This is a genomic window from Stenotrophomonas sp. CS3K5 (genome assembly GCF_059515225.1).
This window is the reverse complement of sequence record NZ_JCAKRX010000003.1, coordinates 340,463-446,540: the sequence shown is the minus strand read 5'-3', so window position 1 is coordinate 446,540 and position 106,078 is coordinate 340,463. Positions and strand designations below refer to the sequence as shown.

General features: G+C 67.0%; 113 protein-coding genes, 9 tRNA genes and 1 riboswitch (1 of these 123 only partly in view). Of the genes, 89 read left to right on the top strand and 33 right to left on the bottom strand.

Translation table 11 applies throughout. The annotated features are described in order from the left end of the window. Nucleotides 1–422 precede the first annotated feature (422 nt). From AC5YGJ_RS07225 to AC5YGJ_RS07215, 3 genes are read left to right on the top strand one after another with little or no spacing between them, the layout of a single operon-like run. Nucleotides 423–1,379 carry an HlyD family secretion protein gene (locus AC5YGJ_RS07225; protein ID WP_496186157.1) on the top strand — a complete coding sequence of 319 codons (957 nt, stop codon included), beginning with the start codon at nucleotides 423–425 and terminating at the stop codon, nucleotides 1,377–1,379. Between the two features lie 20 nt (nucleotides 1,380–1,399). Beyond that, nucleotides 1,400–2,323 (top strand): ABC transporter ATP-binding protein, encoded by a 924-nt coding sequence (locus tag AC5YGJ_RS07220; RefSeq protein WP_496186156.1) that lies wholly within the window; start codon nucleotides 1,400–1,402, stop codon nucleotides 2,321–2,323. Beyond that, nucleotides 2,320–3,432, top strand: coding sequence for an ABC transporter permease (locus tag AC5YGJ_RS07215; RefSeq protein ID WP_496186155.1), 1,113 nt, complete (start codon nucleotides 2,320–2,322; stop codon nucleotides 3,430–3,432). Before AC5YGJ_RS07220 ends, AC5YGJ_RS07215 begins: the two co-directional genes overlap by 4 nt. 73 nt (nucleotides 3,433–3,505) lie before the next feature. Here AC5YGJ_RS07215 and miaB read toward each other — a convergent pair whose 3' ends face one another. Together miaB and AC5YGJ_RS07205 are read right to left on the bottom strand one after the other, a co-directional pair. Further along, nucleotides 3,506–4,924, bottom strand: a complete 1,419-nt coding sequence (gene miaB, locus AC5YGJ_RS07210) for a tRNA (N6-isopentenyl adenosine(37)-C2)-methylthiotransferase MiaB (protein ID WP_180865496.1) — start codon at nucleotides 4,922–4,924, stop codon at nucleotides 3,506–3,508. A gap of 148 nt (nucleotides 4,925–5,072) precedes the next feature. Then, a complete protein-coding gene (locus AC5YGJ_RS07205; RefSeq protein ID WP_107233026.1) occupies nucleotides 5,073–5,693 on the bottom strand; it encodes a glutathione S-transferase family protein in 621 nt (206 codons plus the stop codon). A gap of 80 nt (nucleotides 5,694–5,773) precedes the next feature. On the opposite strand from AC5YGJ_RS07205, the gene AC5YGJ_RS07200 reads away from it, so the two are divergent. The 7 genes from AC5YGJ_RS07200 to AC5YGJ_RS07170 all read left to right on the top strand — a co-directional run bounded on the left by AC5YGJ_RS07200 (nucleotide 5,774) and on the right by AC5YGJ_RS07170 (nucleotide 11,831). Then, nucleotides 5,774–6,742: a helix-turn-helix transcriptional regulator gene (locus AC5YGJ_RS07200; protein WP_309333677.1), complete on the top strand. Its 969-nt coding sequence runs from the start codon at nucleotides 5,774–5,776 to the stop codon at nucleotides 6,740–6,742. A 46-nt stretch (nucleotides 6,743–6,788) separates the two neighbouring features. Beyond that, nucleotides 6,789–7,706: a lytic transglycosylase domain-containing protein gene (locus AC5YGJ_RS07195; RefSeq protein ID WP_496186154.1), complete on the top strand. Its 918-nt coding sequence runs from the start codon at nucleotides 6,789–6,791 to the stop codon at nucleotides 7,704–7,706. 195 nt (nucleotides 7,707–7,901) lie between these two features. After that, the gene (petA, locus tag AC5YGJ_RS07190; protein ID WP_004151998.1) at nucleotides 7,902–8,522 is read left to right on the top strand and encodes a ubiquinol-cytochrome c reductase iron-sulfur subunit; all 621 of its coding nucleotides are present in this window, start codon (nucleotides 7,902–7,904) and stop codon (nucleotides 8,520–8,522) included. Continuing rightward, nucleotides 8,522–9,781 (top strand): cytochrome b, encoded by a 1,260-nt coding sequence (locus AC5YGJ_RS07185; RefSeq protein WP_006429450.1) that lies wholly within the window; start codon nucleotides 8,522–8,524, stop codon nucleotides 9,779–9,781. Before petA ends, AC5YGJ_RS07185 begins: the two co-directional genes overlap by 1 nt. Beyond that, nucleotides 9,774–10,523: a cytochrome c1 gene (locus tag AC5YGJ_RS07180; RefSeq protein ID WP_249844504.1), complete on the top strand. Its 750-nt coding sequence runs from the start codon at nucleotides 9,774–9,776 to the stop codon at nucleotides 10,521–10,523. The genes AC5YGJ_RS07185 and AC5YGJ_RS07180 overlap by 8 nt, the downstream gene beginning before the upstream one ends. 134 nt (nucleotides 10,524–10,657) lie before the next feature. Further along, complete coding sequence (locus tag AC5YGJ_RS07175; RefSeq protein ID WP_496186153.1) at nucleotides 10,658–11,293, top strand: glutathione S-transferase N-terminal domain-containing protein; 636 nt, start codon at nucleotides 10,658–10,660, stop codon at nucleotides 11,291–11,293. A gap of 85 nt (nucleotides 11,294–11,378) precedes the next feature. After that, nucleotides 11,379–11,831 carry a ClpXP protease specificity-enhancing factor gene (locus AC5YGJ_RS07170; RefSeq protein ID WP_249844503.1) on the top strand — a complete coding sequence of 151 codons (453 nt, stop codon included), beginning with the start codon at nucleotides 11,379–11,381 and terminating at the stop codon, nucleotides 11,829–11,831. Between the two features lie 38 nt (nucleotides 11,832–11,869). On the opposite strand, the gene AC5YGJ_RS07165 is transcribed toward AC5YGJ_RS07170, so the two are convergent. The 4 genes from AC5YGJ_RS07165 to AC5YGJ_RS07150 all read right to left on the bottom strand — a co-directional run bounded on the left by AC5YGJ_RS07165 (nucleotide 11,870) and on the right by AC5YGJ_RS07150 (nucleotide 14,501). Continuing rightward, nucleotides 11,870–12,220 (bottom strand): DUF3301 domain-containing protein, encoded by a 351-nt coding sequence (locus AC5YGJ_RS07165; RefSeq protein ID WP_005415950.1) that lies wholly within the window; start codon nucleotides 12,218–12,220, stop codon nucleotides 11,870–11,872. 67 nt (nucleotides 12,221–12,287) lie between these two features. Then, on the bottom strand, nucleotides 12,288–13,268 hold the full coding sequence (locus AC5YGJ_RS07160; RefSeq protein ID WP_496186152.1) for a DUF2272 domain-containing protein: 981 nt from the start codon (nucleotides 13,266–13,268) through the stop codon (nucleotides 12,288–12,290). 115 nt (nucleotides 13,269–13,383) lie between these two features. Then, entirely contained in the window at nucleotides 13,384–14,235 is an 852-nt protein-coding gene (gene nadC, locus AC5YGJ_RS07155) for a carboxylating nicotinate-nucleotide diphosphorylase (RefSeq protein WP_496186151.1), read from the bottom strand. Continuing rightward, nucleotides 14,232–14,501, bottom strand: a complete 270-nt coding sequence (locus tag AC5YGJ_RS07150) for a Trm112 family protein (RefSeq protein ID WP_057495820.1) — start codon at nucleotides 14,499–14,501, stop codon at nucleotides 14,232–14,234. Before AC5YGJ_RS07150 ends, nadC begins: the two co-directional genes overlap by 4 nt. A gap of 58 nt (nucleotides 14,502–14,559) precedes the next feature. On the opposite strand from AC5YGJ_RS07150, the gene purE reads away from it, so the two are divergent. The 3 genes from purE to AC5YGJ_RS07135 all read left to right on the top strand — a co-directional run bounded on the left by purE (nucleotide 14,560) and on the right by AC5YGJ_RS07135 (nucleotide 16,662). Then, the gene (gene purE / locus AC5YGJ_RS07145; protein ID WP_279920603.1) at nucleotides 14,560–15,063 is read left to right on the top strand and encodes a 5-(carboxyamino)imidazole ribonucleotide mutase; all 504 of its coding nucleotides are present in this window, start codon (nucleotides 14,560–14,562) and stop codon (nucleotides 15,061–15,063) included. After that, nucleotides 15,060–16,208 (top strand): 5-(carboxyamino)imidazole ribonucleotide synthase, encoded by a 1,149-nt coding sequence (locus AC5YGJ_RS07140; RefSeq protein WP_249844499.1) that lies wholly within the window; start codon nucleotides 15,060–15,062, stop codon nucleotides 16,206–16,208. The genes purE and AC5YGJ_RS07140 overlap by 4 nt, the downstream gene beginning before the upstream one ends. A gap of 112 nt (nucleotides 16,209–16,320) precedes the next feature. After that, nucleotides 16,321–16,662 carry a carboxymuconolactone decarboxylase family protein gene (locus AC5YGJ_RS07135; RefSeq protein ID WP_496186150.1) on the top strand — a complete coding sequence of 114 codons (342 nt, stop codon included), beginning with the start codon at nucleotides 16,321–16,323 and terminating at the stop codon, nucleotides 16,660–16,662. A gap of 232 nt (nucleotides 16,663–16,894) precedes the next feature. Here the strand turns inward: AC5YGJ_RS07135 and AC5YGJ_RS07130 are convergent, their stop codons facing one another. Continuing rightward, nucleotides 16,895–17,473: a superoxide dismutase gene (locus AC5YGJ_RS07130; RefSeq protein ID WP_496186149.1), complete on the bottom strand. Its 579-nt coding sequence runs from the start codon at nucleotides 17,471–17,473 to the stop codon at nucleotides 16,895–16,897. Nucleotides 17,474–17,593: 120 nt separating this feature from the next. Here AC5YGJ_RS07130 and grxD point away from each other — a divergent pair, with 120 nt between their 5' ends. The 11 genes from grxD (at nucleotide 17,594) to AC5YGJ_RS07075 (ending at nucleotide 31,770) form a co-directional block, all read left to right on the top strand. Next, on the top strand, nucleotides 17,594–17,914 hold the full coding sequence (grxD, locus tag AC5YGJ_RS07125) for a Grx4 family monothiol glutaredoxin (RefSeq protein WP_057495823.1): 321 nt from the start codon (nucleotides 17,594–17,596) through the stop codon (nucleotides 17,912–17,914). Continuing rightward, nucleotides 17,911–18,687 (top strand): SDR family NAD(P)-dependent oxidoreductase, encoded by a 777-nt coding sequence (locus tag AC5YGJ_RS07120; RefSeq protein WP_496186148.1) that lies wholly within the window; start codon nucleotides 17,911–17,913, stop codon nucleotides 18,685–18,687. Before grxD ends, AC5YGJ_RS07120 begins: the two co-directional genes overlap by 4 nt. A gap of 250 nt (nucleotides 18,688–18,937) precedes the next feature. After that, the gene (locus tag AC5YGJ_RS07115; RefSeq protein ID WP_309333730.1) at nucleotides 18,938–22,132 is read left to right on the top strand and encodes a TonB-dependent receptor; all 3,195 of its coding nucleotides are present in this window, start codon (nucleotides 18,938–18,940) and stop codon (nucleotides 22,130–22,132) included. Nucleotides 22,133–22,384: 252 nt separating this feature from the next. Next, a complete protein-coding gene (ppnN, locus tag AC5YGJ_RS07110; RefSeq protein WP_496186147.1) occupies nucleotides 22,385–23,773 on the top strand; it encodes a nucleotide 5'-monophosphate nucleosidase PpnN in 1,389 nt (462 codons plus the stop codon). 172 nt (nucleotides 23,774–23,945) lie between these two features. Beyond that, nucleotides 23,946–24,464, top strand: a complete 519-nt coding sequence (locus AC5YGJ_RS07105; RefSeq protein WP_496186146.1) for a GspH/FimT family pseudopilin — start codon at nucleotides 23,946–23,948, stop codon at nucleotides 24,462–24,464. Beyond that, nucleotides 24,461–24,928: a type IV pilus modification protein PilV gene (gene pilV / locus AC5YGJ_RS07100; RefSeq protein WP_249844493.1), complete on the top strand. Its 468-nt coding sequence runs from the start codon at nucleotides 24,461–24,463 to the stop codon at nucleotides 24,926–24,928. The genes AC5YGJ_RS07105 and pilV overlap by 4 nt, the downstream gene beginning before the upstream one ends. Further along, the gene (locus AC5YGJ_RS07095) at nucleotides 24,928–26,115 is read left to right on the top strand and encodes a PilW family protein (protein WP_496186145.1); all 1,188 of its coding nucleotides are present in this window, start codon (nucleotides 24,928–24,930) and stop codon (nucleotides 26,113–26,115) included. Before pilV ends, AC5YGJ_RS07095 begins: the two co-directional genes overlap by 1 nt. A 7-nt stretch (nucleotides 26,116–26,122) precedes the next feature. Then, on the top strand, nucleotides 26,123–26,611 hold the full coding sequence (locus tag AC5YGJ_RS07090; RefSeq protein WP_496186144.1) for a pilus assembly PilX family protein: 489 nt from the start codon (nucleotides 26,123–26,125) through the stop codon (nucleotides 26,609–26,611). Continuing rightward, a complete protein-coding gene (locus AC5YGJ_RS07085; protein WP_496186143.1) occupies nucleotides 26,608–31,188 on the top strand; it encodes a pilus assembly protein in 4,581 nt (1,526 codons plus the stop codon). The genes AC5YGJ_RS07090 and AC5YGJ_RS07085 overlap by 4 nt, the downstream gene beginning before the upstream one ends. 23 nt (nucleotides 31,189–31,211) lie before the next feature. Further along, nucleotides 31,212–31,625: a type IV pilin protein gene (locus AC5YGJ_RS07080; RefSeq protein ID WP_107233047.1), complete on the top strand. Its 414-nt coding sequence runs from the start codon at nucleotides 31,212–31,214 to the stop codon at nucleotides 31,623–31,625. 68 nt (nucleotides 31,626–31,693) lie between these two features. Then, nucleotides 31,694–31,770 (top strand) — tRNA-Asn (locus tag AC5YGJ_RS07075). A 51-nt stretch (nucleotides 31,771–31,821) separates the two neighbouring features. Here AC5YGJ_RS07075 and AC5YGJ_RS07070 read toward each other — a convergent pair. Continuing rightward, entirely contained in the window at nucleotides 31,822–32,352 is a 531-nt protein-coding gene (locus tag AC5YGJ_RS07070) for a GspH/FimT family pseudopilin (protein WP_496186142.1), read from the bottom strand. Between the two features lie 128 nt (nucleotides 32,353–32,480). On the opposite strand from AC5YGJ_RS07070, the gene uvrB reads away from it, so the two are divergent. From uvrB to AC5YGJ_RS07055, 3 genes are all read left to right on the top strand, one after another. Beyond that, entirely contained in the window at nucleotides 32,481–34,505 is a 2,025-nt protein-coding gene (uvrB, locus tag AC5YGJ_RS07065) for an excinuclease ABC subunit UvrB (RefSeq protein ID WP_249844487.1), read from the top strand. Nucleotides 34,506–34,611: 106 nt separating this feature from the next. Then, nucleotides 34,612–34,686, top strand: a tRNA-Val gene (locus tag AC5YGJ_RS07060). 98 nt (nucleotides 34,687–34,784) lie between these two features. Continuing rightward, nucleotides 34,785–34,859, top strand: a tRNA-Val gene (locus AC5YGJ_RS07055). A gap of 151 nt (nucleotides 34,860–35,010) precedes the next feature. On the opposite strand, the gene AC5YGJ_RS07050 is transcribed toward AC5YGJ_RS07055, so the two are convergent. Beyond that, complete coding sequence (locus tag AC5YGJ_RS07050) at nucleotides 35,011–35,319, bottom strand: hypothetical protein (protein WP_496186141.1); 309 nt, start codon at nucleotides 35,317–35,319, stop codon at nucleotides 35,011–35,013. Nucleotides 35,320–35,499: 180 nt separating this feature from the next. On the opposite strand from AC5YGJ_RS07050, the gene AC5YGJ_RS07045 reads away from it, so the two are divergent. Beyond that, nucleotides 35,500–35,640, top strand: coding sequence for a hypothetical protein (locus AC5YGJ_RS07045; protein WP_181358754.1), 141 nt, complete (start codon nucleotides 35,500–35,502; stop codon nucleotides 35,638–35,640). Nucleotides 35,641–35,688: 48 nt separating this feature from the next. On the opposite strand, the gene AC5YGJ_RS07040 is transcribed toward AC5YGJ_RS07045, so the two are convergent. Further along, nucleotides 35,689–35,973: a hypothetical protein gene (locus tag AC5YGJ_RS07040; protein ID WP_249844485.1), complete on the bottom strand. Its 285-nt coding sequence runs from the start codon at nucleotides 35,971–35,973 to the stop codon at nucleotides 35,689–35,691. Nucleotides 35,974–36,134: 161 nt separating this feature from the next. Between AC5YGJ_RS07040 and AC5YGJ_RS07035 the strand changes: the two genes are divergently transcribed. From AC5YGJ_RS07035 to AC5YGJ_RS06945, 19 genes are all read left to right on the top strand, one after another. Next, nucleotides 36,135–36,806, top strand: coding sequence for a response regulator transcription factor (locus AC5YGJ_RS07035; RefSeq protein WP_249844484.1), 672 nt, complete (start codon nucleotides 36,135–36,137; stop codon nucleotides 36,804–36,806). 1 nt (nucleotide 36,807) lies between these two features. After that, complete coding sequence (locus AC5YGJ_RS07030) at nucleotides 36,808–38,151, top strand: sensor histidine kinase (RefSeq protein WP_249844483.1); 1,344 nt, start codon at nucleotides 36,808–36,810, stop codon at nucleotides 38,149–38,151. A 59-nt stretch (nucleotides 38,152–38,210) separates the two neighbouring features. Further along, the gene (locus AC5YGJ_RS07025) at nucleotides 38,211–40,607 is read left to right on the top strand and encodes a DNA internalization-related competence protein ComEC/Rec2 (RefSeq protein ID WP_496186140.1); all 2,397 of its coding nucleotides are present in this window, start codon (nucleotides 38,211–38,213) and stop codon (nucleotides 40,605–40,607) included. Between the two features lie 3 nt (nucleotides 40,608–40,610). Further along, complete coding sequence (locus AC5YGJ_RS07020) at nucleotides 40,611–41,273, top strand: MotA/TolQ/ExbB proton channel family protein (protein ID WP_496186139.1); 663 nt, start codon at nucleotides 40,611–40,613, stop codon at nucleotides 41,271–41,273. Nucleotides 41,274–41,276: 3 nt separating this feature from the next. After that, a complete protein-coding gene (locus tag AC5YGJ_RS07015; protein ID WP_014036620.1) occupies nucleotides 41,277–41,699 on the top strand; it encodes an ExbD/TolR family protein in 423 nt (140 codons plus the stop codon). Next, nucleotides 41,696–43,444, top strand: a complete 1,749-nt coding sequence (gene msbA / locus AC5YGJ_RS07010) for a lipid A export permease/ATP-binding protein MsbA (RefSeq protein ID WP_249844480.1) — start codon at nucleotides 41,696–41,698, stop codon at nucleotides 43,442–43,444. Before AC5YGJ_RS07015 ends, msbA begins: the two co-directional genes overlap by 4 nt. Next, nucleotides 43,444–44,463 carry a tetraacyldisaccharide 4'-kinase gene (lpxK, locus tag AC5YGJ_RS07005; protein ID WP_496186138.1) on the top strand — a complete coding sequence of 340 codons (1,020 nt, stop codon included), beginning with the start codon at nucleotides 43,444–43,446 and terminating at the stop codon, nucleotides 44,461–44,463. The genes msbA and lpxK overlap by 1 nt, the downstream gene beginning before the upstream one ends. 75 nt (nucleotides 44,464–44,538) lie before the next feature. Continuing rightward, on the top strand, nucleotides 44,539–45,312 hold the full coding sequence (gene kdsB / locus AC5YGJ_RS07000; RefSeq protein ID WP_496186137.1) for a 3-deoxy-manno-octulosonate cytidylyltransferase: 774 nt from the start codon (nucleotides 44,539–44,541) through the stop codon (nucleotides 45,310–45,312). Next, complete coding sequence (locus AC5YGJ_RS06995; protein WP_496186136.1) at nucleotides 45,309–45,797, top strand: low molecular weight protein-tyrosine-phosphatase; 489 nt, start codon at nucleotides 45,309–45,311, stop codon at nucleotides 45,795–45,797. The genes kdsB and AC5YGJ_RS06995 overlap by 4 nt, the downstream gene beginning before the upstream one ends. Next, nucleotides 45,794–47,206 carry a hypothetical protein gene (locus tag AC5YGJ_RS06990; protein ID WP_496186135.1) on the top strand — a complete coding sequence of 471 codons (1,413 nt, stop codon included), beginning with the start codon at nucleotides 45,794–45,796 and terminating at the stop codon, nucleotides 47,204–47,206. Before AC5YGJ_RS06995 ends, AC5YGJ_RS06990 begins: the two co-directional genes overlap by 4 nt. Next, a complete protein-coding gene (uvrC, locus tag AC5YGJ_RS06985) occupies nucleotides 47,203–49,047 on the top strand; it encodes an excinuclease ABC subunit UvrC (RefSeq protein ID WP_496186134.1) in 1,845 nt (614 codons plus the stop codon). Before AC5YGJ_RS06990 ends, uvrC begins: the two co-directional genes overlap by 4 nt. An 18-nt stretch (nucleotides 49,048–49,065) precedes the next feature. Continuing rightward, nucleotides 49,066–49,692 carry a CDP-diacylglycerol--glycerol-3-phosphate 3-phosphatidyltransferase gene (gene pgsA / locus AC5YGJ_RS06980; RefSeq protein WP_021203601.1) on the top strand — a complete coding sequence of 209 codons (627 nt, stop codon included), beginning with the start codon at nucleotides 49,066–49,068 and terminating at the stop codon, nucleotides 49,690–49,692. Nucleotides 49,693–49,848: 156 nt separating this feature from the next. Then, a tRNA-Gly gene (locus tag AC5YGJ_RS06975) sits at nucleotides 49,849–49,924 on the top strand. A gap of 262 nt (nucleotides 49,925–50,186) precedes the next feature. Continuing rightward, nucleotides 50,187–50,262, top strand: a tRNA-Gly gene (locus AC5YGJ_RS06970). Nucleotides 50,263–50,372: 110 nt separating this feature from the next. Continuing rightward, nucleotides 50,373–50,561, top strand: coding sequence for a hypothetical protein (locus AC5YGJ_RS06965; RefSeq protein WP_496186133.1), 189 nt, complete (start codon nucleotides 50,373–50,375; stop codon nucleotides 50,559–50,561). 242 nt (nucleotides 50,562–50,803) lie between these two features. Further along, nucleotides 50,804–52,129: a TolC family protein gene (locus AC5YGJ_RS06960; RefSeq protein WP_496186132.1), complete on the top strand. Its 1,326-nt coding sequence runs from the start codon at nucleotides 50,804–50,806 to the stop codon at nucleotides 52,127–52,129. Then, nucleotides 52,126–53,265 carry an ABC transporter permease gene (locus tag AC5YGJ_RS06955; protein WP_249844474.1) on the top strand — a complete coding sequence of 380 codons (1,140 nt, stop codon included), beginning with the start codon at nucleotides 52,126–52,128 and terminating at the stop codon, nucleotides 53,263–53,265. Before AC5YGJ_RS06960 ends, AC5YGJ_RS06955 begins: the two co-directional genes overlap by 4 nt. A gap of 10 nt (nucleotides 53,266–53,275) precedes the next feature. Further along, nucleotides 53,276–54,004: an ABC transporter ATP-binding protein gene (locus tag AC5YGJ_RS06950; RefSeq protein WP_107233067.1), complete on the top strand. Its 729-nt coding sequence runs from the start codon at nucleotides 53,276–53,278 to the stop codon at nucleotides 54,002–54,004. Next, a complete protein-coding gene (locus AC5YGJ_RS06945) occupies nucleotides 54,001–54,948 on the top strand; it encodes an efflux RND transporter periplasmic adaptor subunit (RefSeq protein ID WP_496186131.1) in 948 nt (315 codons plus the stop codon). The genes AC5YGJ_RS06950 and AC5YGJ_RS06945 overlap by 4 nt, the downstream gene beginning before the upstream one ends. Here AC5YGJ_RS06945 and AC5YGJ_RS06940 read toward each other — a convergent pair. The 3 genes from AC5YGJ_RS06940 to AC5YGJ_RS06930 form a co-directional block, all read right to left on the bottom strand. Continuing rightward, nucleotides 54,925–55,365: a hypothetical protein gene (locus AC5YGJ_RS06940; RefSeq protein WP_496186130.1), complete on the bottom strand. Its 441-nt coding sequence runs from the start codon at nucleotides 55,363–55,365 to the stop codon at nucleotides 54,925–54,927. The genes AC5YGJ_RS06945 and AC5YGJ_RS06940 overlap by 24 nt on opposite strands. Before the next feature lie 107 nt (nucleotides 55,366–55,472). Further along, entirely contained in the window at nucleotides 55,473–55,916 is a 444-nt protein-coding gene (locus tag AC5YGJ_RS06935; protein WP_496186129.1) for a hypothetical protein, read from the bottom strand. Beyond that, nucleotides 55,909–56,358, bottom strand: a complete 450-nt coding sequence (locus AC5YGJ_RS06930) for a hypothetical protein (RefSeq protein ID WP_496186128.1) — start codon at nucleotides 56,356–56,358, stop codon at nucleotides 55,909–55,911. Before AC5YGJ_RS06930 ends, AC5YGJ_RS06935 begins: the two co-directional genes overlap by 8 nt. A gap of 81 nt (nucleotides 56,359–56,439) precedes the next feature. Here AC5YGJ_RS06930 and AC5YGJ_RS06925 point away from each other — a divergent pair. From AC5YGJ_RS06925 to AC5YGJ_RS06915, 3 genes are all read left to right on the top strand, one after another. Continuing rightward, a tRNA-Gly gene (locus AC5YGJ_RS06925) sits at nucleotides 56,440–56,515 on the top strand. Nucleotides 56,516–56,657: 142 nt separating this feature from the next. Continuing rightward, nucleotides 56,658–56,733 (top strand) — tRNA-Gly (locus tag AC5YGJ_RS06920). Between the two features lie 66 nt (nucleotides 56,734–56,799). Continuing rightward, a tRNA-Cys gene (locus tag AC5YGJ_RS06915) sits at nucleotides 56,800–56,873 on the top strand. A gap of 82 nt (nucleotides 56,874–56,955) precedes the next feature. Here the strand turns inward: AC5YGJ_RS06915 and AC5YGJ_RS06910 are convergent. Beyond that, nucleotides 56,956–57,411: a hypothetical protein gene (locus tag AC5YGJ_RS06910; RefSeq protein WP_496186127.1), complete on the bottom strand. Its 456-nt coding sequence runs from the start codon at nucleotides 57,409–57,411 to the stop codon at nucleotides 56,956–56,958. A gap of 199 nt (nucleotides 57,412–57,610) precedes the next feature. On the opposite strand from AC5YGJ_RS06910, the gene AC5YGJ_RS06905 reads away from it, so the two are divergent. Continuing rightward, nucleotides 57,611–57,880, top strand: a complete 270-nt coding sequence (locus AC5YGJ_RS06905) for a hypothetical protein (RefSeq protein ID WP_057495854.1) — start codon at nucleotides 57,611–57,613, stop codon at nucleotides 57,878–57,880. 16 nt (nucleotides 57,881–57,896) lie between these two features. Here AC5YGJ_RS06905 and AC5YGJ_RS06900 read toward each other — a convergent pair whose 3' ends face one another. From AC5YGJ_RS06900 to AC5YGJ_RS06885, 4 genes are all read right to left on the bottom strand, one after another. After that, a complete protein-coding gene (locus tag AC5YGJ_RS06900; protein ID WP_496186126.1) occupies nucleotides 57,897–58,169 on the bottom strand; it encodes a hypothetical protein in 273 nt (90 codons plus the stop codon). A 118-nt stretch (nucleotides 58,170–58,287) separates the two neighbouring features. Further along, complete coding sequence (locus AC5YGJ_RS06895) at nucleotides 58,288–58,488, bottom strand: hypothetical protein (RefSeq protein WP_249844467.1); 201 nt, start codon at nucleotides 58,486–58,488, stop codon at nucleotides 58,288–58,290. Between the two features lie 91 nt (nucleotides 58,489–58,579). Then, on the bottom strand, nucleotides 58,580–59,656 hold the full coding sequence (locus tag AC5YGJ_RS06890) for an alpha/beta hydrolase family protein (RefSeq protein WP_496186125.1): 1,077 nt from the start codon (nucleotides 59,654–59,656) through the stop codon (nucleotides 58,580–58,582). Between the two features lie 118 nt (nucleotides 59,657–59,774). Beyond that, complete coding sequence (locus AC5YGJ_RS06885) at nucleotides 59,775–60,275, bottom strand: DUF6265 family protein (RefSeq protein ID WP_496186124.1); 501 nt, start codon at nucleotides 60,273–60,275, stop codon at nucleotides 59,775–59,777. A gap of 133 nt (nucleotides 60,276–60,408) precedes the next feature. On the opposite strand from AC5YGJ_RS06885, the gene AC5YGJ_RS06880 reads away from it, so the two are divergent. Then, nucleotides 60,409–61,242 carry an AraC family transcriptional regulator gene (locus AC5YGJ_RS06880; protein ID WP_249844464.1) on the top strand — a complete coding sequence of 278 codons (834 nt, stop codon included), beginning with the start codon at nucleotides 60,409–60,411 and terminating at the stop codon, nucleotides 61,240–61,242. Between the two features lie 3 nt (nucleotides 61,243–61,245). Here AC5YGJ_RS06880 and crcB read toward each other — a convergent pair whose 3' ends face one another. Further along, nucleotides 61,246–61,638: a fluoride efflux transporter CrcB gene (gene crcB / locus AC5YGJ_RS06875; RefSeq protein ID WP_107233120.1), complete on the bottom strand. Its 393-nt coding sequence runs from the start codon at nucleotides 61,636–61,638 to the stop codon at nucleotides 61,246–61,248. An 82-nt stretch (nucleotides 61,639–61,720) separates the two neighbouring features. Then, nucleotides 61,721–61,784, bottom strand: a riboswitch (Fluoride riboswitch). A gap of 36 nt (nucleotides 61,785–61,820) precedes the next feature. Beyond that, entirely contained in the window at nucleotides 61,821–62,222 is a 402-nt protein-coding gene (locus tag AC5YGJ_RS06870; protein ID WP_496186166.1) for a transcriptional regulator, read from the bottom strand. Nucleotides 62,223–62,333: 111 nt separating this feature from the next. On the opposite strand from AC5YGJ_RS06870, the gene AC5YGJ_RS06865 reads away from it, so the two are divergent. Both AC5YGJ_RS06865 and AC5YGJ_RS06860 read left to right on the top strand, forming a co-directional pair. Beyond that, nucleotides 62,334–62,543 carry a helix-turn-helix domain-containing protein gene (locus AC5YGJ_RS06865; protein WP_496186123.1) on the top strand — a complete coding sequence of 70 codons (210 nt, stop codon included), beginning with the start codon at nucleotides 62,334–62,336 and terminating at the stop codon, nucleotides 62,541–62,543. A gap of 353 nt (nucleotides 62,544–62,896) precedes the next feature. Further along, the gene (locus AC5YGJ_RS06860; RefSeq protein WP_249844461.1) at nucleotides 62,897–63,133 is read left to right on the top strand and encodes a hypothetical protein; all 237 of its coding nucleotides are present in this window, start codon (nucleotides 62,897–62,899) and stop codon (nucleotides 63,131–63,133) included. 9 nt (nucleotides 63,134–63,142) lie between these two features. Here AC5YGJ_RS06860 and AC5YGJ_RS06855 read toward each other — a convergent pair whose 3' ends face one another. Further along, a complete protein-coding gene (locus tag AC5YGJ_RS06855; protein WP_496186122.1) occupies nucleotides 63,143–64,192 on the bottom strand; it encodes a 4Fe-4S dicluster domain-containing protein in 1,050 nt (349 codons plus the stop codon). Then, nucleotides 64,189–64,476: a hypothetical protein gene (locus AC5YGJ_RS06850; protein WP_249844459.1), complete on the bottom strand. Its 288-nt coding sequence runs from the start codon at nucleotides 64,474–64,476 to the stop codon at nucleotides 64,189–64,191. Before AC5YGJ_RS06850 ends, AC5YGJ_RS06855 begins: the two co-directional genes overlap by 4 nt. Nucleotides 64,477–64,654: 178 nt before the next feature. Between AC5YGJ_RS06850 and AC5YGJ_RS06845 the strand changes: the two genes are divergently transcribed. Both AC5YGJ_RS06845 and hemN read left to right on the top strand, forming a co-directional pair. Next, nucleotides 64,655–65,095 (top strand): group III truncated hemoglobin, encoded by a 441-nt coding sequence (locus AC5YGJ_RS06845; RefSeq protein WP_496186121.1) that lies wholly within the window; start codon nucleotides 64,655–64,657, stop codon nucleotides 65,093–65,095. A 44-nt stretch (nucleotides 65,096–65,139) separates the two neighbouring features. After that, nucleotides 65,140–66,549 (top strand): oxygen-independent coproporphyrinogen III oxidase, encoded by a 1,410-nt coding sequence (hemN, locus tag AC5YGJ_RS06840; RefSeq protein WP_496186120.1) that lies wholly within the window; start codon nucleotides 65,140–65,142, stop codon nucleotides 66,547–66,549. A gap of 60 nt (nucleotides 66,550–66,609) precedes the next feature. Here the strand turns inward: hemN and AC5YGJ_RS06835 are convergent. Beyond that, nucleotides 66,610–66,696: transfer RNA gene (locus AC5YGJ_RS06835), tRNA-Leu, on the bottom strand. A 131-nt stretch (nucleotides 66,697–66,827) separates the two neighbouring features. Between AC5YGJ_RS06835 and AC5YGJ_RS06830 the strand changes: the two genes are divergently transcribed. The 4 genes from AC5YGJ_RS06830 (at nucleotide 66,828) to AC5YGJ_RS06815 (ending at nucleotide 70,910) form a co-directional block, all read left to right on the top strand. Then, nucleotides 66,828–67,262: a BLUF domain-containing protein gene (locus tag AC5YGJ_RS06830; protein WP_107233088.1), complete on the top strand. Its 435-nt coding sequence runs from the start codon at nucleotides 66,828–66,830 to the stop codon at nucleotides 67,260–67,262. Between the two features lie 143 nt (nucleotides 67,263–67,405). Then, nucleotides 67,406–68,692, top strand: coding sequence for a nucleotide sugar dehydrogenase (locus AC5YGJ_RS06825; RefSeq protein WP_496186119.1), 1,287 nt, complete (start codon nucleotides 67,406–67,408; stop codon nucleotides 68,690–68,692). Nucleotides 68,693–68,747: 55 nt separating this feature from the next. After that, nucleotides 68,748–70,370 carry an FMN-binding glutamate synthase family protein gene (locus AC5YGJ_RS06820; protein ID WP_249844393.1) on the top strand — a complete coding sequence of 541 codons (1,623 nt, stop codon included), beginning with the start codon at nucleotides 68,748–68,750 and terminating at the stop codon, nucleotides 70,368–70,370. A gap of 78 nt (nucleotides 70,371–70,448) precedes the next feature. Then, a complete protein-coding gene (locus AC5YGJ_RS06815; RefSeq protein WP_249844392.1) occupies nucleotides 70,449–70,910 on the top strand; it encodes a GNAT family N-acetyltransferase in 462 nt (153 codons plus the stop codon). Nucleotides 70,911–71,040: 130 nt separating this feature from the next. Here AC5YGJ_RS06815 and AC5YGJ_RS06810 read toward each other — a convergent pair whose 3' ends face one another. Both AC5YGJ_RS06810 and AC5YGJ_RS06805 read right to left on the bottom strand, forming a co-directional pair. After that, nucleotides 71,041–72,288 carry a TIGR03862 family flavoprotein gene (locus AC5YGJ_RS06810; RefSeq protein ID WP_496186118.1) on the bottom strand — a complete coding sequence of 416 codons (1,248 nt, stop codon included), beginning with the start codon at nucleotides 72,286–72,288 and terminating at the stop codon, nucleotides 71,041–71,043. Continuing rightward, entirely contained in the window at nucleotides 72,275–72,709 is a 435-nt protein-coding gene (locus AC5YGJ_RS06805; RefSeq protein ID WP_249844390.1) for an FKBP-type peptidyl-prolyl cis-trans isomerase, read from the bottom strand. Before AC5YGJ_RS06805 ends, AC5YGJ_RS06810 begins: the two co-directional genes overlap by 14 nt. Nucleotides 72,710–72,779: 70 nt before the next feature. Here AC5YGJ_RS06805 and AC5YGJ_RS06800 point away from each other — a divergent pair, with 70 nt between their 5' ends. From AC5YGJ_RS06800 to AC5YGJ_RS06785, 4 genes are all read left to right on the top strand, one after another. Then, entirely contained in the window at nucleotides 72,780–73,145 is a 366-nt protein-coding gene (locus AC5YGJ_RS06800; protein ID WP_249844389.1) for a DUF6164 family protein, read from the top strand. A 94-nt stretch (nucleotides 73,146–73,239) separates the two neighbouring features. Further along, entirely contained in the window at nucleotides 73,240–74,007 is a 768-nt protein-coding gene (locus AC5YGJ_RS06795; RefSeq protein WP_496186117.1) for a sulfurtransferase, read from the top strand. Between the two features lie 192 nt (nucleotides 74,008–74,199). After that, on the top strand, nucleotides 74,200–75,195 hold the full coding sequence (locus AC5YGJ_RS06790; RefSeq protein WP_496186116.1) for an LLM class flavin-dependent oxidoreductase: 996 nt from the start codon (nucleotides 74,200–74,202) through the stop codon (nucleotides 75,193–75,195). 68 nt (nucleotides 75,196–75,263) lie between these two features. After that, entirely contained in the window at nucleotides 75,264–75,764 is a 501-nt protein-coding gene (locus AC5YGJ_RS06785) for a pyridoxamine 5'-phosphate oxidase family protein (protein WP_249844387.1), read from the top strand. Nucleotides 75,765–75,853: 89 nt separating this feature from the next. On the opposite strand, the gene AC5YGJ_RS06780 is transcribed toward AC5YGJ_RS06785, so the two are convergent. Both AC5YGJ_RS06780 and AC5YGJ_RS06775 read right to left on the bottom strand, forming a co-directional pair. Continuing rightward, nucleotides 75,854–76,513 carry an exopolysaccharide biosynthesis protein gene (locus AC5YGJ_RS06780; protein WP_496186115.1) on the bottom strand — a complete coding sequence of 220 codons (660 nt, stop codon included), beginning with the start codon at nucleotides 76,511–76,513 and terminating at the stop codon, nucleotides 75,854–75,856. Then, nucleotides 76,497–77,801 (bottom strand): hemolysin family protein, encoded by a 1,305-nt coding sequence (locus AC5YGJ_RS06775; RefSeq protein ID WP_107233098.1) that lies wholly within the window; start codon nucleotides 77,799–77,801, stop codon nucleotides 76,497–76,499. Before AC5YGJ_RS06775 ends, AC5YGJ_RS06780 begins: the two co-directional genes overlap by 17 nt. 292 nt (nucleotides 77,802–78,093) lie before the next feature. Here AC5YGJ_RS06775 and AC5YGJ_RS06770 point away from each other — a divergent pair, with 292 nt between their 5' ends. Next, complete coding sequence (locus AC5YGJ_RS06770) at nucleotides 78,094–78,720, top strand: DUF47 domain-containing protein (protein WP_079221423.1); 627 nt, start codon at nucleotides 78,094–78,096, stop codon at nucleotides 78,718–78,720. A 13-nt stretch (nucleotides 78,721–78,733) separates the two neighbouring features. Further along, nucleotides 78,734–79,855: an inorganic phosphate transporter gene (locus AC5YGJ_RS06765; RefSeq protein ID WP_057495877.1), complete on the top strand. Its 1,122-nt coding sequence runs from the start codon at nucleotides 78,734–78,736 to the stop codon at nucleotides 79,853–79,855. A 393-nt stretch (nucleotides 79,856–80,248) separates the two neighbouring features. Here the strand turns inward: AC5YGJ_RS06765 and AC5YGJ_RS06760 are convergent, their stop codons facing one another. From AC5YGJ_RS06760 to parE, 3 genes are all read right to left on the bottom strand, one after another. Further along, entirely contained in the window at nucleotides 80,249–81,739 is a 1,491-nt protein-coding gene (locus AC5YGJ_RS06760; protein WP_249844384.1) for a S10 family peptidase, read from the bottom strand. 110 nt (nucleotides 81,740–81,849) lie between these two features. Then, complete coding sequence (locus AC5YGJ_RS06755) at nucleotides 81,850–82,428, bottom strand: GNAT family N-acetyltransferase (protein ID WP_496186165.1); 579 nt, start codon at nucleotides 82,426–82,428, stop codon at nucleotides 81,850–81,852. A 123-nt stretch (nucleotides 82,429–82,551) separates the two neighbouring features. Continuing rightward, complete coding sequence (gene parE, locus AC5YGJ_RS06750; protein ID WP_249844383.1) at nucleotides 82,552–84,441, bottom strand: DNA topoisomerase IV subunit B; 1,890 nt, start codon at nucleotides 84,439–84,441, stop codon at nucleotides 82,552–82,554. Nucleotides 84,442–84,613: 172 nt separating this feature from the next. On the opposite strand from parE, the gene AC5YGJ_RS06745 reads away from it, so the two are divergent. From AC5YGJ_RS06745 to truD, 9 genes are all read left to right on the top strand, one after another. Then, nucleotides 84,614–84,847, top strand: a complete 234-nt coding sequence (locus tag AC5YGJ_RS06745; protein WP_107233100.1) for a hypothetical protein — start codon at nucleotides 84,614–84,616, stop codon at nucleotides 84,845–84,847. 400 nt (nucleotides 84,848–85,247) lie between these two features. Then, nucleotides 85,248–86,912: a CTP synthase gene (gene pyrG, locus AC5YGJ_RS06740; RefSeq protein ID WP_057495881.1), complete on the top strand. Its 1,665-nt coding sequence runs from the start codon at nucleotides 85,248–85,250 to the stop codon at nucleotides 86,910–86,912. An 18-nt stretch (nucleotides 86,913–86,930) separates the two neighbouring features. Then, the gene (locus tag AC5YGJ_RS06735; protein ID WP_496186114.1) at nucleotides 86,931–87,278 is read left to right on the top strand and encodes a hypothetical protein; all 348 of its coding nucleotides are present in this window, start codon (nucleotides 86,931–86,933) and stop codon (nucleotides 87,276–87,278) included. Then, nucleotides 87,278–87,607, top strand: a complete 330-nt coding sequence (locus AC5YGJ_RS06730; RefSeq protein WP_496186113.1) for a hypothetical protein — start codon at nucleotides 87,278–87,280, stop codon at nucleotides 87,605–87,607. Before AC5YGJ_RS06735 ends, AC5YGJ_RS06730 begins: the two co-directional genes overlap by 1 nt. 96 nt (nucleotides 87,608–87,703) lie before the next feature. After that, on the top strand, nucleotides 87,704–88,996 hold the full coding sequence (eno, locus tag AC5YGJ_RS06725; protein WP_496186112.1) for a phosphopyruvate hydratase: 1,293 nt from the start codon (nucleotides 87,704–87,706) through the stop codon (nucleotides 88,994–88,996). Nucleotides 88,997–89,000: 4 nt separating this feature from the next. Further along, on the top strand, nucleotides 89,001–89,354 hold the full coding sequence (gene ftsB / locus AC5YGJ_RS06720) for a cell division protein FtsB (RefSeq protein ID WP_496186111.1): 354 nt from the start codon (nucleotides 89,001–89,003) through the stop codon (nucleotides 89,352–89,354). Continuing rightward, nucleotides 89,351–90,049 carry a 2-C-methyl-D-erythritol 4-phosphate cytidylyltransferase gene (ispD, locus tag AC5YGJ_RS06715; protein ID WP_309338518.1) on the top strand — a complete coding sequence of 233 codons (699 nt, stop codon included), beginning with the start codon at nucleotides 89,351–89,353 and terminating at the stop codon, nucleotides 90,047–90,049. Before ftsB ends, ispD begins: the two co-directional genes overlap by 4 nt. Before the next feature lie 34 nt (nucleotides 90,050–90,083). Beyond that, complete coding sequence (ispF, locus tag AC5YGJ_RS06710; RefSeq protein ID WP_496186110.1) at nucleotides 90,084–90,581, top strand: 2-C-methyl-D-erythritol 2,4-cyclodiphosphate synthase; 498 nt, start codon at nucleotides 90,084–90,086, stop codon at nucleotides 90,579–90,581. Next, nucleotides 90,578–91,609: a tRNA pseudouridine(13) synthase TruD gene (gene truD / locus AC5YGJ_RS06705; RefSeq protein WP_249844378.1), complete on the top strand. Its 1,032-nt coding sequence runs from the start codon at nucleotides 90,578–90,580 to the stop codon at nucleotides 91,607–91,609. Before ispF ends, truD begins: the two co-directional genes overlap by 4 nt. A 70-nt stretch (nucleotides 91,610–91,679) precedes the next feature. Here truD and AC5YGJ_RS06700 read toward each other — a convergent pair whose 3' ends face one another. Next, the gene (locus AC5YGJ_RS06700; protein ID WP_249844377.1) at nucleotides 91,680–92,219 is read right to left on the bottom strand and encodes a Smr/MutS family protein; all 540 of its coding nucleotides are present in this window, start codon (nucleotides 92,217–92,219) and stop codon (nucleotides 91,680–91,682) included. A 208-nt stretch (nucleotides 92,220–92,427) separates the two neighbouring features. On the opposite strand from AC5YGJ_RS06700, the gene surE reads away from it, so the two are divergent. The 5 genes from surE (at nucleotide 92,428) to AC5YGJ_RS06675 (ending at nucleotide 95,962) form a co-directional block, all read left to right on the top strand. Further along, on the top strand, nucleotides 92,428–93,207 hold the full coding sequence (gene surE / locus AC5YGJ_RS06695) for a 5'/3'-nucleotidase SurE (protein ID WP_496186109.1): 780 nt from the start codon (nucleotides 92,428–92,430) through the stop codon (nucleotides 93,205–93,207). Then, entirely contained in the window at nucleotides 93,204–93,881 is a 678-nt protein-coding gene (locus AC5YGJ_RS06690; protein WP_496186108.1) for a protein-L-isoaspartate(D-aspartate) O-methyltransferase, read from the top strand. Before surE ends, AC5YGJ_RS06690 begins: the two co-directional genes overlap by 4 nt. A gap of 18 nt (nucleotides 93,882–93,899) precedes the next feature. Continuing rightward, nucleotides 93,900–94,514 (top strand): YqaA family protein, encoded by a 615-nt coding sequence (locus AC5YGJ_RS06685; RefSeq protein WP_006431543.1) that lies wholly within the window; start codon nucleotides 93,900–93,902, stop codon nucleotides 94,512–94,514. Next, the gene (locus AC5YGJ_RS06680) at nucleotides 94,511–95,293 is read left to right on the top strand and encodes a peptidoglycan DD-metalloendopeptidase family protein (protein ID WP_107233110.1); all 783 of its coding nucleotides are present in this window, start codon (nucleotides 94,511–94,513) and stop codon (nucleotides 95,291–95,293) included. The genes AC5YGJ_RS06685 and AC5YGJ_RS06680 overlap by 4 nt, the downstream gene beginning before the upstream one ends. A 180-nt stretch (nucleotides 95,294–95,473) precedes the next feature. Then, on the top strand, nucleotides 95,474–95,962 hold the full coding sequence (locus AC5YGJ_RS06675; protein ID WP_496186107.1) for a YqhG/Tai3 family protein: 489 nt from the start codon (nucleotides 95,474–95,476) through the stop codon (nucleotides 95,960–95,962). Nucleotides 95,963–95,989: 27 nt separating this feature from the next. On the opposite strand, the gene AC5YGJ_RS06670 is transcribed toward AC5YGJ_RS06675, so the two are convergent. Next, complete coding sequence (locus tag AC5YGJ_RS06670) at nucleotides 95,990–96,364, bottom strand: Mth938-like domain-containing protein (RefSeq protein WP_249844373.1); 375 nt, start codon at nucleotides 96,362–96,364, stop codon at nucleotides 95,990–95,992. A gap of 13 nt (nucleotides 96,365–96,377) precedes the next feature. Next, nucleotides 96,378–96,683 (bottom strand): ribosome assembly RNA-binding protein YhbY, encoded by a 306-nt coding sequence (gene yhbY, locus AC5YGJ_RS06665; protein WP_107233113.1) that lies wholly within the window; start codon nucleotides 96,681–96,683, stop codon nucleotides 96,378–96,380. 65 nt (nucleotides 96,684–96,748) lie between these two features. On the opposite strand from yhbY, the gene rlmE reads away from it, so the two are divergent. The 9 genes from rlmE to ubiB form a co-directional block, all read left to right on the top strand. After that, complete coding sequence (rlmE, locus tag AC5YGJ_RS06660; RefSeq protein WP_005409014.1) at nucleotides 96,749–97,381, top strand: 23S rRNA (uridine(2552)-2'-O)-methyltransferase RlmE; 633 nt, start codon at nucleotides 96,749–96,751, stop codon at nucleotides 97,379–97,381. Between the two features lie 69 nt (nucleotides 97,382–97,450). Then, complete coding sequence (ftsH, locus tag AC5YGJ_RS06655) at nucleotides 97,451–99,385, top strand: ATP-dependent zinc metalloprotease FtsH (protein WP_162292081.1); 1,935 nt, start codon at nucleotides 97,451–97,453, stop codon at nucleotides 99,383–99,385. A gap of 102 nt (nucleotides 99,386–99,487) precedes the next feature. Continuing rightward, complete coding sequence (locus tag AC5YGJ_RS06650; RefSeq protein WP_014036752.1) at nucleotides 99,488–99,673, top strand: hypothetical protein; 186 nt, start codon at nucleotides 99,488–99,490, stop codon at nucleotides 99,671–99,673. A 561-nt stretch (nucleotides 99,674–100,234) separates the two neighbouring features. Then, a complete protein-coding gene (gene folP, locus AC5YGJ_RS06645; RefSeq protein WP_249844372.1) occupies nucleotides 100,235–101,131 on the top strand; it encodes a dihydropteroate synthase in 897 nt (298 codons plus the stop codon). Beyond that, on the top strand, nucleotides 101,131–102,084 hold the full coding sequence (gene miaA / locus AC5YGJ_RS06640) for a tRNA (adenosine(37)-N6)-dimethylallyltransferase MiaA (protein WP_496186106.1): 954 nt from the start codon (nucleotides 101,131–101,133) through the stop codon (nucleotides 102,082–102,084). The genes folP and miaA overlap by 1 nt, the downstream gene beginning before the upstream one ends. 97 nt (nucleotides 102,085–102,181) lie before the next feature. Next, nucleotides 102,182–102,457 carry an RNA chaperone Hfq gene (hfq, locus tag AC5YGJ_RS06635; RefSeq protein WP_057498314.1) on the top strand — a complete coding sequence of 92 codons (276 nt, stop codon included), beginning with the start codon at nucleotides 102,182–102,184 and terminating at the stop codon, nucleotides 102,455–102,457. Between the two features lie 14 nt (nucleotides 102,458–102,471). Further along, nucleotides 102,472–103,782: a ribosome rescue GTPase HflX gene (gene hflX, locus AC5YGJ_RS06630; protein WP_049445660.1), complete on the top strand. Its 1,311-nt coding sequence runs from the start codon at nucleotides 102,472–102,474 to the stop codon at nucleotides 103,780–103,782. A gap of 103 nt (nucleotides 103,783–103,885) precedes the next feature. Beyond that, nucleotides 103,886–104,380, top strand: a complete 495-nt coding sequence (locus tag AC5YGJ_RS06625) for a CinA family protein (RefSeq protein ID WP_107232824.1) — start codon at nucleotides 103,886–103,888, stop codon at nucleotides 104,378–104,380. Nucleotides 104,381–104,414: 34 nt separating this feature from the next. Further along, nucleotides 104,415–106,078, top strand: partial view of a 2-polyprenylphenol 6-hydroxylase gene (gene ubiB, locus AC5YGJ_RS06620; RefSeq protein ID WP_249844882.1) — the 5' portion only. It continues 19 nt past the right edge of the window; 1,664 of the gene's 1,683 nt are visible here — the first part of the coding sequence; the start codon lies at nucleotides 104,415–104,417; its stop codon lies beyond the right edge, outside the window.

Sequence of the window (106,078 nt, the reverse complement as noted above, 5' to 3'; positions counted from 1 at the left end):
CAAGCGCAGTCGTGAAGCTGAGCTGCAGTACGCCAGAACACAGGTCGGCACTCGCTGCGGCACGCCGGACGGAAAGATGAGCGTGGAGGGCATGGGCCCGGTGAAGAAGCTGATGGAAACCAAGTACGGGTTTGGGACGACCAAGCTGGGGTTGCCAGGTGAAGAGAAGGATTGACCGCCCCTGTCGCCATGCGGTCCATCCTGCCGCCGGCGCACGTTCCATTGCCAGGCGAGCAATCCGGCCATCCTCCTGCCGCTTTTCCACACCCGCTGTGGAATGATGCCGAATCAACCTGTGGATAGGTGGACCAGACCCTGACGGCACAAGGCCTGCCAGGGTGTGGTGAAAAAACCGTCAGGGCGGATCGGGATCATCGCGGGTGCACGGGGCAGATGGCACCGTAGCGCGGTCGCTGGAGGGGATGGACATGGGCAACGGCATGCGTGGGTTCGGACTGGTGGGCCTGGCCCTGATGGCAGGCTGTGGCCAGGCGCCACCGACTGCACTGGGAACGCTGGAATGGGACCGGGTCACCGTGCCGGCCCCGGCGGCCGAAGTGATTGCAGCGGTGGAGGTGCGCGAAGGCCAGCAGGTCAAGGCCGGCACCGTGCTGATGCAGCTGGACCCGGCCCGCGGTGATGCCCAGTTCGCCGTCGCACAGGCCGATACCGCGCGTGCGCAGGCGCAGCTGGAAGAACTGAAGATCGGCCCGCGCCAGGAGCAGATCGCGCAGGCCCAGGCACAGCTGGCCGCACTGCGCGCGCAGGCCGCCGAGGCCAGTGCCTACTACCGGCGGGTGCAGCCGCTGGCACGCCAGCGCCTGATCGCCGCCGCCGAGCTGGACCGTGCGCGGGCGGCCGCCGGCAATGCCGAGGCCAGCGTGCGCGCCGCCGAGCAGGCTTGGCTGGAGCTGGTGCATGGCAGCCGCGCGCAGGACATCGCGCAGGGCCAGGCGGCGGCGGACGCTGCGCAGGCGCAGCAGGTGGTGCAGGGCGTCAACCTGCAGAAGCTGCAACTGCGCGCCCCCCGCGATGGCGTGGTCGACGCCTTGCCCTATCGGCAGGGCGACCAGGCCCCGGTGGGCGCACCGCTGGCGGTGATGCTGGTCGGCGAGCGTCCCTATGCGCGCGTCTACCTGCCGCAGCCGCTACGCTTGCAGGTCAAGGTCGGGCAGGCCGCGCAGGTGCATCTGGAAGGGCAGGCCGCTGCGTTGAAGGGGCATGTGCGCTCGATCCGCAGCGAGCCTTCATTCACGCCGTACTACGCGTTGACCGGTGACGACGTCGCGCGGCTGAGCTACCTGGCCGAGATCGAAGTGGACGAGGCGACCGACATGCAGAAACTGCCGGCCGGGTTGCCGCTGCGGGTGAGCTTCTGAACACCGGCGACGACATTGCCGTGCATGCGCAGGGCCTGACCCGCCGCTTCGGCGATCTGCTGGCCGTGGACAATGTCGACCTGACCGTGCCTCGCGGCCAGGTCTACGGCTTCCTCGGCCCGAACGGCTCGGGCAAGTCGACCACCATCCGCATGCTGTGCGGCCTGCTGGAGCCGAGCGCGGGGCAGATCGAGGTGCTGGGCCTGTCGGTGCCGGAACAGGCCGAAGCGCTACGCCGCCGCATCGGCTACATGACCCAGCGCTTTTCGCTGTACGAAGACCTGTCGGTGCGCGAGAACCTGGAGTTCCTCGCGGCCATCCAGGATCTGCCGCGCGCGCAGGCCCGGCAGCGCGTCGATGCACTGTTGCAGCAGTATCGGCTGCAGGATCGGCAGCCGCAGTTGGCCGGCACGCTCAGCGGCGGGCAGAAGCAGCGCCTGGCCCTGGCCGGTGCGGTGGTGCATGGGCCTGAACTGCTGTTCCTGGACGAGCCGACCAGTGCGGTCGACCCGGAATCGCGCCGCGATTTCTGGGAGGCGCTGTTCGAGCTGGCCGACGCCGGCACCACTGTGCTGGTCTCGACCCACTACATGGACGAAGCCGAGCGCTGCCACCGGCTGGCGATTCTGGATCGCGGCGCGCTGGTGGCCGATGGCACGCCGGCAGAACTGTGCGCGCGGCTGCAGGGGCGCACGCTGCGGGTCACCGCGTCGCAGCCGCGCCAGGCCAGCCGCGCGCTGGCCGAACTGCCCGGGGTGCTGAGCGTGGCGCAGATCGGCACGCAGCTGCGCGTACTGTGCAGTGAAGACGCGGCCGACATGGCCACGTTGCAGCGCGCATTGGCCGGTGCCGATGCGCAGGCGCGCATCGAGGCAGTGGCGCCGAATCTGGAAGACGTGTTCGTCGCCGCCACCCGCGGTCGTGGCCGGGAGCCGGCGGCATGAACCTGCGCCGGCTGTGGGCGATCATGCTCAAGGAGCTGCGGCAGCTGCGCCGCGACCGCATCACGCTGGCGATGATCGTCGGCATTCCGGTGATGCAGCTGCTGCTGTTCGGCTATGCGATCAATCTCAACCTGCGCCACCTTGATGCGGGTGTGGCCGACCAGGCCAACAGCGCGGCCTCGCGCGCGCTGGTGCAGGACATGGTCGTCACCGGTGTGATCACCCCGCGCAGCGAAGCGTACAGTCCGGACCAGCTGATGCAGGCGCTGCGCCGCGGCGAGATCAGTGTCGGCATCGTGGTACCGGCAGATTTCGAGCGTCGCCGTTTCGATGGGCGCGAAGCGGTACAGGTGCTGGTCGATGGCAGCGACACTGTGGTGCAGAGTGCGGCGATCCAGCTGGCGCAGGTGCCGCTCGACACGCGCCCGACCCGCAACACGCGGCCGCTGCGCGAAGGCAGCATCGCCAGCGGCCAGGTCAGCGTGACCAGTTTCTACAACCCGCAGCGGCGCTCGGCGGTGAACATCGTGCCGGGGCTGATCGGGGTGATCCTGACCATGACCCTGGTGATGTTCACGGCGGTGGCGGTGGTGCGCGAACGCGAGCGCGGCAACATGGAGCTGCTGATCGCCACGCCGGTATCGCGCAGCGAACTGATGGTGGGCAAGGTGCTGCCCTATGCGGCCATTGGCCTGCTGCAGACCACGCTGGTGCTGGTGCTGGGCACCTGGCTGTTCCAGGTGCCGATCCGCGGCAGCCTGCTGGATATCTACCTGGCCGCGGTGCTGCTAGTGCTGGCCAACCTCGCGCTGGGTCTGTTGATCTCCACGCGCGCGCGCTCGCAGTTCCAGGCGATGCAGATGACGTTGTTCCTGTTCCTGCCGTCGATCCTGCTGTCCGGCTTCATGTTCCCGTTCGCCGGCATGCCACGACCGGTGCAGTGGCTGGCCGAAGTGCTGCCGCTGACCCACTTCCTGCGCCTGGTGCGCGGCATCATGCTGCGCGGTGCTTCGCTGTGGGAGCTGTGGCACGACGCGCTGGCGCTGCTGGCCTTCATCGTGGTGATGATGACGCTGGCGATCCTGCGTTTCCGCAAGCGCCTGGATTGAAGCATGCCATCCGGTAGTGCCGGCCGCTGGCCGGCATCAATGCCGGTAGGTGCCGACCGTTGGTCGGCACGCCTTATTCGGCCACCACCCGCGCGCGCAGCGAATTGGTCAGTGCTTCGGTAATCACCACATCCACGAACTGGCCGATCAAGCGCGCCGGCGCCGGGAAGTTCACCGACCGCATGTTCTCGGTCTTGCCGGTCAGTTCGTTCGGGTTCTTGCGCGAGGGTCCTTCCACCAGCACCGTCTGCACGGTGCCGACCATCTTTTCGGAGATGCCGGCGGCGTGCGCATTGATGCGCTCCTGCAGGCGCGACAGGCGCGCGTGCTTCTCGGCATCGCTGATCGTATCTTCCAGATCCGCCGCCGGCGTGCCCGGGCGGCGCGAATAGATGAAGGAGAAGCTGTGATCAAAGCCGATGTCCTCGATCAGCTTCATGGTCTTCTCGAAGTCGGCGTCGGTCTCGCCGGGGAAGCCGACGATGAAGTCCGAGCTGATCGAGATGTCCGGGCGCACCGCGCGCAGCTTGCGGATCTTCGACTTGAATTCCAGCGCGGTGTAGCCGCGCTTCATCGCCGACAGCACGCGGTCGCTGCCGGCCTGCACCGGCAGGTGCAGGAAGTTGGCCAGCTGCGGTACGTCGCGGAATGCATCGATCAGCGAATCGCTGAACTCCAGCGGATGTGAGGTGGTGAAGCGGATGCGGCCGACGCCGTCGATCTCGGCGATGGTGCGGATCAGCAGGCCCAGGTCGGCGAACTCACCGTCGCCATACGGGCCGCGATAGGCATTGACGTTCTGGCCGAGCAGGTTGATCTCGCGCACGCCCTGCGCGGCCAGCTGGGCCACTTCCACCACCACGTCCTCGAACGGGCGGCTGACCTCGGTGCCGCGGGTGTAGGGCACCACGCAGAACGAGCAGTACTTGGAACAACCTTCCATGATCGACACGAACGCCGAAGCACCTTCGGCGCGCGGCTCCGGCAGGCGGTCGAACTTCTCGATCTCGGGGAAGCTGATGTCCACCTGCGGGCGCTTCTGCTCGCGACGGGCGCGGATCAGTTCCGGCAGGCGATGCAGGGTCTGCGGGCCGAACACCAGGTCCACGAACGGCGCGCGCTTGATGATCGCCTCGCCTTCCTGCGAGGCGACGCAGCCGCCGACGCCGATGATGACCTCGCGGCCCTTGTTCTTCAGGCCCTTCCACACGCCCAGCTGGCTGAACACCTTCTCCTGCGCCTTCTCGCGGATGGAGCAGGTGTTGACCAGGATGACGTCGGCGTCGTCCGGGGTATCGGTCAGTTCCAGGCCATCACTGGCAGCGAGCACGTCGGCCATCTTGGCCGAGTCGTACTCGTTCATCTGGCAACCGTGGGTCTTGATGTACAGCTTGCCTTTCACCTGGTCGGGCTTGCGCGGACCAGTGGGCAGGGCAACGAGCGGGGTACCGCCCGGCGTGGCGGGCGGAAAGACGTCTGGCGTCCCGGTCATGGCGCTTAATCCATTCGGGTGGCGGGAAAGGCAGCAATTCTACCCGCATCCCGAGCCACCCGCCGCGCTGTGCGCTCGCGGGGCACGGCCCCGCGCTACCCGCATCCCGGCGGCCCCGGTAGCGCCGGGCCGTGCCCGGCGGGCGTCCTTACGCCGCCGCCAGCTCCGCATCGATCTGCCGCGATCGGTCGAAGGCGGTCATCGCGCTCATCCGGGCGATGTAGTCGGCCGTTGCTGGCGCCGGCTGCACCAGGCCGAAGGCCGTGGTCCAGGCCAGCGCATTGCCCCACAGCACGTCGGCGGCACTCATCACCTCACCCAGCAGGTACGGCCCCTGCGCCAGCTGGGCCTCGATCACCTGCAGCACGGTCTCGGCGTCGTTGTAGGGCGACATCGACTGCGGCGGCGGGTCGCGGCGCATCGCGCGGTCGATCATCGCCGGCTCGAAACAGGCGCCGTAGAAGGCCATCCAGCGCAGGTAGGGGCCGCGCAGGGCATCACCGATCGGCGGCGCCAGCCCGGCTTCCGGGTACAGGTCGGCCAGGTACAGATAGATGGCCACCTGCTCGGTCACCAGAGCGCCGTTGTGGACGATGGCCGGCACCTTGCCCATCGGGTTGATGGCCAGGTAGGCCGGGGCCAGGTTGGCGCCGGCCTTCAGGTCCAGCACCTGCATGCGGTAGTCGGCACCGAGTGCTTCGAGCAGGGCCACCGCGCCGCTCGAGCGCGAACGGGCGGCGTGGTACAGGGTGATCTGGCGTGAGGTCATGGCAGTGCTCCTTGCAGTGGGTGGTGAACTGGAGCCCATCCTGAGGCACCATTGCGGACGACTTCTGTCCTCGATCCTTCATGCGCCATACCGCCCATCGCCTGCTGCGCCTGATCTCCCTGTTGCAGGCCCGCCGCCAGTGGTCGGGGGCCGAACTGGCCGAACGCATGGGCGTGGACCGGCGCAGCATCCGCCGCGACATCGAGCGCCTGCGCGAACTCGGCTACCCGGTGCAGGCCTCGGCCGGGGTCGGCGGCGGCTATCAGCTCGGGGCCGGTGCGCCGGTGCTGCCGATGCTGCTGGACGAGGAGGAGGCCACCACGCTGGCCATTGCCCTGCGTGCGGCCTCGGCCACCGTCGCCGGCATCGATGACACCGCGCGCGGCCTGCTGTCCAAGCTTGACCCGCTGGTGCCGACCCGCCGTCGACAGCAGGCGGGCGAGGTGCATGCGGCCACCGCCACCCTGTCCGATCTGCCCGCCACCGATGCACGCCTGCTCGGCCGGCTGGCCCAGCACTGCCGGCAGGCCTCGCGGCTGGCCTTCGAGTACCGCAGCGCGCAGGACGCGGTCACCCAGCGCGAGGTCGAGGCCCAGCACCTGGTCAACTATGGCCGGCGCTGGTATCTGCTGGCCTGGGACCTGGGGCGCCAGGACTGGCGCACCCTGCGCGTGGACCGGATGGGCGCGGTGCGCGAGTGCACCGAGCCGGGCCTGCATCGGCGCACCCCGGCACCGCCGGACGTGATGGTGCGGCAGGCGGTCAGCCAGGCGCCGTTCGCGTTGCAGGCCATCGTGCGCCTGGCCGGCAGCCGCGCCGAGCTGGAAGGTCGCATCCCGCCGTGGTGTGGCCTACTGGAAGCGGATGGCCCCGACCACTGCCTGCTGCGCATGGGCGCCGAGAGCCGCGGCATGATGCTGGCGCAGATTCTCAGCCTGGACCGGGTACCGGTGGCGCTGTGGACCACGCCGCCCAGCCTGCGTGAGGAGCTGGCGCAACGGCTGGCCGGGCTGGGGCAGGTACTGGCTGTGCCGCCGGTCACAGGCTGAGCCGCGTGGCTTGGCAAGTTCCGGCGAAGCTGGGACACTCGCGGCCATGAAGGGGATACTGGGGACAACGGCGATCATCATCGCTGCGCTGACCGCTGCGCCGGCCAGCGCCGGTACCCTGTTCAAGTGCCAGGGCGCCGATGGCGTCACCAGCTATGTCAGCAAGCGCGTGGCCGGGGCCCGTTGCAGCACGATCAGCTACAGCCGCGACACCCGCCCGGCGCCGCGTCCCATGCTGGCGGCGCCGAAGCCGGCGACGGCCACGGTGGCCAGCATCGAGCGCAATCCGGTCGCGGTCGCCGCCAGTGCCGCCGCGCCGGCCATGGCCACACCCACGCCGCTGCCCGCCGCCGCACCCGCGCCGGCAGCGTCTCGCGGCGGACGCATGGTCAGTGGTCAGGTCTATTCCTTCATGAAGGATGGCGTGCGTCACTACACCAGCGCACGCCCGACCCAGGTCGCCAACCTCGGCCCGGTGCGCACCATCCGCTACAGTTTCATGGAGCGCTGCTATGCCTGCGGGGTCAACCCGCGGGTCGACTTCGGCACGGTGCGTCTGAACACCACGGCCTTCCAGAGCGAGATCACCTCGGCCGCGCGCGAGTTCGGCGTGGACGAGGCGGTGGTGCGCGCGATCATCCATGCCGAGTCGGCCTACAACCCCACCGCGCTCAGCCGCGCCGGCGCGCAGGGCCTGATGCAGCTGATGCCGCCCACCGCCGCGCGGTTCGGCGTAAGCGATTCCTACGACGCCGGGCAGAACATCCGCGGCGGCGTGCAGTATCTTGCGTGGTTGTTGAAGCGCTTCAACGGCGATCTGACCCTGGCCGCAGCGGGTTACAACGCTGGAGAGGGCGCGGTCGACCGTCATGGTGGCGTGCCGCCGTACAGCGAGACCCAGTACTACGTGCGCCGGGTCGGCCAGCTGGCCGAGCGTTACCGAACCGCCCTGAGTCACCAGTAGGTGCCGACTGTCAGTCGGCACACCCTCGAACAGGTAGGTGCCGACTGCCAGTCGGCACGATTTTGAAAGAGTTGTTGCAGTGCGTTGTGTGGCGCGCGACGGTTCCGCTACACTCGTCCAGGATTCAATGCGGCTCTGGCCCCCACCGGAACCGCTGGCAGCCTTAAAGCTACCTAATCAATATCGGAGTGCCGGATGGCCAACGATGGGGTACACGATCCAGTCAACACCGGACGTCGGCGTTTTCTTTCTGCCACCACAGCTGTGGTGGGCGCCGTCGGCGTCGGATTCACCGCAGTTCCTTTCATCAAGTCCTGGAACCCCAGTGCCCGCGCCAAGCTTGCCGGCGCACCGGTGGTGGCCGACATCAGCGCCCTGCAGGAAGGCCAACGCCTGATCGTGGAATGGCGCGGCCAGCCGATCTGGATCGTCAAGCGGTCCAAGGCCATCCTCGATGCGCTGCACGGGCTGGACGGCCGCCTCAAGGACCCCGAGTCCGGCGAGAAGGACCAGCAGCCGGACTACGTGCTCAAGCAGAATCCCGAGCTGCGCTCCATCAAGCCGGACATCTCCGTGCTGGTCGGCCTGTGCACGCACCTGGGCTGCTCGCCGGAAATGGTCGCCGAGATCCGGCCCGAACCGTATGACCCGCAGTGGAAAGGCGGCTACTTCTGCCCCTGCCACAAGTCGCGCTTCGACATGTCCGGCCGCGTCTTCAAGGACGTGCCGGCACCCATCAACCTGAAGGTGCCTGCGCACCACTACCAGGACGACAACACCATCATCATCGGTGTCGATCCGCAGGGGGCTGCCTGATGGCCAATATCCTCAGCCGTACCGCCAGCGGCGTGGCCGACTGGGTCAACGCCCGTGCGCCGGGCCTGATGCCGGTGTACCGCAAGCACGTCAGCGAGTACTACGCGCCGAAGAACTTCAACATCTGGTACTACTTCGGTTCGCTGGCGCTGCTGGTGCTGGTCAACCAGATCGTCACCGGCATCTTCCTGACGATGCACTACAAGACCAACGCCGCCGAGGCGTTCGGCTCCATCGAATACATCATGCGTGATGTGGAGTGGGGCTGGCTGATCCGCTATATGCACTCCACCGGTGCCTCGCTGTTCTTCATCGTGGTCTACCTGCACATGTTCCGCGGCCTGCTGTACGGCAGCTACCAGAAGCCACGCGAGCTGGTGTGGATCCTGGGCATGCTGATCTACCTGGTGCTGATGGCCGAAGCCTTCATGGGCTACGTGCTGCCTTGGGGCCAGATGTCGTTCTGGGGCGCCAAGGTGATCATCTCGCTGTTTGGCGCGATACCGGTGATCGGCAACGGCCTGACCGAGTGGATCATGGGCGACTACCTGCCCAGTGACGCCACGCTCAACCGCTTCTTCGCGCTGCACGTCATCGCCCTGCCGCTGGTGCTGTTGCTGCTGGTGGTGCTGCACCTGGGCGCGCTGCACGAAGTGGGGTCGAACAACCCCGATGGCGTGGAGATCAAGAAGGGCCCGAAGGGCAACCGCTGGTCGCCGAATGCGCCGGCCGATGGCATTCCGTTCCACCCGTACTACACGCTCAAGGATGGCGTTGGCGCCGGCTTCCTGCTGATCATCGCCGCCTTCATCATCTTCTTCGCGCCCGGTTTCGGCGGCCTGTTCCTGGAGCATGACAACTTCACCGAGGCCAACCGCCTGGTGACCCCGGAGCACATCAAGCCGGTCTGGTACTACACCCCCTACTACGCGATGTTGCGCGTGGTGCCGAACAAGCTCGGCGGCGTGCTGGTGATGTTCTCGGCCATCGCGATCCTGTTCCTGGTGCCGTGGCTGGACAAGGCACGGGTGAAATCGGTGCGTTACCGCGGCTGGATCTCGAAGGTGATGCTGGGCGTGCTGGCGGTGTGCTTCGTGTGGCTGGGCGTGATCGGCTCCGGCCCGGGCACCGACGTGCACGAGACCTACATCGGGCGGGTGCTGACCTTCCTGTACTTCGCGTTCTTCATCACCATGCCGCTATGGACAAGGCTGGACAAGACCAAGCCGGTACCGGAGAGGGTGACCACGCATGACTGAGCGCTGGATGGTCCGGCTGGCCCTGGCGGCCACCCTGATGCTGGGCAGTTTCCTGGCCTCCGCCGCCGAAGGCGGCACCAAGCTGCTGCAGGCCGGCAACGACCTCGGTGACCGGGCGTCGCTGCAGCGCGGCGCGCAGCTGTACATGAACTACTGTTCCGGCTGCCATGCGCTGAAGTACCTGCGCTATTCACGGATGGCGGAGGATCTGGGCCTGACCGAGGAAGAGGTGATGAACAACCTCAACTTCACCGGCTCGGCGATCGGTGATCCGATCCCGGTGGCGATGCCCAAGGAAAACGCCGAGAAGTGGTTCGGCAAGATGCCGCCGGACCTCAGCCTGATCTCGCGTGTACGGGGCAGCGATTGGGTCTACACCTATCTCAAGTCGTTCTACCTTGACAGCAGCCGCCCGCTGGGCTGGAACAACGCTCTGTTCGCCAATGCGTCCATGCCCAACCCGCTGTGGGAGATGCAGGGCCTGCAGCACGCGGTGCATGGCAAGCCCGAGGCGCCGGGGATGGACCCGCCGGTGACCGGCCTGAAGATCGAAACGCCCGGTGCGGTCGATCCGGGCCAGTACGACCAGGCGGTGCGTGATATCACCAACTTCCTCGAATATGCCGGCGAGCCGGCCGCGCTCAAGCGCCAGCAGCTGGGCGTCTGGGTGATCCTGTTCCTGGCGCTGCTGACCTTCCTGCTGTATCTGCTGAAGAAGGAATACTGGAAGGACGTTCACTGATTCTGCCGCCGGCGATCACGCAAGCCTATTGGCTTTTGTGATGGCCGGTTGCACACTCGGGGAGGAGTCGACCGCTGGCACGGTGCTGGCGGCGCCGATGCGGCAGGCGGTCTCCTGTCGTAGGAGAGCCTTTGATGGCGGCGAGCGTACGCATGCGCAATACACTGACGCTGTTTTCCTCGAACGACGACGTACTGTGCCACCGCGTACGCCTGGTGCTGGCGGCCAAGGGGGTGTCTTTCGATTTCGTTCCGGTCGATCCGCAGAATCCGCCTGAAGACCTGATCGACCTCAATCCCTATCACTCGGTGCCGACCCTGGTCGAGCGGGAGCTGGTGCTGTACGCCGCGTCGGTGGTCAGCGAGTACCTGGACGAGCGCTACCCGCATCCGCCGCTGATGCCGGTCGATCCGCTTTCGCGTGCGCGCATCCGCCTGGCGATGCTGCGCATCGAGCACGACTGGGTGCCACAGGTGCAGGCCATCCAGCTGGGCAACAAGACCCAGGCCGAGGCCGGGCGCAAGCGCCTGAAGGAGCTGCTGACCGCGTCGTTGCCGCTGTTCAAGGCCAGCAAGTTCTTCCTCAATCCGGAAATGAGCCTGGCCGACTGCGCGATGGCGCCGATCATCTGGCGCCTGCAGTCGCTGGATGTGCCGCTGCCGAAGGACGGCAAGGCGATCGAAGACTACGGCAACCGCATCTTCCGCCACCCGGGGTTCGTCCGCAGCCTGACCGACCAGGAAAAGAAGCTGCGCGACCTGCCGCTCTGATCCGGCGGTGGTCTACCCGTCTGCACGCCGACCGGTGTGCAGGCGATCCGCCCCGCCGGGGGCGCCGGGCGCGTACACTTCACGCATGACCGAAGACTTCTTCCACATGACCAGCCACCGCCCGTACCTGCTGCGGGCGCTGGTGGAATGGATCAACGACAACCAGCTGACCCCGCACATCCTGGTCGACGCTGGCGTTCCCGGCGTACAGGTGCCGCCTTCGGCGGTGAAGGATGGCCGGGTTGTGCTCAATATCGCCGAACGTGCCGTCGTGCGGCTGATGATCGACAACGAGATGGTGAGCTTCTCGGCGCGCTTCTCCGGTACCAGCTACCCGGTGCAGGTGCCGATCAGCGCCGTGCTGGCTGTCTACGCCCGTGAGACCGGGCAGGGCATGGCACTGCCGGATGACATTCCGGGCAACGAGACTGCGCCGACCAGCGACGAGCTGCTGCATGACGACAGCACGCCGCCGGACGATACGCCGCCGTCCAGCCCGCCGCCGAAGGGGCGCCCGACCCTGCGCGTGGTCAAATAACGGTAGGTGCCGACCGTTGGTCGGCACACCTTCAGCGCTTACACATCCTCGGCATCCTCCACATCCGGCCGGATCTGGCTGATCCGCGCCGCGCCCGGCCCTGTGAATGAAATCAGCTGGTCGCCGCGCAGCACCATGCGGCCCACGTGGCGATCGATGCCGTCGTAGGAATACTCGAACTTGAAGGTGCGCTCGAAGCCGAGCCGGCCATCCTCGCCGCGCGACAGGCGCAGGCCGGTGGCGTGCACCGCCTGGTCCAGCCACTGCACATCGGCGGCGCGGCAGGCATTGCGGCCCAGTTCGACGGCGCGCTCAGCGGCCGAACGTGCCGCGTTCCAGAAGAAGTAGATGATTCCGCCGGCAATCAGCAACAGCAGCAGGGTAGGCATGGCGTCAGCCGTCAGGTGTCGATCCGGCAAAGATGGCGGCGAACGGGCGCTGGATCAAGCGCCGGCATCACCGCGTTGGTTGCGGCGGAACGACCACAGGTTGCGGCGTTGGAGCCGGCTGCACCGGTGTGGCGCCCGATGACGGCGTCAGCAGCGGCGCCGTTGCCGTCAGCTGCAGCAGCGCTGCCCAGTCCTGGCGGTTGAAACTGCACTCGTCCTCGCGGCCCGGCGTGCAGCTGGGATCGATGCCGGTACTGTTGCGCTCGCGTGCCGGCGGCAACTGGATCAGCCCGGTGCGGTCCAGCTGCAGCAGCCGCATCGCCACGGTGTTCATCACGTTGCCGCCGACCAGATACAGGGTCTGGTCGCCGCCGAGATTGGCGGCCACCACCACCTCGCAGTGAGATTTCCAGTGGCCCACCGAGCCGTTGCCCAGCGCCTGCACCAGGCCGCTGTAGCTCAGGGTGGTGCTGCGGTCGCGCAGGAAGCACAGCAGGTCACCCGGCGCCGGCCTGGCCGTGGCCGGGTCGACCAGCCGATACGGCACGCCCGAAGGGCCCGCCTGATAGGCGGCGCGGATGTAATCGATGTGGCGTGGCGAGGTGTTGAAACCCGGCACGCCCGCGCGGACCATCACCCAGGAAATGAACGCTGCCGACCACGGGTTGTCGACCAGGAACGCGCGGCAGTCGCTGTCGGTGTAGCGCGTGCCCAAGGGCGCCAGGCAACTGCTGGCGCCGGCGATGCTGCCCATTGCATTGAGCGTGCCGCTGTCACGCCAGTAGCCGGCAACGCGTCGCCAGGCGATCAGGCCGTTGTCGGCCAGATGATCGCTTTCGGCTTCGGTGACGCTGAGGCTGGCGGCGCGGCCATCGCGATCGATGAAGGGGCGGAACCACAGCCGGTGTTCGTTGCAGGCGGTGTTGCGGATGGCCACCGCCAACGGGCTCAGGCCGAAGCGGGGCGGCACGTCGCAGGCTTCTGCGGCGGCAGCGGACGACGGCGCGGCAGCCAGCAGCAGGCAGACAGGCAAGAGCATCCGGCGCATGCACGGCTCCTGTGGGGGATGACCGCAGCGTCGCAGCGCCGTCGTGAACGCCGGGTGTGAGAGCGGGGTCAGATCCCTTTTCCATGGGAAAAGGGATCTGACCCCAAGCCCGGCCTCAACCCGGCGGCGGGCCCAGCTTCAACGACAGATCGATGGCCTGCACATGCTTGGTCAGGCCACCAATGGAAATGCAGTCCACGCCATCCTCGGCAATCGAACGCAGCCCGCCCAGGCCCACGCTGCCGGACACCTCCAGCGGGATGCGGCCGGCGGTGATGCGTACTGCCTCGCGGCGCAGATCCGGGCTGAAGTCATCCAGCAGGATGCGCTCGCAGCCGGCTTCCAGCGCCTGCCGCAGCTGCGCCAGATCTTCCACTTCGACCACCAGCGGCAATGCCGGCCATTGGCGGCGCGCGGCAGCCACCGCCGCCGCCAGCGAACCGGCGGCGCGGATGTGGTTCTCCTTCAGCATCACCGTGTCGTACAGGCCGAAGCGGTGGTTCTCGCCGCCGCCGCAGCGCACCGCGTATTTCTGCGCCAGGCGCAGGCCGGGCAGGGTCTTGCGGGTGTCGAGGATACGCGTGCCGGTGCCGGCCACCGCGGACACGTAGCGGGCGGTGGTGGTGGCGGTGCCGGACAGGGTCTGCAGGAAGTTCAGCGAGGTGCGCTCGGCACTGACCAGGCTGCGGCTGCGCCCGTGCAGCAGGGCCAGCACGGTGCCGGCGGTGACCGTGTCGCCCTCGGCAACGCTCCACTCGATGCGCACCTCCGGATCGAGCGCGCGGTGGGTGGCGTCAAACCAGGGGCGACCGGCGATCACCGCGTCCTGCTTGCATAGCAGATAGGCGCTGTCGGCCTGGTCGGGCAGCAGGGCGGCGGTGACGTCGCCACTGCCCAGATCCTCGGCCAGCGCGCGCGCGACATCGGCGGCGACCACGGCCGCATCCGGCGCCGGATGCGTGCTCATGCGGCCGGGAAGTCGGCGATCTGCGCGGTCGGGATGGCTTCCTCGGCCAGCAGCACCGGGATGCCGTCGTCGACGCGGAACACCTGCTTGCGGTCGCGGGTGACCAGCGCCTCGCGCAGCGGCTGCGCCATCGGGTTGCCATCGGCCTTGTTCACCGCGCCGGCGGAAATGGCCTTGTTGAGGGCTTCCAGGCCCTTGCCATCCAGCAGGGACAGGGGCTGGCGGGTGTCCGGCGACACCAGCAGGTCGAGCAGCTTGCGATCCATGGTTCTTCGTCTTGCGTGGAAGACGGCTAGAATACGTCTTTAAGGCAGGTGACGGCCAATGACCCCCAACCCGATCGCGCCGCTTGTCGGCATCGTCATGGGTTCCCGTTCCGACTGGGAAACCATGCAGCACGCCGCCCAGAAGCTTGAAGCCCTGGGTGTTCCGTTCGAAGTGAAGGTGGTGTCCGCGCATCGGACGCCGGATGTGTTGTTCAGCTACGCCGAGCAGGCGGGCCCGCGCGGCCTGCGCGCGATCATCGCCGGTGCCGGCGGGGCCGCGCACCTGCCGGGCATGATCGCCGCCAAGACCGCCGTGCCGGTGCTGGGCGTGCCGGTGCAGTCCAAGGCCCTCAACGGCATGGACTCGCTGCTGTCGATCGTGCAGATGCCGGCCGGCATCCCGGTCGCGACCTTCGCCATCGGCAATGCCGGCGCGTCCAACGCCGCGCTGTTTGCTGCGGCGATGCTGGCCAGCGACCAGCCGGCGATCGGCCAGGCGCTCGATGGCTTCCGTGCGCGCCAGACCGAAGACGTGATGGCTCACGACGATCCGCGCCAATGAGTCTGACCGTCGGCATTCTGGGCGGCGGCCAGCTCGCCCGCATGATGGTACTGGCCGGTGCACCGCTGGGGCTGCGCTTTGAGCTGTACGACCCGGCCGCTGACGCCTGCAGCGGGCCGCTGGCCCCGCTCACCGTCGCCGCCTTCGACGACCGCCAGGCGCTGGCAGATTTCGCCGCCAAGGTGGATGTGGTCACCTTCGATTTCGAGAACGTGCCGGCCGACAGTGCGCAGTGGCTGGCCGAACAGGTGCCGGTCTACCCGCCGCCGTCGGCGCTGGCCGTGGCCCAGGACCGGTTGAGCGAGAAGACCCTGTTCCAGCAGTTGGGCATTCCACTGCCGGCCTTCGCCGATATCCGCAGCCGTGACGAACTGGCCGCCAAGGCCGCCGAGTTTGGCCTGCCGTGCATCCTCAAGACCCGCCGCCTGGGCTATGACGGCAAGGGCCAGTTCCGCCTGCGCAGCACGGCCGACATCGACGCCGCATGGGAGGCGCTCGGAGCCCAGGTCGAGCGCACCGGGCTGATCCTGGAAGGCTTTGTCGCCTTCCAGCGCGAAGTCAGCGTGGTCGCCGTGCGTGGCCGTGATGGCAGCTTCCTGGCCTGGCCGGTGACCGGCAACTGGCATGTCGACGGCGTGCTGTCGGCCAGCGTGGCGCCGGCGGTGCTGTCCGCCGCCGAGCACGACGCCGCGGTCGGCTATGCGCGTCGCGTCGCCGAGCATCTGCAGTATGTCGGCGTGTTCGCGCTGGAGCTGTTCTGCCGTGATGGCGAACTGCTGGCCAACGAGATGGCGCCGCGCGTGCACAACTCCGGCCATTGGACCATCGAAGGCAGCGAGACCTCGCAGTTCGAGAACCATCTGCGCGCCGTGCTGGGCCTGCCGCTGGGCAGCACCCGCATGCTCGGCCACGCCTGCATGCTGAACTGGCTGGGGGCGATGCCCGATCCGCTGCCGGTGCTGGGCCAGGCCAGCGGCCATTGGCATGACTACGGCAAGCAGCCGCGCGAAGGCCGCAAGGTCGGCCACGCCACGCTGCGCGACGACGATGCCGCTGCACTGGCAGACGCGCTGGAGCAGGTCGGGCTGGAGCTGGACCGGCAGGCGCAGGTGGCGCCGGCGGTGCACGCGCTGCGCCACCGCTGAGCCCGCTAGTGCCGGCCGCTGGCCGGCATTGCAACGCTGTGACGCGCCGGTGCAGGCATCGGCGCAACACTGCCGGTGATAGCGTGGAGCTCCTTTCACAGGAGTCACGACCATGCTTGACTGGAATGCCTACCGCAAGGAACTGAAGGGCCGCATCGGCGAGATCGGCAAACTCTCGCCGGATACGCTCAAGGGCTATGCCACCCTGTCCAACGCGGGTGCCCAGACCAATCACCTTGATGCCAAGACCCGTGAACTGATCGCGCTGGCGGTGGCGGTGACCACCCGCTGCGATGGCTGCATCACCGTGCACGTGGATGCGGCGTTGAAGCAGGGCGCCAGCCGCGAGGAAATCGCAGAAGCGTTGGGTGTGGCGGTATCGCTCAATGCCGGTGCGGCGCTGGTGTATTCGGCGCGGGTGATGGACGCGGTGGGGGCGCACGAGAACGCGTGAGGCACCGTTCTGTTTTCCGGTAGTGCCGGCCGCTGGCCGCTGGCCGCTGGCCGGCAGATCCGCCTTCTCTGTGCGCCTACGGGGTTGCCGGCCAGCGGCCGGCACTACCTGAGGGCGGGCTTCGGTGAACTCCCGGTTGACCCGTTGTCAGAACGCGTCCAGACCGTGCGCGTGGATTCCGCGTTGAAACAGGGCGCCAGCCGCTGCTTTCCGATAGAGCCGGGTTGTTGCCTCAGCGCAGCTGGCTCTCTGCGAATTCCCAGTTGGCCAGTTGCCAGAACGCGTCCAGATAACGCGCGCGGTCGTTCTGGTAGTCGGTGTAGTAGGCGTGTTCCCACAGATTGCAGCCCAGCAGTGGCGTGCTTTCGCCGGTCAGTGGGGTGCCTGCATTGCGGGTCGCCTGGATGCCCAGCTGCCCGCCCGGGTGCTGCACCAGCCAAACCCAGCCGGAGCCGAACAGGCTCAGTGCGGTGCGGTTGAACTCTTCGCGCAGTCGCTGCAGGTCGCCGAACTGGCGCTTGATCAGCTCGCCGAGGCGGCCCTGCGGCTCGCCGCCGCCCCGCGGGCGCAGGCATTGCCAGTAGAAGCCATGGTTCCAGGCCTGCGCCGCTGCGTCGAACAGCGCGCCCTGGCTGTGGCGGACGATGTCTTCCAGGGGGGCTTCTTCCCATTCCGTGCCGAGGATGGCGGCATTGACCGCATCGACATGGGCGCGGTGATGCCGGCCGTGGTTCAGCTCCACGGTCTGGGCGGACAGGTGCGGCTGCAGGGAGCCGGAGAGGTAGGGCAGGGCGGGCAATTCGACGGGCATGGACAGGTTCGTGGCCAGGGGGCGGCGGCAGCTGGTTCCATCGGCTTACAATGGCGGCTACCGTGGGCAGTCTAGCCGACCATCACGGTCGGTTTGTCCGGCGAAGCAAGGAGTGAGGTTGTGGCGGTAATGCAGCAAATCCAGGCCGAGGTCGATCGTTACCCGCTCGTGTTGTTCATGAAGGGCTCTCCGCAGTACCCGATGTGCGGCTTTTCCAGCCGCGCCGTGCAGGCGTTGATGGCCGCCGGTGCCGTGACCCTGCGCACCGTCAACGTGCTCGAAGAGCCGGAGATCCGTGCCAACCTGCCGCGCTTCTCCAATCTTCCAACCTTCCCGCAGCTGTTCATCAACGGCGAGCTGATCGGCGGCTGTGACATCGTCATGGAGCTGTTCGAATCCGGCGAGCTCAAGCGCATCGTCGAAGAGGCCACGCAGGGATGAGTGCCAAGCCATCGACGTCACCGACGGAGGGGGCGCTCGATGGCCGCCCGTTGCAGGACCGTGTGGTGCTGGTGGCCGGCGCCGGCGGCGGCCTGGGCAGCGCTGCGGCGGTCGCGGCCGCCGCAGCCGGCGCGACCGTGGTGCTGCTGGGGCGCAAGCCGCGCCGGCTGGATCGCGTCTATGCCCAGGTCCAGGCCGCTGGCCTCGAACCCCTGCTGTACCCGCTGGACCTGGAAGGGGCCGGACCCGATGACTATGCCGAGCTGGCCCAGGCCCTGCAGCGTGAGCTGGGGCGGCTGGACGGCGTGCTGGTCTGTGCCGCCCATTTCCCGGGGTTGACGCCGTTCGAACTGGCCGATCCTGCCAGCTTCGCCCGTGCCCTCCATGTCACCCTGACCGCCCCGGCCTGGCTGGCGCAGGCCTGCCTGCCGCTGCTGCGGCAGCGCGAGGATGCGGCCCTGGTGTTCGCGGTGGACGCGCCCGAACGGGTCGGGCAGGCCTACTGGGGCGGCTACGGCGTGGCCCAGCACGGCCTGCGCGGGTTGATCGGCAGCCTGCATGACGAACTCGGACGCAGCCCGGTGCGGGTCAGTGGCCTCTATCCCGGCCCCCTGCGCACGGCCCTGCGGGCCCGCGCCTACTCGGTCGACCAGGATCCGGCTGCGCAAGGCCCGGAGGCCGCCGCAGCGGCGGCTGTGACCCTGCTGTCCGGCGCCGGTGGCGCCTGGCGGGGGCAGATCCTCGATGCCAGTGGTGACCCGGCCGCCGTGTGAAGGTGGCCGTAAGGCGGAATGAAGATCCCGTCACGATTGCGTTGCGATCCGGTGCCGTTTGTCGCACAACCGTCACATTGAAGGCGTAGCGTGTTAATCTAGTGTTAACCGTTATGGCTGCCTTCAGCCAGGCGGTAGGGAACCCCAGATAACTCTCCGACCAGCCACCCGCAGGGCTGTTTGGATGCGCTTTTTTTCCGCCATCGCCAACTCGCATCGAGGCTACCGAAAAATGACCCACCCACTCCGGATGTCCAAGCTTACCCTTGGTCTCGTGGCTGCACTTGCTGCCGCTCCCGCCTTCGCCCAGAGCACCTCTGCCGGTGTCGGCGGCCAGGTCGTGACCCGCGGCGGCCAGCCCGTCGCTGGCGCTGAAGTCACCATCACCCATACCGAGTCGGGCACGGTTTCGCGTGCGACCACCGATGCGGCCGGTCGATACAACGCGCGCGGCCTGCGCGTGGGTGGTCCGTACAGCATCACCATCACCAAGCCGGGTGAAGGCACCAAGACCGAAGATGGCGTCTACCTGGGCGTGAACCAGACCGGCACCATCAACGCGACGCTGACCGGCGATCTGACCGGCGCGACCAACCTGGACACCGTGCAGGTCACCGCTGTCGGCGGCGGCTCGGAAGTGTTCAGCGCCACCAAGATGGGCTCGGGCACCAACATCAGCCAGCAGCAGATCGAAGTTGCGCCGTCCATCGGCGGCAACATCCAGGATCTGATGCGCCTGGATCCGCGCGTGACCTTCATCGATCGCGCCTCGGGCTCGATCTCGGCCGGCGGCCAGAACCCGCGCTTCAACTCGATCAACATCGACGGCGTGTCGGCCAGCGACACCTTCGGCCTGGAAGGCAACAACATGCCGACCCGCCGTCAGCCGGTCGCGATGGAAGCCATCGAAGCGCTGGACATCAACCTGTCCAACTACGACGTCAGCATCGCTGCTGCCGCCGGCGCCACCGTCAACGCGGTGACCAAGTCGGGTACCAATGAATTCCACGGTTCGGTGTACGGCACCTACCGTGATGGCGACTGGTTCGGCGACAACCCGGAAGGCCAGCCGTTCAAGGGCTTCACCAAGGAAAAGACCTACGGCATGACCCTGGGTGGTCCGCTGGTCAAGGACAAGCTGTTCTTCTTCGCCAACTACGAGAAGTTCGAGCAGGCCGCTCCGGGCGCCGACATCTCCGGCACCGCGCTGGGCAAGGCCAATGCCAACTTCAACGCCGCTGATGTGGCGCGCGCGCAGCAGATTGCCCGGGACGTCTACGGCTTCGAGGCCGGCGGCACCGAGAGCAACGGCGACACCACCATGGAAGAGTACGCGCTGAAGCTGGACTGGAACATCAGCGACAACCACCGTGCCAACATCCGCTACAGCAAGATCGACCAGAGCAAGCTGCGCATCAACGGCATGAACTCGACTTCGGCCGCGTCGCTGAGCTCGTACTGGTACCAGCAGGGCAAGACCAACGAGAGCTACGTCGCGCAGCTGTTCAGCGACTGGACCGACACCTTCTCGACCGAGCTGAAGGCCTCGTACCGCGAGTTCTCCTCGATCCGTGACGTGCCGACGAATGCCCCGAGCATCCGTATCTACTTCCCGCGTAATGCCACCACCCCGCAGGGTGACTCGCTGTACCTGGGTACGGAAGCCAACTCGCAGGACAACATCCTGAAGACCAAGGCGTGGAACTATTACGCCGCAGCGACCTGGACCCTGGGCGACCACGACCTGAAGTTCGGTGCCTCCTACGACACCAACGACATCTACAACTACTTCGGCGCCAACTCGTGGGGCACCTACACCTTCTACGGCCTGGACAACTTCCAGAAGGGTGTCTGGCAGACCTACCTGTACAACAAGGAAAACCAGCCGGGTTCGATCGCTGCTGACTACAAGTTCAGCAACCTGGCGCTGTTCGTGCAGGACACCTGGTATGTCAACAGCAACCTGACCCTGACCATGGGCGTGCGCGCTGACCGTCCGGACACCAGCCCGTCGCCGACCTTCAACCAGAAGGCGCTGAACGCCTTCGGTTATGACAACAGCAAGGTGTTTGGTGGCAGCTTCCTGATCCAGCCGCGCCTGGGCTTCAACTACACCTTCGACACCGAGCGTCCGACCCAGCTGCGCGGCGGCGTGGGCCTGTTCCAGGGTGACGCTCCGCAGGTGTGGCTGAGCAACAGCTACTCCACCACTGGCTTCAACTACACCACCTACAACCTCACCCGTTACAACGGGCAGCAGTTCAACGCGGACAAGGACAACCAGCCGGTTCCGTCCACCCCGGGCCTGGCGCGCCAGAACGTCAGCTTCGTCGGCAAGGACTTCAAGCTGCCGTCGATCTACAAGGCCAACATCGCGCTGGATCACGAACTGCCGTGGTACGGCATCGTGGCGTCGGCTGAACTGCTGGTCACCAAGGTCAAGGATGGTCTGTACTACCAGCACCTGAACCTGGGCCAGGGTCGCCAGGTCGGTGCCGACGGTCGCGTCAACTACTACAACCCGGCTGCCGACGGCCGCCTGTGGGCCACCGGTGACGTGCGCAACCGCGCCAACGGTGACTTCGACGCGGTTTACCTGATCAACAACACCGACAAGGGTCGCACCTCGCAGGCCACCTTCTCGCTGGCCAAGCCGTGGAGCAATGACAGCGACTGGTCCTGGAACATCGGCTACACCTATACCGATGCCAAGGAAGTGGGTTCGCTGACCAGCTCCACCGCCGGTTCCGGCTGGGGCTACCAGTACGCCTTCGACGCCAACGCCGATCAGCTGACCACCTCGCGTTACCAGATCCGTGACCGCCTGTCGGGCTCGCTGAACTGGAAGCACAAGTTCTTCGGCGACTACGAAACCAAGGTGGGCCTGGTGTATGAAGGCCGCAGCGGTCGTCCGTTCAGCTACATCTATGCCAACGATGCCAATGGCGATGGCCGTTCGGGCAATGACCTGTTCTACGTGCCGCAGCGCGGTGAAGTGCTGTTCGGCGCGCTGAACGCCAGTGGCCAGTTCGTTGCCGATGCTGACATGGAGAAGAAGTTCTTCGCCTGGCTGGCACAGAACCCGCAGCTGGAGAAGTACGCTGGCAGCGTGGCACCGGCCAACGGTTTCCGTACCGGCTGGATCAACACCTTCGACGTGCGCATCAGCCAGCAGCTGCCGGGCTTCATGAAGGGGCACAAGTCGGAGATCTGGGTCGACATCCAGAACGTCGGCAACATGCTGAACAAGAAGTGGGGCAACATCTACGACTACGGCTTCTACGCCAACAGCCGTGTTGCGACCCTGCAGGGTCTGTACCAGGGCAAGTACGTGTACAACTTCACCGGCGCGGACACCCCGAGCGTGGCCAACCAGGATGCCGACGGCTTCGATGCCGGTGTCTCGCAGTGGTCGCTGCAGCTGGGCTTCCGCTACCAGTTCTGATGCACTGATGTAGCCACGCTGTAGACGGAAACGGCCGGGGAAACCCGGCCGTTTTCCTTTGCGCCGAAAGTCCTTGCAGGTCGGTGGGCAACGGCGTAGCATCCAGAAATGTGCGCGGCGCCAACGCCGCAGAGCGGTCCCGGAACGGTGAGCGCGGTCGGCACACATCCAACGGTCGGGCTTCCCGGCCGTTTTGCTTTTTAAGGGGGCGGCAGTACAGTCGGAAACCTTGAAGGAAGCGAAAAATTGGACATGACCACGAACGAAAAGGCGGCCCGTGCGCTGCCGGTGCAGGATGCACGGATCTACCCGCGCGGCGGGCTGGACGTACTATCGCGCGCTGAAGTCGCACGGCTGCGCGATGCCTCCGCCGGCGGCATGCACGAACTGCTGCGCCGCTGTGCGCTGGCGGTGCTGACCAGCGGCAGTGCCTCGGACGATCCGCGCGCGGCGCGCGATCTCTATCCGGATTTCGACATCCAGGTGGCGCAGCAGGATCGCGGCGTACGCATCGATCTTTCCAACGCGCCGGCGATGGCCTTCGTCGATGGCGAGATCATCCGCGGCGTGGCCGAGCTGCTGTTCGCGGTGGTGCGTGACCTGGCCTACATGGCCATTGAGATGGGCCCGGCTTACGCGGCCGAGCTGGAATCGTCCGAGGGCATCACCAACGCGGTGTTCGGCCTGCTGCGCAACGCACGCATCCTCAACCCGGGTGACCCGAACCTGGTGGTGTGCTGGGGCGGCCACTCGATCTCGCGCGACGAATACCTGTACACCAAGCAGGTCGGCTACGAGCTGGGCCTGCGCGGTCTGGACATCTGCACCGGCTGCGGCCCGGGCGCCATGAAGGGCCCGATGAAGGGCGCCACCATCGCCCATGCCAAGCAGCGCAGGACGGTCACCCGCTATATCGGCCTGACCGAACCGGGCATCATCGCCGCCGAGTCGCCGAACCCGATCGTCAACCACCTGGTGATCATGCCGGACATCGAGAAGCGGCTGGAGGCCTTCGTCCGCATCGGCCACGGCATCATCGTGTTCGCCGGTGGCGTCGGTACGGCCGAGGAGATCCTGTACCTGCTGGGCATCCTGCTGCGCGAGGAGAACAAGGATCTGCCGTTCCCGCTGATCCTGACCGGCCCGACCGTGGCTGCGCCGTACTTCGAGCAGATCGACCGTTTCATCCGCCTGACCCTGGGCGATGCGGCTGCCGAACGCTACGAGATCATCATCGGCGATCCGGTCGCGGTGGCCAAGAAGATGGCCAGCGGCATCAAGCGCGTGCGCGAGCACCGCCTGGCGCAGAAGGATTCGTTCTTCTTCAACTGGTCCATCGAGATTCCGTGGGAGTACCAGCAGCCGTTCGTGCCCACCCATGAGGCGATGGCCGCGCTGGACCTGCACCACGGGCGTGCACCGCACGCGCTGGCGGCCGACCTGCGCCGGGCGTTCTCGGGCATCGTGGCCGGCAACGTGAAGGAAGACGGCATGCGCCGCATCGAGCAGTTCGGCCCGTTCCAGATCCATGGCGACCCGGACATGATGCAGGCGCTGGATGCGCTGCTGCGCGCCTTCGTCGAGCAGCGCCGGATGAAGATCTCCGGCGAGTACCAGCCCTGCTACCAGGTGCTGGCCTGACACGCCCGGGGTCGGATCCCGCCGGGCTCCGACCCCATTGCAGGCGGCCTGCAGGGCAGGGTCTGTCAACCCTTTGACGCCTGTCGCCCCGGATTGACCGTTCGTCCTGCCGCCGCTTGCCGGGGGCAGGGGGATGGCCCATCGTGGCCATCAACACGCTGGGGAGCGTCCAATGTCTTTGCGCCGGGAAAACGGCTTCACGCTGGTTGAGCTGATGGTGACGGTCATGGTTCTGGCCGTGCTCGCCACGATCGCCTTTCCCAGTTTCCAGAGCACGATCCGCTCCAACCGCATCGCGACCACCAGCAACGAGCTGATTGCCTCGCTGTCGCTGGCCCGCAGCGAGGCGGTGCGCAACCGCCGCGGTGCCGGCGTCTGTGCCTCCGCTGCCGGCAGCGCCTGCGACGGCAAGAGCTGGGCCGAGGGCTGGCTGGTCTGGGAAGACCGCAATGGTGACGGCGGCCTGAGCGCCGGCGAGACCGTGCTGCGCTACAGCGCCGGCAAGCCGGGTGTGAGCGCGGTCGGCACGCCGGACCTGTCGGTGAGTTTCGATCCGCGCGGGCGCAACCGCGCGGACGCCAGCCTGGATCTGACCCTGCGCCCGGACACCTGCGGCAAGCAGCCGCTGCAACGAACGCTGCGCATCTCGCCGACCGGGCAGGTCCGGCTGCTGAAGGAGGACTGCAAGTGAAAGCGCCCCGTTTCCGTTCGCCACGTGCCGCGCAGGGTGGTTTCAGCCTGATCGAAGTACTGATCGCCATCCTCGTGCTTGGCGTCGGCCTGCTGGGCTTTGCCCTGATGCAGACCATGAACGTGCGCTTCGTGCAGAGCGCCAATTACCGGACCCAGGCGACCAACCTCACCTACGAGATGCTTGACCAGCTGCGCGTGAACCGCGCGCGGGCGCCCTCGTATGTGGGCAACTATGCGGCGACCACCTCGACCAAGAACTGCCTGCCGCCCACCGGCAAGGACATCAGCCGCGACGCCTTCACCCTGGACTGGCGCTGCCGCCTGGGCAAGGCGCTGGGCGAGGGCGCCAGTGGCAGCGTAGTGCGCAACGGCGATCAGTACACGGTCAGCGTGAGCTGGGGTGACGAGCGCTGGAAAGCCGACGCCGGGGATACCACCTTCACTGCCAGGAGTGGCCTGTAATGCGCGCGCCGTCCTTCCCCCGGTCTGCCACCGGCCTGTCGATGGTTGAGTTGATGATCGCCCTGACCATCGGCCTGATCGTGATGCTGGGCGTGGTGCAGGTGTTTGCGGCGTCACGCGCGGCCTATCAGCTGTCCGACGGCCTGGCGCGTGTGCAGGAGAACAGCCGCTTCGCGATGGACACGCTGCAGCGTGAAGTGCGCATGGCCGGCCATTTCGGCTGCGTCAACGACCAGGCGCGCAATTCGCCGGACAACCCTTCACTGTTCTCCACGTTTGCGGCCGCACCGCATCCGGCTCTGGATTTCCAGACCTCGATCCAGGGCTATGAAGCGACCGCGACCGGGCCGGGCGACGCGGTGACCCTGAGCGCCACGCCGGGGACCGGCGGCACCGACTTCAAGCCGGCGCTGCCGGCCCAGTTCGCCGCCGCCACGCCCAACCGTGTCAATGGCAGCGACATCATCGCTCTGCGTTACCTGATGCCCGACGGGGTGCCGATCACCGGCAACGCAGGCAGCGACGGGCAGCCGGTGTTCACCTTCGACAAGGCGCGGCTGGCGGTGCTCAAGAGCGGTGTTTCGAACCCGGGCCTGTATGGCGCGGCCGACTGCGCCAGCGCGACGGTGTTCCAGGCCCGCGCGGTGGATGCGGCCGCAGGCACCATCACCTTCGGCGAGACACCCAACAACGTCGGCAACTTCACCCGTCCGGTCACGGCCGGCCAGGCGATGCTGCACCGCGCCGAGAGCGCCCTGTACTACGTGGGCTACGACGCGGCGAGCGCGCGTTCCTCGCTGTACCGGGTGCGCTTCAGCGCCGTGCCCAACGGCGCGCTGGTGGCCGGCGCGCCGGAGGCGCTGGTCGATGGCGTGGAGAACATGCAGCTGCTGTACGGCCAGGACCGCGGCCTCACCACCGCCTACCCGACCGGTTTCATCGACCGCCAGGGCACCGCGGAAACCGTGCAGGCCTCGACCATTCCCGCGGCCAATGGCTGGCGCCGTGTCGGCGCGGTGCAGCTCGGCCTGGTGATGGCCAGCCCTGATCCGTCCGCCGCACCGCAGGCCGACCAGAACGCTTCGCTGATCTCGATGGGGGTGACGTTCACCGCCCCGACCGACGGTCGCATGCGCACGGTCTACCAGACCACCATCGCCCTTCGAAACCGCCTCTTCGGCAACTGAGGCCGCCATGCACCCGCGCCCACGCATTCCTTCCTTCTCATCGCCCCGCCAGCAGCGTGGCGCGGTGCTGTACGTCGCCCTGATCATGCTGATCCTGCTGGCACTGATCGGCATTGCCGGCATGCAGGTCACCGGCATGCAGGAGCGGATGGCGGCCAACTACCTGCGCTCCAACCAGGCCTTCCAGAATGCCGAATCCAGTGCGCGTGCGCAGGAGGCGGTGATCCAGGCCGCTATCGGCAGCGGCAATATCTACGAAGCCAACCAGGAAGAATGCAGCCCGGTGTTCGATCCGGCGACCTGGGCCGACGGCAAGACCACGGCCACCGCCATCAACACCCGGCGCCTGGACAAGTGCGTGCCGCGTGGGCCGATCAAGGTCGGCGTCCCCAAGAACGAAGAAACCGAGAACATCTACCAGATCACCGTGTTGGCCAGTGACGACCCGGCCAATCCTTCTTCCAGCGCCGTCATCGACACGATCTACATTCCATGAACACTCCGCGCCGCTTTTCCCGCATCGTCTCGACACCCTGGCTGCGCCGGGGCGCGGCTGTGGCCGTGCTGGCCGGCGTCGGGGCCCTGATGTACCCACTGTTCGCTGCGCTCGGTGACTACGACATCGCGCAGGAACCGCTGTACAGCAAGAAGACGCAGCCGCCGCTGATGATGATGGTGATGTCGCGCGACGAGCAGCTGTTCAACAAGGCCTACAGCGATTACAGCGACCTGGACGAGGACGGCACGCTCGATACCACCTACCAGGACAAGTTCGACTACTCGGGTTACTTCGACTCCAACCTCTGCTACACCTACAGCAGTGGCCAGTTCAAGGCCAGCGCGCAGGCCACCGGTACGCTGAAGCACACCTGCGGCGGTAGCTGGTCGGGCAACTTCCTGAACTGGGCGACGATGAGCCGCCTGGATGTGATGCGCTACGTGCTGTACGGCGGCCATCGCATCACCGATTCCAACAGCAAGACCGTGCTGGAGCGCGCCCAGATCCCCAACGATCTGCATGCCTGGGTGAAGGTCTACAGCGGTAGCGACATCGGCAACTTCACGCCGTACAAGACCACCACCTCGTTCTGCAACGCCACCATCGCCAGCGGTGGTGCGCCGCTGATGCGCGTGGCTAGCGGCAGCTGGAGCGAGTGGGCCTCGACCGCCAGCCGCCAGTGCATCGCCGGGCGCTCGGACGAAGGCAAGGACGACTCGCCGCGTTCGGTCGTGGCCGACCTCAATGTGCGCGTGGAAGTGTGCGCGTCCGGCAGCGGCACGTTCCAGGAAGCGTTCTGCCGCAAGTACAACGATGGCGCCAACGACTATCTGAAGCCGGCCGGCCTGCTGCAGTCCTATGGCGAGAGTGGGCGCCTGCGCTTCGGCCTGGTCACCGGTACCTACGCCAACCCGCGCGATGGCGGCGTGGTCCGCCGCAACATCGGCAAGATCGCCGGCAACGGCACCTCGTTCTGCGCGGCCGGTGATGAGATCAATCTGTCCAATGGCCAGTTCTGCAACTCGCTGACCGGTGGCGCCGAAGGCATCATCAATACCATCTCCAACTTCCGCATCGACCAGTGGAACTGGAGCAACAACTGGAACGACTGCAACGCCTACAGCATCCTCAACCGCCAGGGCTTCGGCGGCAACGGCAACCTGACCGATCCGGGCAATGCGTCCAAGACCTGCAGCGCATGGGGCAACCCGCTGGCCGAGATGTATGCCGAGGCGCTGCGCTACATCAAGGGCGAGACCAAGGGCATCTACAGCGCCAGCGGCGACCTGAGTGGCCTGCCCAACGCCGTGTCGTGGAAGGACCCGTACCGTTCGCCGAACGATGGCGGCAACTCCTACTGCGCCACCTGCAACATCCTGGTGATGTCCTCGGGCCTGCCGTCGTTCGACAGCGACAACATCGGCTCGGTCAGTGGATTGCCGACCGCGGCGAGCTCGACCGACGCCATCGGCAATCTGGAGAACATCACCGGCGGCAACTACATGGCCGGTCGCATCGGCCTGACCGAGCGCTATGCCTCGATCAACACGCACGAAGACATCTGCCGGGCGGCCAAGGTGACAGGCCTGTCGCTGGTGCGCGGCATCTGCCCGGACGTGCCCTCCACTGAAGGCAGCTACCTGATGGCCGGCCTGGCCAAGTCGGCTGCCGAGAACGACCTGCGCCCGCGCGTGCAGGACAAGCCGGATTCGTACAAGCTGACCGCGACCACCTATACCGTGGCCATGGCCGAGAGCCTGCCGAAGTTCGAGATTCCGGTGGGCAATGGCAAGATCACCCTGGCCCCGCTGTGCCAGGCCAACAATACCGGCACCGCGAAGATCTCCAGCACGGGCTGGCGCAGCTGCTTCCTGGGCTCGGTCGGCATCGGCACCAAGACGTCGACGGTGTCGCCGAACTTCGTCTACGGGCGCACCTATCGCGCCGACGGCAAGGCCGGCAGCTTCTCGCTGGTCTGGGAAGATTCGCTGTGGGGCAACGACCACGACAATGACGTGGTGTCGATGCTCAGCTACTGCGTGGGCGAGACCTGCAACGAGGGTGACAACACCACCTTCCGCAATATCTGCTGGCGCTCCACCAGTGGCGAATGCAACAACAACGCGGTGCGCAACACGGTGGCTGCCGATGAAGTGCTGGTCCGCATCGAGAACCTGTCGGCCTACGCCGGCAACGCGATGCTGACCGGCTACACCATCGTCGGTTCCAATGCTGCCGACAACGTGCAGCGCCTGGTGCTGCGTCCGGGTGACAAGAACGGCTCGGTGCTGACCACCACCTCCGCGCCGCCGTCGGAATGGACCGGCGCGATCGTGCTTCGCTACCGTCTGGGTAGCGGCCAGGCTGGCCAGCTGGAGAGCCCGCTGTGGTACGCCGCCAAGTACGGCGTGCCGGCAGGCAAGAAGTGGGACAGCAAGGTGGCTGGCGTGCCGGACAACTACTTCCTGGCGCGCAATCCGGCCAAGCTGAAGTCGGCACTGGAGGCGATCTTCGACAGCGCTGCGGCCGGCGAGGCACCGGTAGGCGGCAGCGCGACCGGCGCACGCGTCAATGCGGGCTCCTTCACCGTGTCCGCGCACTATGCCGTGGCGTCCGGCTCCAACGACTGGACCGGCGATCTCATCGCCAGCCAGGTCACTGCCACGGGCGGCATCGGTGCGGAGCTGTGGCGTGCGTCGACCCGGATGAGCGCCTCCGGTCGCACCATCGTGATGTCCACCGCGCCGACCTATGTGAACAAGTCCAACCAGCTGGTGGCGGCAGCAGCGGCGGATTTCACCGCCGACAACGTGCCCGGCCGTGATCGTGCCGAGAAGCTCGGCAACATGGGCCTGAACACCATTCCCAACTGGTTCGGTTCGCATACCGTGGCCGATCTGGTCAGCTACCTGCGTGGCTCGCCGGTCAGTGGCTTCCGCCCGCGCAGCGTGCTGCTGGGCGACATCGTCAACTCCAGCGTGGAGATCGTGTCCAACAAGAACGACTACGGCTATACCTCCTGGAAGGCGCAGGGTGGGGTCGGCTGGAAGACCACGCTGGGCACGCGCTATGAGACCTACCTGGCGGCCAAGAAGGCCTCCGGCGGCCCGCCGTCGATGGCCTACGTCGGCGCCAATGACGGCATGCTGCATGGGTTCAATGCCAGTACCGGCACGGCCGCAGGCACCGAGCAGTTCGCCTTCATTCCCTCGGCGTCGCTGCAGCACATGGCCGAGCTGGCCAACCCGGCCTACGGCCATCGCTACTACGTCGATGGCGGCCTGACCTCGTCCGACGTCTACTACGGCAACGCCTGGCATACCGTGCTGGTGGGCTCGACCGGTGGTGGCGGTGCCAGCCGCGGTCCTTCGGCAACCTCGGTCGGCAATGGTTCGGTGTTCGGGCTGGATATCACCGATCCCACCGGATTCACTTCCAGCAACGTGCTGTGGGAGATTTCCGGCAAGACCGAATCGGACATGGGCTTCGCCTTCGGCAAGCCGGTGGTGGTGCCGGTGGCCGGTTCCGATCCGGACGGTCCGCCGCGCTTTGTCGCGCTGTTCGGCAATGGTGTCAATTCCAGTACCGGTCGTCCGGTGCTGTACGTGGTGGACATCCAGACCGGGCAGGTGCTCAAGCGCCTGTATCCGACCGGCACCAAGTACGCGATCGCCAACGGCCTCAATCACGTGACCGCGGTGGGCCTGTACAACAGCAGCGGCCTGGCCGACACCGTGTACGGTGGCGACATGCAGGGCAACATCTGGCGCTTTGATCTGCGTGGTGGTGACACCACAGCCTGGAACGTGGGGCTCAGTGGTTCGCCGTTGTTCACCGCTATCCGGAGTGCGGTGGTGCAGCCGATCACCGGTGCGATCGAAGCCTCGGCCGGTCCGGGCGGTGGCGTCAGCCTGTTCTTCGGCACCGGGCGCTACTTCACCGCCGATGACAATGCGGTGACCCGCAATTCGCCGGTGCAGACCCTGTATGGCATCTGGGACAACCTCTCCAGTGCCGTCAGCGGCCGCGATGTGCTGGTGGGCCAGACCGTCAGCTCTGCGGGCGGCGGCTTCCGTGACATCTCCGGCAATCCGGTCGATTACGCGACCCAGCGCGGCTGGTATGTGGATCTGATCGTCGGTACCGACGTCGAAGGCGAGCGCTTCTTCGGCTATCCGACGCTGCAGGGCGGCAACGTGATGTTCACCACCTACGTGCCGGGGCAGACGGTCTGTGGCACCGGCGGTGGCGTCAACTGGCGCTACCGGCTGAACATGCTCACCGGCCAGCCGGCCATGAGCGGGTTGACCGATAAGCCCGATGGCGGCAACCCACTGTGTGGCGCAAACTGCGGCGCCGGTGCGTTGACCCGCGGCGGTGACGTCACCAACGGCGCGCCGGTGCTGGGTACCCAGGTCAACAGCACCACACAGAAGGGGTGCGATGCCAGCGATCCGAAGTGCTCGGTCGACGGCTCGATCGACCGCTGCATTGTGGCGTTGAACACGCCCGGCGCCGATACCGCCTACGGCCAGCGTGCCTGCGGCCGGCAGTCCTGGCGCCAGATCCGCTGACCATCATGAACATGAGAATGCCAATGCGTACCCCTGCATCGCGTCGTTCCACCGCCGGCTTCACCCTGATCGAGCTGATGATCACCGTGGCAGTGATCGCCGTGCTCGCGGCCATCGCCCTGCCGTCGTATCAGCGCCATGTGCTGAAGACCAACCGGGCGCTGGCCAAGGCCGATCTGGTAGAGATCGCACAGCTGCTCGAGCGCTACCACACGGTGCAGAACAGCTATGACGGTTTCTCGCTGCCGTTCGACCAGTCGCCCCGGCAGGGCGCCAAGCGCTACACGCTGTCCCTGAGCGGCAAGGCCACCGCCAGCACGTACACGCTGCAGGCGGTGCCGGAAACCGGCCAGGACAAGGATGTGTGCGGCACGCTGACGTTGGATCAGGCCGGGCGCAAGACACCGGACAAGAAGACCAACGCGGAGTGCTGGTAAGGCTTGGTCGTCGCGCATGAAAAAAGGGCTTGCGCTGGCCGCCAAACGCTGGCTAAAATGCGCACCCCGCCCGAATAGCTCAGCCGGTTAGAGCACTTGACTGTTAATCAGGGGGTCGTTGGTTCGAGTCCAACTTCGGGCGCCAGATTCGAGAAAGCCGCGAGAAATCGCGGCTTTTTTCGTTGTGGCCGGCCGCTCAGCAGGCGGCGGGCTGTCGTGGCCGTTGGCTGCGCACCCGCCCCGGGACATTGATGATCACGCGACTGTGCTCGTAGCCGTCCACGCACAGCACGATGGACTGGTTGGTGCCGGCGTTGCGGCCATCCGGCCGGAACTGCACCTCGGGACGATGATCGCTGGCGCGCAGCTCGACCCGGTGTTGGCGGCTGGTGTGGGTACGCAGCAGCCGGCCGGGGCCTTCGGCGGCCGTGCGTGGCTCGATCCGGACACGCCAGCCCCGGCTCCAGGCCTGGTCACACTGGTGGCCATCAGACGAGCCGCAGACGGACACGCGGCGGCGTTCGGTGATGGCCGTGCTGCGTGCCAGCGACAGGCTGGCGACCAGCTCCCGGCGCAGGCTCTCGGCCTGCAGGTGGCGCAGCGCGCGTTGCCAAGGGCCCCAGGCCAGTGCCAGCGCCACCGCCAGCAGCATGACGATCAGCAGCAGTTCGATCAGCTGGAAGCCACGGGCGGGCCGGGCGGTGGGGGCAGGGAGGCGGCGAGGCATGGGCCCAGCCTCCGCCCGGGCGCGTTCGGCCGCCATCGGCCAACGCCGTCCTGGCATGCCGGTAAACCCCTCAGCCTGCCGTCACCCCTTGCCTCGTATACTCACGTTTCCCGGGAACTGGCAACACCATGAGCGACCGTTTTGAACTCGTCTCGCCGTACTCGCCGGCGGGCGATCAGCCCGATGCCATCGCGAAGCTGACCAGCAACTTCGAAGCCGGCATCGCCAAGCAGACCCTGCTCGGCGTGACCGGTTCGGGCAAGACCTACACCATCGCCAACGTCATCCAGAACGTGCAGAAGCCGACGCTGATCATGGCGCCGAACAAGACGCTGGCCGCGCAGCTGTATGGCGAGTTCAAGGCGTTCTTCCCGCACAACGCGGTGGAGTACTTCGTCAGCTACTACGACTACTACCAGCCCGAGGCCTACGTGCCCTCGTCGGACACCTTCATCGAGAAGGACAGTTCGATCAACGAGCACATCGAACAGATGCGGCTGGCGGCGACCAAGACCCTGCTGTCAAGGCCGGATGCGATCGTGGTGGCGACGGTGTCGGCGATCTACGGCCTGGGTGCACCGGAAGACTACCTGTCATTGCGCCTGATCCTGTCCAAGGGCGAGCGCATCGACCAGCGCGACCTGATCAACCACCTGACCCAGCTGCAGTACACGCGCAACGAATATGAACTGCAGCGCGGTACGTTCCGCGTGCGCGGCGAAGTGATCGACGTGTTCCCGGCCGAATCGGACAGCGAGGCGCTGCGCCTGGAGCTGTTCGATGGCGAGGTCGAGAAGATCACCCTGTTCGACCCGCTCACCGGCGAGACGCTGCGTAACATGCAGCGCTTCACCGTGTACCCGAAGACCCACTACGCAACCACGCGCGAGCGCGTGCTGGCGGCGATCGAGACGATCAAGGTCGAACTGAAGGAGCGCCTGGAGCAGCTGTACGCGCAGAACAAGCTGGTGGAGGCGCAGCGGCTGGCGCAGCGTACCCAGTACGACATCGAGATGATGGCCGAGGTGGGGTTCTGCAACGGCATCGAGAACTACTCGCGGCACCTGACCGGCAAGAACGCCGGCGAGCCGCCGCCGACCCTGTTCGACTACCTGCCGGCCGATGCGTTGCTGGTGATCGACGAATCGCACGTGACCATTCCGCAGATCGGCGCGATGTTCAAGGGCGACCGTTCGCGCAAGGAAACCCTGGTCGAGTTCGGTTTCCGTCTGCCGTCGGCACTGGACAACCGCCCACTGCGCTTCGAGGAGTGGGAGGAGCGCTGCCCGCGCAGCATCTATGTGTCGGCAACGCCAGGGCCGTACGAGTACCGCGAGGCCGGTGATGAGATCACCGAACTGGTGGTGCGCCCGACCGGCCTGATCGATCCGGTGGTGGAGATCCGTCCGGTGGGAACCCAGGTTGACGACCTGATGAGCGAGGCCAACGAACGCATCAAGGCCGGCGACCGCGTGCTGGTCACCACGCTGACCAAGCGCATGGCCGAGAACCTCACCGAGTACCTCACCGAACACGGCATCCGCGTGCGCTACCTGCACTCGGACGTGGACACGGTCGAGCGCGTGGAGATCATCCGCGATCTGCGCCTGGGCAAGTTCGACGTGCTGGTCGGCATCAACCTGCTGCGCGAGGGCCTGGACATGCCGGAAGTGTCGCTGGTGGCGATCCTTGATGCCGACAAGGAGGGCTTCCTGCGCTCGACCGGCTCGCTGATCCAGACCATCGGCCGCGCCGCCCGCAATGTGCGCGGCAAGGCGATCCTGTACGCCGACAAGATCACCCGTTCCATGCAGGCGGCGATCGACGAGACCGACCGCCGCCGTGCCAAGCAGGTCGAGTACAACCAGGAGCACGGCATCGTGCCGCGCTCGGTGGCGCGCCCGATCGTGGACGTGCTGGAGGGGGCCCGCTCGGATGCAGCGGAGAAGGAGGCCAAGAAGGGCAAGGGCAAGGGCAGGGCGGGTGTGGCCGAGGAGGGTGCCGACTATCGTTCACTCAGCCCGGCCCAGCTGGCGGCCCGGCTCAAGGCGCTGGAGCAGCAGATGTACCAGCACGCCAAGGACCTGGAGTTCGAGGACGCCGCACGCGTGCGCGACCAGATCCGGCAGCTGAAGGAGGCCAGCCTCGGCTGAACGCGGCAGTGCAGCATCATCTTCACAAAAGTGTTGCGCTTCACAGCCGGCGTCCGTAATATACGCGGCCTGCACCGACGCAATCGCGGCCTTGCAGATGCAAAACGGGCGGTTAGCTCAGCGGTAGAGCACTACCTTGACATGGTAGGGGTCACAGGTTCGAACCCTGTACCGCCCACCACGAAGTCTCCGGAAGGAGGTTGTCGTGAACTGCAAAGCCCGGCCCTGGCGCCGGGTTTTTACGTAGCAAGGCCAGCCTTTGGGCGGCAAGAACAAGATGGGCGGTTAGCTCAGCGGTAGAGCACTACCTTGACATGGTAGGGGTCACAGGTTCGAACCCTGTACCGCCCACCACGACATCCTCGGCGAGGATCGACGTGAACAGAAAACCCGGCCATGGCGCCGGGTTTTTTCGTTGCAGCGTCCGCTTTCCGGGCGCTTGACATCGCGTATGGCGTGGCGAGGACGACAGGTTGCGGTGCGGCTGTCCCGGATAGGTTTCGAACTACCGCCCAGCGGCCAACATCTCGACACGGATTGCACGCTGCACCCGCCATTGGCCATCCACACGCTGCCACAGCTGCGCCACATAGGCGCGCTCGGCCGGTCCGTTCGTGCGGCCCTGGCATCCAAATCGCAGCACCCGGTCCTCGCGCAGCGGCAAGAGCTGCAGCGCGGACGCGGTGTCATCACGCTGTGGCGTCGCGGTGGCCGTCTCGTTGAGTTGGATCTGTTGACGCACTGCCACTTCGGCGGGCCCGCCGTGGTCGCCGAACAGGCCGGTGAACAGCAGCATCAGGGCAAGCATCGGCATGGCACGGTGCTCCAGCGGGAAAGTGCACGCAGGCTGGCACGCCGCCGCCGGGGGCGCAGCCGGCCTGCGACGAACAGCGGGATTGCGCCGCCAAAGCCAGCCAGGTGGCGATGAATCCGGGCCGGGCAGGCGTAGACTTGCCCCTACCGCGCAATCGCGGTCATCACAAGGAGCAGCTGCATGAGCGATCACGTTCCGGTTTCCAGGCCCAACCCGCTGTTCGAACTGCTGTTCGGCGGCAACATGCTGCAGGGCACGTTCAAGGCCGTGATCTGGGTGGCGCTGTTGTCTGCGGTGCTGGCCTGGAGCACGCTGCGCTGACGACGGCCGCCTGCGCTCAACGCCCCGTGCTGCGGGGTGTCTGCGGGGTCAGGCGCTGAAGGCCTGGCGCAGGCTGTGCAGGGTGGCCTGGCGGTGTTCCTTCGCGCTGGCCTCGCCCATCTCCAGCTCCTGCAGGCGCAAGCCGACCAGGGTCATCGACAGCGCGTAGCCGCGTGCCGCATCGGCGGCGCGCGACAGGCCCAAAGCGCGGCGCGCCAGCGCATTCACGTGCTCAAGATCGGGCATCAGGCCCAGGTAGGCACGCTCGGCGCTGTCCAGGTCGGGTGCACGCAGGATTGCGTGCGCTTCACTGGTGGGGGAGACGGAGGCCATGGGGGTGTCCTTGTCCGTGGGCGACCACTGTGCGGGGATGGCTGTGCATGGTGCAGGCGCAACATTGTCAGAACATTGCGCCAGCGAGGCCGGCTGCGATCGGCGCAAAATTACGGCGCCAGGCACTATGATCGGCACCTTTTCCGGTAGCCGAGCCCCTCATGCGCATCCTCCTGGTCGAAGACGATCCCGATCTGTCCCGTGCCCTGCAATCGGGCCTGGAGCGGCAAGGCGTGGTCGCCGACGTGGTCGCCAGCCTGGCCGAAGCCGCCATCGCGCTGCGCGAGCCGGTGCACCAGCTGATGCTGCTCGACCGCCAGCTGCCCGATGGTGATGGTGCCGGCTTCGTTGCCACAGCCCGTGCGCTGCGGCCGAACCTGGCCGTGATCATGCTGACCGCCAAGGGCACGCTGTCGGACAAGGTTGAAGGGTTGGATGTCGGCGCCGATGACTACCTCGTCAAGCCGGTGGCGATCGAAGAGCTGATGGCGCGCATCCGCGCGGTGTCGCGGCGTCCCTCGGCGATGGTCACGCCCAGCCTGCGGCTGGGGCGCATGGAATTCGACTTCGAATCGTTGCAGGCGCGGGTCGAAGGCCAGCCATTGCCGTTGCCACGCCGGCAGGTGCTGGTGCTGCAGGCGCTGGCGATGCGGCAGGGGCGCACGGTCACCCGCAGTGCGTTGGAGGCGGCGGTGTACGGTTTCGATGATGAGATCCAGTCCAACGCGCTCGATGCGCATATCTCCAAGTTGCGCAAGGCACTGCAACAGGCCGGTGCCGGCGTGGAGATCCACGTGATCCGGGGCGTCGGCTACCTGCTGGCGGAGGCCTGAGATGGCCCGTCCGATCCGTTCCATCACCCTGGGCCTGGCCTGGCGCCTGTTCCTTGCGCAGGCGTTCACCGTGTTGTTTGCGGTGGTTGCGCTGATCCTGACCTGGGGTGACAAGGACACCTGGGGCATGGACATGTTCATGGCCGAGGCGGTGGCCAAGGCGGTGCACAGCGAAGACGGCCGGCTGGTGCTAGACCAGGCGCGCTGGAACGCTCTCGATGCGCAGGCCGGCGGCAACCTGTGGTTCGCTGCGGTCGATGACAAGGGTGTCTGGCTCGAGCGTGGCACCCTGCCGGCAGTGCACGCGCCACTGCTGGCCCGCTTGCCGACGCTGGGCGCCACCGAGCTCGGCTCACTGGTACCGCCCTATCTGGATGTGGCGCGGGTGATGATCCGCAACGAGGAGGGGCGCCGCATCACGGTGATGGTGGGCGGCGCGCCGAAGGGCGGCCTGCTCGATGGCGCGCTGATGGTGCTGCGGCTGATCGGCCTGTGGTTCTTCCTGCCGCTGATCGTGGTCACGTTGCTGGTGATGCCGACGGTGATCCATCGCGCGATGCGTGGCGTGCGCCGTTCCGCGCAGCAGGCCAAGGAGCTGGATATCGGCCAACCGGGCGCACGCCTGGATGCGCAGCTGGTGTCCACCGAAGTGGCGCCGCTGGTGGAAGCGTTCAATGATGCGATCGACAAGGTGCAGCAGGGCTACGCGGCGCGTGACAAGTTCCTCGCCGATGCGGCGCACGAACTGCGCGTCCCGATCGCGGTGGTGCAGGCGCGCCTGTCGCAGCTGCCACAGGGCGAGCTGAAGTCGCAGTTGCTGACCGACGTGGCGCGGCTGGGCAATGTTGCCGAGCACCTGCTCGACCTGCAGCGGCTGGATCGCAACGTGGGCGCGCTGCAGCGGCTCGACCTTGCGTTGCTGGTGCGTGAGGCGGCCGCCGATCTGGCGCCTCTGGTGGTGGGTGCCGGCTACGGGTTCGAGGTCGATGCGCCGGACGTGCCGGTCTGGATCCATGGCGATGGCCTGGCCCTGGGGCGGGTGATCGCCAATCTGGTGCACAACGCGATCGTCCACGGCGGTGGCCGCGGCATCATCTGCGTGCGGTTGGATACCCGCGCGCTGCTGGAGGTCAGCGACCAGGGCGCCGGCATTCCGGTGGGTGACCGCGAGGCGATCTTCGAGCCGTTCCACCGCTTGCGCGCGGCCGGCAGCGGCAGTGGCCTGGGCCTGCATCTGGTGAAGGAAATCGTGCAGCATCACGGCGGATCGGTCAGTGTCGGCGAAGCCGCCGGCGGCGGTGCCAGTTTCCGGGTCAACTTCCACCGCGGCAGCGTTCGACGCTGACCCCAGGACGGGGCAATCGCTGATAGGCAGGCGACGGTCGGTGGCCGCAGGCTGCGGCCATGGCTGTCGATCGATCCGGTGCAACGGTGTTGGGGGGCGGCTGCGCCGCCGGCCTGGTGCTGGGCGCGCTGGCCTGCGTGCAGCTGCCGGCACTGCCGCCACTGTGGCTGTGTGCCGTGGCGGCGGTGTGCGCGCTGTGCGCCTGGATCCTGCGCTGGCGGGGACGGGTGCCGGCGGCTGCGCTGTTCGGCCTGGCCTGGACCGCGCTGCACGGGCACTGGGCAATGCAGCAGCAGCTTGCGCCGAACGCTTCGGCGCAGGATGTCGTGGTTCGTGGGCGGATCATCGACCTGCCGCAGCATCGCTCCGGCCAGACCCGTTTCCTGCTGCGCGTGGACGATGACGACCGTCTGCCGTTGTTGCGGGGCAAGCGCCTGCAGGTCAGCTGGAATGATCCGTGGCGGGGTACGGCCGCGGGCCACCGTGGTGGACGCCAGCAGCTGCGGGCCGGCGCGCGCTGGCAGCTGGCATTGCGGGTGCGGCCACCGCGCTCGAGGATCAATCCCGGCGGATTCGATGGCGAGCGCCATGCGCTGCTGCAGGCCATCGCCGGCACTGCCACGGTGCGCGACCCCGCTGGCGCACGCGAGCTGCAATCCGCGTTTGGCCTGCCAGCCTGGCGCGAGCGCAGCAGCGCCGCCATCGCCACCCAGGTGGCCAGCCCTGGCGCGCGCTTCGTGCAGGCGCTGGCGCTGGGTGATACGCGAGGATTGTCCGATGCCGACTGGGAGCAGCTCCGCGCGCTCGGCCTGACCCATCTGATCGCCATTTCCGGATTCCACGTCGGCGTGGTCGCGGGGCTGGGTGTGCTGCTGTGCCGGCTGCTGTGGTGGCTCTGCCCGCAGCTGGGCCGCCACTGGCCCCGACAACAGGCGGCGGCCGGCGCGGCGGCGGTGGCCGCTGCCGGTTATGCGGTGCTGGCTGGCGGCGCGCTGCCCACGGTGCGTACGGCATTGATGATCGGCCTGCTCGCGTTGGCGCGCGGCGGCCGGCGCCCGCTTGGTGTGGCGCACGGGGTGTCGCTGGCAGCGTTGGCGCTGCTGCTGCCGTCGCCACTGTCGGTGCTGTCGGCCGGCTTCTGGCTCAGCTTCGGCGGGGTGCTGTGGCTGCTGTGGTGCCTGCCGCAGGCGCCACCGCAGGGGCTGCGCGAACGGCTGCACGGCCTGCTCGCCGCGCAGGGGGTGGCCAGCCTGGGGCTGTTGCCGTTGGGCATCGCGTTGTTTGGGGGCACCGCCCGGCTGGGCCCCCTGGTCAATCTGCCGATCATTCCCTGGTGGAGCCTGCTGGTGGTGCCGCTGTCGTTGCTGGGTACCGGCCTGCAGGCGTTGCATGAGGGCGCGGGGCGCTGGGCATGGCGGGCTGCGGCGTGGCTGTTCGACCTCAGCTGGCGCGTGCTGCAGCCGTTGGCGGTCCATCCAGAGGCGATGTGGTGGCTGGCCGAGGCACCCGCCTGGGCGGTACCAGCGGCGCTGCTGGGTGTTATCTGGTGGTTGCTGCCGCGCGGCGCAGGCGGTGGCCTGGCGGGCGTGTTGCTGTGCCTGCCGCTTCTGTGGCCGGCACGTGAAGGGCCGCGGCAGGGCGAGCTGGAACTGCTGGTGCATGACGTCGGCCAGGGCACGGCGGTGCTGCTGCGCACGGCGCGGCATGCGCTCTGGTACGACGTCGGGCCACCGGCCGGGGGCGACAGCAATGAACGCACCCTCGTGCCGGCGCTGCGTGCGCTGGGCCAGGCCATGCCGCAGCAGGCGGTGCTCAGCCATGACCACCAGGATCACACCGGCAATCTGCCCGCTGTGCGCCGGCAGCATCCGGGTCTGGCGCTGCTGGCGCCCGACGGCAGCGCCATCGCCGGGGCCCGGCCCTGCCGGGCAGGCCTGCGCTGGCACTGGGATGGCGTCGACTTCCAGGTGCTGCATCCCGCCGCTGGCAACCGGCAGGCCGTGAATGAGGGCAGCTGCGTGCTGCGCGTGGCGGGAGCCCATGGCGTGGTGCTGTTGCCCGGCGACATCGGCCGGGTTGCCGAAACGGAGCTGTTGGCAACCTCTTCGCCGCAGTTGCGTGCGGATGTGGTACTGGTCCCCCATCACGGCAGCGGCGGCAGTTCCAGCGCGCTGTGGGTGGCGGCGGTGGAACCACGGCTGGCGCTGGTCTCGGCCGGGCACCAGAACCGCTTCGGCCACCCGCGGCCGGAGGTGGTGCGGCGCTGGCGGGCGCAGGGGGCCGAGGTGGTGGCCACCGCCGAGTCCGGAGCGATCCGCGTATGGCTTGGCGCACAGGGGCTGCAGCTGCGTGAACAGCGTATCCACGCGTCCCGGTGGTGGGATGCCGCTGGGCGGGCACGGTCGGCTGCTATCCTATCGCCGATCGAACAAGCGGCCGTTGGGCCGGAGGGTTGAAACGTGTGGGAACTGGTCAAGGCCGGTGGCTGGCCGATGGTGCCGCTGCTGCTGTTGGGCGTACTGGCTTTGGCGATCATCCTGGAGCGTTTCTGGTCCCTGCGGCGGACTGAGGTGCTGCCGCCGGGCCTCGGCCAGGAAGTGCGCAACTGGGCCGCGCGCGGCAAGCTCGACCCGGCGCACCTGCAGACGCTGCGCGCCAACTCGCCGCTGGGTGCGCTGCTGGCGGCCGCGCTGGAAGCGCGCAACCGTCCGCGTGACCAGATCCGCGAGCGGATCGAGGACACCGGCCGCCATCTGGTGCACCGCATGGAGCGCTTTCTCAATGCGCTGGGCACCATCGCCTCGGCCGGCCCGCTGCTGGGCCTGCTCGGCACCGTGATCGGCATGATCCAGATGTTCCTGGGCATCCTCGACCATGGCGTGGGTGACGTGAACCAGCTGGCCGGCGGCATCGGCAAGGCGCTGGTGTGCACCGCCACCGGCATGATCGTGGCCATTCCGGCGCTGATGTTCCATCGATATTTCAAGGGCCGCATCCATGGCTATGTGGTGGAGATGGAGCAGGAAGCCAGCACGCTGCTGGACACGCTCGACGGCCGCCCCGGCGTGATGAACGCCGCGCCGGCAGCACGTGCGGCCAGCCCTGCCACGGCCAAGGCCTGATCGATGCGTATCGGCAACGACCGATCCCAGGATGAGCCGCATATCGATCTGGTTCCGCTGATCGATGTGATCCTGGTGCTGATCATCTTCTTCGTGGTCACCACCACCTTCGACGCGCGTTCGACGCTGCAGGTGCAGCTGCCGACCGCCAGCCAGCAGCCCAACAACGAGCCGCCGCGTTCGCTCAGCGTACTGATCAACGCCGAAGGCCGCTATTTCATCAATGACCAGGAAGTGCTGCGCAGCGACGTCGAGTCGGTCAAGCAGACCATCGCCGCCGTCGCCGGCAGTGATCGCAGCCAGCCGGTGCTGCTGCGCGCCGATGCACGCACTCCCTACCAGGCCGTAGTGACCGCGCAGGACGCGCTCGGTCAGCTCGGTTTCCGTCGTATCGCCATTGCAACTGCGCCAGAGGTGCGTCCATGAGTTCCCATCACGCGCCGGTGTGGCCGATCTACAAACGTCTGCTGGGCTACACCCGCACCTACTGGGTGTTCATGGTGGGTGCGGTCATCGCCATGGTGGTTGAAGCCCTGGCCGGCTATCACTTCACCAAGCTGATGGAGCCGCTGGTCAACCGCGGTTTCGTCAACCCCGAACCGCGCATGGCGGTGATCCTGCCGCTGACCATCCTGGGCCTGTTCCTGATGCGCAGCGTGGCCACCTGGGTCAGCGACTACACGCTGGCCAAGACCGGCCGCAGCGTGGTGCGCGACCTGCGCGAGCAGGTGCTGCAGAAGTATCTGCACCTGCCGTCGTCCCACTTCGATACCGAAGCGACGCCGGTGATGGTCAGCCGCCTGAACTTCGATACCGAACAGGTCACCCAGGCCAGCGCCGATGCACTCAAGACCGTGGTGGCCGATACCCTGACCATCATCGCGATGCTGGCGGTGATGCTGCAGATGAGCGTCAAGGTCACCCTGGCGATGCTGCTGGTGGTGCCGCTGATCGGTGGCATCGTGTCCTATGTGGGCAAGCGCTACCGCCGCATCAGCCGTGGCATCCAGGATGGCATGGGCACGATGGCGCAGACCGCCGAGCAGTCGCTGGCGGCACAGCAGGAAGTGAAGGTGCACGGCACCCAGCAGCACGAGATCTCGCGCTACTCGCGCCTGGCCAACCGCATGCTGGCGCTGAATATGAAGGTGGAAGTCACCCGCGCCGCCGCCTCCAGCGTGGTGCAGTTCCTGGCGGCACTGGCGCTGGCGGTGATCGTCTGGGTGTCCACCCGCGAAGCGCTGGCTGGCAAGCTCAACGCGGGCCAGTTCATGGGCCTGATGACCTCGATGATGGCCATCATTCCGTCGCTGCGACGCTTGACCAGCGTGCAGACCTCGATCTCGCGCGGTGTGGCTGCCGCCGAGCGCCTGTTCGGCATCCTCGACATGCCGGTGGAGCGCGACCAGGGCCGCACGACGGTGCAGCGCGTGCGGGGTGAGCTTGCATTCGACCACGTCATGCTGCGCTACCGCGAAGACAGCGGCATCGCCCTGGACGACATCAGCTTCATCGCCCGGCCGGGCACCGTCACGGCCATCGTCGGCCGCTCCGGCAGCGGCAAGACCAGCCTGATCCGGCTGGTGCCGCGCTTCTATGAGCCCAGTGGCGGTGTCATCACTCTCGATGGCGTGGCCCTGGACGATTACCCGCTGGCCGACCTGCGCCGGCAGGTGGCGATCGTCGGGCAGAAGGTGATGCTGTTTGACGACACCATCGCCGCCAACATCGCCTATGGCATGGAAGCAAGTGATGAACAGATCCGTGCCGCGGCCGAAGCCGCCAACGCCTGGGAGTTCATCGCACGCATGCCGCAGCAGCTGCAGACCCCGGTCGGCGAGAACGGTGCGCTGCTGTCCGGCGGCCAGCGCCAGCGCCTGGCGATTGCCCGCGCGATCCTGCGTGATGCCCCGATCCTGATCCTCGATGAAGCCACGGCGGCGCTGGACAACGAGTCCGAGCGGCTGGTGCAGGATGCATTGCAGCGCCTGATGCCGGAACGCACCACGCTGGTCATCGCTCATCGCCTGTCGACCATCGAACATGCCGACCAGGTGCTGGTGATGGACCACGGCCGCATTGTCGAACGCGGCACCCACCGCGAGCTGCTCGAGATGGGGGGGCTGTACCAGCACCTGCACAGCATGCAGTTCCGCGAAAGGCAGGACTGATGGCAGGCAAGGGTACCCAGACCCCGCCGTACTGGTATGACGGCACGCCGGTTCCGTGGGCGATGCGCCTGCTGGCGCCGCTGTATGCCGGCGTCACCGCGCTGCGCCGGCGTGCCTACCGGCGCGGTTGGCGCAAGCGCCACGCATTGCCGGTACCGGTCATCGTGGTCGGCAACATCACCGCAGGGGGGACCGGCAAGACGCCGCTGACCATCGCCCTGGTTGAACGCCTGCGTGCGGCCGGCTGGAAGCCGGGTGTGGCCAGTCGTGGCTATGGCCGCGAAGACGCCGACACACCGCTGTGGGTGCAGGCCGATACGCCGACCGCCAAGGGCGGCGATGAGCCGGTGCTGATCGCCTGGAAGACCGGCGTGCCGGTACGCGTGGACCGCGACCGGGTGGCGGCTGGCAGGGCGTTGGTCGAGGCCGGCTGTGATGTGATCGTATGTGATGACGGCCTGCAGCACTACCGCCTGGCGCGCGATATCGAGATCGAAGTTGTCGATGCGCAGCGCCGCTATGGCAACGGCCTGATGATTCCAGCCGGACCGCTGCGTGAACCGGTGAGCCGCGCCAGCGAATGCGACTTCCGCGTGGTCAACCTCGGCCAGGCCGAGGCGGAAAGCGCGGCCCAGGCCTGTGGTTTCGGGCAGTGGCCGATGGTGTTGCAGATCGACAGCGCGCAGCCGCTGGCCGGTGGTCGCGCGCGCCCGCTGTCGTACTTCAAGGGCCAGCGCGTGCATGCAGTGGCCGGCATCGCGCACCCGCAGCGCTTCTTCGACATGCTGCGTGCGCGTGGCATCGGCGTGGTGCCGCATGCCTTCGCCGACCACCAGGCCTACCAGCCGCAGGATCTGTCGTTTGGCAGCCAGCTGCCGGTACTGATGACCGAGAAGGATGCGGTGAAATGCCGTGCGTTCGGCAACGATTGGCACTACGCGGTGCCACTGCGCGCCGAGCTGCCGGCCGCGTTCTGGGTGGCGGTGACCGATCGCCTGGACAAGCTGCGACCGAACTGAGTAACGCGGCGGCGCTTGCATTCACACGCCGCCGGCCGCATTCCCGTTGTAACGAGCCTGCCGAGTACCGCCCGCATGACCGAATTCGTTGTTGCCATTCCGGCCCGCTATGCCGCTTCGCGGCTGCCGGGAAAACCCTTGCGCCTGCTGGGCGGTGAGCCGCTGGTGCTGCACGTGGCGCGCCGCGCGCTGCAGGCCGGCGCAGGCCAGGTGTGGGTGGCCACCGACGATCAGCGCATTGTCGATGCGCTGTCCGGGCTGGCCGAAGTGAAGGTGGCAATGACTGCTGCCTCACATGCGTCCGGCACCGACCGCCTGGCCGAGTGCGCGCGTATTGCCGGCTGGGCCGATGACACCGTCGTGGTCAACCTGCAGGGTGACGAACCATTCGCGCCGGCGGCAGGCATCCGCGCCGTGGCCGAGGCACTTGTCAACGGCACTGCGCCGATGTCGACCCTGGCCACCACCGTCGAGGATGCGCCTACGCTGTTCGACCCGAACGTGGTCAAGCTGGTGCGCAACGCGCGCAACGAAGCGATGTACTTCAGCCGTGCCCCGATCGCCTGGCACCGCGATGGCTTCGCGCGCAGTCGTGAGGCACTGCCGGAAGGTCATGCCTGGCTGCGCCACATCGGCATCTACGGCTACCGTGCCGGTTTCCTGCAGCAGTTTGCCGCCATGCCGCCAGGGCAGCTTGAACAGGTCGAATCGCTGGAGCAGTTGCGCGTGCTGGAGGCCGGCTACCCGATCAGCGTAGCGATCTCGCCCGAGCCGTTCCCGCCGGGCATCGACACGCCCGAAGACCTGGAGCGCGCCGAGGCGCTGTTGCAGGCGCTGGCCGTACGATGAGACTGCTGGTCGTCTGCCTCGGCAACATCTGCCGTTCGCCGATGGCCGAAGGCGCATTGCGCGCCCGCCTGGACGCCTCGCCGCTGGCCGGGCGGGTAGAGGTCGATTCGGCCGGCACCGGTGACTGGCACGTGGGTGAGCCGCCGGACCGGCGCGCGATCATCTGCGCGGCCGGTCATGGTGTGGACATCGGCGGGCTGCGTGCACGCCAGTTGCAGGCCCGCGATTTCGACCGGTTTGACTGGATCCTGTGTGCCGACCCGGCCAATCTGCGCGATGCCGGGCGCCTGGCATCGCCCGCCCAGCGTGAGCGCCTGGCGCTGTATCTGCCGTGGTCGGGCGGGCGGGGAGCGGGCGCGATCCCGGACCCCTACACCGGGGGCAGCGAGCAGTTCGAACAGGTCTGGACGCTGGTGGACGAAGCTGCAAAACGTGCAGTGGCACGACTGTTGCATGACGCCGACTCCGGCATAATCGGGTCATGAACGTCCAGCCCGTCCCGGACCTGCCCGAGTTTGCCGCCTGGCTCAATGCCACGCCCTGCACGCTGACCGAACTGCGCGGTCGGCCGGTGGCCCTGTTGTTCGTCAATGCCGCCTCCGCGTGGAGCGCGCAGCGCCTGGCCGAGTTTGGCCAATGGTTGTCGCGACACCCCGGCAAGCTGCAGCCGCTGGTACTGCAGGTGCCGCGATTCGATTTCGAGCGCGAGGCCGATGCCGCACTGAAACTGCTGCGCCGGCAGGGGTTGTCGATGCCGGTGCTGCTCGATACCGACTGGGATGGCTGGCGCCGCTTCGGCATCACCGCGTGGCCGACGCTGGTGCTGCTGGATGCGCAGGGCCGCGAACAGCAGCGGCTGATCGGGCAGGGCGCCCCCGGGGACCTGGAGCGCGCCTTGAACGCGCTGTGCCAGGGCGCGCCTCTGGCGCCACCGCGTGGCGGCAGCGAACTGCATCCGGAGCCGCGCCATCCGCTGCGCTTCCCGCTCGGCCTGGCAGTCAGCACCGAACGGCTGTACATCGCCGACAGTGGCCATCACCGCATCCTTGAATGCAGCCATGGCGGGCGCATCCTGCGCCAGTTCGGCCTTGGTACTGCCGATTTCATGGACGGCAACCTGGCTGAGGCGGCGTTCCACCGTCCGCAGGCGCTGGTGCTGGAACGCGATTCGCTGTACGTGGCCGACACCGGCAACCATGCCGTACGCCGTATCAACCTGCTGACCGGTATCGTCGACACCTTGTGCGGCAACGGTCGCCCCGGTGCGCCGGTGGAAGGGCCGGTCGCGCAGGCGCGGCAGGTCTCGCTGGACCATCCGACCGGCCTGGCCATTGCCGACAACCAGCTGCACATCGCCATGGCCGGCGACAACCGCATCTGGAGTTTCCATCTGGGCCAGCGCAGCCTGCAGTGGCGCGCCGGCAGTGGGTCGATCGATGAGCGTGACGGCAGTGGCCACCTGGCTGCCTTTGCCCAGCCGACCGCGTTGGCCGTGGTGCAGCAGGTGCTGTACGTGGCCGATGCGCTGGGCTCGTCGATCCGCGCGCTGCAGCTGCGCGGTGATCTGGTGCAGACCCTGGTCGGCCAGGGGGCCTGGCGCTTTGGCCATGAGGACGGCCCGCGCGCGCAGGCCAGCCTGCAGTTCCCGCAGGCGATCGCGCTGAGCCCCGAGGCCCCCCTTCTGTGGATTGCCGATACCGGCAACGGCCATCTGCGCACGTTGCGCCTGGGCGGTGGTGAACTGACCACCCAGCCATTGCCGCGCCGGCTGCACGGCCCGGCGGGCCTGGCCGTCGGTGCGGGCGCGGTGTGGATCGCCGAGACCGATGCGCATGCCGTACTGCGGTTCGACCCCGACAGCGGCGTGCTCAGCGAAGTACCGATCAGCGAATGACCGACGCTTCCGCCCCGGCCTTCGACGGCAAGGCCTTCGCGGCCCATCTGAGCACGGCCCCCGGCGTGTACCGGATGTACGCCGCCGACGACACCCTGCTGTATGTCGGCAAGGCGCGCGCACTGCGCAACCGTGTGGGCAGCTACTTCAACGGCAGCCCGAAGAATGCGCGGATCATGTCGATGATTTCGCAGATCGCGCGCATGGACGTGACCGTGACGCGCTCGGAAGCCGAGGCGCTGCTGCTGGAGAACCAGCTGATCAAGTCGCTGTCGCCGCGCTACAACGTTTCGCTGCGCGACGACAAGACCTATCCGCATGTGCTGCTGACCCGCGAAGACTGGCCGCGCATCGCCCTGCATCGCGGGCCGCGTGCCATTCCCGGGCGCTATTTCGGGCCATACCCGGGCGTCACCGCAGTGCGCGAGACGCTCAACCTGATGCACAAGCTGTTCAAGCTGCGCAGTTGCGAGGACAGCGTGTTCCGCAACCGTTCGCGGCCGTGCCTGCAGTACCAGATCGGCCGCTGCAGTGCGCCCTGCGTGGAACTGGTGGCGCCGGCCGAGTACGCCGAATCGGTGCGCCGTGCCGCACTGTTCCTGGAAGGCAAGAGTGATGAGCTGACCCGCGAGCTGGGTGAGCAGATGCAGGCCGCCAGCGAGGCGCTGGAGTTCGAACAGGCCGCGCGCCTGCGCGATCTGATCTCCTCGTTGCGCAGCATGCAGACCCGGCAGTATGTGGATGGCCGCGCCGCCGATCTGGACGTGCTGGCGGTGGCCATGCAGGGTTCGCAGGCCTGCGTGCTGCTGCTGGCGTTCCGCGACGGTCGCAACCTCGGTACCCGTCCGTTCTTTCCACGCACCAATGGCGAGGACAGCGCGGAGGAAGTGCTGGCCGCGTTCGTCTCGCAGTACTACATCGAGTTCGAGCCACCGCGCGAGATCCTGCTGGACCGCGAGATTCCCGACGCCGACCTGCTGGTGGGGGCGCTGTCGGCCTCGGCCGAGCGCAAGGTGCAGCTGAAGTGGAACGTGCGCGGCGAGCGCGCCGGCTACGTGGAACTGGCCAGCCGCAACGCGCAGTTGACGCTGGCCACGGAACTCAACAGCCGCAATGCCCAGCACGCGCGCAGCGATGCGTTGCGCGACATGCTGGGGCTGGCCGAGCCGGTCAAGCGGGTGGAATGCTTCGATATCAGCCATACGCTGGGCGAAGCCACCGTGGCCTCGTGCGTGGTGTTCGACGCGGCCGGGCCGGTGCGCGCGCAGTACCGCCGTTTCAACATCAGCGGCATCGAGCCGGGCGATGACTATGCCGCCATGCGCCAGGCCATCGACCGTCGCTTCCGTCGTGCGGTGGAAGAGCAGGGCGTGCTGCCGGATGTACTGCTCATCGACGGTGGTGCCGGCCAGCTGGCCCAGGCCCAGTCCGCGCTGGCCGACTTGGGCGTGGAAGGCGTGCTGCTGGTGGGCGTTGCCAAGGGCGTGGAGCGCCGTGCCGGCCACGAAGCGCTGGTGATGCCCGATGGCCGTGAGTTGCGCCCGGGGGCCGCCAATCCGGCGCTGCAGTTCATCCAGCAGGTGCGCGACGAGGCGCACCGGTTCGCTATCACCGGTCACCGCGGCCGTCGCCAGAAGGCCCGGATGACCAGCAAGCTGGAGGACATCCCCGGCATCGGCCCGCGTCGCCGTGCCAGCCTGCTCAAGCATTTCGGCGGTCTGGTCGGCCTCAAGGCCGCCGGCGAGGCGGAAATCGCCAAGGTGGAAGGCATCAATGACGCCCTTGCGGCGCGTATCTACGCTAACCTGCACGGGTTGGCCACGCCCGATGCGGCCGAGTAGAGAGAGAAGCACGCAAGCATGAAGTTGACCCTGCCCACCTGGCTCACGTTGTTGCGGATCGTGATGATCCCGGTGCTGGTGCTGGTGTTCTACCTGCCCTACACCTGGACCAACTTCGCTTCGGCGGCGATCTTCGGCCTGGCCGCGATCACCGATTGGCTCGATGGCTGGATCGCCCGCCGCTACCAGCTGGAGTCGGCATTCGGCGCTTTCCTCGATCCGGTTGCGGACAAGTTGATGGTGGCGGTGGCGCTGTTCCTGATCGTGCAGGGCCACCCGACGCCGTGGATGGCCTTCTGGGCGGCGGTGATCGTCGGCCGCGAAATCGCGGTGTCGGCGCTGCGCGAATGGATGGCCGAGCTGGGCCAGCGCGCGAAGGTGCGCGTGGCGATGATCGGCAAGATCAAGACCACCGCGCAGATGGTCGCGCTGTTGTGCCTGCTGTACTCGGTGGCGCCGAACGTACCGGTGGAAGACATCTGGATGGGCTGGCCGGTATTCCACATTGGTGATTGGACGCTGGCCATTGCCGCAGTGCTGACCCTGTGGTCGGGCCTGCAGTACCTGCACGCCGCCTGGCCGAGCCTGCGCGAAGACGAGCGCGCCGCGCGCGAGCGTTCGCGGCAGAAGAAGCTGGGCAACTGAGTGCCGGGGTCGGATCCCTTTCCGCAGGAAAGGGCTCTGACCCCAACGATGATGTTTCCATCCACGCCATGCGTGGATGCGTAATGCAGGTCGCCTTGCAGACCCGAAAAAAGCGCTTGACGCCATCCTTGGAACGGGTAGAATTTCGCCTCCCAAGCGGGAATAGCTCAGTTGGTAGAGCGCAACCTTGCCAAGGTTGAGGTCGCGAGTTCGAGTCTCGTTTCCCGCTCCAGATTCAAGAAAAACGCTCCCGCAAGGGGGCGTTTTTCGTTTGCGGACAACGCGCTGCACGGCACCGGCGTTCCATGGCAAGCGGCGCCTGCACAGGGGATGGATCATCTGCCGGGCGATTGACCGCTCAACGTCGGACTGCACACCGGGGAACGTAGGCTGGGGGCTGAACGCTGCCCGGGCATGCAGGTGAAATTTCCTGTTGACGCCGTGCAGCAATATCGACACAATAGCGCTCCTTCGACGCAGGTCGAACGGAATCTGCGGGAATAGCTCAGTTGGTAGAGCGCAACCTTGCCAAGGTTGAGGTCGCGAGTTCGAGTCTCGTTTCCCGCTCCAGATTCAAGAAGAACGCTCCCGAAAGGGGGCGTTTTTCGTTTGCCACTCCGGGTGCGCCATCGCCCCGTCAGCGCGCGTCCCCTGGCCTGGGCATCGCGCACGGTTCGAACGTGAAGATCGAAGATTCACCGGGGATGACGTTGCTGTGCTCCATCAGGAGCAGTACGGCGTTCGAGGCCAGTGGGGTGCTCAACGCGACCGCGAGTGCGGCGACAATCAGTGTGGTGATCAAGGCAGTCACTCGCCAGCGGCAATACACCGTGAAAGTCGTCCAGTGTTCCGTGCCGGGAACGCATTGAAAGCGGAGTGAAAGGCTCGGGTCGCGTTGCCTGAACCGCACGCGTGCTGTGACCTTTTTCGGACCATTTCTCCATGTTCGCTCCACAATCACACGGTAGCCTGCGTGCTCCCTTAACACGTTGGCAGGCCGGTGGTCAGGCGTATCACTCCAGTGGCAGTGCCCAGGACCGGGCGCGGACTTACCTTGCAGGGGGTGCTGCGTCCGGGGGCATTGCTGGCCAGTCTGGCGCTGGCCGGTTGCATGTCGGTGCCCGTTCCAGAACTGCCTGACCGTACGCCGAGCGCCTGGACCCAGCCGCCACCGGGAAGCGGCGTGGCGGTGGACGCGCGGCAGTGGTGGAAGGTCCTGTCCGACCCGGCACTCGATGGTCTGGTCGACCAGGCCATCGCCGGCAACCTCGACCTGCAGCAGGCCACGCTGCGGCTGCAGGCAGTGCGGATCACATCGGGCACCGCCGATTCGCGCTTCCTGCCGGAGATCTCGGCCAGCGCCAAGCAGGTGCAGGACGCCGCCGCCGTCGATACCTATTTCCATGCTGGCATTGAAGCGATCTGGGATCTGGGCCTGTTCGGTGCCGCCGAAAGTGCGCATCTGGCGGCGCAGGCCTCGGCCGGCAATGCCGAAGCACTGCGCAGCGCCGCGCAGGTGGCGGTGATTGCCGACGTGGTGCGCAGCTATCTGGATCTGACCGTGGCGCAGGCGCAGCAGGATCTGCTGGCCCGCCAGCAGGCCGTGGACGATCGCGGCGAGCAGTTGGCCCGGGTGCGGCAGCGCCTGCGCCTGGATGAACCGGGAGAGCTGGAACGCCTGCAGGCGCGCCAGGCGGCCACGCGCGCGGCGTCGGCGCAGGCGCGTGAGAATGCAGACAGCGCAGCGCGTGCACTGGCGCTGTTGCTCGGTCGCGATGGCCCGGACCCGGCGTGGCGCGCCTGGCGCACGCCGCCCAGACTCGGTGTGTTTGCCTTGCAGCAGGTGCCAGCGGACCTGCTGCGGCATCGCCCGCAGATCCTGCTGGCCGAATCGGCGGTGCTGCAGGCTGCGGCCGACAAGGGCACCGCGCGCGCGGCGATGTACCCACGGGTCAGTCTGGGCGGCTCGATCCTGTACGCCTACAACCTCACCCAGAATGCGCGCTCCAACTCTGATTCCAGCCCCTCGATCGGCCCCTACATCGACATACCGCTGTGGGACTGGGGCCAGCGCCGTGCGCGCTTCCAGGCCGAGGACAAGCAGCTGGACGCCGCGTTGCTGGGCTACCGCAAGGCGGTGCTGGAAGGCGTAAGCGAAGTGGAAGGCGCACTGGGCAGCCTGGCCCGACAGGACAGCAGCATCCAGTCGCTGCGTGCGGCCAACGAGGCCGCCAGCCAGCAGGTCAGGCGCCAGGCACGGCAGGTGCAGCTGGGCCTGTCCAGCGAATTCGAGGGTCTGGACACACAGCGTGCCGCACTCGCCGCGCAGGCTGATCTGATCGGTGCGCAGGGCGCGCGCGCGCTGGCGTTTGCGTCGCTGTACCGCGCGCTTGGCGGCGCACCGTTGCCGGTCGAGACCGAGGATGCGGCGCAATGATCGCGCTGGCCCGCAAGACCCTGGCCTATGAGTGGCGCCGGTTCCTGCCGGTGGTGATGGCGATGTGCTTCGCCGGCGTGCTGCTGATCGTGCAGGCGGCGCTGGTGCTGGGCATCTTCGGCACCGCTGCGATTTACGTGAAAGCGTCGTCGGCCGATATCTGGGCCGGTTTTCCCGGGACACAGAGCGTCAACTACGGTCATGCCATCAGCGCCGATGTGGAAAGCCACCTGCGCATGGACCCGGATGTCACCCGCGTCGAACCCTACGAGTGGGTCGATGGCGAGTGGCGCTCCAGTGCGCCGGGCACCGGCAACGTGTCGGTGTACCTGTCCGGCATCGCCACCGCCGACGACGCGATGATGTTCGCGCGCATCCTGCCGGCTGACCTGCGTGCGCAACTGCGCGAGCCGGGCGCGGTGATCGTCGACAGCGCCGATCTGGATACGCTGGGCGTGGACCTGCAGAACAACCGTGCCTGGATCAACGGCAAGGCCGTGCGTGTGGTCGCCGCACAACCCGGCCTGAGGGGTCTTGGTGGTGTCAACGTGCTGGCCTCGCTGGATACTGCGCGCGCCATTGCCGGCACCGATCCGCATGAAGGCAGCACCTATTTCGTGGCGGGCCTGCGCTCGCCGGAGCTGGCCGATCGCGTGCGCGATCGCCTGTCGGCCTCGATGGGCCAGGCCACGCCGGTCGAGTTCTGGACGGCGCCCGAGTTCGCCAGCCGCTCGCAGCGGTACTGGCTGTTCGATACCGGCGCCGGCATCGCGGTGCTGTTCATGGCGGTCATCGTCTGCTTCGTCGGCGCGGTGATCACCAACCAGTCGTTCGCTTCGGTGGTGGCCGGTTCGGTGCGCGAGTACGCCACGCTCAATGCACTCGGTGCCGGTCGCTATGCGCTGGCGCGGGTGGTGTTCGAGCAGGCGCTGCTGATTGGTGGTGTGGGCATGTTGCTGGCGGCGGCGTTCAGCACCGTGGTGCTGTTGATCGCGCAGACCCAGCGCGTGCCGGTGCAGCTGACGCCGATGGTCATCCTCGGCTGCGTGGCGCTGGTCGCGGTGATGGCCATGCTGTCGAGCATCATGGCGGTACGCAGCGTCGTCCGCTCCGATCCATCGTTGCTGTTGCGCTGAGGGCTGGCCGATGACATCCACACGCGCCGTTGCGCCAACTCTGCAGGCCGACGCACTGGAGAAGGGCTTCCTGTCCGGCGATGTGCAGGTGCCGGTGCTGCGCGGCCTGTCACTGGACATCTATCCCGGTGAACTGACCTTGGTCTCAGGACCGTCCGGCTGCGGCAAGAGCACGCTGTTGTCGCTGCTGTCCGGCCTGTCGTCGCCCGATGGTGGTCGCGTACATGCGCTCGGCCAGGATGTGGGGCACATGAGCCGCAGCGAGGTGGAGCGATTCCGGCTGCATCATGTCGGGTTCGTGTTCCAGGGCTTCAATCTGTTCCCGGCGCTGACCGCGCTGGAACAGGTGCAGCTGCCCTTGGGCTACCGGGGCATGCGCAATCGCGATAGCGAACCGTTGGCGCGCAGAGCACTGGAAGAGGTCGGCCTGGGCCATCGCAGCCATATGCGCCCGGCGCAGCTGTCCGGCGGAGAGAAGCAACGCGTGGCGGTGGCTCGCGCCTTCGCCAAGTCGCCGACGCTGATCTTCGCCGACGAACCGACCAGTGCGCTGGATGCCGAGAATGGCCAGCGCGTCATCGACATCCTGCATCGTTACGCGCGTGCACATGGCGCCACTGTGCTGTGCGTGAGCCACGATCCACGCCTGATCCGGCATGCCGATCGGGTGATCGCCATGGAAGACGGCATGGTCCGTGATGACCGCCGCCAGAATGAAACCGTAGAGTCCGCCCCATGATCAGAACATCGCACCTGTTTTCGCTCGGCCTGGCCTTGTCCGCAGCGTTGCTGCTCGGCGCCTGCGCCAGGGAGGCGTCTGCGCCTGCAACCGCTCCTGCGGGCAAGACCGGCGATGCCGCCAACAAGGTCGCCGTTGCGCGCGGCATCATTGATGTGGAGGGTGGGCTGATTGCGCTCGCACCGCCGATGGACGGCTCGATCAGCGCAGCGCCGGTGAAGGAGGGTGCGCTGGTGAAGAAGGGACAGCTCCTGCTGTCGTTGGATGGTGCATTGCTGCAACAGGAGGTGGCGATGGCCAGCGCCGATCTGGCCTTGGCCAATGACCGGTTGAAGGGCAGCCAGGCGCAGTTGCGCGAACTGGAGCGTAACGCCGCCCGCCTGGCCACCGGCGCCAGCGAAGGCGTGTCGTCCAACCAGCAGGCCGATGCGGCCAAGCAGCAGCTGGCTGGCGTACGCGCCGATGTCGACGTGGCCGCTGCGCAGGTCGACATGGCCCAGCACAAGCTGGAATACGCCAGGCTGAAACTGCAGCAGATGTCGCTGACCGCGCCGGAGGCCGGCACCGTGGTCGGCCAGGTGCCGGGCCTCGGCGCCTTCGTGCAGGCCGGCAAGCCGACGATCTCACTGCTGCCGGCGCGCCCGCTGCAGGTACGTGCCGAACTCAGCGCGGCCTACGCCGATGCCGTGCAGGTGGGCATGCAGGCCACCGTGGTGCCGGACAGCGATGGTGCCGAAAACACCGGCACGCTGCCGTCCGCACGCGTGGTGCGCATCAGCCCGGTGTTCGCGCAGGCCCGCCTGCCTGAAGACGCAGGGCGTGGCGTGGCCAAGGTGGTGGAGTGCGTGCTCGAGTTCGATGGCGAGGCCAAGGCGCGCTTCGGCCAGCACGTGCGGGTGGAGTTCCGGAAGCAGGCGCAGTCAGCGGCTGAGCCAACGCCGTAGCCGAGGGCAGGCGGAGACCGGCACGATCACAAGCAGCGCCAGCAGCAAGATGGCGCTGGCGGCCAGCAACCAGGGCATGTGCACGCCGCGCACGGGCGATTGATGCATGGCCGACGCGCCCCACAGCAGGGTCCAGCCCAGCCACGGCAGGATGCCGATCAGCATCCGCAGCCACAAGCCATGGGATCGCCATGGCTGCAGCATCAGGCCCAGCGCGACGATCTCTGCAGCGATGATCAGTGCGAAGGTGATGACTGAGCCGATGGGGTAGGGCCCTGTGCCGGAATCGGTGTGGTGCAACTGCCAGTGATCGGGTTGAAATCCTGCATGGACGAGCGCGCAGACAAGCAGCAGCCAGATCAATGATGCGAGCAGCCAGAAGACATGGGAGTCGCGGAGTGCGTTGGGCAGGAGCACGATTCGGGCGTTCTTCGCTGTCGGACACTCGACCTTGCCGCTCAGGTCGGTAGCAATCCATGCAAGAGATCCGAAATTGAGCTGGCGAAGTGCTTGGATCGAATGCGCTACGGAGCGGTCCTCCCGGCCTTCTTCCCGTCGCGAATTCTTCGCAGGAGACTCACCGCCGACACCAGACACAGCGCCAGCAGCAGGCCGACGTCCAGCAGCAGCAACCACAGCAGGTGCATGCCGTGCACGGGCGGTTGATGCATCGCCGACAGCATCCACGGCACCGACCATGCCAGCAGCAGGAAAAAGGCGATCAGCAAGCGCAGCCACAGGCGTTTCAACCGCCAGGGCCGCACGATCAGCGCGGCCACCACCAGTTCAACGGTACCCAGCAGCGCGAACAGGACCACGGTGCTGGTCGGGTAGGGCAGTTCGGCGCCTTCCAGGCGGCGCAGCAGCCAGTAGTCGGGCGTGAAGCCGGCATTGACCAGTGCGGCGATCAGGGCGAGCCAGGTCAGTGCGACCAGCAGCCAGAACAAGCGGATGTAGCGCCTAGGCATCTGCGGTGTCCGTGCTGGGCAGCGAAGGTCCGGGTGATGAAAGGCGCCGGCTGGCGAAGATGGCAGCCGGTGTCAGCAGGCCAGGCCCGACGGTGAAATAGAGCATGCGCAGCGGATGGTTGTGCATCAGCGTCCAGGTGGCGAAAGCCAAAGGAATTGCCAGCACCAGCAGCTTGGCCCGCAGCGGCCGCAGCACGGCGATCAGCGGCTGGGCACCGATGAGCATCCAGAAGACATGGAACTGTGCGATGCCCAGGCCGATGTCGCGATGCGAAGTGAAACCGACGGTGTCGCGATACCAGCTCATGCCCAATGGAATAAGTGCCCACAACAGCAGCGCCACCAGCAGTTGCAGCAGCAGGGCGATCAGCAGGGGCATACCGCGAAGGAACATGGGTGAACCGGGCCGGGCGGGGCAGCGTACCCCACGGCGCAGGGCCATGACGGCATCGTGTGAAGACTGTTGACGACGTGAAGGAATTTGGACACAATAGCGCTCCTTCGACGCAGGTCGAATGAATCTGCGGGAATAGCTCAGTTGGTAGAGCGCAACCTTGCCAAGGTTGAGGTCGCGAGTTCGAGTCTCGTTTCCCGCTCCAGATTCTACAGGGCCCCGACAGGGGCCTTGTTTTTCTCCCGCCACGGCAAGGCGGGGCACGTTGAGCCACAAGGCTTTGCGCGCAGTCAGAAAGGTGAAATCGCTGGTGTGTGTTCCGGATTTCCGGTACCATGTCGGCTTATGCGGGAATAGCTCAGTTGGTAGAGCGCAACCTTGCCAAGGTTGAGGTCGCGAGTTCGAGTCTCGTTTCCCGCTCCATGTTCCGACAGGCCCCATCTTGGGGTTTTGTCTTGTCAGGGCTACGTTCCTGACGCGCAGTACGTTGGCCTCATGGCAGAGTGGCTATGCACCGGATTGCAAATCCGTTTACAGCGGTTCGATTCCGCTTGAGGCCTCCAATTGAAAAGCCCTGACTTCGGTCAGGGCTTTTTTGTTTTTATCCGGATGCCGCGCTCGTGCAGCACCTTGTCGATCGTCGACCTACGGCTGCGCCTGTATCGCGCAGGCATCCAGCAACGGCAGCAGGCCCTGCGTACTGAATGTGTTGCGTGCAACGCTGTCGCGCGCGGTAATGTGCTGGCCACCGGCACGGATCTGCTCGAGGATCACGGCGGTGTCGCGATCCAGGATGATCCTTCGATCATTTGCTTCCGGATGAGCATCCACCCTTACACCGATCCCGGTGTTGCCGACCTCACTGAATGACACGCCGATGGTGGGCGCCAGCCCTGGCTCGAAGATGAAGAATGGATAGGGGCGTGATGGGGTACGCGGAAAGATCGCGCATCTGCCGGCACTCTCGTCGGTGGCCTCCTTCCGCACCAGAGTCCACGCCGACGATGCGCCTGCGGGCGTACCGTCCTCTGCGCGAACCGGTTGCATGCCGAGAACGGCAACGATGGAGGCGGCCGTGATGAGCAGGAGGTAGCGATGCATGACGATCCTTGTCGTGGCGGCAGGCGATGGCCGCGGCCGAGTGGGCGTGCAGCATAGCCCGGCGGGCGCCCACAGGCCTGCTTTTCAGTCTCATTTCCCCACGACATGGCAAGGCGCTATGGTCAGGTTCCAAGTCTTAGGGAGCTGCAATGGCGAGCAAGGACATGAACGACCGTGACATGCAGCCGGCAGGCCGGCAATGAACAAATCCTCTGCGGAAGTACGCTGGCTGACGTTCCGGCTGATGAACGGCCAGTCGATCGGGCCGGACCGTTTGAAGGACGGATGGGTGGTCGCATCGGAAACCCGCCATTGCGGCGTGCGCCGCGAGGCCATCGAAGGTGCCGGCGTGGTCTACGCGCTGTATGCCCCGGCCAACCTGGCCTCGCCGCGCCGCGCGGAAATGCGCATGCGCGAATTCCTGATGAGCTCCGGCTACACCTTCACGATGGGCACACTGGGCGGCTGAGGCCGCCCGCTATCGGTTACGGACGCACGGTAAGGGCCTGGGCAAGCGTCCCGATCGGGCCGCGTGCATCGTGCAGCACCGTGCTGGTCAGGCCCAGGCCCTGCTGGCCGAACGACACCGGGGTGTCAAAGCCCAGCCATTCGCCTTCAGGCATGCCGAACAGGTGCGCGGTCAGGTCCAGGTTGGGGAAGGCCACAGTCCTGGGGTCGGCGCGCACCGCCATGCCGTTGGACAGGTCGAACTTGGTCGGCAGGTAGCGGGTGTCACTCAGTCGTTCGAAGAAAGCCATCGTGTGCGTTGCTTCAGCAGGGAGAGACGGCGGCAGGGGCGCTACCGGTCTCTGTATCGTAAGCGTTTGCCAACGTGGCGGGCTGAGCCGGCTCCCGCAGGAGCCGGCCGGACGCCGGTCAGGGAGACGGGCAATCCGTTTCACGGCACAGGCGGTACTCGGCGTCGCACTGCTCGGAGGTCTTGCCCAACGGTCCATGCGTCGCACGCAGGCATTGTTCGTACTTCAGCGTGCAGAAGTCGCAGGAATCTGCGGCGAAGGCCAGGCCGGTCACGGCCATGCCAAGGAGCATCACGGTCTTCAAGGTCGTCTTGATCATCACGTCAGTCCTTTGTCTGCCCGTCAATGGGCCAGGCCACCATAGCAGTCGGTGCCGCGCTGTCCCGCCGCACTGCGGCGCGATGCCGCGCTCAGCGCTGCACCGCCTTCAGCGCCTCGACGACCTGGGCATCGGAGAAGCCACAGTGACCTTCACCCACCGCAGGCAGCACCTGCGGCAACGGCGCAGCGCCGGCACTCTTGGCCAGTTGCGGATACAGCGTCTGCATGTGCGGCACGATGGTGGGATCGTTGTGGTTGAACTGGATCACCAGCGGCCGCTTCAGGGCGCCGGTCAGCGCCAGCGTGCTGCGCACCTTGGCCTGCGCGGCAGGCACCGCATCGAGGCGCTGCACGCCGGCATTGAATGCTGCGTCGTCACCGAAACCGCTGTAGTCCACGTTGCGGTTGCCGACCGGCAGGCCGCCGCTGCGCGTGGCCAGCTCGTGCAGGACCAGCGCATGCAGGCTGATGGTGCCGGCCAGTGCATCGGCGGAGACCTGCAACCGCTGCGCCAGCACTGCCGCGCGCGCGGGATCGCGTTGCAGGGCAAGGGCGATGCCTTGGTACAGCGCGCCCTGCGGCAGCGCTGCCGCTTCCCGCGAAACCAGGCCGCTGCGCGGCAGGCCTTCGGCGGCGGGGAAAAAATAATCGAATGCGACCAGTGTCGTCAGCAGGTCCGCCGCGATCTGCTCGCCGCTGAGGTTGGCGCCGCACAGCGAAACGCCGCCGGCGTAGTGCTGCGGGAAGCGCTCGAGGCTGCCGATGGTCACCGCACCGCCCATCGAGAATCCCAGCATCCAGGTATGGCGCACGTGCTTGAGTTCCCGCGCGGCGTGTTCGCGCAGGCGTTCGGTGTCATTGATCGCTTCGGCCACTGCCCAGCCCTGGTTGGAATACGCACTCTGCGCGACGGCGTAACCTGCGCCCAGCAGCGCTGTGGTGCTGTCATTGGCGGTCATCGGTGTGGTGCGTGGCACGCCCACGGGTTCATAGCCGTGAGCCAGCATCACCAGCTCGCCATTCCAGGTTGCAGGCACATCCAGCCGCCACGGCGCCCCCTGCAGTTCACCACTGAGTGTGCGTGGTGCCGTGGGCGGTGCCGCCAGCAACGATGTCGCAGGCAACAGCAAGGCGAGGGCCAGGGCATGTCGAAACAAGCGACGCATCGTAATCATTCCATCCGGGAACGGCGCCGAGCATAGATCGCGGCGCAACCTTGCGCGCGCTGCACTGCCGCAGGGATCGCAGCTCCACCATGCGTGATGGACACGAGGATGGAGAAGGTCAGCGCGCCGGCACCGGTCCACCACAGGCAACGCGGTGCATCGGGAAATCCACCGCCTGTTCCGGGTTGTCCTGCGCGACTTCGATACGCGCGTGCGCGCGCTGTTCGTCCAGGCGGCGATAGAGGATGCGCTGCGGGAAGTCGTTGGCCGGATTCTCGAACACGGCCTCGGTGTCATCGACGTGGGTGGCGTTGAAATCGGTGGGGTTCTGGCCGGAGGGCAGGGCGGTCAGCACCAGACGACCATCATCGTGCTGGCGCAGCTGCATGAACTCGAAGCCGACGGTGCGCCCGTCGCGCACGCTGCGGCTGCTGCCGAACAGCGTGCCGCCGGCCAGCGTGGACCACTGCTCGCCGGCGCCTTCGGGGTGACCATCAAGCTGCCAGCATCCGGTCAGCCAGGCCAGCTGCGCGATCTTCGGCGGAGAGGCCGCCTGCGTGTGGGCGGACGCGGCCAACAGCAGCAGCGGCAGCAGGATCAGGGCGATGCGGTTCGACATCGGTGCCTCCGTGCGTGAGATGTCCGGCGTGTATAGCGCCTGATCCATCGCCAGGCCAGTGTCGCCCCATACGGCGCTGATTCCGATACGATTTGTCGTATTGAACGCCATCTGCGTGATCTGGAGTCCTGTCATGGTTGACCGTCTCGCCATCCTGCTGGAGCGTTTCGCGGTCACCGCCTCGGTGTTCCATGCCGGTGCGTTGTGCGGCATCAACAGCCTGGAGGGCGAGGACGAGGCCGGTCAGTTGCACCTGGTAAGGAGGGGGCCGCTGCATGTCCGCCACGGCCAGCAGACCGTGCAGGTCGATGTACCCAGCCTGCTGCTGTATCCGCGCCCGATGCCACACCGTTTCAGCACCGATCCGCAGCGAGGTGCCGACATGGCCTGCGCGAACCTGCATTTCGAGGGCGGCCGGCTCAACCCGATCAGTGCGGCGCTGCCCGATTTCATCTGCCTGCCGCTGGCCGAACTGTACGGCGGCAATGCGGCACTGGAGTTGTTGTTCGAAGAAGCGTTCGAGCAGCGCTGCGGCCGCGCGGCGATGGTCAACCGCCTGTTCGAGGTGGTGATGATCCAGGTATTGCGCCAGTTGATGGAGGGCGGCGAGATGCGCGGCGGCCTGTTCGCCGGGCTGGGCCATCCGCGGCTGCGATTGGCGCTGGTGGCGATGCACGAAGCGCCGGCGCAGGCCTGGACGCTGGAGGATCTGGCCGAAGTAGCCGGGATGTCGCGCAGTGTGTTTGCGGCCAGCTTCCGCGAGGCGATGGGCACCACGCCGGGCCAGTACCTGCAGGGCTGGCGGGTGGGATTGGCGCAGCAGGCATTGCGTCAGGGCCGGCCGCTGAAGCGGATCGCCGATGAGGTGGGCTACGGCAGCGAAGCGGCACTGTCGCGGGCCTTCAAGGCGCATACCGGGCAGTCACCCCGGCAGTGGCGCGGGCAGGACCGCGCCAGCGCTGCCTGAGCCTCAGCCCAACGCCAACCGGGCCAGCTTCATGCCGCCGAACAGGCCGGCCACGCCCAGGGCCACCGAGCCGCCGGCATACAGCGCGGCCAACCCATGCTGGCCACGTTGCAGCAGCAGGCCGATTTCAAGCGCATAGGTGGAGAAGGTGGTGTAGCCGCCCAGGATGCCGGTGGCCAGCAGCAGGCGCAGCTGCGGCGAGGCGCCATTGCGCAGTGCGAAGGCCTCCACCACCACGCCCATCAGCAGTGCACCGCTGAGATTGATCAGGAACGTGGACCACGGCCACGGACTGCCCACGGCCACCCGTGCGCCGATCAGGTTGCAGGCGTGGCGCAGGCAGGCGCCGACACCGCCTCCGACGAAGACCAGAAGATAGTTGTTCAGTGATTGCATCGCATGCCTCGAGAGCGGGTTCGCGGTGTTGATGGCGAACGCCGAAGGCAGGCACGGCCTGCCATCGACGAACGCCACGTTCGTCCTGGCAGGAGCCATCAGCCTTCTCAGGCGGTTATCGGGGGAGCCCCATCCCCATCGCGGCCTATGCTACCAGCGCCGGCGTGCAAGCGTCAGCGCGTTCAGGACATCGAGGTCTTCAACACCCGGGCCACCTTGCTGCGGCTGAAGCCGTCCATCAACAGCTCGAACGCCAGCAGATCGAGTGCGGCGTGGCGACGGTGGTCGATCTCCAGGCCGTTCTCCTCGACCAGGTGGCTGACCAGTTCGTAGGCGTCCTGCCAGACATCCAGATGGGCCTGGCTGGGCACGTAGGCGTTGCCGCGTTCACCGACCCCACCGCCGCTCACCCCGTACAGCAGTTCGCGCGCGTCCAGCTTGGCCGCATCGGCGATGCGGAACAGCTGTTCGGCCTTCACATGGGCTGGGCTGACATGGTCGTTGAGCCAGTTGCTGATGGTTGCCGTCGTTGAATCGGCGGCACGGGCCAGATCGGCCGGGCGCGGGTGCCCGGCTTTCTTCATGGCAATGGCGAGTCGTTGGCCGAGAGTATTCATCTATGCAAGCCAGCTTAACGCCTGGATCGTAAAGAGGCCTTGTCGCAAGAATCGGTCTGATTAGCAGAAGGACCGATCATGACTGGATTCTGGAGCAAGCGGCAGGTGCGCGACCGGCTGGGCTTCCATACGGACGCCGAACTGGCGCACTTCTTTGGCATAAGCCGATCCGCAGTGTCGCAATGGCCCAAGGATGGCCCGATTCCTGCGTTGCGGCAGTACATCCTTCATCAGCAATACCCGAACCTGTTCCCGGTCGTCGAGGCCGCCGAACCCGAATTCGGGTGAGCTACGCCACAAGATGTCGTCTTTAGCGCGCTAAGCGTGAAACGCAAAGCATGCTTAGCAAAGTAGAGAAATTCGATGGAACTGGCTCTGCCCATTGGCAGTGCCTACTGAATTGGGGCCACCGGGTGACGGGCGTCGTGTCGGGTCTGGCCCATCCGGAGCCAGGGTGCTTCCGTATGCAGTTTTGTGAACGATTAATAATTTCGATCACGAAAGCGAGCGGATGTAATTGACCTGTCGTGAAATCTATGACTAATTGGAGTCAACCGGTCGTGAAGCCCGGGAGTCTTTCAGTAGCACGCAAGTGAGTCGGTAGACCGTCAACGATGCAGAACAAGTCCAACGGAGGTCGTATGGAATACGGCATGCATGGCTTGGCTGAACGGGTACGCCGCGAACTGGAAGCCAGCTATCACAAACACGGATGCGGTCCGGCGTTCTGGGATACCTACCAGCAGGTGCTGGACCGCTTGGTTCCGCAGGGGACCGAGCGTACCGAGGTCACCAACGAAATGGCGCTGATCATCGAACAGCTGGGCATCGTCCGACGTGCGCAGCTGGTTCCGCCGCACGCCAACGGGTCGCTTTGAAGCGTTGATTCAGAGCAGGCGCCAGGCGCCCCAGGCCAACAGCGCCAGCAGCATCGACAACAGAACCAGGGTACGGGGCCGCCATCCGCGCCGCGGCTGTCCTGCCATCGCCTGTGGACTGCAGTAGCGCACCAGGCCGGGACCGAAACCGGCCTGGTGCTGCTGCTGTGCGCAAGCTTCCAGGCAGGCGCCACAGGCCAGGCAGTCGGCCTGCGGGCCCTGGCGGATGTCCAGCTGCATCGGGCAGGCACGGACACAGGCCAGGCAATCGGTGCAGTCGCCCAGCCGGTTGTCGCTGAAGGTCGGCGTCGGCCCGGCCAGCAGCGGGTGCGCTGCACGGAATACGTAGTCCTGTGCGGTGGTCGGGTCGAGCAGGCCGCGACCACGGCCGAGCACGCCGCCCAGACCGGACGGGCGGGGCCCGCGCGGTTCCCCGCGTCGGGCGTCATACAGCATGCGCGGCGTGTACGGGTCGGTCAGCAGCGGCTGCGCGCGCGCGAACGGGCACAGCGAGCGGCAGACCTGTTCGCGCAGGAAGCCTGCATTGCCCCAGGTGGCAGCGGCGTAGAACAGCACCCAGAACGTTTCCCAGCCGCTCCATGCAGCGCGGGGCAGGGCGGTGACCAGTTCCGCGATCGGGCTGAACAGTCCGACGAAGGTGATGCCGGTCCAGAGTGACAGCAGCGCCCAGGCCAGTTGCGTGGCCGGGCGCGTGGCCCGGGCCGGCAGCAGCCGGCCCATGCCGTGGGCGATCCAGTCGAAGGCGCGCCGCCACAGCGTCTGTGGGCAGGCATGGCCACACCACACCCGCCCGGCGAGGTGGGTGAGCAGGGCCAGGCCAACGGCCAGCACTGCCAGCAGGCCGATCAGCACGCCGACGTCACCGGGCCAGAGGGTCCAGCCGAACAGGTCGAAGCGTCGCGCATTGATGTCCAGCAGCAGGGCCTGGCGACCGTCCCAGCGCAGCCACGGCAGCGCGTAGAACAGCACCAGCAGGGCGGCACTGAGCGTGCCCCGCCAGTGCCAGGGACGGGATGCAATGGCGCAGGTCGTGTTCATCCCAGCGGCAGCTCGTCGTCGTCGTCGCTGGGCAACGGTCGTTGCAGGTACCAGGTGACGGCGCTGGACAAGGCCGTCACCGCCCAGAACATGAAGAATCCTGCGGTATAGCCCAGCTCGCGGCTGATGGCCGTCCCCGGGAAGCTGATGGCCTGCAGCCGCAGCGGATCGACGAAGGCAAAGAACACCACGCTGGCCAGGCCGGCGGCGATGAAGCTGGGCCAGAGGATGGCGCCCCAGTGCTGGATCAGTTGCTGGCGGCGGTTGGGGGGAGGTCTGTTCATGCTGTCCCGGATCGAAAAGTGGGCGGCGCGTATACTTCGCCAGGTTGGCGCCGCATCCGCAGGGCATGCTTCCTGCAAGCATGGCAGCCTAGGTGCAGCCGAGTGCGCCGACATTGATCTGGATCAACGGCGATGCTGCTCTGCCGCGGCACACTGCCGGCACGCCTTGGGTACCCCGATGAACGCAACACCGCCGCCTGTCCTTCCTGTCGCCTCGCCCGGACTGTGCACCGAGCAGGAAGTGACCCGCCTGGTCCACGACTTCTACGCCCGTGTGCGCGAAGAGGAACGATTGGGTCCGGTGTTCGAAGCGCACGTGCATGACTGGCCGGAGCACCTGGCGCAGCTGGTCGACTTCTGGTCGGCGATGCTGCGCGGCACCCGCCGCTTCAAGGGTTCGCCGATGTCCAAGCACATGGCCATCGAACTGGACAAGGACCTGTTCGACCGCTGGCTGGTGCTGTTCCGGATCACCACCGCCGAGTGCGGCAACCTGCCCATGCAGGAGCTGGCCAACGACGTGGCCGCGCGCATCGGTGACACTTTCTGGAAGCGCTACCAGATGCTGCGCTGGCCGCAGGTCGGGCTGCCGGTGCTGGGATTGCCTGGCCAGGATTGATCTGGGTCAAGGCGGCGCCGTCCGTCCGGCGCGATGCTGGCGGCATGGACACGTTCTCTCCCGCTGCCGGCGGCCTGGCCTGGACCTTCGACCCCGATCTGCTGCGCCGGCACGACCGGCCCGGGCCGCGCTACACCTCGTATCCGACCGCGCCACACTTCCATGAGGGCTTCGACGCCCCGGCGCTGCGCCAGGCAATCGCCGACAGCAACCGGCAGGCCCGGGCCTTGTCGCTGTACGTGCATGTGCCGTTCTGTTCCAGCCCCTGTTTCTACTGTGGGTGCAACCGGATCATCACCCGCGACCGGGGGCGCGGGCACAGCTACGTGTCGCGTGTGCTGGCCGAGGCCGATCTGCTCGCATCGCAGTTCGAGGACGGCCGCGAAGTGATCCAGCTGCACCTGGGCGGCGGCACCCCGAACTTTCTCGATGCCGACGCGATGACCACGCTGGTGCAAGGTCTGCGTCGCCGCTTCGACTTCAGTGATTCGTCACAGCGCGATTTCTCGATCGAGCTCGATCCGCGCTTCATCGACGCCGGTGACGTGGCCATGCTGGCACGGCTGGGCTTCAATCGCGCCAGTCTGGGCGTGCAGGATTTCGATCCGCAGGTGCAGGCATCGATCAACCGGGTGCAGGGCGTGCGCCAGACGCTGGATATCCTGCGCGCCTGCCGCGATAGCGGTATGCGCTCGGTCAATGTCGACCTGATCTATGGCCTTCCCGGACAGACCCTGCAGGGGTTCGGCCGGACCCTGGAGCAGGTGCTGGCGCTGCGCCCCGATCGCCTGGCGGTCTACGGCTATGCGCACCTGCCGCACCTGTTCCGCGCGCAACGGCAGATCGACGAGCGCCGCCTGCCTTCACCGGAGGAGAAGCTGGCGTTGCTGGGCCTGGCGGTGGAGAGGCTCTCGGCCGCTGGCTACCAGTACATCGGCATGGATCATTTCGCACTGCCGGAAGAGGATCTGTCGCGCGCGCAGCGGGCCGGGCAGCTGCATCGCAACTTCATGGGTTACACCACGCACGCCGATACCGATCTGTTGGGGCTGGGCGTCAGTGCAATCAGCCACATCGGTGCCAGCTACAGCCAGAACCCGCGTGATCTGGCGTCGTGGGAGGAAGCAGTAGACCAGGGCCAGCTGCCGGTCTGGCGTGGCGTTGCGCTGAGTGCGGATGATCAGTTGCGCGCGGAACTGATCCAGCAGCTGATGTGCCAGGGCGAAGTGGACCTGCATGCGCTGGGCCAGCGCCATGGCATCGATGCCGGGCAGTACTTTGCCGAGGATCTGCGCTCGGTCTGGCAGTTGCAGGCCGATGGTCTGGCCGAGTGCCACGACGGCGTGGTGCGTGCCAGCGAGCCGGGACGGCCGCTGCTGCGGCTGCTGGCCATGTGCTTCGATCCTTACCTGCGCAGCGCGCACGAACAACCGCGCTATTCGCGTGCGATCTGAGCGTTTGCCGGTTCCGCGTGCGATGTCCCGAAGCGCGGACACCCTGCTGCGTTGCCATGTTGGTGCCCGGAGCCGGAATCGAACCGGCATGACCTTGCGGTCGGCGGATTTTAAGTCCGATGCGTCTACCAGTTTCGCCATCCGGGCGCGCAGCGCGGCGCCGATTGTAGCCCACCTGTGGCGGGCCGGCTGGTTCGACGCGGGGCGGTGACATGCTTAACTGCCGCTCCTATTCATGTCATAGTCCCGGCCATCGTTCCCAGGGGGGGAGCCACCTCATGTCGCTGCACGCGATTGCCTACGCCAGCCAGGCCCATGCCGAACTGCGGACAACCGACCTTGACCGCCTGCTGGCCGATGCCACGGCGTTCAATCGTGTAGCCGGCGTCACCGGCGTCCTGATGTTCGACGGCCGACGGTTCCTGCAATACCTGGAAGGCCCCGAAGACGGCATCGATTCGGTGTTCCCGCGCATTGCCAATGCGCGCAGCCACGGGCAGCTGCAGCTGCTGTGCCGCGCGCCGGTGGCGCAGCGAGCATTCCCGCGCTGGTCGATGGGCACGCGCCGGATCGACCCGGACCTGCTGACACAGATCGTCAATGCGGCCTGGCCCGGATTCCTGCACGGCAGTGGTGGCTTCGAGCGCCTGCGCCAGGCCTGGACCGGCGCCGATGGCGAACTCGAGCCGGCGGCGGTCGCACTGGGTTCATGAGGCCGCCTTGGCGGCAGGGCGCCGGGGCCGTTACGCTGTAGCCTTTCTGGCCTGGGTTTCCCCGGAGTGGTGCAGCGGATGAGTGTGTTGGTCGGAGCCATGGCAACGCGCGTGCCACCCCGCTGGTTGTGCGCGGTGCTTCGATGAGCGCGCCGCTGGCGGCGTCGGTCGCTCCTCGCTTCGCAGTGATCGGCCTGGGCTATGTCGGCCTGCCGTTGGCGGTGGCCTTCGGCCGGCACTGGCCGACGCTGGGGTTCGACATCGATCCGCAGCGCATCGCCGAACTCGGCCGCGGGCAGGACCATACGCTGGAGATGGAGCCCGATGAGCTGTCCAGCGCGCAGCAGCTGCAGTTCGGCAGCGATGCCGCGCAGCTGGACGCGGCCAATGTCTACATCGTCACCGTGCCCACGCCGATCGACGCCTACGAGCAACCCGACCTGGAGCCGTTGCGCTCGGCCTCGCGGCTGATCGCCAGCCACCTGCGCGCCGGTGATCTGGTCATCTACGAATCGACGGTCTACCCCGGCACCACCGAGGAAGTGTGCGTGCCGCTGCTGGAGCAGGGCTCGGGGCTCCGCTTCAACGAGGACTTCTATTGCGGCTACAGCCCGGAACGGGTCAGCCCCGGCGACCGCCAGCGGCGCTTGGCCGATATCCGCAAGATCACCTCCGGTTCGACGCCGGAGGTCGCCGCTGTCATTGATCAGCTGTACCAGCGCATCATCGCTGCCGGTACCTTTCCGGCACCGTCGATGCGGGTGGCCGAGGCGGCCAAGGTGGTCGAGAACATCCAGCGTGACGTCAACATCGCGCTGGTGAACGAGCTGGCCCTGATCTTCGACCGGCTTGGCATCGACACCCAGGACGTGCTGGACGCGGCGGGCAGCAAGTGGAACTTCCTGCCGTTCCGGCCCGGCCTGGTCGGCGGTCACTGCATCGGCGTGGATCCGTACTACCTGCTGCACAAATCGGAGAGCGTGGGCTACCACCCGGACCTGATCCACACCGCACGCCAGGTCAACAACCGTGTCGGCGCCCATGTGGCGGCGCGCGTGCTGGCGATGCTGGCAGAGCGCGGCCGTTCGCCAGCGCAGTCGCGCATCCTGGTACTGGGCGTGACGTTCAAGGAAGACTGCCCGGACCTGCGCAACAGCCGTGCGCTGGAACTGGCGCAGCGCCTGGGCGAGGCCGGGGCCGAGGTGGACGTCAGCGACCCCTGGGTGGGCCCGGCGGCACTGGCGCAGGCCGGTGTGCAATGGCTGGCCGAACCGGTTTCCGGCCGCTATGACGCGGTGGTGCTGGCGGTGGCGCATGCCCGCTTCAAGGCCATGGATGAAGCAGCCATCCGTGGACTGCTGGCACCGGGAGGCCTGGTCTACGATGTGAAATCGGCCTGGCCGCGCAACGTGGTTGACGGTCGGCTGTAAGCGCGCGCGACGGGCCGCGCGGTAGACTCGGTGGCAGCTGCAATCGAGGAACGCCATGCACCGGTATATCGTCTACCTGCTCGCCATCCTGATGTTTCCTGTCTGCCTGTGGTTGGCCACGTTGTGGCCGGCCTGGTACTGGGGCGTCGGCCTGACCGCCGCCATGGTGGCACTGGGAACCTGGGACCTGCTGCAGAAGCGCAGTACGCTGCGCCGCAACTATCCGGTGATGGCGCACTTCCGCTACGGGCTTGAATCGATCGGCCCGGAGATCCGCCAGTACTTCGTGCAGAGCGATCTGGAAGACGTACCCTTTTCGCGGCAGCAGCGCGCCTTGATCTATCAGCGCGCCAAGAACGAAATGGACACGGTGCCGTTCGGTACCCTGCGCAGTACCTACGCGGTGGACTACGAATGGATCAACCATTCGCTGGCGCCGACCGCCATCGCCAAGCACGACTTCCGCGTGCTGATCGGCGGCAACTGCGCCAAGCCCTATTCGGCCAGCGTGTTCAACATCTCGGCGATGAGTTTTGGCTCGTTGTCGGCCAATGCGATCCGCGCGCTGAACGAAGGCGCACGGCGCGGCGGCTTCTATCACGATACCGGCGAGGGCTCGATCTCGCCGTACCACCGCGAAATGGGCGGTGATCTGGTGTGGGAAATCGGCTCGGGCTACTTCGGTTGCCGCGATGAGAAGGGCGGCTTCAGCGAGGAGCGCTTTGTTGCCAACGCCACCCACGACCAGGTCAAGATGATCGAGATCAAGCTCTCGCAGGGCGCCAAGCCGGGCCACGGCGGCGTGCTGCCGGCGCCGAAGGTGACGGCCGAGATCTCGGTGACGCGTGGCGTTCCCATGGGCGTGGACTGCGTGTCGCCGTCGCGGCATTCGGCCTTCTCCACGCCGGTCGAACTGCTGCAGTTCGTGGCCCGCCTGCGTGAGCTGTCCGGCGGCAAGCCGGTTGGTTTCAAGCTGGCCATCGGCCATCCGTGGGAATGGTTCGGCATCGCCAAGGCCATGCACGAAACAGGACTGCTGCCCGACTTCATCGTGGTCGATGGGGCCGAGGGCGGCACGGGTGCGGCGCCGGCCGAGTTTGTCGACCATGTCGGCGTGCCGATGCACGAGGCGCTGCTGCTGGTACACAACACCCTGGTCGGCCTCGACCTGCGCGAGCGCATCCGCATCGGTGCGGCGGGCAAGATCACTAGTGCCTTCGACATCGCGCGCACCATCGCGCTGGGCGCGGACTGGTGCAATGCCGGGCGGGGCTTCATGTTCGCGCTGGGGTGCATCCAGTCGCTCAGCTGCCATACCGACAAGTGCCCGACCGGTATCGCCACCCAGGATCCGGCCCGCTGGAAACACCTGGATGCCCCGGACAAAGCCACCCGCGTGCACAGCTTCCATGAGCACACGCTGCATGCATTGAAGGAACTGTTGTGTGCGGCGGGGTTGAACGATCCGGCCGAACTGGGGCCCGAACACATCCTGCGCCGGGTATCGCCGGTGGAGATCCGTTCGCTGGCTTCGCTGTACCGCTATCTGGAGCCTGGCGAACTGCTGCACAAGGTGCCGGACCACGCGGTGTTCCATGCATTCTGGGCCGACGCACGCAGCGATTCGTTCCAGCCACCGCCGAAGATCCAGGCCCTGCGCGCCAGCAAGTCGCGATGACGTGTTGTTGCAGCGCCGAGCCCACGCTCGGCTGCCTTTCGGCAGCGTCGAGCTTGCTCGACTGTACAAGGAGACATCATGCAGTTCAGGACCGGTACCCTCGACGATGTGCCTACGCTGTGGGCGCTGCGCACGCGCTGCGTGCGTGAGACCTGCAGCAGCCACTATCCGCCGGAGGTCATCGCGCCGTGGTCGACGTCGCCGCCCCCGTCGCAGTACGCGCGCCTGCTGGGGCAGGGCGGTTGCGTGGTGGCCGAGGATGCGCAGGGCGTCCTGCTCGGATTCGGCGTCTTTGACTGCGACGCCAATGAAGTCGACGCGTTGTTCGTCGATCCTGGTCGTGGTGGCCAGGGCATTGGCCAGGCGCTGATGCTGCGGTTGCTGGCACTGGCCGATCGCGGGCGTGAGGTGGTGCTGTCGGCCTCGCTCAACGCAGTGCCGTTCTACCAGCGGCAGGGCTTCATCAGCGTGCGTGAGGAGAGCTACCCGCATCCCAGCGGTGTCGCGCTGGCGTCAGTGAGCATGCGCCGGCCGTGGTGACGTAGCGTCGAGCCTGCTCGACTGCTCTTGTAGAGTCGAGCCATGCTCGACTGCTGTTGATTCAAGCCGAGCATGGGCTCGGCTCTACCGCGCGAAGCAGTCGAGCAAGCTCGACTCTACCGGGCCAGTCCTACCGCCGGGCCAGCCACTCGATCACACCGTCGGCCGCACGCAGGCCGCTGGCATAGCAGGCGGTCAACAGGTAGCCGCCGGTCGGGGCTTCCCAGTCCAGCATCTCGCCAGCGCAGAACACGCCGGGCAGGGCACGCAGCATCAGGCCTTCATCCAGCGCCTCCAGGCGCACGCCACCGGCGGTGCTGATCACCTCGGCCATCGGCCGTGGCCGCTGCAGGCGCAGTGGCAACCGCTTGAGCGTGGCGGCGACGGCAGGCAGGTCGTTGCCCGCTTCCTTGCCGAGGATCTCAAACACCAGCGCGGCCTTCACCGCATCCAGGCCCGCCTGGCGGCGCAGGTGTTCGCCGAAGCTGCGGCCCTTGCGCGCGCGCGACAGGTCGGCCAGCAACCGCGCCTCGTCACGGCCGGGTACCAGATCCAGCCACAGCATGGCGTGGCCGTCGCGGTTGATGGTTTCGCGCAGGTCGGCGGCCAGGGCATAGACCAGGCTGCCTTCAATGCCGTAGTCGCTGGCCACGCATTCGCCCTGCAGCGACTGCGGCTGGCCGGCCAGGTCGATCCAGTGCGCGACCACCGGTTTCAGTGGGGCGCCGGCATTGCGCTGGGCGAAGAACGGGGTCCAGTCCACGTCGAAGCCGCAGTTGGCCGACTGCAGCGGCGCGACAGCCACGCCACGCGCCTGCAGGGGCACGACCCACGCGCCGTCACTGCCCAGCTGCGGCCAGCTGCCGCCGCCCATCGCCAGCACGGTGGCATCGGCGTGGACAAGGATCTCCTGCGCTTCGGTGGCAAAGCGCAGTGCACCGTCATCGCTCCAGCCGATCCAGCGGTGGTTGGCATGCAGGCGCACACCCTGTTCCTTCAAGCGGCGCACCCAGCCGCGCAGCAATGGTGCGGCCTTGCGGTCGACCGGGAATACGCGGCCGGAACTGCCCACATAGGTCTCTACGCCGAAACCGGCGGCCCAGTCGCGCAGTGCCTGGGCGTCGAAGCCGTCCAGCCACTGGCCCACGGCCGCGGCCTGCTCGCGGTAACGGCTGTCGAACAGCGGGCGCGGTTCGGAATGGGTGAGGTTGAGCCCGCCCTTGCCGGCGATCAGGAACTTGCGGCCGGGAGAGCCCTTGGCCTCGTACAGATCCACGTCCAGCCCGGCCGCGCGCAGGCGCTCGGCCGCGAACAGTCCGGCCGGGCCGCCGCCAACAACGGCAACCCGGCGCGGCGGGGTGGCATTACGGTTTGACATCGAGCAGCTCGACGTCGAACACCAGTGACGAGCCAGCCGGGATCGGGCCGACGCGGCGGTCGCCATAGCCGTAGTCAGGCGGGATCATCAGCGTACGCTTGCCGCCGACCTTCATCCCGGCCACGCCTTCATCCCAGCCGCGGATGACCTGGCCGGCGCCCAGCGCGAAGGTGAACGGCTCGCCACGGCTGACCGAGCTGTCGAAGGTCTTGCCGTGCTTGTTCCCGGTGCGGTTGTCGTATATCCAGCCGGTGTAGTGCACGGTGACCTTGTTGCCGGCGACGGCTTCGGCGCCGGTGCCGGCAACGGTATCGATGCGCTCGAAGGTGGTCAGGGTGCCGCCCGGCGGAGGGCCGGCCGGTTCGCTCGAACAACCAGCGGCGGTGAGGGACAGCAGCAGGGGAAGCAGCAGGCGGCGCATCGGGCGTCTCCGGGAGGGCGCAGGGCGAGGGCGGCAAGGGTAGCGCATCGGCGCCGGGTATCATGGGCGCATGGCAAAACTCCTGCTCAATCTGCGCAATGTCGGTGACGATGAATATGCCGATGTCTGCACCCTGCTGGACCAGCACGGCATCGCCTGGTACCGCACTGAACCCAGCCCCTGGGGCATTTCCAACGGCGGCCTGTGGCTGCGCGAGGATGCCGATCATCCCCGCGCCAAGGCGCTGATGGCCGACTACCAGGCCGAACGCGGCCCGCGCATCCGCGCCGAGCGCGAGCAGGCGCTGCGCGATGGCACTGCCGAGACCTTCGGCAGCCTGCTGCGGCGACGCCCGCTGTATGTAGTGCTGGTGCTGCTGGCGATGGCGGCCGCGGCGGCGCTGGTGCTGCTGCCGTTCATGCTGCTGCGCGGGTAAGGGGTCGGATCCCTCTGCTGGGCAGAGGGCTCTGACCCCTGAATTCGTGAACGCGGAATCTGACCCCGGCGCGCTCTGGCGCTAAAATGGCAGGATGATCGCCAATACCGCCGCCTACCATTTCGCCGTCATCGACGCTCCCCAGACCCTCTGCGACCAGCTGCTGGCGCGTGCCGAGGCGGCGGCGCTGCGCGGTACGATCCTGGTGGCGGGCGAGGGCCTGAACCTGTTCCTGGCCGGCGCGCCGGACGCGATCGAAGGGTTCTATTCGACGCTGCGCGAAGACGCGCGCTTCGCTGACCTGCGGGTCAAGACCAGCCTCAGCGAACACCAGCCGTTCGCGCGGCTGAAGGCCAAGGTGAAGGACGAGATCATCAGCTTCCGCCGCGATGACGGCCAGCCGCTGGACTATCCGCGTGCGCCGGCGGTCGATCCGGCCACCGTGCAGCGCTGGCTGCGGCAGGGCCATGACGACGCCGGCAAGCCGGTGGTGATGCTCGATACGCGCAACCTGCAGGAGATCGAGTACGGCACCTTCAAGGATGCGCTGGTGCTCCCGATCCACAAGTTCACCGACCTGCCCGAGGCGCTGGCGCCGCATCGCGAGGCGCTGAAGGGCAGCACCGTGGTCAGCTTCTGCACCGGCGGCATCCGCTGCGAGAAGGCCGCGCTGTGGATGGTCAACGACGGCATGGACAACGTGCTGCAGCTCGACGGAGGCATCCTGGGCTACTTCGAGGAAGTGGGCGGCGAAGGCTACGAGGGCCGCTGCTTCGTGTTCGACGAGCGCGTGGCACTGGATGCCGAGCTGAAGCCGATGGTCGACCGGCCGCTGGCCGAGCCGCGCCCCAGCGCGTTCTGACGCTTCTGCGGTAGAGCTGGCTGCTGGCCGGCTGCCACGGCGCCCTGCCTGCCGGCCAGCGGCCGGCACTACCGGATCAAGCGCTGCGGGCGCTGAGCCCGTCCCACGGGAATCAGCATCCCGCCACCGTCACTGGCCGTTGCGCCCGGCCGACCCCATCACAAGGGGAAACCTGTGACGGAATACCGCCTGATGATCCCGTTGTCGATCCTTGACCTGGCCCCGGTCTGCGAGGGCAGTGACACCACTGCCGCCTTTGCCAACATGCTGGAACTGGCCCAGCACGCCGACGCGCTGGGCTATCGCCGCTACTGGCTGGCCGAACACCACAACATGCCCGGCATCGCCAGTGCGGCCACCGCCGTGCTGATCGGCCACGTCGCCGGGGGTACCCGGCGCATCCGTGTTGGTGCCGGCGGCATCATGCTGCCCAACCATGCACCGCTGCAGGTGGCCGAGCAGTTCGGCACGCTGGCCTCGCTGTATCCGGACCGCATCGACCTCGGCCTGGGCCGCGCGCCGGGCACCGACCAGCCGACGGCGCGGGCCCTGCGTCGCTACTTCGACAGCGCCGACCAGTTCCCGCAGGACGTGCGCGAACTGCTGCACTACTTCGAACCGGTGCAGCCGAACCAGGCCGTGCAGGCTGTTCCCGGTGGCGGCCTGCGCGTACCGACGTGGATTCTCGGTTCCAGTCTGTTCGGCGCGCGCATGGCCGCGTCGATGGGCCTGCCGTACGCGTTCGCCTCGCACTTTGCGCCGGATGCAATGGACGAAGCACTGGCGGTGTACCGCCGCGAGTTCCGCCCCTCGGCCACGTTGAAGCAACCGCATGCGATGCTGGCCCTGAACGTGGTGGCCAGTGACAGCGAGGCGGAGTCGCGCCGCCTGTTCACCAGCCAGCAGCAGAGTTTCGTCAACCTGCGCCGTGGCCGTCCGGGCAGGATTCCGGCACCGGTCGACGACATTGAAACCTTCTGGGAGCCGCACGAGAAGCTGGGTGTGGAACGGGCGCTGGCCTGCACCGTACTCGGCGATCCTCAGCAGGTCGCTGAGGGCATCGCCGCCTTCGTTGAACGCCACAAGCCCGACGAGCTGATGCTGACTGCCAACCTGTTTGACCACCGCGCGCGCCTGCGTTCGTTTGAACTGGCCATGCACGCCTGGCACGCCCGCCACGCGGGCTGAACAATTGCGTCACGGTCCATTGCGCTCAAAGCGCGTCTGATGGGGGCCCCACACCGATGGAGCCCCCCATGGCCGACACCCGTGCCGAACACATCGCCCAGCTGGCCGAGCTGATCCAGGACGTGGAGGTGGCGATGTTCACCACCACCGGTGTCGATGGCCGCCTCTACAGCCGGCCGCTGGCCACCCAGCAGGTCGCCTTCGACGGTGACCTGTGGTTCGTGATCACCGCCGACAGCCCGAAGGTGGCCGAGATCGCGCTCGATCCGCAGGTGAATGTGGCGTATGCCTCGCCCTCGAAAAACACCTATGTGTCGGTGGCAGGACGAGCGCGCGTGGTCGATGACCGCGCGAAGATCGAAGAGCTGTGGTCGCCGGCGATGAAGCTGTTCTTCCCTGGTGGGAAGGATGACCCCAACCTGCGCCTGATCCATGTATGTGCCGATAGCGCCGAATACTGGGATGGCCCGGGCACGCTGCTGGGCAAGGCGCTGACGTTCGTGTTGTCGGCGGTGCAGGACGAACCAGCGGCGTTGGCCGACAACGGGTTCATTGATCTGCGTGGATGACGGACGTCCGATGTTGGTTGTGCCGGCCGCTGGCCGGCAATCCCGGAAACGTGGCGGCCGGCCAGCGGCCGGCTCTACCGGGTGCCGGTTCAGAACCAGCGCTGCACCAGATCCACCGTGTAGCCCACCAGCTGCCCCGAACTGAAGCCGAAGAAGGTGATCGCCGCCAGCGCGGCGATCCAGTTGAACAGCATCAGCGCGCCATCACGTTCCAGCAGCGCCAGCGAGAACAACAGCAGCTGGAAGCCGAACAGGAAGTTGGTGAACGGAATCGGCAGCGACAGCAGGATGCCCAGCAGCACCAGCAGCAGGCCGGTAAACGCGTGCGCCGGCAGCGGGGTCAGCAGCTGCGGCAGGCGCGGTTTCAGCATCCTGTCCAGGCGCCGCAGCGGCCGGTCGATGCGGTCGAGGAAGCGGTGCATGGTGCCGCGCTTCGGCCCGCGACGTGCGATGAAACCCGGCAGCCAGGGACGGCGCAGGCAGCACAGCATCTGCAGGCCGATCAGGATCACCAGCGGCCCGCTGACCGCACCGCCCATGCCCGGGATCGGGATGAACGAGGGCAGGATGGCGACGAACAGGAACACGCCGAAGGCGCTCTGCTGCAGGTTGCAGAGAATCTGGCCGAGCGGCATGTGCTCGGTGGGCTCGCCGGAGGCGAACATCTCCAGCAGGGTGCGGATGCCCTCGTTGCGGTAGGCCGGGCGATCAGCGCCCGGACCCTGGCCGGCCTCAGGCGGTGAGCTCATCAGCCTGCTCGTCGGACAGCGTGCGCAGCAGCAGCTTGTCCACGCGCGCACCGTCCAGGTCGACGATCTCGAAGCGCCAGCCGGCCCAGTCGAAATACTCGCCCGCATGCGGGATGCGGCCGAAATAGTGGATGCACATGCCGGCCAGCGTGTAGTAGTCGCCGTCCTCGGCATCGGGCAGGTCGTTGCTGCCGATCAGCTCGCGCAGGTCTTCGATCGGCAGTGAGCCATCCACCAGCAGCGAGCCGTCCTCGCGGGTCACCACCAGCGCGTCCTCATCGGCGTTCTCAACGGCCTGCAGGCGGCCGACCACCGCGCCCATCAGGTCGCTGATGGTCACCAGGCCCTGGATCTCGCCGTACTCGTCCACCACCAGCGCCATCGACTGCTGTTCCTCGCGGAAGATCTCCAGCAGCTTCATCGCATGGGTCGATTCGGAGACATACAACGCTTCGCGCAGGGTCTGGAACAGCGCGTTGTCACCGCGTGCCATGCGGGTGGCCAACGATTTCAGCTCCAGCACACCGACCACGTCCTGGTCGTTGTCGCGATACACCGGATAGCGCGAGAACTCATGCTCGGCCATGATTTCCAGGTTCCGCTCCAGCCCGGCCTGGGTATCGAGCCAGGCGATGCGGTTGCGCGGGGTCATCAGGCTGTCGGCGGTGCGGTCGCCCAGGCGCATGACGCGGTTCATCATGTCGCGCTCATGGGCGTCGATCACGCCGGCCTCGTGGCTCTCGGCCACCAGCATGCGGATCTCCTCTTCGGTCACCTGGGCGGCCTCGTCCTTGCCCAGGCCGAGAATCTTCAGTACCAGCTGGGTGGTCTTGGACAGCAGCCAGACAAACGGCAGGGCCAGCTTGGCCAGCCAGCTCATCGGCATGGCCACCAGTCCGGCGATCGCCTCCGAGCGGGTCAGCGCCAGGCGCTTGGGCACCAGTTCGCCAAAGATGAGCGTGATGAAGGTGATCAGGCTGACCGCCAGTACCGTGCCGATCTTGCCGGCATAGGCGAAACCGGGCATCAGGCCCTGGATCCAGCCGGCAAAGGCGTCGCCCAGCGCTTCACCGCCGAGATAGCCGGTCAGCACGCCGATCACGGTGATGCCGATCTGCACGGTGGACAGGAAGCTCTCCGGCTTCTCCGACAGCTCCAGTGCCTTGGCAGCGCGCTTGGAGGTGGCGGCCATCTGCTTCAGGCGGCTCTTGCGTGAGGTCATGACCGACATCTCGGACATGGCGAAGAAGCCGTTCAGCAGAACCAGCGCGAAGACAATCAGGATCATTTCAAACACGGGCGTCGTCCCCGGTTGGTGGCAGGGAGGGCGGGTGCTGGCGATGGCGGCAGGCGCTCAGGAACAGGGTCCGGCGCGGCGCAGGGGGGTAAGGGTCGTCGTCCATAAGGTGCGCCCGAAGGCGCGCTGGCATCTTAGCAAAGGGGCATGGCCGGGTGGCAACCGCCTGTTCAGGTTGAGGCGGGCAGGGGCCCGGATTGGGGCAGGGATACCCGAGATGGTCATCTAGCCGTCATAATTCGCCTTGGTGCCGTCCTTCCCGCGACGGCTGACAGGTTTCTCAATGTTCTCTCTGCAGACCATTTTCGGTTCCGGCAAACAGTTCTACACCCTGCTCGATGAGGCTGCCGTCGCGGCCAATGACGCCGCCAAGGCGCTGCATTCCATGCTGCGCGAGGCCGACCGCCAGCCTGCGCTGGACGCTTTCAAGCTGGCCCGCCTGCGCGAACGCGCGGCCTCGGACAAGATCAGCCAGGCGCTGGTGGACAGCTTCATGACCCCGATCGAGCGCGAAGACATCGAAGCGCTGGGTTCGGCGCTGTACAAGATTCCCAAGCAGATCGAGAAGTTCGCCGATCGCTATTCGCTGGCCACGACCCATCTGGAGCACATCGACTTCGCGCCGCGCGCGGCGATGCTGGAGCAGGCGGCCGGCGTGGTGGTGGAAATGGTGGCCGACCTGCGCCACATGAACCTGGACCGGATGACCGCGCTAAACGAGAAGCTGCGTTCGCTGGAAAACGAGGCCGACCGCCTGATGCTCGAGCTGTACCGCGACATCTATTCCGGCCGCCTGGACAACCTGCAGATGTTCCTGTTGAAGGAATTCTTCGAGATCCTGGAAAAGGCCATCGACCGTTGCCGCGAGGCCGGCGTGGTGGCGTACCAGATCGTGTTGAAGAACAGCTGACGGACGCCGCCGCATGTTGACCCTTGTCCTGGTGGTGATCCTGGCCGCGCTCGTCTTCGAGTTCATCAACGGCTTCCACGACACCGCCAACTCCATTGCCACGGTGGTCGCGACCAAGGTGCTCTCGCCCGGCTGGGCGGTGATGCTGGCCGCCTTCATGAACCTGATCGGTGCGCTGACCGGTACGGCCGTCGCCCTGACCATCGCCTCCGGCCTGCTCAACACCAACGTGGTCGATGTCACCCCGCAGGTGATCCTGTGCGCGCTGCTGGGCGGCATCATCTGGAACCTGATCACCTGGTGGAAGGGCCTGCCGTCGTCCTCCTCGCACGCGCTGATCGGTGGCCTCTGCGGCGCCGGCCTGGCCGCCGCCCACAACAACTGGGACGCGCTGATCTGGTCCGAGCGCCTGGGCAACTGGGCGCAGAACAAGGGCCTGCTGTGGAAGGTGTTCGTGCCGATGATCACCTCGCCTATTGCCGGCTTCCTGCTGGGCATCGTGGTGATGGTGCTGCTGTGGGCGCTGATCGCCGGCCTGGCCAAGGTTGGCGGCGCCATCGGCCGTCTGGCCCGTCCGCGCATCGTCAACGCCTTCTTCGGCAAGGCGCAGATCGCCTCGGCGGCCTACATGGGCTTCGCCCACGGCCACAACGACGCGCAGAAGACCATGGGCATCATCGCCATGACCCTGATCGGCGCTGAAGCCACCGGCGCGCTGGACAACCTGCCGTCGTGGCTGGCCTTCATGCACCCGGATGCGCATGCCGGTGATGGCATCGCGATGTGGATCGTGCTGACCTGTGCGGTGGTGATGGCTGCCGGTACCGCCTCGGGTGGCTGGAAGATCATCAAAACCCTGGGCCACAAGATGGTCAAGCTGCATCCGATCCACGGCTTCGCCGCAGAGACCAGCTCGGCCACCATCCTGACCCTGGCCGCCCACTTCGGCATGCCGGTGTCGACCACGCACAGCATCTCCACTGCGATCATGGGCGTTGGCTTTGCCAAGAACCCGCGCTCGCTGAAGTTCGGCGTGATCGAGCGCATCATCTGGGCCTGGATCCTGACCATTCCCGCTGCCGGCGGCTGTGCGTACCTGATCCTGAAGCTGTTCGAGCTGTTCGGCTGGACCTGATGCCCGCAGCCTGGGGGGTAGAGCCCTTTCCCTGCGGGAAAAGGATCTGACCCCGGAAAAGAAAAAGCCCGCCGGATTCCGGCGGGCTTTTTTCATGGGAAAAACATTATTTCTGCACCCATCGTGTCGACCAAGGTCGACACCTACCAAAGCAGAACGCCGTTCGGACAGGCCGCCGGAATCTGTCGAAGGCGGGGTGGGTCCGGTTGCGGGGGTGTCCGCGGCATGGATGCCGCGGCCAAGCCCCCATGGACGGGTTTACGGCGTCCCCCGCAACCGGACCCGCCTCGCCAACCCTCGGAAATCCGGCTTTTGACGTTGGACGTTGCCGTTGCCGTTGCTGGTGCCGTTGCCGCCAGCGGGTGCCGGGCCGCAGGCCCGGCCGGAACTCCCTCAGTTGCGCTGGAACAGCGCCTGCACATCCCTGCGGAACGCTGCCTGGCTGTCCGCCCGGCTGTAGAACATGTGGCCGCCCGGGTAGCTGCGCACCTGCACCCGGTCCGGGTTGCTGCCCATCGCCGGCATCTGGTCCACGGTCAGGATCGAACCCATGAACGGGCAGGACAGGTCATTCCAGCCGTGCACGATCAGCACCTGCAGATGCGGATCGATCGCCACCGCCTGGCGCAGCTGGGTCACCGCGCCCTGACGCAGTTCGCCATTGCGGTCCCACAGCCGGTTCACCTCGTAATTCAGCGCCTGGTAGCGCGCATCCACCTTCCAGCCGACCACGCGCGTCACGAAGTCGACCATCGCGGTGGTGGTCGGCGCGATGATGCTGTCCAGCAGCGGATCGTTGGCGCGCTGCTCCGGATCGTTCGGGAACGGATCGAACGCGGTCACGTTGGAGTCGTAACGGCTGCCCAGCGTGCCCTTGTCGCGGAACACTTCGCGCAGGTAGGCCTGGGTCTCCAGGCGGCCGCCGGCACGGCGTACGAACTGCGGGTCCAGCCCGGTCAGTTCGGTCACCCGGCGCAGCATCGCCTCGGTGGCCTGCGGGTCGCTGCGGCCCTTCATCAGTGCGGTGGCGTAGTCGCCGCGGGTGTATTCGACCACCTCGCGCATCGCCGCATCGGTCAGCTTGCCCTGGCGCTCCAGATGCGCTGCGGCGATCGATGGCAGCGTCTGCATCCACGCCATCGGCGAGACGTCGGCGTTGTCTTCCAGCGTCGGGCTCAGGTACGGCGACACCAGCACCAGGCCGTTCATCGCCACGCCCAGCCGGGTCTGCAGGAAGTGGGTGATGCGCGGGCCGCGATAGCCACCATAGCTCTCGCCGGTCAGGTACTTGCGCGAGGCCATGCGCTGGTTGCGCAGCAGCCAGTCGTAGATCGAGCGCGACAGGTATTCGATGTCGGCGCCGGGGTTGTACAGCTGCTTCTTGGCTTCATCGTCGCCGATGCGAGCGCGGCTGAAGCCGGTGCCGACCGGGTCGATGAACACCAGGTCGGTGAAGTCCAGCCAGGTGCCCGGGTTGTCGTGCAGGGTGGCCGGCGCCGAGGCACTGTCGCCCTCCGATCCGAAGGTCACCACCTTCGGCCCGATCGCGCCCATGTTGAGGTAGACCGACGACGCGCCGGGGCCACCGTTGAGTGCGAACGTTACTGGCCGGTCCTTGCCCGGCATCGTGTAGGCGGTGAACACCACATCGGCAATCACCTTGCCCGACGCATCGCGCACCGGCAGGGTGCCGACCGTGGCGGTGTAGTCGAGCGTGCGCCCGTTCAGGCGCATGCTCTGGCGGGCCGAGGCGTCGGCCGGCAAGGCGGGTGCTTCGCTGGCGTCGCCTTTCGAATCAGGCTGAGCGGCGGGCGCGGCCAGCACGCTGGCAGGGGCGATGAGCAGGCCGACGCAGAGCGCGGCAGTATGCAGCAGGGACTTCATGGCACCGGATCGGCAGCGGAAGGGGATTCCGATGCTAGGCCGCCCGGGCCCCGCAACGAATGTGTCCAAAGGCATGCCCGCCCGCGCTGGCCGGTTGTGGCCAGATTGGGTCAAGCGGGCAGGGCGTTGGCCGCGTCGTCGTGCGCCAGCAGGCCGTACACGGCCGAGTCCGAGAGCTCGCCCTGGATGCGCCAGCGCTGGCGCAGGATGCCTTCGCAGTGGAAGCCCAGGCGTTCGAGCACATGTGCGGAAGGCGCATTGCGCGGATCGATCTCGGCTTCGATGCGGTGCAGGTGCAGGGTGCCGAACAGGTAGGCCAGCACCTGCTGCAGGGCTTCGTGCATGTAGCCCTGGCCCTGGCGGTCGGGCGCCAGCAGGTAGCCGATCTCGGCGCGTGCGGCGTCGCGATCGACGGCGAACACCACGCAGATGCCCAGCAGCGGGCCGTCCAGGGTTTCCCGTACAGCCAGCTTGAGCTGGGTGCCGATGGCATGGGCGGCCAGGTCGTCGTCGATCTGTTCGCGGGCTTCGGCCGGTCGGGTCCAGGCCGGATGGTTCCACCAGCGCATCACGTCCGGATCGGACTGCAGCGCGAACAGTGCGGCAGCGTCGTCACGGCGGATCGGGCTGAGGACCAGCCGCGCACTGTGCAGGGGCAGGCCGGGGAACAACTGCGAGTGGCTGGCCAATAGGGTGGTCCACACGGATGGACGCGCATTATGGCGCCGCCGGGTTTGCCGATGGCGGCGGATGGGACCCGGCGCCCAATCCGGTAGTGCCGGCCAGCGGCCGGCACTGCCGTGGATCCAGGGTCAGACTTCCAGCGAGGCCAGGTCGCCCTTGGCTTCCAGCCAGCCCTTGCGGTCCGAAGCGCGCTTCTTGGCCAGCAGCATGTCCATCAGCGAGCGGGTCTGCTCGCCATCGTCCACGGTCAGCTGCACCAGGCGGCGCGTATCCGGGTGAATGGTCGACTCGCGCAGCTGCGGCGGGTTCATCTCGCCCAGGCCCTTGAAGCGGGTCACGTTGATCGCGCCCTTGATCTTCTCGCGTTCGATCTTGTCCAGCATCGAGCGCTTTTCTTCCTCATCCAGGGCGTAGAACACCTGCTTGCCCACATCGATGCGGAACAGCGGCGGCATCGCCACGAACACATGGCCGGCATCGACCAGCGCCGGGAAGTGCTTCAGGAACAGCGCAGTCAGCAGGGTGGCGATATGCAGGCCGTCGGAGTCCGCGTCGGCCAGGATGATGACTTTGCCGTAACGCAGGCCGCTGATGTCATCCTTGCCCGGGTCGCAGCCGATGGCGATGGCCAGGTTGTGCACTTCTTCCGAGGCCAGCACGCTGTTGGAAGATACCTCCCAGGTGTTCAGGATCTTGCCGCGCAACGGCATGATGGCCTGGAAGTCCTTGTCGCGGGCCTGCTTGGCGCTGCCGCCTGCCGAGTCACCTTCCACCAGGAACAGCTCGGTGCGCGACAGGTCCTGGCTGATGCAGTCGGCCAGCTTGCCGGGCAGGGCCGGGCCCTGGGTGACCTTCTTGCGGACGACCAGCTTCTCGGTCTTCAAGCGCGCGCTGGCGCGCTCGATGGCGATCTGCGCGATCTTCTCGCCCAGCTCCACGTTCTGGTTCAGCAGCAGGCTGAAGGCATCATGCGCGGCGCCTTCGACGAAACCGGCGGCTTGGCGCGAGGACAGGCGTTCCTTGGTCTGGCCGCTGAACTGCGGGTCGGTCATCTTCAGCGACAGCACGAACGACACGCGGTCCCACACGTCTTCCGGGGCCAGCTTGACGCCGCGCGGCAGCAGGTTGCGGAAGTCGCAGAACTCGCGCAGCGCTTCGGTCAGGCCGGTGCGCAGGCCGTTGACGTGGGTGCCGTGCTGGGCGGTGGGAATCAGGTTGACGTAGCTTTCCTGCACCAGTTCACCTTCCGGCAGCCAGGCCACGGCCCAGTCCACCACCTCGGTGTCCTTCTTCAGATTGCCCACGAACAGGTCGGCCGGCAGCGATTCGCGCTCGCCCAGCTCCAGCTTCAGGTAATCGCGCAGGCCGTCTTCGTAGTACCAGGTATCGACTTCACCGGTGGCCTCGTCGGTCAGCTTGACGGTCAGGCCCGGGCACAGCACGGCCTTGGCGCGCAGCAGGTGCTTGAGCGCACGCACCGCAAATTTGGGCGTGTCGAAATACTTCGGGTCGGGCCAGAAGCGCACGCGGGTACCGGTATTCTTCTTGCCGACGCTGCCGACCACTTCCAGCGGGGTGGCGCGATCGCCGTTGCGGAAGGTGATGCGGTGTTCGGCACCTTCGCGCTTGATGTGAACTTCCACCAGAGTGGACAGCGCATTGACCACGCTGACGCCGACGCCGTGCAGGCCGCCGGAGAAGGTGTAGTTGTTGTTGCTGAACTTGCCGCCCGCATGCAGGCGGGTGAGGATCAGCTCGACGCCCGGAATCTTCTCCTCCGGATGGATGTCCACCGGCATGCCGCGGCCGTCATCGCTGACCTCCACGCTGCCGTCCTTGTACAGGGTGATCTCGATCGAACGGGCGTGGCCGGCGAGGGCCTCGTCCACCGAGTTGTCGATCACTTCCTGCGCCAGGTGGTTCGGGCGCGCGGTGTCGGTATACATGCCGGGACGGCGCTTGACCGGGTCAAGGCCGGACAGGACTTCAATATCGGCGGCGTTATAGCGGGCGTTCATCTATCTTCTAAAGCGCGGAGCGACGCGCAAGTGTGCGGTCTGTGCGGCGAATTTGCACGCCTGCGGTTCAGCCTCGGCGGCGGGGAGGGGGTAAAATGGCAGCTGCTGGAATCTGAACGCCGGCGACCCCCATCGGGTCGAAACGTCCAAGCCATACCGCGAGGAGGACCTCATGAAGAAGTTGCTGACCATTGCGATCCTGGCCGCTGCCGCCGTTGCAGTGCCGCTGGTTCTGGCGCAGAACGCCGGCCAGCCGGCGCCGCAGCAGGGTGCCCAGGCCGACAAGGCGCAGGCCGAGGCGGACGCCAAGGCCAAGCGCCGTGCCCAGGCCAATGCCGAAATGAAGGCGCAGGGCCAGCCGGCCCCGCAGCAGGAAGAGGAAGAAGAGGCAAGGAAGAAGAAGTAACGCTTCCGCCCTCTGAAGCCCTTGCCACAAGGGATTCGCCCCCCGACGCCCCGCCCAGCGGGGCGTTTCTTTTGGCCGATGACCGCAACTGCCCCTTGGGTTGGCGGCCATCAATCTGTAAACTACGGCTTTCCGGGAGTAAGTGCGTGTCCACCCTTTGCGAATGGGCTGGCACGGCCAAGCGTGGCCGCCAGCAATGCGGGTCGCAGGTGACGGTCGATGTGACCGGCACGGCCACCCCGACCTCGCACGGTGGTCCCCGTCCGGCGCCCGCCGCGGCACGGCCCCGCATCTCCCTCGCTGCCCCAGCGAACCGGAAAACCCCCTTCAAGCCCCATGCCCGCCCACCGGGCGCGCGTGGTGCTGCCGTTTTCCATTTCCAGACAGGATGCTTGCAGCCATGACTCCCTTGATTTTCGTAACCGGCGGCGTGGTGTCCTCGCTCGGCAAAGGCATTGCCGCCGCGTCACTGGCCGCTATTCTCGAAGCCCGTGGCCTGAAGGTCACGATGATGAAGCTCGACCCTTACATCAACGTCGACCCGGGCACCATGAGCCCGTTCCAGCACGGTGAGGTCTACGTCACCGACGACGGCGCCGAGACCGACCTCGACCTGGGCCACTACGAGCGCTTCGTGCGCACCCGCCTGAGCCGCAAGAACTCGGTCACCACCGGTCGCATCTACGAGAACGTGATCCGCAAGGAGCGCCGCGGCGACTACCTGGGCGCGACCGTGCAGGTCATTCCGCACATCACCGACGAAATCCGCCGCTGCATCGACGAAGCCACCGAGGGATACGACGTGGCGCTGGTCGAGATCGGCGGAACGGTGGGTGACATCGAGTCGCTGCCGTTCCTGGAGGCGATCCGCCAGGTACGCACCGAGCGCGGCCCGGAAAAGGCGCTGTTCATGCACCTTACCCTGGTGCCGTACATCGGCGCGGCCGGTGAGCTGAAGACCAAGCCGACCCAGCATTCGGTGAAGGAACTGCGCTCGATCGGCATCCAGCCCGACGTGCTGCTGTGCCGCTCGGAGCAGGCCGTGCCGGATTCGGAGCGCCGCAAGATCGCCCAGTTCACCAACGTCTCCGAGCGCGCGGTGATCAGCGTGCCGGACGTGGACGTCCTGTACCGCATCCCGTCGGGCCTGCACGCGCAGGGCCTGGACGAGATCGTGGTCAATCAGCTGAAGCTGGCCGACAAGGCCGGCCCGGTCGACCTGTCGATGTGGGAGGACGCGGTGGACGCGACCCTGCATCCGCTGGACGAAGTGACCATTGCCGTGGTCGGCAAGTACGTCGACCACCAGGACGCCTACAAGTCGGTGGGCGAGGCGCTCAAGCACGGCGGCCTGCGCCAGCGCACCAAGGTCAACCTCAAGTGGCTGGAAGCACAGGACCTGGAAGGCACCGACATGGCCGCGCTGGCCGATGTCGACGGCATCCTGGTGCCGGGCGGCTTCGGCGACCGTGGTTTCGAAGGCAAGGTGCTGACCTCGAAGTTCGCCCGCGAGCAGCAGGTGCCGTACTTCGGCATCTGCTACGGCATGCAGGCCGCAGTGGTCGATTACGCACGCAACGTGGTCGGCCTGGAAGGCGCCAACAGCACCGAGAACGATCGCCAGTCGCCGAACCCGGTGATCGGCCTGATCACCGAGTGGCGCACCGCCAGCGGTGATGTTGAAAAGCGCGATGACAAGAGCGATCTCGGCGGCACCATGCGCCTGGGCCTGCAGGAACAGCGCCTGAAGCCGGGCACGCTGGCCCGCGAGCTGTACGGCAAGGACGTGGTTGCCGAGCGTCACCGCCACCGCTACGAGTTCAACAACCGCTACCGCACCCAGCTGGAAGACGCTGGCCTGGTGATCGCCGGCAAGTCGATGGACGACACCCTGGTGGAAGTGGTGGAACTGCCGCGTGATGCGCACCCGTGGTTCCTGGCCTGCCAGGCGCATCCGGAATTCCTGTCCACGCCGCGTGACGGCCACCCGCTGTTCATCGGTTTCATCCGTGCCGCGCGTGAGCGCAAGGCGGGCGGCAAGCTGCTTTCCGAAGTGCGCGCCTGATGTCGGTGAGGGCTTTGCGTGAGTCGTGACCCCTGGCAGGCGCTGGAAAACCAGCGTCGACGCCGGCACTGGAGCCAGTGGCCCTGGGGTGTGATTGCGCTGGGCCTGGCGGTGCTGTTCACCGTGGGCATGTTCGGTCTGGTGCTGATCAGCGCCGCGTCCGTGCGGCCCCCGGGTGATGGGGGCAGCGCTTTCAACCTGCGGGCCTGCTTCATTGCGCTGCTGGCCGGGGAGTTGGTGACGGCGGTGGGGTGTATCGCTGCCGCCGGACTGGCCTGGCGCCTGAACCGTGGCAAGGTGGCTGCCGGTCTGGCGATCATCCTGCTTTCGCTGTGGCTCGGCGCCCTGTTCTACGGGGTGCTCTGATGAATGCGACTCTGGCAACGCGTGATCGGCCCTGGGGCCTGATCGCGCTGGCGCTGGCTGCTGTTTCCTGGGCCGGGCTGACGGCAGCCGTGCTGGCCTTCGCCGCCAGTTTCGGCTCGCCCGGTGATGGCAACCATGGCATGCAGGCCATCCAGTATTGGATTCTGGCTGCCCTGGCCATGCTGGTGCTGTCCTTCCTTGGCAGCCTGGTGGCGATGGTGATGGCCTGGCGTCGCCGCCGCGGCGGCGTGTGGGCCGCCATCGCCGGTGGCCTGCTGGTGCTGATGCTGTCGTTGATCCTGATGGTGATCGGGGCCAGTCTGGCCTGACGGCGCGCGCGCCATTTGGCAAGTGGCGGGCAGCCGGGGATAATCACGCGGCATTCGTTTTGTCGCCCCCTCTCCATACAGGTAACCGGCCCGACCATGAGTACGATCCGCAGCATCCACGCCCGTGAAATCCTCGACAGCCGTGGCAACCCTACGCTGGAAGCCGAAGTCATCCTGGAGGACGGTTCGTTCGGTCGCGCCGCGGTTCCCTCCGGCGCCTCGACCGGCACCAAGGAAGCGGTCGAGCTGCGTGACGGCGACAAGACCCGTTACCTGGGCAAGGGCGTGCGCAAGGCCGTCGACAACGTCAACACCACCATCGCCGCCGCGCTGAAGGGCTTCGAGGCCACCGACCAGGCCGGCCTCGACCGTCGCCTGATCGACCTGGACGGCACCGAGAACAAGGGCCGCCTGGGCGCCAACGCGCTGCTGGGTGTTTCGATGGCCGCTGCGCACGCCGCCGCTGCTTCGAACAAACAGGCGCTGTGGCAGTACTTGGCCGCCAAGACCAGCGTGACCCCGTCGCTGCCGGTGCCGATGATGAACATCATCAACGGTGGCGCGCACGCCGACAACAACGTCGACTTCCAGGAGTTCATGGTGCTGCCGGTCGGCTTCACCTCGTTCTCCGAAGCGCTGCGTGCCGGCACCGAGATCTTCCATTCGCTGAAGTCGGTGCTGAAGGGCCACGGCCTGAGCACCGCCGTGGGCGACGAAGGCGGCTTCGCACCGGACTTCCGCAGCAACGTTGAAGCGCTGGACACCATCCTCGAAGCGATCGGCAAGGCTGGCTACACCGCCGGTGAAGACGTGCTGCTGGGCCTGGACGTGGCCTCCAGCGAGTTCTTCGAGAACGGCAAGTACAACCTGGTCGGCGAGAACAAGCGCCTGACCTCCGAGCAGTTCGTCGACTTCCTGGCCGACTGGGCCGCGCAGTACCCGATCATCACGATCGAAGACGGCCTGGCCGAGAACGACTGGGCCGGCTGGAAGCTGCTGACCGACCGCATCGGCAAGAAGGTGCAGCTGGTGGGCGACGATCTGTTCGTCACCAACCCGAAGATCTTCCAGGAAGGCATCGACTCGGGCACCGCCAACGCGATCCTGATCAAGGTCAACCAGATCGGTACCCTCAGCGAAACCCTCGAAGCGATCGCCATGGCCGACCGTGCCGGCTATGCCGCCGTGGTCTCGCACCGTTCGGGCGAAACCGAAGACACCACCATCGCCGACATCGCGGTGGCCACCACCGCCACCCAGATCAAGACCGGCTCGCTGTGCCGCAGCGATCGCGTGGCCAAGTACAACCAGCTGCTGCGCATCGAGGAAGCCCTCGGCGCCGGCGCGCGTTACGCCGGTCGTGACGCGTTCGTTTCGCTGAAGCGCTGAGCCGATGCGCGACTGGCGCTGGATGCTGCTGGTGCTGGCCCTGCTGCTGGGCTGGCTGCAGTATCGCTTCTGGTTCGGCCCGGGCAATTCGGGCGAAGTGATGATGCTCGAAGCCCAGGTTGCCAACCAGGAGCGCGACAATGAGGGCCTGCAGCAGCGCAACGATGCGCTGGCTGCGGAAGTGAAGGACCTCAAGGAAGGCCAGTCCGCCATCGAGGAGCGCGCACGCAGTGAGCTGGGCATGATCAGGCCCGGCGAGAAGTTCTACCGCGTGGTCGAGGATGCGGCGGTCCCTCCGGCGCAGCCCGCTGCCGGCGTCAGTGCCCAGGCCGGCGAACATCCGGCGGACGTGCCATGAGCGCGGCGATCTGGGTGGTGGTTCCGGCTGCTGGTCGCGGCGCGCGGTTTGGTGCGCCGTTGCCCAAACAGTACCTGCAGGCGGGTGGACAGATCCTGCTTGCCCACACCCTGGACGCGCTGCTCGCGCACCCGGCCGTGGCCGGGGCGATGGTGGTGATCGGCCAGGACGACGCCGACTGGCCGGGCTGGAATGAATGGGCCGGCAAGCCTGTGTTGACCTGCACCGGCGGCGCGACCCGTGCCGCCTCGGTGCTGGCCGGGTTGCAGGCGCTGCCGGACTCGGTGCGCGCCGATGAGTTCGTGCTGGTCCACGATGCGGCACGGCCGAACCTGTCGCCGGCCGATCTGGGTCGTCTGCTCGAAGTAGGGCGTGCCGATCCGGTCGGCGCGATCCTGGCTGCACCGGTGCGCGACACGCTCAAGCGGGCGGGCGATGACGGTGGCATCGATGCCACCGAGCCTCGTGAACGCCTGTGGCGTGCACTGACGCCGCAGCTGTTCCGCCGCCACCAGCTCAGTCGCGCGCTGGCCGAGGCGGCTGCCGCCGGCGTCGAAGTGACCGATGAGGCGATGGCGATGGAGCGCCAGGGCCAGCGCCCGCTGCTGGTGGAAGGCAGCGAGGACAACTTCAAGGTCACCACCCCGGCCGATCTGGACCGGTTTGAATTCGTACTTTCCCGCCGCGCCAGCTGATTGCCCGCGCGGCCCTGCTGCAAGGGTTGCATCCATGAGCACCGCACCGTTCCCGCCCGTCCGCATCGGCCAGGGTTATGACGTCCATGCCTTCGGTGAAGGCGACCACATCATGCTTGGCGGGGTGAACGTTCCGCACAGCTGCGGCGTGCTCGCACACAGCGACGGCGACGTGATCCTGCATGCGCTGTGTGATGCGATGCTTGGCGCGCTGGCGCTGGGCGACATCGGCCAGCATTTCCCGCCCAGCGACGACCGCTGGAAGGGCGCCGACAGCAGCGACTTCGTGCGTCACTGCGACAGCCTGCTGCGCGAGCGCGGCTGGCGTGTCGGCAATACCGACATCACCGTGATCTGCGAGCGTCCCAAGGTCGGTCCGCATGCTCTGGCCATGCGCGAGCGCATCGGCGGTCTGCTGGAGCTGCCGCTGGATGCGGTCAGCGTCAAGGCCACCACCTCGGAGAAGCTGGGTTTCACCGGCCGTGGGGAAGGCATCGCCGCGCAGGCGGTGGTGCTGCTGGTGGCGGCATGATCCCGGTACCGCTCGCGTTCGGTACGCCGTTGCTGACGGCACGCATCCGCACTACGCCCGACGATTTCCAGGTGGACGAACTGCCGGCCTTCGAGGCCAGCGGCGAAGGCGAACACCTGCTGTTGCACATCCGCAAGCGCGGTGCCAACACCGTGCACGTGGCCAAGCTGTTGGCCAAGTGGGCCGGCCTGCCGGAAATGGCGGTCAGCTATGCCGGCATGAAAGACCGCCACGCAGTCACCACCCAGCGTTTCAGCGTGCACCTGCCCAAGCGCGTCGCGCCGGATCTGGCCGAACTCGCCAGTGACGAGATCGAGGTGATCGAGTCCAGCTGGCACAACCGCAAGCTGCAGCGCGGCGCATTGGCCGGCAACCGTTTCAAGCTGGTGCTGCGCGAGGTGCGGGGCGATGCCGCTGCGATCAGTGAGCGCCTGCAGCAGATTGCCGAGCGTGGCCTGCCGAACTGGTTCGGTGAGCAGCGCTTCGGCCGCGACGGCGGCAACGTACCGGCGGCACTGGCGATGTTCGGTGGCCGCCGCATGCGCAAGGATCAGCGTTCGCTGCTGTTGTCGGCGGCGCGCTCGGCGCTGTTCAACCGCGTGCTGGCCGCGCGCGTGGAGCAGGGCAACTGGGATCAGCCGCTGGACGGGGAGGTGTGGATGCTTGACGGCAGTCGCAGCGTGTTCGGCCCCGAGCCGTATACCGATGTGCTGGCCGAGCGCCTGGCACGGTTCGACATCCATCCCAGCGCGCCGCTGTGGGGCGAGGGCGAGCTGCGCAGCACCGATGCTGCGCGCGAACTGGAGCTGGCCGCACTGGATGACGAAGAGTCCAAGGCACTGCGTGCCGGGCTGGAAGATGCGCGCCTGAAGCAGGAGCGCCGCGCGTTGCGCCTGCGTCCGGCGCTGCTGCAGCACCAGTGGCTGGCCGACGACGTGCTGGAGCTGTCATTCGCACTGCCGCCGGGTTGCTACGCCACCGCCGTACTGCACGAGCTCGGCCCGGTCGAAGACGCCTCACAGGCCTGACAGAAAAAGGGGACGGAGGGAATCAAGCCGTTTGTGGCACAAGCGACTTGATTCCCTCCGTCCCCTTTTCTCAACGCCGTGCCAGCAGCACCAGCACCGCGCCGGTGCCGCCTTGCCCGGTCGGCGCTGAATGGAACGCCAGCACGTCGTTGCGCAGCCGCAGCAGGCGGTCGACCAGGTTCTTCAGCACCGGCGCGCCACCATCGGACTGCAAACCCTTGCCGTGGATGATGCGCACGCAGCCGTACTCATGTGCATGCGCTTCCTGCAGGAACTGGCGCAACAGAACCTCCGCCTGCGCGGCGGTGGCGCCATGCAGGTCCAGTTCGTCCTGCACCGAGTACTGGCCACGTTTGAGGCGCTGGAACAGGCGGGGCGGCAGAGTGTCGCGGCGATAGCTGGCCACGTCGCCCGCCTCCAGCGGCGAACTGTCGCGCAGCAGCCGCGCGAACTCGCCGGCCGCTTCGGCCTCATCACGTTCGGCCATGCGCGCGCGCGGCTTCGGCCGGGGCGCGGCGGGGGCCGGCTCGGCATCCTTGCGCAGCGGCGTCACTGCGCCGATGGCCGCACGGAACAGGGCGGCCGGGTCTTCGTCTTCAGGGGGCGACATGCGCACAGGGTAAACCGCCGGCGCGGGTCTGCCTATGACGGTTCGATGTCGCTCGTGACCGCCGGCAGGGTAGGACCGGCGGCTCGCATGCGGCACAATAGACGATGCCCTTGCAGGGTCGACGGCTTCCGAAGGAAGCACGACGGTCCCGCCCACACTGCACGGTGATGGAATCGAATTCTTGGAAAATCAAGCGGTTAAATCGAAGATGCGAATCCTGGTCAGCAACGACGATGGTGTCGACGCCGCAGGCATCCGGATGCTTGCCTCGGTGCTGCGCGAGACCGGCCATGAAGTGACGGTGGTCGCACCCGACCGTGATCGCTCCGGCGCCAGCAATTCACTGACCCTGGACCTGCCGATCCGCCTCAAGCGCATCGACCACTACACCGTCTCGGTGGCCGGTACGCCGACCGACTGCGTGCACCTGGCGCTGACCGGCCTGCTGGAGTTCGAACCCGATATTGTCGTGTCCGGCATCAACAACGTTGCCAACCTCGGTGACGACGTGATCTATTCCGGCACCGTTTCGGCGGCGATGGAAGGTCGTTTCCTTGGCCTGCCGGCGGTCGCTGTTTCACTGGTCAGCCGCAATCACGACCCGAAGCATTTCGAGACCGCTGCGCGCGCCGCGGTGGAGATCGTCGCCCGGCTCAAGGCCGATCCGCTGCCCGCCGACACCATCCTCAACGTCAACGTACCGGACCTGCCGTGGAGCGAGGTCAAGGGCTTCGAGGTCACGCGCCTGGGCAACCGCCATCGCGCAGAAGGCTGCATCGCGCAGAAGGACCCGCGCGGCAACGAGGTGTACTGGATCGGCCCGGCCGGTCGTGAGCAGGACTCCGGCCCCGGCACCGATTTCCACGCCGTGCGCACCGGGCACATCTCGATTACACCAATCCAGGTCGACCTGACCCGCTACCAGGCACTGGAGAAGGTCGCCAGCTGGGTCGGCGGCCTCAGCGCCGCGCTGGACCGGCAGGCATGAGCCCACGCCTGCGCCTGCAGCCGGAAGCTGTCGGTATCGGCATGACCTCGCAGCGCGTGCGTGACCGCCTGGTCGATCGTCTGCGCGAGGCCGGCATCGTCGACGAAGCCACCTTGAATGCGATCCGGGTGGTGCCGCGGCATCTGTTCATCGATGAAGCGCTGGCCTCGCGGGCCTATGAAGACACCGCGCTGCCGATCGGTCACGGCCAGACCATTTCGCAGCCCTGGGTGGTGGCGCGGATGACCGAGGTCGTCCTCCAGGTCGCGCCCAAGCGGGTGCTGGAAGTCGGCACCGGCTCCGGCTACCAGGCGGCCATCCTCGGCGCGCTGGGGCTGGAGGTCTATACGGTCGAGCGCATCGGCGACCTGCTGCGACAGGCGCGCAAGCGCTTCCGCGCGCTGGGCATGAACATCCGCACCAAGCATGACGATGGCCGCGTTGGCTGGGCCGAGCACGGTCCGTTCGATGCCATCGTGGTCACCGCGGCGGCACCGGCGCTGGTCGATGCACTGGTGGAACAGCTGGCCGAAGGCGGGCGCCTGGTGGCCCCGGTCGGCGGGCCGGGCGGGCAGTCGCTGGTGCAGCTGGACCGCGGCGCTGACGGCAGCATCGAACAACGTGTGCTGGCGCCGGTCACTTTCGTGCCGCTGCTGTCTGGCATGCTGGACTAATCCACGGAGCGGGGTTGCATGAAGATTTTCGGGCCGCTGTACGAGCGGGCGATGAAGTGGGCGGCGCACGAGCGCGCACCGACCTACCTGACGGTATTGAGCTTCTTCGAGGCGATCATCTTTCCGGTGATGCCGGAGGTGATGCTGGCACCGATGTGCGTGGCCCAGCCGAAGCGTGGCTGGTGGTTCGCCACCCTCAGCCTGGCCGGGTCGATGGTCGGCGCGGTAGTCGGCTATGCGCTGGGCCACTTCGCCTTCGAGGCGATCAAGCCGCTGTTCGAGGCGCTGGGCATGCTGCCGGCGATCGAGCAGGGCATCACCACCGTGCAGGCGAAGATGGCCGAGTCGCCGTGGGCGGTGTTCACCTTCCTGGTGCTGGGCGGTTTCATGCCCATCCCGATGAAGGTCTTCACGTGGGCATCGGGTATCGTCGGCGTACCCATGCCGCAATACCTGTTGAGCATGTTGATCGGTCGTGGCAAGCGCGTGTACGTGCTGGCCGCGGTCATCCGTATCGGCGGTGCGCGTGCCGAAGCGGCGCTGCGCCGCTGGATTGAACCGCTGGGCTGGATCGCCACCGCGTTGGTGGTGGTGCTGATTGCCTGGCTTGTATGGAGGTCGAAGTTCGCATGAGTCCTGATCGTCTGAGCAAGGGAGTGCGCATCGGCGCGCTGGCTGTGCTGGTTTCCACCCTGGCTGCCTGCGGCACCGCCACCGTGGTCCGACCGGGTGGCGGCAGCAGCAGTGGTGGCGTGACCACGCCGAAGACCTCGGTGCCCAAGCCGGGGCAGACCGTGGTCGTGCGTAAAGGCGACACCATCTATGCACTGGCCCGCATCCACGACATCACGCCGGCCGACCTGATTGCCTGGAACAGCCTGGACAATCCCTCGACCATCCATCCCGGACAGGTGATCCGCCTGTATCCGCCGGGTGCCAGCGGTGGCCGCGCGCCCACGACCGTGGTGACTGCGCCGCGTCCGGGCGGCAGTGCCGGCAGCACTGCGCCGGTCACCGCACCGGCGGGGCCGGTGAAGAGCAACATCGCCTGGCGCTGGCCAGCCGATGGTGCGATCGTTGGCCGCTATGTCGCCGGTGATGCGACCAAGCAGGGCGTGGACATTGCCGGCACCAGCGGCCAGGCGGTGAAGGCCACCGCCAACGGCGTGGTGGTGTATTCCGGCGCCGGACTGGTAGGTTACGGTGAGCTGATCATCATCAAGCACAGCGACCAGTGGCTGTCGGCCTATGGCCACAACCGCAAGCGCCTGGTGAACGAAGGCCAGAGCGTGAAGGCCGGTGAGCAGATTGCCGAGATGGGCCGTACCGGTGCAAACCGCGACATGGTCCACTTCGAGATCCGTTACAACGGCAAGCCGGTTGACCCGCAGCAGTATCTGCCGGCGCGCTGACGCGGGCAGATACGGGTAGCGCCGGGCCATGCCCGGCGTTCCTGACCTGTAGAGTCGAGTCACGCTCGACTCAGGTATCGCAGAGACGCGGGCATCTGCGATCTGGCGTGTCGCAGAATGATCTTCACGGCGAATGGAATGCACGGCATTCTTGGGCGGACCCTGTCGACCCGGTGTCCCATGTCCCGCCTTGCCTCCGCTCTCGCGCTGCTCATCGTCGCCCCGCTGGCAACCGCAGCCAGCAATCCCCATGACGTCGCCACCCGCTTCTACGCGGCCCTGCAGAACAGCGGGCCGGATCAAGCGCTGATCGCGCCGCTGCTGGGCGATGCCCTGCGCGCTGCCATCGATGCGCAGCGCGGCTATGAACAGGCCTGCACCGCACTGGCTGCGCCCGACGAAAAGCCGCACATGCTGGACCAGAGCCCCTATCTCATGGCACCGGATCGGCCGGAAACGGTAAAGGTGGGGCTGCCCGCGACGAGCGGCGATGCCGCCTGGATGCCTGTCGAGATGGCGATAGGCGACTATCGCTGGACCGACCGGGTCCTGCTGCAGAGGCAGGGCCAGGACTGGAAGGTCATGGATATCCGCTGGGGCCAGGGCGGCAGCCTGATCGGGCGGCTGAAGGACTTCTCGGCCTTTCGTTGTACCACCACGCACGGGTAGCGCCGGGCCACGCCCGGCGGCGCAACCTCAGCCTTCCAGAATGAAGGCGGCCGCGACCTTGCGGCCTTCGCCGGCGAGAATGTTGAACGTGCGTGCGGCGGCGGGGTTGTTCATCACTTCCAGGCCGATGCCGCGGGACAGGCAGGCCGCCATCACTGCAGCCGGCGGAAACACCTGGCGATCACCGGTGCCGAGCACGATCAACGCCGGGTTCAGCGCCAGGATCGGTTCCAGGTCGACCAGTTGCAGCTCGGCCGAACGCACCACCGGCCAGTGCTCGACCAGCTGGTCAGGGGTCAGGAAGAAACTACTGGCCAGCACCTGTTCGTTGACCCGCGCCGAACGGCCGTCGGCGGCGCGCAGGCTGTAGGCGTAATCAGGCGGCTCGTGGTTCAGCTGCATGGCGGTAGGGCGATCAGCCGCGCGGCAGCACGATCTGGCGCTGTTCCTTGCTCGGGCGGTACAGCACGGCGACGTGGCCGATGCGCTGCACCAGCGCGCTCTCGGTGGCGTCGACGATCTCGCCGATCATCACATCACGCGCTTCGCGGTCCTCGGCAGCGACCTTCACCTTCACCAGTTCGTGGCGCTCCAGCACTTCGTTCAGCTCAGCGAGGAAGGCCGGGGTCACGCCCTTGCCGCCGGTCTGCAGCAGGGCCTTCAGGTCGTGGGCTTGGCCGCGCAGGAAACGGGTCTGGGAGGCGGTCAGGGCGATGGACATGCAGGAAAAGACGGTTGAATGGGGCGATCAGGGTATCATGAGGACCCCATCCGCCCCTATTTTCAATGGCTACCCGCAGCAAAAGCAGCCAGCGCTGGCTCAAGGAACACTTCTCCGACCCCTTCGTGAAGAAGGCGCAGGCCGAAGGTATGCGCTCGCGCGCCGCCTACAAGCTCGAAGAGCTGCTCGAACGTGACCGGTTGCTGAAGCCGCACATGGTGGTGGTCGACCTCGGCGCGGCCCCTGGCGGATGGTCTCAGCAGGTGCGGAGACAGATTGGCGATACCGGCCGCGTGCTGGCCCTGGACATCCTGGACATGCCGCCGCTGGCCGGCGTGGAGTTCCTTCACGGTGACTTCAGGGAAGAAGCCGTCCTATCGCAGTTTGAAGCCATGCTCGGGGATCAGCCGGTAGACCTTGTGCTGTCGGACATGGCCCCCAATAAGAGTGGTGTGGGCGCGGTCGACCAGCCGCGGATGATGCACCTGGCGGAGCTGGCCCTGGATTTTGCCGACAACCACCTCAAGACCGGTGGGGCATTCCTGATCAAGCTGTTCCAGGGCGAAGGCTTTGACGACTACGTGCGCGACATGCGCCGCCGGTACGACAAGGTTTCCATCCGCAAGCCGGAAGCGTCGCGCAAGCGCTCTCCCGAGGTGTATGCCTTGGGTCAGGGAAAACGCGCCCACATGAAGTAAGCTCGCAACGTTCGCAAGTTCGACCCCAACGCAACGCCAGCACTAAGAGGAACACCGGAGCCAATGAGGATGAACGACTTGACCAAGAACCTCCTGCTATGGGTGGTCGTCGCCGTCGTGCTGATGGTGGTCTTCCAGAGCTTCTCGCCCAAGACCTCCGGGGCTGGGGCGCAGGGCGCGTCGTATTCGCAGTTCCTGGACCAGGTGGACAGCGGCAACGTGCAGAAGGTCGCCTTCGGCGGCGACATGCGCGGCGGCACCAGCCAGCTGACCTACACCACCCGCGGTGGGCAGTCGTCCACCATCACCGCGCCGTTCGATCGTGACCTGATCAACGTGCTGCGCACCAAGAACGTGGAAATCGTGCAGGAGGAGCCGTCCAGCGGCATTTCCCTCGGCGCGATCCTGATGAATTTCCTGCCGGTCATCCTGATCATCGGCTTCTGGCTGTTCATCATGCGCCAGATGCAGGGCGGTGGCGGCGGTGCCAAGGGTGCGATGTCCTTCGGCAAGTCGCGCGCCAAGCTGCAGGGCGAAGACCAGATCAAGGTGACCTTCGCCGACGTCGCCGGCTGCGACGAGGCCAAGGAAGAAGTGGGCGAACTGGTCGACTTCCTGCGTGACCCGTCCAAGTTCACCAAGCTGGGCGGCAAGATCCCGCGCGGCGTGCTGATGGTCGGCCCGCCGGGTACCGGCAAGACGCTGCTGGCCAAGGCCATCGCCGGCGAAGCCAAGGTGCCGTTCTTCTCGATCTCCGGTTCGGACTTCGTGGAAATGTTCGTCGGCGTCGGCGCCAGCCGCGTGCGCGACATGTTCGAGCAGGCCAAAAAGCACGCCCCGTGCATCATTTTCATCGACGAAATCGATGCCGTCGGTCGCCACCGTGGTGCCGGCCTGGGCGGCGGTCATGACGAGCGCGAGCAGACCCTGAACCAGCTGCTGGTCGAAATGGATGGTTTCGAGGGTGGCGAAGGCGTGATCGTGATCGCCGCGACCAACCGTCCGGACGTGCTGGACCCGGCGCTGCTGCGTCCGGGCCGCTTCGACCGCCAGGTCGTGGTCGGCCTGCCGGACGTGAAGGGCCGCGAGCACATCCTGAAGGTGCACATGCGCAAGCTGCCGCTGGCCGACGACGTCGAACCGATGGTGATCGCGCGCGGTACCCCGGGCTTCTCTGGTGCCGACCTGGCCAACCTCTGCAACGAGGCGGCCCTGTTCGCCGCGCGCGGCAACGAGAAGGAAGTCCGCATGGACCACTTCGACCGTGCCCGCGACAAGATCCTGATGGGTGCCGAGCGCCGCTCGATGGCCATGAGCGAGGACGAGAAGACGCTGACCGCGTACCACGAGGCGGGCCACGCCATCGTCGGCCGCCTGGTGCCCGAGCACGACCCGGTCTACAAGGTCACCATCATTCCGCGCGGCCGTGCGCTGGGTGTGACCATGTACCTGCCGGAGGGCGACAAGTATTCGATGAACCGCGTGGCGATCCAGTCGCAGCTGTGCTCTCTGTACGGCGGCCGTGTCGCTGAAGAACTGATCTTCGGTGAGGACAAGGTCACCACCGGTGCCTCCAACGACATCGAGCGCGCCACCAAGATGGCCCGCAACATGGTCACCAAGTGGGGCCTGTCCGAGCAGCTCGGCCCGATCGCCTATGGCGAAGAGGACGACGAGGTGTTCCTGGGCCGCTCGGTCACCCAGCACAAGAGCGTGTCCAACGACACCGCGCGCCGCATCGACGAGGAAGTACGCAACATCCTCGACAAGGCCTACGCCCGCACCACGCAGCTGCTGACCGACAACATCGACAAGCTGCACGCGATGTCGCAGCTGCTGCTGCAGTACGAGACCATCGACGCGCCGCAGATCGACGCCATCATGGAAGGCCGCGACCCGCCGCCGCCGGCCGGCTGGAACAAGTCGAACAAGGACGGTGGCAACGACAAGGGCGGCGACGCCCGTCCGCTGCCGCCGATCGCAGGCCCGGCCGAGTCGCACTGACGGCCGGCTGCAGGTGACACCAGACGAGGCCGGGGCAACCCGGCTTCGTCGTTTCCGGGCCCCCGGCCCCTCCCGATGTACCGATCTGACGCTGGAGTCTGCATGTCCGCCCCGAAGCCCGAACCCATTTCCCACACTGTCGAAATGATCATCGCCACGGTGGTCGGCGTGGGTGTAGGCCTGGGCGCCGACAACCTGCTGCTGGGCTGTGTGGTGGGCATCGCGGTCGGCATCGTGCTGAGCATCGCCAAGACCCTGTACGTGGACCGCAAGCGCCGCCGCCGTTGAGCGGGGCAGCAGGGCTGCGCCCTGCACCCGTGGTAGTTCCGGCCGCTGGCCGGCAACCTCAGCAGCAACAGCAACAGCTACATTTCGTGGGATGGCGGGGCGGTGTCGGAGTGCGGGGACGCCGCAAGTACGTCCGTGTAGGCTTGGCAGCCGCATCCATGCGGCTGACACCCCGCACTCCGACACCACCCCACCTCTGACAGATTCCGGTCGCTGTTGGTAGGTGTCGACCTTGGTCAACACGGCAGGTCTTCGCCATGCGTGGATGCATTTCGATTCCAGTTCGAAATATTCGATTCCGATGGAGATTCATCCACGCATGGCGTGGATCTACGACAGATCGCCGAGATCTGTCGAAGGCGGGGTGGGTCCGGTTGCGCGGGCGTGAGCGCCTTGGATGGCGCGACCGAGCCTACATGGACGTATTTACGGCGCCCCCGCAACCGGACCCACCGCGCCATCCCACAGGAAACCCGCTGTTGCTGTTGCTCCGGCCTCTGCGGGTGCAGGGCGCCGCCCTGCCGAACTAAACTACCTGCCGTTGTCCCAGCAGGATCACCCATGTTCGATACCTCGCCCCAGCTCGATTGCGCCGGCCGCATCCTGCGCCTGGACCGTGCCCGGGTCATGGGCATCGTCAACGTCACCCCGGACTCGTTCTCCGATGGCGGCGCGCACGACACCACCGAGGCCGCGGTCGCCCACGGCCTGAAGCTGGTCGAGGAGGGCGCCGACCTGCTCGACATCGGCGGCGAATCGACCCGTCCGGGCGCTGCGCCGGTATCGGTCGAGGAGGAGCTGCGTCGGGTGATCCCGGTGATCGAGCAGTTGGCCGCGCGCAGCGCCGTGCCGATCAGCATCGACACCTTCAAGCCGGAGGTGATGCGCGCAGCGGTGGCCGCCGGCGCCGGCATGATCAATGACATTTTCGGCCTGCGCCAGGAAGGCGCACTGGAAGCGGCTGCCGACGCCGGCGTGCCGGTGGTGCTGATGCACATGCAGGGCGAGCCGGGGCATATGCAGGCCGACCCCCACTACGACGATGTGGTTGCCGAGGTGCATGGCTTCCTGGTGCAGCGCCTGTTCGCTGCCGAGATGGCTGGCATCGCCAGGAAGAACCTGCTGATCGATCCCGGTTTCGGTTTCGGCAAGACCACCGCCCACAACCTGACCCTGCTGGCGCGCTCGGAGCGCTTCCTGGAGCTGGGCGTTCCGATGCTGGCCGGGCTGTCGCGCAAGCGCAGCCTCGGCGAACTGACCGGCCGCGACACGCCCTCCGAACGCGTGGCTGCCTCGGTGGCGGCGCATCTGATCGCGGTCCAAAGAGGTGCCCGTATCGTGCGCGTGCACGATGTGGCCGCCACCGTCGATGCGTTGAAGATCTGGCAGGCCGTCGATGCGGTGCCGACGCCGCGCGCCGACGCCACGCCGGCGATCCGCTGGCCGGACGAAGACTGATGGGCGCCGACCGGCGGCCACTGGCGATCGCCGTGATGGGGCCGACCGCCAGCGGCAAGACCGCCACCGCGATCGCGCTGGCCCGGCAGCTGGATGGCGAAATCGTCAGCGTCGATTCGGCGCTGGTCTACCGCCATCTGGATATCGGCTCAGCCAAGCCTGATGCGGCCGAGCGTGCACAGGCGCCGCACCATCTGCTGGACCTGCGTGATCCGTGGCAGACCTATTCGGCGGCCGAATTCGCGGCCGATGCCGGCCGCGTGGTGGCCGATATCGTGGCGCGCGGCAGGACGCCGATCCTGGCCGGCGGCACCGGCCTGTATTTCCGGGCCCTGCTGCAGGGCCTGTCGCCGATGCCGGAGGCCGATCCGGAGCTGCGTGCGGTGCTGGCCGCCGAGGCCGCCGAACGGGGCTGGGCGGCATTGCATGCCGAGCTGGCCGGGGTCGATCCGGCTGCCGCCGCGCGTATCCACGCCACCGACCCGCAGCGCATCCAGCGGGCGCTGGAGGTCTACCGCCTCACCGGCACGCCGATCAGTGAATGGCAGCGCCGCCCGGGCGTGGCGCCGTTGCCGGTGCGCACCCTGAAGCTGATCCTGGCGCCGCGTGAGCGTGCGGTGCTGCACCAGCGCATCGAGGCGCGCTTCGACACCATGCTGGCGCAGGGCTTCCTCGACGAGGTGCGGGCGTTGCGCGCGATGCCGGAAATGGCCGCGGTGGAGGCGCCGTTGGACCTGCCGGCGGTGCGCGCGGTCGGCTATCGCCAGGCCTGGGAATACCTGGACGGGGACGGCGATGCCGCCCGTTTCCGGGACAAGGCGATCTTCGCCACCCGCCAGCTGGCCAAGCGCCAGCTGACCTGGCTGCGCGGCGAGCTTGATGGGCGCTGGTTCGACCCCCACATCGACCAGGAGCGACTGGCCGAGGCGGTGTCGACCTTCGTCGCACGCTGAACCCCCGCCAGCCGTGTAACATCATCGGTCGGCGGGCGGCTCGGGGGCCGTGGCAAACCGTCGGCAACCCAATAAGAACAATAATCAGGAGTGTGCAATGTCCAAGGGGCAATCGCTGCAGGATCCTTTCTTGAACGCACTGCGGCGCGAGCGCGTGCCGGTTTCGGTGTACCTGGTCAACGGCATCAAGCTGCAGGGCACGATCGAGTCTTTCGACCAGTTCGTGGTCCTGCTTCGCAATACGGTGAGCCAGATGGTCTACAAGCACGCCATTTCCACGGTGGTGCCTGCACGCAACGTGAAGGTGGGCCCGGGTGGCGGCTATGTGCAGTCCAGTGAAGGTGGTCAGGCAGGTGATGAAGCAGACGAGTAAGACCGGAGCGGTGAATGTTTGACCGCTCGAAGAAGGGCGAACACGCCCTGTTGATCCAGCCGCATTTCGGCAAGCTGGAAGACGATGTGCTGGAAGAGTTCGGTGATCTGGCCCGCTCGGCCGGGGCCAGCATCGCCGCGACGATCACCGCGCGCCTGGACCGTCCCAACCCGTCGACCCTGATCGGCAGCGGCAAGCTGGACGAGATCAAGGCGGCGGCCGATGCCAGCGGGGCCGACCTGATCCTGGTCAACCATGCGTTGAGCCCGGGCCAGGAGCGCAACCTGGAACGGTTCCTGGAACGCCGGGTGATCGACCGTACCGGCCTGATCCTGGACATCTTCGCCCAGCGTGCGCACAGCCACGAGGGCAAGCTGCAGGTCGAACTGGCCCAGCTGCGCCATCTGGCAACCCGGCTGGTGCGTGGCTGGACCCACCTGGAGCGCCAGCGCGGCGGCTCGATCGGCCTGCGTGGCCCCGGTGAAACCCAGCTGGAAACCGACCGCCGCCTGCTGCAGAAGCGCGTCGAGCAGCTGCAGAAGCGGCTTGAGAAGGTCGAGGTGCAGCGCACCCAGATGCGCCGTGCCCGCGTGCGCAGCGAACTGCCGCGTGTGGCCCTGGTGGGCTATACCAATGCCGGCAAGTCGACGCTGTTCAACGCCATGACCGGCGCTGAGGCCTACGCCGCCGATCAGTTGTTCGCCACGCTGGACCCGACCGTGCGCCGCATCGCGGTGCCGGGCGGCAACGTGGTGCTGGCTGACACCGTCGGGTTCGTCCGCGACCTGCCGCATGACCTGGTTGCCGCGTTCCGCTCGACCCTGTCCGAGGCGCGCGAGGCCGATTTCCTGCTGCACGTGGTCGACGCCGCCGATCCGCACCGCGAGGAGCGCATCGCGCAGGTGGACGAGGTGCTGACTGCGGTTGGCGCCGGCGATCTGCCGCAGTTGCTGGTGTTCAACAAGATCGACCGTATCGACGGCGCCGATGTCCGCCACGACGGTCAGGACGGCGTGCCCGACGAATCGCGGCGTGAACGGGTGTGGATTTCCGCACGCGACGGTCAGGGCCTGGAGCTGTTGCAGGCGGTGCTGGGCAAGCGCCTGGGCCTGCAGCACGTCACCGGCGAGCTGCGCCTGCCGCCGGATGCCGGACGCCTGCGCGCGCGCCTGCACCAGCTGGAAGTGATCCGCAGCGAGCAGGCCGACGAGGAAGGCTGGCTGCTGCAGGTCGACCTGCCGATCGCCGAGGCCGAGAAGCTGGCCGCCAGCGCCGACGGTGCACCGATCCGCGCCCTGCTGCCGGAGAAACTGCCGGAGTGGTGAGGTAGCGCCGGGCCATGCCCGGCGACTGCCAATGCAGCGGCGCGCGACATCAACCGGTCATCTGCGGTACAACGTGCAGGTTCTTCACCCCACCGTCATGCCGATGTCCATCCCCACCGACGCCGATCTCAACGCCCAGTCCGCCGCACTTGGGCAGCGCCTGCAGCAGGCCTCGCTGCAGCTGGTGACCGCCGAAAGCTGTAGTGGCGGCTGGATCGCCAAATGCATGACCGATGTCGCCGGCTCCTCGGCGTTCTTCGACTGCGGCATGGTGGTCTACAGCTACGAGGCCAAGCAGCGCCTGCTTGGAGTACGCGCGCAGACCCTGGAGCAGTTCGGTGCGGTCAGCCGTGAGACCGTGCTGGAGATGGTGTCCGGCGCCCTGGTCAACTCCGGTGCCGGCATCGCGGTGGCGGTCACCGGCATCGCCGGCCCCGGCGGTGGCAGCCCGGACAAGCCGGTCGGCAGTGTCTGGATCGGCTGGAAGCGCCGTGGCGGCTATGCCCGCGCCGAGTTGTTCCAGTTCGATGGCGACCGCGAAGCCATCCGCCGGCAAACCGTTGCGGCGGCGTTGCGCGGCATCGACGCCCAGCTGTGACATGCTGCTCCGGTAATCGTCCGGAGCACGCATGATGTGGGAAACGCTGGGCACGGTCCGTGACCTGGGCCGACTGCAGGAAATCGCGGTCGTCCTGATCCGCTACGGCTTCGGCGACGTGGTGCGGCGCATCGGCCTGGCCACCACGCTGGAGCGGGCAGGGCGCCTGCTGCACTGGAACGAGGACCGCCAGGAACTGCTGCGGATGACCGCGCCGGTGCGGGTGCGCAGCGCGATGCAGGATCTGGGCCCCACCTTCGTCAAGCTTGGCCAGGTGCTGGCCACGCGCGTGGACCTGCTGCCGCCGGAGTGGATCGCCGAGTTGTCCGAGCTGCAGAACGCAGTTCCGGCGTTGCCGTATGCCGAGATCCGTGCGCAGCTGGAGGCCGACCTCGGCGCTGCGCCGGCCGAGGTGTTCGCCTTTCTTGATGAAACGCCGATGGCCGCCGCCTCGCTGGCACAGGCCCATCGTGCGCGCCTGCACGACGGCAGTGAAGTGGTCCTGAAGGTGCGCCGCCCGGGCATCCGTGACGTGGTCGAAGCCGACCTGCGCCTGCTGGCGCGGCTGGCCGAGATCGTTGAAGCCCGCCTGCCGGACCTGCGCCGCTACCGCCCGGCCGAGGTCGTGCAGCAGTTCACCGTTTCCCTGCGCCGCGAACTGGATTTCGCTGCCGAATGCCGCAACGCCGAGCGCATCGCGCGCAATTTCAACGGCCGTGACGACATCCTGATCCCAGGCGTGCACTGGCAGTGGACCTGCGAGAGCCTGAACGTGCAGGACTTCGTCGACGGCATTCCCGGCCGTGATCTGGCTGGCGTCGATGCGGCGGGGCTGGACCGCCGCGAACTGGCCCGGCGCGGCGCCGACATCGTGTTGAAGATGGTGCTCGAGGACGGCAGCTTCCACGCCGATCCGCACCCTGGCAACATCATCTACCTGCGTGACGGCCGCATCGGCGTGATCGATTTCGGCATGGTCGGCGCGTTGTCCGAGGTGCGCCGTTTCCAGGTGGCGCAGTTGCTGCACGGCCTGGTCGAACAGGACCCGCAGGGGGTGGCCGACGTGCTGCTGGACTGGGCCGGTGGCGTGGAGGTGGACGAGAACCGGCTGCAGCACGACATCAGCCAGTTCGTCGACCAGTACCGCGGCGTGCCGCTGAAGGACTTGCGCATCGGCCTGATGCTGGGCGACATCACCCAGCTGCTGCGCAGCTACAGCCTGACCCTGCCGGCCGATCTGGCCTTGATGATCAAGGCCTTCCTGACCCTGGAAGGCATGGGCCGGCAGCTTGATCCGGATTTCGACATGGCCAGCGCTGCGCGCCCGTTCCTTGAACGCGTGGTGTTGCAACGCTACGCACCCAGGGCGCTGCTCAAGCGCGGCCGGCGCAGCCTGCTGGGCCTGGTCGATTTTGCCGGTGAACTGCCGCGCGACCTGCGCAAACTGGTACAGGCAGCGCGTCGTGGCCGGCTGCAGCTGAAAGTGGAAACCAGCGCGCTGCAGGGCTTCGGCGAGCAGGTCAACCGCGCCGCGAACCGGCTGGTGATGGGCATCGTCACGGCCGCGCTGATCATCGGCTCGTCGATCGTGATGCACAGCGTCGGCGGTGTTTCCAGCCGCTGGCTGCTGGCGCTGGGGGTGTGCGGCTTCATCGGCGCCGGCTTCTGCGGCGTGTGGATCCTGTTTTCGATCTGGAG

What these genes read in the sequence shown, in the direction of transcription:
- AC5YGJ_RS06650 (WP_014036752.1), top strand. Translation starts at nt 99,488, where the DNA reads ATGTCCGCCCCGAAGCCCGAACCCATTTCCCACACTGTCGAAATGATC.
- AC5YGJ_RS06670 (WP_249844373.1), bottom strand. Translation starts at nt 96,364, where the DNA reads ATGCAGCTGAACCACGAGCCGCCTGATTACGCCTACAGCCTGCGCGCC.
- parE (WP_249844383.1), bottom strand. Translation starts at nt 84,441, where the DNA reads ATGAACGCCCGCTATAACGCCGCCGATATTGAAGTCCTGTCCGGCCTT.
- AC5YGJ_RS07130 (WP_496186149.1), bottom strand. Translation starts at nt 17,473, where the DNA reads ATGCCCGTCGAATTGCCCGCCCTGCCCTACCTCTCCGGCTCCCTGCAG.
- AC5YGJ_RS06860 (WP_249844461.1), top strand. Translation starts at nt 62,897, where the DNA reads ATGGAATACGGCATGCATGGCTTGGCTGAACGGGTACGCCGCGAACTG.
- AC5YGJ_RS07120 (WP_496186148.1), top strand. Translation starts at nt 17,911, where the DNA reads ATGAGTGCCAAGCCATCGACGTCACCGACGGAGGGGGCGCTCGATGGC.
- AC5YGJ_RS07215 (WP_496186155.1), top strand. Translation starts at nt 2,320, where the DNA reads ATGAACCTGCGCCGGCTGTGGGCGATCATGCTCAAGGAGCTGCGGCAG.
- AC5YGJ_RS06955 (WP_249844474.1), top strand. Translation starts at nt 52,126, where the DNA reads ATGATCGCGCTGGCCCGCAAGACCCTGGCCTATGAGTGGCGCCGGTTC.
- AC5YGJ_RS07195 (WP_496186154.1), top strand. Translation starts at nt 6,789, where the DNA reads ATGAAGGGGATACTGGGGACAACGGCGATCATCATCGCTGCGCTGACC.
- AC5YGJ_RS06790 (WP_496186116.1), top strand. Translation starts at nt 74,200, where the DNA reads ATGATCCCGTTGTCGATCCTTGACCTGGCCCCGGTCTGCGAGGGCAGT.
- AC5YGJ_RS06935 (WP_496186129.1), bottom strand. Translation starts at nt 55,916, where the DNA reads ATGCCTAGGCGCTACATCCGCTTGTTCTGGCTGCTGGTCGCACTGACC.
- AC5YGJ_RS06785 (WP_249844387.1), top strand. Translation starts at nt 75,264, where the DNA reads ATGGCCGACACCCGTGCCGAACACATCGCCCAGCTGGCCGAGCTGATC.
- AC5YGJ_RS06770 (WP_079221423.1), top strand. Translation starts at nt 78,094, where the DNA reads ATGTTCTCTCTGCAGACCATTTTCGGTTCCGGCAAACAGTTCTACACC.
- AC5YGJ_RS06825 (WP_496186119.1), top strand. Translation starts at nt 67,406, where the DNA reads ATGAGCGCGCCGCTGGCGGCGTCGGTCGCTCCTCGCTTCGCAGTGATC.
- miaB (WP_180865496.1), bottom strand. Translation starts at nt 4,924, where the DNA reads ATGACCGGGACGCCAGACGTCTTTCCGCCCGCCACGCCGGGCGGTACC.
- AC5YGJ_RS07150 (WP_057495820.1), bottom strand. Translation starts at nt 14,501, where the DNA reads ATGGATCGCAAGCTGCTCGACCTGCTGGTGTCGCCGGACACCCGCCAG.
- AC5YGJ_RS07045 (WP_181358754.1), top strand. Translation starts at nt 35,500, where the DNA reads ATGAGCGATCACGTTCCGGTTTCCAGGCCCAACCCGCTGTTCGAACTG.
- AC5YGJ_RS06775 (WP_107233098.1), bottom strand. Translation starts at nt 77,801, where the DNA reads ATGATCCTGATTGTCTTCGCGCTGGTTCTGCTGAACGGCTTCTTCGCC.
- surE (WP_496186109.1), top strand. Translation starts at nt 92,428, where the DNA reads ATGCGAATCCTGGTCAGCAACGACGATGGTGTCGACGCCGCAGGCATC.
- AC5YGJ_RS07180 (WP_249844504.1), top strand. Translation starts at nt 9,774, where the DNA reads ATGACTGAGCGCTGGATGGTCCGGCTGGCCCTGGCGGCCACCCTGATG.
- ftsH (WP_162292081.1), top strand. Translation starts at nt 97,451, where the DNA reads ATGAACGACTTGACCAAGAACCTCCTGCTATGGGTGGTCGTCGCCGTC.
- AC5YGJ_RS07135 (WP_496186150.1), top strand. Translation starts at nt 16,321, where the DNA reads ATGCTTGACTGGAATGCCTACCGCAAGGAACTGAAGGGCCGCATCGGC.
- AC5YGJ_RS06990 (WP_496186135.1), top strand. Translation starts at nt 45,794, where the DNA reads ATGAACGTCCAGCCCGTCCCGGACCTGCCCGAGTTTGCCGCCTGGCTC.
- AC5YGJ_RS06625 (WP_107232824.1), top strand. Translation starts at nt 103,886, where the DNA reads ATGTCCATCCCCACCGACGCCGATCTCAACGCCCAGTCCGCCGCACTT.
- AC5YGJ_RS06850 (WP_249844459.1), bottom strand. Translation starts at nt 64,476, where the DNA reads ATGAACAGACCTCCCCCCAACCGCCGCCAGCAACTGATCCAGCACTGG.
- AC5YGJ_RS06830 (WP_107233088.1), top strand. Translation starts at nt 66,828, where the DNA reads ATGTCGCTGCACGCGATTGCCTACGCCAGCCAGGCCCATGCCGAACTG.
- nadC (WP_496186151.1), bottom strand. Translation starts at nt 14,235, where the DNA reads ATGAGCACGCATCCGGCGCCGGATGCGGCCGTGGTCGCCGCCGATGTC.
- petA (WP_004151998.1), top strand. Translation starts at nt 7,902, where the DNA reads ATGGCCAACGATGGGGTACACGATCCAGTCAACACCGGACGTCGGCGT.
- AC5YGJ_RS07050 (WP_496186141.1), bottom strand. Translation starts at nt 35,319, where the DNA reads ATGCCGATGCTTGCCCTGATGCTGCTGTTCACCGGCCTGTTCGGCGAC.
- AC5YGJ_RS06690 (WP_496186108.1), top strand. Translation starts at nt 93,204, where the DNA reads ATGAGCCCACGCCTGCGCCTGCAGCCGGAAGCTGTCGGTATCGGCATG.
- AC5YGJ_RS06960 (WP_496186132.1), top strand. Translation starts at nt 50,804, where the DNA reads ATGTCGGTGCCCGTTCCAGAACTGCCTGACCGTACGCCGAGCGCCTGG.
- AC5YGJ_RS06895 (WP_249844467.1), bottom strand. Translation starts at nt 58,488, where the DNA reads ATGATCAAGACGACCTTGAAGACCGTGATGCTCCTTGGCATGGCCGTG.
- AC5YGJ_RS07185 (WP_006429450.1), top strand. Translation starts at nt 8,522, where the DNA reads ATGGCCAATATCCTCAGCCGTACCGCCAGCGGCGTGGCCGACTGGGTC.
- AC5YGJ_RS06745 (WP_107233100.1), top strand. Translation starts at nt 84,614, where the DNA reads ATGAAGAAGTTGCTGACCATTGCGATCCTGGCCGCTGCCGCCGTTGCA.
- AC5YGJ_RS06765 (WP_057495877.1), top strand. Translation starts at nt 78,734, where the DNA reads ATGTTGACCCTTGTCCTGGTGGTGATCCTGGCCGCGCTCGTCTTCGAG.
- AC5YGJ_RS07225 (WP_496186157.1), top strand. Translation starts at nt 423, where the DNA reads ATGGACATGGGCAACGGCATGCGTGGGTTCGGACTGGTGGGCCTGGCC.
- AC5YGJ_RS06760 (WP_249844384.1), bottom strand. Translation starts at nt 81,739, where the DNA reads ATGAAGTCCCTGCTGCATACTGCCGCGCTCTGCGTCGGCCTGCTCATC.
- AC5YGJ_RS06810 (WP_496186118.1), bottom strand. Translation starts at nt 72,288, where the DNA reads ATGTCAAACCGTAATGCCACCCCGCCGCGCCGGGTTGCCGTTGTTGGC.
- AC5YGJ_RS07140 (WP_249844499.1), top strand. Translation starts at nt 15,060, where the DNA reads ATGAGTCTGACCGTCGGCATTCTGGGCGGCGGCCAGCTCGCCCGCATG.
- AC5YGJ_RS06900 (WP_496186126.1), bottom strand. Translation starts at nt 58,169, where the DNA reads ATGGCTTTCTTCGAACGACTGAGTGACACCCGCTACCTGCCGACCAAG.
- lpxK (WP_496186138.1), top strand. Translation starts at nt 43,444, where the DNA reads ATGGCAGGCAAGGGTACCCAGACCCCGCCGTACTGGTATGACGGCACG.
- AC5YGJ_RS06795 (WP_496186117.1), top strand. Translation starts at nt 73,240, where the DNA reads ATGATCGCCAATACCGCCGCCTACCATTTCGCCGTCATCGACGCTCCC.
- AC5YGJ_RS06680 (WP_107233110.1), top strand. Translation starts at nt 94,511, where the DNA reads ATGAGTCCTGATCGTCTGAGCAAGGGAGTGCGCATCGGCGCGCTGGCT.
- ispF (WP_496186110.1), top strand. Translation starts at nt 90,084, where the DNA reads ATGAGCACCGCACCGTTCCCGCCCGTCCGCATCGGCCAGGGTTATGAC.
- AC5YGJ_RS06700 (WP_249844377.1), bottom strand. Translation starts at nt 92,219, where the DNA reads ATGTCGCCCCCTGAAGACGAAGACCCGGCCGCCCTGTTCCGTGCGGCC.
- AC5YGJ_RS07015 (WP_014036620.1), top strand. Translation starts at nt 41,277, where the DNA reads ATGCGTATCGGCAACGACCGATCCCAGGATGAGCCGCATATCGATCTG.
- pyrG (WP_057495881.1), top strand. Translation starts at nt 85,248, where the DNA reads ATGACTCCCTTGATTTTCGTAACCGGCGGCGTGGTGTCCTCGCTCGGC.
- rlmE (WP_005409014.1), top strand. Translation starts at nt 96,749, where the DNA reads ATGGCTACCCGCAGCAAAAGCAGCCAGCGCTGGCTCAAGGAACACTTC.
- yhbY (WP_107233113.1), bottom strand. Translation starts at nt 96,683, where the DNA reads ATGTCCATCGCCCTGACCGCCTCCCAGACCCGTTTCCTGCGCGGCCAA.
- AC5YGJ_RS06880 (WP_249844464.1), top strand. Translation starts at nt 60,409, where the DNA reads ATGGTTGACCGTCTCGCCATCCTGCTGGAGCGTTTCGCGGTCACCGCC.
- AC5YGJ_RS07090 (WP_496186144.1), top strand. Translation starts at nt 26,123, where the DNA reads ATGCACCCGCGCCCACGCATTCCTTCCTTCTCATCGCCCCGCCAGCAG.
- eno (WP_496186112.1), top strand. Translation starts at nt 87,704, where the DNA reads ATGAGTACGATCCGCAGCATCCACGCCCGTGAAATCCTCGACAGCCGT.
- AC5YGJ_RS06805 (WP_249844390.1), bottom strand. Translation starts at nt 72,709, where the DNA reads ATGCGCCGCCTGCTGCTTCCCCTGCTGCTGTCCCTCACCGCCGCTGGT.
- AC5YGJ_RS06780 (WP_496186115.1), bottom strand. Translation starts at nt 76,513, where the DNA reads ATGAGCTCACCGCCTGAGGCCGGCCAGGGTCCGGGCGCTGATCGCCCG.
- AC5YGJ_RS07030 (WP_249844483.1), top strand. Translation starts at nt 36,808, where the DNA reads ATGGCCCGTCCGATCCGTTCCATCACCCTGGGCCTGGCCTGGCGCCTG.
- AC5YGJ_RS06890 (WP_496186125.1), bottom strand. Translation starts at nt 59,656, where the DNA reads ATGCGTCGCTTGTTTCGACATGCCCTGGCCCTCGCCTTGCTGTTGCCT.
- AC5YGJ_RS07205 (WP_107233026.1), bottom strand. Translation starts at nt 5,693, where the DNA reads ATGACCTCACGCCAGATCACCCTGTACCACGCCGCCCGTTCGCGCTCG.
- purE (WP_279920603.1), top strand. Translation starts at nt 14,560, where the DNA reads ATGACCCCCAACCCGATCGCGCCGCTTGTCGGCATCGTCATGGGTTCC.
- AC5YGJ_RS07105 (WP_496186146.1), top strand. Translation starts at nt 23,946, where the DNA reads ATGTCTTTGCGCCGGGAAAACGGCTTCACGCTGGTTGAGCTGATGGTG.
- truD (WP_249844378.1), top strand. Translation starts at nt 90,578, where the DNA reads ATGATCCCGGTACCGCTCGCGTTCGGTACGCCGTTGCTGACGGCACGC.
- AC5YGJ_RS07175 (WP_496186153.1), top strand. Translation starts at nt 10,658, where the DNA reads ATGGCGGCGAGCGTACGCATGCGCAATACACTGACGCTGTTTTCCTCG.
- folP (WP_249844372.1), top strand. Translation starts at nt 100,235, where the DNA reads ATGTTCGATACCTCGCCCCAGCTCGATTGCGCCGGCCGCATCCTGCGC.
- AC5YGJ_RS06855 (WP_496186122.1), bottom strand. Translation starts at nt 64,192, where the DNA reads ATGAACACGACCTGCGCCATTGCATCCCGTCCCTGGCACTGGCGGGGC.
- AC5YGJ_RS06910 (WP_496186127.1), bottom strand. Translation starts at nt 57,411, where the DNA reads ATGCATCGCTACCTCCTGCTCATCACGGCCGCCTCCATCGTTGCCGTT.
- AC5YGJ_RS06675 (WP_496186107.1), top strand. Translation starts at nt 95,474, where the DNA reads ATGTCCCGCCTTGCCTCCGCTCTCGCGCTGCTCATCGTCGCCCCGCTG.
- AC5YGJ_RS07070 (WP_496186142.1), bottom strand. Translation starts at nt 32,352, where the DNA reads ATGCCTCGCCGCCTCCCTGCCCCCACCGCCCGGCCCGCCCGTGGCTTC.
- ppnN (WP_496186147.1), top strand. Translation starts at nt 22,385, where the DNA reads ATGACCACGAACGAAAAGGCGGCCCGTGCGCTGCCGGTGCAGGATGCA.
- AC5YGJ_RS07200 (WP_309333677.1), top strand. Translation starts at nt 5,774, where the DNA reads ATGCGCCATACCGCCCATCGCCTGCTGCGCCTGATCTCCCTGTTGCAG.
- AC5YGJ_RS07170 (WP_249844503.1), top strand. Translation starts at nt 11,379, where the DNA reads ATGACCGAAGACTTCTTCCACATGACCAGCCACCGCCCGTACCTGCTG.
- uvrC (WP_496186134.1), top strand. Translation starts at nt 47,203, where the DNA reads ATGACCGACGCTTCCGCCCCGGCCTTCGACGGCAAGGCCTTCGCGGCC.
- AC5YGJ_RS06730 (WP_496186113.1), top strand. Translation starts at nt 87,278, where the DNA reads ATGAATGCGACTCTGGCAACGCGTGATCGGCCCTGGGGCCTGATCGCG.
- AC5YGJ_RS06995 (WP_496186136.1), top strand. Translation starts at nt 45,309, where the DNA reads ATGAGACTGCTGGTCGTCTGCCTCGGCAACATCTGCCGTTCGCCGATG.
- AC5YGJ_RS07085 (WP_496186143.1), top strand. Translation starts at nt 26,608, where the DNA reads ATGAACACTCCGCGCCGCTTTTCCCGCATCGTCTCGACACCCTGGCTG.
- kdsB (WP_496186137.1), top strand. Translation starts at nt 44,539, where the DNA reads ATGACCGAATTCGTTGTTGCCATTCCGGCCCGCTATGCCGCTTCGCGG.
- AC5YGJ_RS06845 (WP_496186121.1), top strand. Translation starts at nt 64,655, where the DNA reads ATGAACGCAACACCGCCGCCTGTCCTTCCTGTCGCCTCGCCCGGACTG.
- crcB (WP_107233120.1), bottom strand. Translation starts at nt 61,638, where the DNA reads ATGCAATCACTGAACAACTATCTTCTGGTCTTCGTCGGAGGCGGTGTC.
- AC5YGJ_RS06820 (WP_249844393.1), top strand. Translation starts at nt 68,748, where the DNA reads ATGCACCGGTATATCGTCTACCTGCTCGCCATCCTGATGTTTCCTGTC.
- miaA (WP_496186106.1), top strand. Translation starts at nt 101,131, where the DNA reads ATGGGCGCCGACCGGCGGCCACTGGCGATCGCCGTGATGGGGCCGACC.
- AC5YGJ_RS07160 (WP_496186152.1), bottom strand. Translation starts at nt 13,268, where the DNA reads ATGCGCCGGATGCTCTTGCCTGTCTGCCTGCTGCTGGCTGCCGCGCCG.
- AC5YGJ_RS07025 (WP_496186140.1), top strand. Translation starts at nt 38,211, where the DNA reads ATGGCTGTCGATCGATCCGGTGCAACGGTGTTGGGGGGCGGCTGCGCC.
- hfq (WP_057498314.1), top strand. Translation starts at nt 102,182, where the DNA reads ATGTCCAAGGGGCAATCGCTGCAGGATCCTTTCTTGAACGCACTGCGG.
- AC5YGJ_RS06885 (WP_496186124.1), bottom strand. Translation starts at nt 60,275, where the DNA reads ATGTCGAACCGCATCGCCCTGATCCTGCTGCCGCTGCTGCTGTTGGCC.
- AC5YGJ_RS06945 (WP_496186131.1), top strand. Translation starts at nt 54,001, where the DNA reads ATGATCAGAACATCGCACCTGTTTTCGCTCGGCCTGGCCTTGTCCGCA.
- ispD (WP_309338518.1), top strand. Translation starts at nt 89,351, where the DNA reads ATGAGCGCGGCGATCTGGGTGGTGGTTCCGGCTGCTGGTCGCGGCGCG.
- ftsB (WP_496186111.1), top strand. Translation starts at nt 89,001, where the DNA reads ATGCGCGACTGGCGCTGGATGCTGCTGGTGCTGGCCCTGCTGCTGGGC.
- AC5YGJ_RS07040 (WP_249844485.1), bottom strand. Translation starts at nt 35,973, where the DNA reads ATGGCCTCCGTCTCCCCCACCAGTGAAGCGCACGCAATCCTGCGTGCA.
- uvrB (WP_249844487.1), top strand. Translation starts at nt 32,481, where the DNA reads ATGAGCGACCGTTTTGAACTCGTCTCGCCGTACTCGCCGGCGGGCGAT.
- msbA (WP_249844480.1), top strand. Translation starts at nt 41,696, where the DNA reads ATGAGTTCCCATCACGCGCCGGTGTGGCCGATCTACAAACGTCTGCTG.
- AC5YGJ_RS06815 (WP_249844392.1), top strand. Translation starts at nt 70,449, where the DNA reads ATGCAGTTCAGGACCGGTACCCTCGACGATGTGCCTACGCTGTGGGCG.
- AC5YGJ_RS07080 (WP_107233047.1), top strand. Translation starts at nt 31,212, where the DNA reads ATGCGTACCCCTGCATCGCGTCGTTCCACCGCCGGCTTCACCCTGATC.
- AC5YGJ_RS07165 (WP_005415950.1), bottom strand. Translation starts at nt 12,220, where the DNA reads ATGCCTACCCTGCTGCTGTTGCTGATTGCCGGCGGAATCATCTACTTC.
- AC5YGJ_RS06865 (WP_496186123.1), top strand. Translation starts at nt 62,334, where the DNA reads ATGACTGGATTCTGGAGCAAGCGGCAGGTGCGCGACCGGCTGGGCTTC.
- AC5YGJ_RS06870 (WP_496186166.1), bottom strand. Translation starts at nt 62,222, where the DNA reads ATGAAGAAAGCCGGGCACCCGCGCCCGGCCGATCTGGCCCGTGCCGCC.
- hflX (WP_049445660.1), top strand. Translation starts at nt 102,472, where the DNA reads ATGTTTGACCGCTCGAAGAAGGGCGAACACGCCCTGTTGATCCAGCCG.
- AC5YGJ_RS06685 (WP_006431543.1), top strand. Translation starts at nt 93,900, where the DNA reads ATGAAGATTTTCGGGCCGCTGTACGAGCGGGCGATGAAGTGGGCGGCG.
- hemN (WP_496186120.1), top strand. Translation starts at nt 65,140, where the DNA reads ATGGACACGTTCTCTCCCGCTGCCGGCGGCCTGGCCTGGACCTTCGAC.
- AC5YGJ_RS06930 (WP_496186128.1), bottom strand. Translation starts at nt 56,358, where the DNA reads ATGGCCCTGCGCCGTGGGGTACGCTGCCCCGCCCGGCCCGGTTCACCC.
- AC5YGJ_RS06950 (WP_107233067.1), top strand. Translation starts at nt 53,276, where the DNA reads ATGACATCCACACGCGCCGTTGCGCCAACTCTGCAGGCCGACGCACTG.
- pgsA (WP_021203601.1), top strand. Translation starts at nt 49,066, where the DNA reads ATGAAGTTGACCCTGCCCACCTGGCTCACGTTGTTGCGGATCGTGATG.
- AC5YGJ_RS07115 (WP_309333730.1), top strand. Translation starts at nt 18,938, where the DNA reads ATGTCCAAGCTTACCCTTGGTCTCGTGGCTGCACTTGCTGCCGCTCCC.
- AC5YGJ_RS07095 (WP_496186145.1), top strand. Translation starts at nt 24,928, where the DNA reads ATGCGCGCGCCGTCCTTCCCCCGGTCTGCCACCGGCCTGTCGATGGTT.
- AC5YGJ_RS07035 (WP_249844484.1), top strand. Translation starts at nt 36,135, where the DNA reads ATGCGCATCCTCCTGGTCGAAGACGATCCCGATCTGTCCCGTGCCCTG.
- AC5YGJ_RS06905 (WP_057495854.1), top strand. Translation starts at nt 57,611, where the DNA reads ATGAACAAATCCTCTGCGGAAGTACGCTGGCTGACGTTCCGGCTGATG.
- AC5YGJ_RS06800 (WP_249844389.1), top strand. Translation starts at nt 72,780, where the DNA reads ATGGCAAAACTCCTGCTCAATCTGCGCAATGTCGGTGACGATGAATAT.